The sequence below is a fragment of the Flavobacterium sp. RSSA_27 genome (assembly GCF_051547125.1).
Taxonomy (GTDB): Bacteria; Bacteroidota; Bacteroidia; order Flavobacteriales; family Flavobacteriaceae; genus Flavobacterium.
In genome coordinates this window covers 173,015-288,357 of record NZ_JBPTTN010000003.1, presented here as the reverse complement: position 1 = coordinate 288,357, position 115,343 = coordinate 173,015, and the positions used below count along the sequence as shown (strand labels likewise).

Sequence of the window (115,343 nt, the reverse complement as noted above, 5' to 3'; positions counted from 1 at the left end):
AAATTGGAAGAAAGCAGCGAAGTATTTAGACATGTCTAAAAAAATAGTTTTGGAGAACTTTTTTTGTATATATTTGGATAATAAAACACTATACAATTGAGTCATTCCTTAGAAGAAGTCAACCAATCGGTGGCTACGCAAAATAAAAGAACAACCTTTAGAAAGATTTTGGCTTTTCTAGGCCCCGCTTATCTCGTAAGTGTAGGCTACATGGATCCTGGCAATTGGGCCACTGATATTGCGGGTGGAAGTCAATTTGGTTATGCGCTCTTATGGGTACTTTTGATGAGTAATTTGATGGCCTTGCTGTTGCAAAGTTTGAGTGCGCGTTTAGGAATTGTCACCCAACGCGATTTGGCACAAGCCTCCCGCGAAACCTATTCGCCTTTTGTGAATTACATCTTATATTTTTTGGCCGAAATTGCGATTGCCGCTTGCGATTTGGCCGAAGTGCTCGGAATGGCGATTGGGATCAATTTACTGTTTGACATTCCGTTGATTGAAGGTGTTTTGATTACGGTTTTGGATACTTTTTTATTGTTGTTTTTAATCAATAAAGGCATTCGGAAGATGGAAGCCTTTATTATTGCTTTGGTAGCCATCATAGGATTTTCGTTTGTATTCGAAATGTTGTTTGCGCAACCTGAAATTGGCAGTGTCGTACAAGGGTTGATTCCAAGTCTTCCTAACGAAGCCGCTTTGTATATCGCCATAGGAATAATTGGAGCCACCGTTATGCCCCACAATTTGTACTTGCATTCGTCTTTGGTGCAAACCCGAAAATTCGATCGCAGTCCCAAAGGCATCCGTCAAGCTTTAAAATACAATCTGATTGATTCGACTATTGCCCTAAATTTGGCTTTTTTTGTCAATGCCGCTATTTTGATTTTGGCTGCAGCCACCTTCTACAAAAACGGATTGTATGAAGTGGCCGAAATTCAAGATGCTCATCAATTTCTAGCGCCAATATTGGGTACCAAATGGGCTTCTATCCTATTTGCCGTAGCTTTGATTGCTGCCGGACAAAGCTCAACCATTACGGGAACTTTGGCAGGACAAATCGTGATGGAAGGCTATTTGAATTTACGCATTCAGCCTTGGGTGCGACGCATTATTACAAGACTGATAGCCATCGTGCCAGCAGTTGTAGTGATTTTAATTTATGGCGAAAGTGTCACCGGTAAATTGCTCATTTTTAGCCAAGTCGTTTTGAGTTTGCAATTGGGGTTTGCCATTATTCCATTGATCCATTTTGTAAGCGACCAAAACAAAATGAACGGTTTTCATATCAATACACTAACGAAAATAGCTGCTTGGACCATTGCTTTGATTATAGTTTCACTCAACGCCAAATTGGTTTTTGATGAGATTCAAGGTTGGTTGGCCGCCGCCGAAAATCCTATCATCCTTTGGCTAACGGTAGTACCCTTGGCCTTTGGCTTTTTACTCTTACTCCTTTACATCGTATTTCGACCGTTTTGGGCGCAATCAAAAATGAACATTCAAAACCACTCGCCCCATCATTTGGCGTTGCAATTTCATTCCATCACAGCGCATCCTCCGCAAAAAATTGCCATCGCAGTTGATTTTTCATTTGCTGATGAAACTGCTATTAATTACGCTTTCAATTTAGGAGGTAAAGAAGCTGAATATACCCTAATACATGTGGTAGAAACGGTGGGCGCCTTGATGTACGGTAAACAAACCGACGATCACGAAACCACCATCGACGAAAAGTTATTACAAGAATACAAAGACATGTTTCAAGAAAAGGGCTTTTGTATCAAAACCCTATTAGGTTTTGGAAAACCCAACAAAGTGATTCCGAAATTGGTCAACAAAGGCAAATTCGACTTACTGATTATGGGGACTCACGGACATACTGGCATTAAGGATTTGTTGTTGGGCACCACCATCGACCGTTTGCGTCACAAGATTTCCATTCCGTTGGTCTTGATTAATAATGCTAAAAAATAATACTAACACTTAAAAACCTTTCCAGAGTTTTGAACTCTGAAAGGGTTGATTAAACATTGTATGATGACCCACTCCGAAGAAAATTACCTCAAAGCCATTTATCATTTGACCGTACAGCTTGAAGCTGAAGTGCCTACGAATGCCATTGCCGAAATGATGGAAACCAAAGCTTCTTCGGTAACCGACATGCTGAAGAAATTGGCTGATAAAGCATTAATCCATTATATCAAATACCAAGGCGTTTCCTTGACTGAAAAAGGAACGCACACCGCCAAAATGATTGTTCGCAAACACCGTTTGTGGGAAGTTTTTTTGGTTGAAAAATTGGCTTTTACTTGGGACGAAGTACACGACATTGCCGAGCAATTAGAACACATCAAATCCGAACAACTCATCAACAAACTCGATGATTTTTTGGGCAACCCCACCGAAGATCCTCACGGAGATCCCATTCCAGATGCACAAGGTCGAATTGCTAAAACAGAAAAGCTACTGCTCTCAGAATTGGCAGAAAAGGATACTGCCATTTGTGTGGGAGTAAAAGATTCCTCCGCCGATTTCTTACAATACTTGAACAAACAAAAAATTGCTCTAGGAGCCGTTATCAAAGTATTGGGAAGAGAAAATTTTGATGCGTCTTTACATTTAATCATCAACGATACGCCACTTACCGTATCGTCAAAAATTGCAGGAAACTTGTACGTGAAGCGGATTTAACCACACCCACAATTCCCGTCTCCACAGTTTTTTTTGGACTTCTTTTTCCAGAAAAACTTTCGAATGAGGAAACCAATGGCAATAGCCAATAAGGAAAAAGCGATGATTTCTTGTACCAACATAGTAGGTTCATTTTAAAGAATTAAAGGTAGGCTTTATTTAAAATTTAGCACCAATACTAATGTAAAAAGTACGACCATCATTAGGCAATATCCCTGGCCCAGGATACCCACCGGCACGACGGGTAGCATAACTTGCATCCGTTAGGTTATTAATTCCCGACTTGATATTGTAATGCCCTAAAAAGTCATATTTCATAGAAAAATCATAGACACTAAAACCCGCTAATGCTCCCGTTACACCGTTTGCTGTTGGCGTTTCGGTGTTGTTGGCATCGGTGTAGATTTTGCTGGTGGTGCGGTTTTGAAAAGTGGCAGATACATTTTTGAAATCCCAGCTAATCCCAAAATTGTGGATGTAGCGTGGCGCGTTTTCCACTTGTTTTCCAGCCAAATTGCTTTGTGTAATCACAATATTTGGAGCCGTTCCCGATACTTGCGTCAGTCTAAAATCAGAGTAAGTAGCATCAATAAAAGACATAGTCGCAAAGAAATTAATATCCCCGATGGCTTCATTAACCTGAAACGCTTTGGTCACATTCACATTCACAAATCCTTCAAAACCTTTATGGATGGTTTCTCCTAAATTGGTTCTGAACAAATAAGTGCTTTGTGTTGGGTCGTTATTGGTAAATTGACGAATGCTTCCCACTCGGTTTTGATACAATAAATAAAAATAAGACACATCGAAATTAACAAATCCAAAAAGCGAACCACGATACCCTAAATCCAAATTGTATCCGCTAGCATCTTTCAAGTTCGGGTCAATCACATCTGTAGTGGCCGATGGCGTCAAATCTGAGAATAAAACCGGGCGAAAGGCTTGTGAGAAATTTGCATAAAAGTTTGTTCTTTCCCATTTGTATTCTACTCCCAAACCAAACAATGCTACATTTCGAGTAATGTCTTGCGGAGTCGCTATAACATCATTACCATTAGTAATGTTAATTCTTCCCTCACTAGTAGAACGAATCGACTCGAAACGCACACCAGGAGTCACACTTAATCTTGGGGTAATTTTGAACTGATTTTCTGCAAAAGCGGCAAAATTGTCCGTGGTAAAATCCAAATCGCGGTTGTAACGACCTTCAATACTCAAATCAAAATCGGAACCCGTTGTTCCTCTTCCTTGTTGCAAACGGTTCATATTGGCTTGGTACAAACGAACACCGAAGGCTAATTTTTGTTCTTCCTGATCGAATCTATATTTGAAAATACTTCTGGTTTCTAAACCAAAGTTTTTATAAAAATCACGGTCCACCTGACGATTGGCATAAGCATTCGTAGCAGGATTAATTGCATCCACGACATTGGGAGCTGCCAAAAAACCTACCGAATTACGCTCGCCAATTAATCCAAAAAGTTTCGCATTAAAAGTCAAACGGTCACTGAATTGCGTATCCAAAATCAAAGCGCCTACATTCCAAGGCGTACCAAACCAGTTACGACTGCGAAAAGATTGCTGTGGATTGGCTTCAAATTGCGCATCTGTCAAACCTCCCGCTTGTTGCATATCATAATCCATATTGGTATATTCTGCCGAAAGTTTGGTTTTCTCGTTGAACTTATAGGCGAAGTAAGCGTGGGTATTGCGCACCGCATAGCGTCCGTTTTCTCTCCAACCGTCCCCGTTTCTGGAATGATTGTACACGTAATAGTCTATTTTTTTTGTGGTGCCACCAATAGCGTTATAAGAACTAAATAAGCCATAGCTTCCCACCGTGTTTTGTGTTTCGAAAGAGAAAGCCTTTTCTGTTTCGCGTTTCAAATCGTAGTTGAGCATTCCACCAAACTGAGATCCGAATTGTAGTGAAGCACCACCGCGAACCAATTGAATATTGGCTACCGCTTCCAATGGCGGATTGTAATACGCCTCTGGATAGCCAAACACATCCGAGGATATATCATAGCCATTCTGACGTGTATTCAATTCCCAACTTCTGTTTGGACTCAACCCACGAACCCCTACATTGATTTGTATTCCAGACCCCTCATTTTCCCAAATCGAAACACCAGGTACTTTCGCAAAAATCTCTCTTGCGTTGTTCGTCACTACATTTCCATTGGTGTTTAGCAATGAAATCACTTCGTTTTTCTTTCCAGAAAACAAACTATTGCCTTGCACTTCTTTTAAGCGCTCTACAGGCTGTTTTTTGTAATAAACGGTTACGGGATATAGTTTTTTTACAGTATCGTTTAAAGCAACATCATTAGTGTCTTGTTGTCCGAAAGCCAAACCGCTTGTCACTAGTACAAGCGCAGAAAAGAATAATTTCATTTTTATTTAGATTAATTCTAGACTGCAAAGGTAGGTTTGGATTCTTATTTAGACAAATTAAAAATTACTTTTAACATTTGTTCTGCTACTTTAACTCAATAATTGGTAGGTTAGTAGAGCCACCGTATAAGCAAAAGCACTCATAAAAATGAGTTGCCCCAAAGGCCATCTCCAACTGTTGGTTTCTTTACGAGTGACAGCGAGCGTACTCACGCATTGCATCGCAAATGCATAATAAAGAAGTAATGATATACCAGAGGCAAAATTGAAGACTTTTTCGCCTGTCAAAGGATTGATTTCGGATTGCATTTTATTCTTGATGGTATCTTCATTGTCGGTGTCGCCCACGCTGTAAATCGTGGCCAAGGTACCTACAAAAACTTCTCGGGCTGCAAATGAACTGATAATGGCAATTCCTATTTTCCAATCATAACCCAAAGGCGTCAAAACAGGTTCAATAGATTTACCCATCAGTCCGATATAGGAATTCTCTAATTTTTGCGAAGCGACTTCGTTCTCCAACTCGGTTGCTGAAAGCGGTTTATCAGCGTGTTTATTTACTACAATTTGCTCCGCATTACTAAAGTTTTCACCTGGACCATACGAAGCCAAAAACCATAAAATAATCGAAATCGCCAAAATGATTTTTCCAGCACCAAATACGAAGGCTTTGGTTTTTTCAATCACATTGATACCTACGTTTTTAAACAAAGGCAATTTGTAGTTGGGCATTTCTACAATGAAATAAGACTTCCCTTTGATCTTCAATATTTTATTCAAAACATAAGCCGAAAAGATGGCCATTCCAAATCCCAACATATACAACAACATCAAGGTAAGGCCTTGCAAGTTGAAAATACCCAACACCCTTTCATCCGGAATCACCAACCCAATAATGATAGCGTACACTGGCAAACGCGCCGAACAAGTCGTAAACGGAGTAACCAAAATGGTAATCAAGCGTTCTTTCCAATTTTCGATATTACGAGTCGCCATAATCGCCGGAATAGCACAAGCCGTTCCAGAAACCAATGGTACCACACTTTTGCCCGACAAACCAAACTTACTCATAATTTTATCCATCAAAAATACCACACGACTCATATAGCCGCTTTCCTCGAGTATCGAAATGAACAAAAACAAAAAGGCTATCTGTGGAATAAAAATTAAGATTCCGCCAATTCCGGGAACAATCCCCTGCGAAATCAAATTGGTCAACATACCTGCTGGCAAAACCTCGGCAGACCAAGCGCTCAAACTGGCAAAGGAGCTATCGATAAAATCCATTGGGGCTTCGGACCACACAAAAATGGATTGAAAAATACCAAAAAGGATACAGAAGAAAATCACATAGCCCCAGAATTTATGTGTTAACACCCGATCCAATTGGGCTCTAAAATCTTTAGCAATAGATTGGTCGATGGTCATTCCCACTTTCAACACATCATTGATAAACTGGTAGCGCTTAATGGTTTCTTTTTGCTGCAATCGTTTCAAATCCGAATGCGATTTGGTAAATGTACTCTGGATTTCTTTTCGCTCTAAATTCAAAAAGTTCACATCTTGAGTAATCACCAACCATAACTTATACAACAACTGATTCGGAAATGCTTTGCGAAGATTTTCAAAATATTCGGAATCTATTACCGAGGCATTCAAGCAAGGTTCTTTTGAAATGGATTTATACGAAACGATTAAATTTTTCAATTCCTCAATTCCAAATCCTTTTCGAGAACTTACCAACGCAATTTTAGTTTTTAGCTTTTCTTCTAAAAAAGGAATATCCAAACTGATGCCCTTGTATTCCATTCGATCCGCCATATTGATGACCAAAATCGTTGGAATTTCAAGGTCTTTGATTTGAGTAAAAAGCAATAGATTTCGCTTTAAATTCTCTACATCCGTCACCACAATGGCAACATCGGGATAGAGTTTGTCGTTTTTATTGAGTAATAATTCAATTACTACATTTTCATCAATCGAGCTGGCATTCAAACTATAAGTACCCGGTAAATCCAGAATATTGGCTTTGAAATTATAAGGCAACTTACAAAAACCCACCTTTTTTTCTACCGTAATTCCAGGATAATTCCCTACTTGTTGATTCAGACCTGTTAGTTGATTAAAAACAGAGGTTTTCCCCACATTCGGGTTCCCTATCAAAGCGACATTGATGTTGTGATTGCTGGTCATTAGCTTTATTGGATTCGTTCCACTTCTATTTCCTGAGCCGTTGCTACTCGAATGGCAACGTGTGACCCGTTAATGTTTAGGTACAGCGGATCTCCGAAGGGAGCGATTTGCAGCAACTCTACTTCATTACCAGGCAAACAGCCCATTTCGAGCAATTTTAATGGAATGGCATCAATATCAAAGTCTTTGATAATGGCTTTTTCTCCTTTTTTGAGTGACTGTATCGTTGTTGGCAAACCTTATTTAGATTGAATTTAGATTACAAAAATACATATTATAATAGAAATTCAAATGATAATTATCACAATTGTAAAAAAGAATCTGACTGTCTGTAAAGTGAACTAACAACTTAAATGGCACGCGGATGAAACGGATGAAACGGATTTTCGCTGATTTTAATTAAACACTATGTATTAAAAGTCCAAAGATTTGATTTCGCAAACTCAAAGTCTGCAAGGTTGGATAGTAAATTTTTACCGCAAATTCGCAAATTATTCCAATTATAAATATTTTAAAATTTGCGAATTTGCAGTAATTTTTTTTAGAAATAAAAACGAAATGCCCCGAAAGTACATAGCGTTAAACTTTATCTGAGACCAATAAAAACCCATGTTCATACGTTTAAATCAGCGTCATCCGTGTTCCATTTTCCCGGTTTTAACTTAACCACTATGGATTAAAGTCCAAAGATTTGATTTCGCAAACTCAAAGTCTGCAAGGTTGGATAGTAAATTTTTACCGCAAATTCGCAAATTATTCCAATTATAAATATTTTAAAATTTGCGAATTTGCGGTGATATTTTTTTAGAAACTAAAACGAAAAGCCCCGAAAATGCATAGCTTAAAACTTTATTTGTGACCAATAAAAACCCATGTTCATACGTTTAAATCAGCGTCATCCGTGTTCCATTTTCCCGGTTTTAACTTAACCACTATGGATTAAAGTTCATAGATTTGATTTCGCAAACTCAAAGTCTGCAAGGTTGGATAGTAAATTTTTACCGCAAATTCGCAAATTATTCCAATTATAAATATTTCAAAATTTGCGAATTTGCGGTGATATTTTTTTAGCAACTAAAACGAAATGCCCCGAAAGTACATAGCGTTAAACTTTATTTGAGAGCAATAAAAATCCGTTTTCATCCGTTTAAATCAGCGTCATCTGTGTTCCATTTCAGAACTGGAAATCAAGCTAATAACCATTGCCCAATTCGTGAAAATTAGTCAAATTCGTGTTCCCTTTTCACCCAACTAATTAGCGCACAAAAAATTAATATCTTCTATCAATCGCGCCATATCTTCTTTTTTGGTTCCATCATAAAAGCCACGAACGCGTCTTTTTTGGTCCACCAACACAAAATTCTCGGTGTGTACCATATCGTACAATTCTTCGGGTTTCCCCAATTTAACGGCCAAATACGATTTTCGAGCCATTGTATAAATTTCCTTTTTATCACCTGTAACCAAGTTCCATTTGCTGTCTATCACGCCGTGTTCAAGAGCGTATTTTTTCAAAACAGGCACACTGTCGGTCTCAGGAAAAACGGTGTGCGACAACAGCATTACTTTGGGATTATTTTTGATAACCGCTTGCACTTCGGCCAAGTTCTTGGTCATTTTAGGACAAATCGAACCACAAGTCGTAAAGAAAAAATCGGCCACATACACTTTCCCTTCATAATCCTTTTGGGTAATCGTTTTCCCGTTTTGATTCACAAACGAAAAATCAGCAATCGTGTGTGCCTTACTCACATATTGCACCGTACTGTCCACCAATTCAGGATTCACGTCGGCAGGATTGTAAATAGGCAAGGTCTTTTCTGGCTTCAACGCATTGTAAAACAAGCCAATAGTAATCGCCGAAAATACCAATAAAACACCAAAAAATATACGATACTTATAGAAGAAAGCTTTCATTTGTAGGTTTTTAAAATAAAATAGAAAGGCAAAATTTGAATTTCGCGCAAAATTACAAAACAACGGTCTGCCTTACACTACGCTTTTTAAAATAATTTGGGCGTGCCCCTTCGCCTCGTAGAAAAAACGAGGCAAAGGGTCGGGTCTCCGTTCCCGCTTTTTTTTATCCCGCGAAAAAACGGGATAAAAAAAAAACTCCACTCCACCCCTCACGCAAAAGGTCATTAAGTTAAGAAATAATCAATAATTTGATTGCTGATTTTTGAACAACGATTTTTGATTGCTGATATTTAAGATACTGAAAATCATATAATTTTTACTCACTTGCTCCAAAATCTAAAATCTAGAATCGTTAATCTACAATCAAAAATCTCTTAACCTAATGACATTAAACTCACGCAAAAAAAATTTCACAAGACGTTAAACCTTTAGTAGACTTTGAAGTCCAATAGGGTATTTTTGCCCTTTGCATAAAAATTTCAAGAGTAAAAAACTCGAGAGATTTCATTATTTTAATGCTAATTTTATGCAATCAAAAAAAGGAATTCTATTATGATGAATTCTCTTAATAATGTGTTTTTTATGCTTAAAAAAGCCATTATGATGTAACTATTTTTTGCTTTTTGACACGAATGTATCGTAACTAATTCAAATTGTAATATGAACCCAAAAAAGTCCACCACCTTACTGTTTGCACTACCAGCAGTTTTTAGTTTTGGATGGAGCCAAGCACAAACCGCTTCGGCCACCAAAGAACCAGGAATCAATATCCAATATATGGATAAAACCATCAAACCAAGCGATGATTTTTTCCGATATGTAAACGGAACCTGGTTGAACACTACCGAAATCCCAAGCGACAAAACTCGTTGGGGAAGCTTTGACGAATTGCGTCAACGCACCGATACTGACGCTTTGGCGATTCTAAAAGAAGCCGCCAACAACCCAGCGTACAAATCGAATACCGACCAAGGTAAAGCCATCAATTTGTACAAAACCATGTTGGATACCGTAAGCCGTAACAAATTAGGTATTGCTCCCCTAAAACCTTATTTGAAAAAAATCAACGCGGTAAAAAACGTAAAAGATTTACAAGCTTTATTAATCGAAATGGAACCTACAGGAGGTATTGGTTTCTTTGGCGCTGGTGTAGGTACCGATGCTAAAAATAGTAATGTCAATGTAATTAACTTAGGACCTGGAGGCGTAGGCTTACCAGACCGTGATTACTATGTAGGCGAAGACAAAGATTCTAAAGAAAAAAGAGAAAAATATGTACTGCACGTGGCTAAAATGTTGCAATACTTAGGCGACAAACCTGAAGTAGCGAAAGCCAACGCAGAGAAAATTTTGGCTTTAGAAATCGAAATGTCTAAACCTCGTTTTGACCGTGTAGAAAGAAGAGACCGTCGTAAATCGTACAACCCAATGACTGTTGCCGAAATACAAAAACTAACGCCATCTATCGATTGGACAACGTATTTCACTAAAATTGGTTTGCCTACGAATCAAACGATTATCGTGTCGCAACCAAAATATATGACGGCTTTAGAAACCCTTTTCAAAGAAAACAAAGTAGACGACTGGAAAGCCTATATGCGTTGGTCTTTATTGAACCGAGCTGCAAGCCAATTATCTACAGAAATTGAAAAAGCCAACTGGGAATTTTATGGCAAAACCTTAACGGGTGCTGTAAAACAAAGACCTTTTGAAGAAAGAGCTTTACAAACCGTAACAGGGTCTGTGGGTGAAGCTTTAGGAAAATTATACGTAGAGAAAAAATTCCCTGCCGAAGCTAAAGAAAAGGCAGCCAAAATGATCAAAAACATTTTCCGTGCTTACGAAAACCGCATCAACAACTTACCTTGGATGTCGGCTGAAACAAAAGTAAGTGCCATTGCCAAATTAAACAAACTAAGAGTTAAAATTGGTTATCCAGACAAATGGAAAGACTACTCTGCTTTGACTATCAAAAGTCCAGCAGAAGGAGGAACGTTTTTTGAGAACGTAAGAAACATTGCTATTTGGCGTAATAAAGAAAACTTGGCAGACTTGGCCAAACCTGTAGACAAAGACCGTTGGGGTATGGCACCACAAACAGTGAATGCGTACTACAATCCATCGAACAACGAAATTGTATTCCCTGCGGCTATTTTGCAACCGCCTTTTTACAATTACCAAGCTGACGAAGCGGTAAATTATGGTGGAATTGGAGGGGTTATTGGTCACGAAATCTCTCACGGATTTGATGATTCAGGAGCACGTTACAATGCCGACGGTAATTTAGTAGACTGGTGGACACCAGAAGATTTGAAAAAATTCGGTGCTTTAACCGGTGCTTTAGCTGCTCAATACAGCGCTTTGCAACCGCTTCCAGGTACTTTTGTAGATGGTAAATTTACTTTAGGTGAAAACATTGGAGATTTAGGTGGTGTAAATGCTGCTTACGATGGCTTGCAATTGTACTTAAAAGAAAACGGCAACCCAGGATTGATTGATGGCTACACTCCAGAACAACGTTTCTTCATTTCTTGGTCGACCATCTGGCGTTCTAAAATGAGAGACGAAGCCTTGAAATCTCAAGTAAAAACCGACCCGCATTCGCCAGGTATGTACAGAGCCTATGTGCCTTTACAAAACATAGATGCATTCTATGATGCCTTCAACATTCAACCGAATGACGGAATGTATATCGCTCCAGAGAAAAGAGTAAAAATCTGGTAAGACTTACTTTGCTATAAATACCAAAACCCATCAGCTTAAGTTGATGGGTTTTTTGTTGGGGTAAAAAATCACCAGTTATCTTAAATTACAAATACTCCCAAAAATTATCTTTATTGACCACATAGGTGTTTTTTGGGTGATATTTTTCGGTGAATGATTTAGTGAAAAGTACTTTTTTGTTGGGATTGTATTTGATTTCATATGCAGCAATTTCATTTTCTAAAATCTCTAAAAAATCAATCTCGGCTTGCTGTGTGTTTCTCCAATAATGTGTTTTTTATATAAAAACCATTATAGGATGATAAATATGAATACAATCACATAAAAATATAATATTTTGTGGTTACAACCCTAAAAAAGTTTATTTTTTTAACGACAAATACACTATGACATTAGTTGACTATTTGTATCTAACTCTCAAACAAATAATTATTTAGTTTGTTTAGCAATGATTTGCAAAGTCTTTTTTTGACCTTATAGGTACTTGGATTCAAATAATACCTACAAGGTTTTGAAAACCTTGCAGGAAAAACAACTGGGAAATCATTTAAAAATCAAGTCTACCATTAGTACTCCTCAGCTGATAAAAAGCAAACGTTCTTTTCTAGCCCAATTGGCTTTGTAATTCCTCTTGTGCAGTCCCGAAGCTATGGAAGGTACAAGTGAAATCGAGCAGAGGGCAGGACGGTGTTTGCAAAAAAAAATCCCAAAAACCAGTATTGGAATTTGGGATTTTGTGTATTTAAAATGGATTGAATTACAACTCAAATGCTTTTTTAGGATTGTTATCGCAAAGCAACTCCACTGGATTTTCTAGTGCTTCTTTCACTGCTACCAAGAAACCAACTGACTCACGTCCGTCAATGATTCGGTGGTCATAAGAAAGCGCTACGTACATCATTGGGTGAATTTCTACTTTTCCGTTTACAGCAATAGGACGCTCGATGATGTTGTGCATTCCTAAGATTCCTGACTGTGGAGGGTTGATAATTGGAGTTGACAACATCGAACCAAACACACCACCGTTAGTGATTGTAAAAGTTCCTCCTGTCATATCGTCTACAGTGATTTGCCCGTCGCGTGCTCTCAAGGCCAAACGTTTGATTTCGGCTTCAATGCCTCTGAACGTTAAGTTTTCAGCATTACGAACTACGGGTACCATTAAGCCTTTTGGTCCAGAAACTGCGATGGAGATATCACAGAAATCGTAGGCCACTTTGTAATCGCCATCCATCATAGAATTTACGTCTGGATACAATTGCAATGCTCTAGTTACCGCTTTGGTAAAGAAAGACATATAGCCTAAACTTACCCCACCGTGTTTTGCTTTGAAAGCATCTTTGTACTCGTTACGCAAATTGTTGATAGGCGTCATGTTTACTTCGTTGAATGTAGTCAACATTGCCGTATCGTTTTTGGCAGCAACCAATCGCTCAGATACTTTACGACGCAACATAGATAATTTGGTACGCTCTACACCACGAGAACCTCCTGTTGGAGTTCCCATAGATGGCACTGCATTAATGGCATCTTCTTTAGTGATTCTACCTGCTTTTCCAGTTCCAACAATGGTTTCTGGAGCTATATTTTTTTCGTCTAATATTTTTCTAGCGGCTGGCGATGGAGTGCCTGCTGCATAACTTGGAGCTGCTGGAGCTGCTTTTGGAGCTTCAACTTTTACCTCTGCTTTTGGAGCTTCGGCTACTGGTGCTGCTGCTGCCACAGGTGCTGCACCTGATGGTTTTGCTGCTCCAGTATCAATTAAACAAACAATAGCGCCTACTGCTACTGCATCGCCTTCTTCGGCTTTTAGGGTAATTACTCCACTTGCTTCTGCTGGCAACTCTAAGGTAGCTTTATCTGAATCTACTTCAGCAATCGCTTGATCTTTCTCTACATAATCACCATCTTTTACCAACCAAGTGGCTATTTCTACTTCTTTGATGGATTCCCCTGGTGATGGGACTTTCATTTCTAAAATCATCTTCTGTTAGTTTATTGTTTGTAGTTTAAGGCTTATGGTTTCTGGTTCGTTTTTTATTAAAAACTAAAAACCACAACCATTTTTATCTAAATAAATTTTTATCAAATACCATTCTAATGGCATCAGCATGTCTGCGTTTTGCTCTAGTATAACTTCCAGCTGCTGGTGCCGCATAGGCTTTAAGCGATGCTAATCTCCATTTTACCAAATCAAAATTAGCTAACATGTACGTGTAAGCTCCCATGTTTTTTGGCTCTTCTTGTGCCCAAACATAATCATCAGCATTTGGATATTGAGCAATAATCGCTTTTAACTGCTCAACTGGTAATGGGAATAATTGTTCGATACGTACTACCGCAACATCGTTTCTACCATTATTAGCTCTTTCTGCTGTAATATCATAATAGAATTTACCCGTACAGAAAACTAATGTTTTCACGTCTGCTTTGTTTACTGTTGTGTCATCAATAGTTTCTTGGAATTCTCCGGTAGTGAATTCTTCTACTGTAGACACACATCTTGGGTCGCGAAGCAAACTTTTTGGTGTAAATACAATTAAGGGTTTACGGAATTTGGTTTTCATCTGTCTTCTCAACAAATGAAAAAAGTTGGCAGGAGTAGTACAGTCTGTTACATACATATTATGACGAGCACACAACTGTAAGTAGCGTTCCATTCTTCCAGAAGAATGTTCGGCTCCTTGTCCTTCATATCCGTGTGGCAATAACATTACAATACCGTTTTGATTGTTCCATTTATCCTCTCCACAAGAAATGTATTGGTCAATCATGATTTGGGCACCGTTGGAGAAATCCCCAAATTGTGCTTCCCAAATCGTTAAGGCATTTGGATTTGCTAAGGCATATCCATAATCAAATCCTAAAACGCCATATTCTGAAAGGAAAGAATTAAATACATAGAAATTCCCTTTTTTGTTTTCAATGTGGTTCAAAAGGATTACTTCTTCTTCTGAATCTTCTACTTTCACTACTGCGTGACGGTGTGAAAAAGTCCCACGTTCTACGTCTTGACCTGAGATTCTCACATCAAAACCTTCCGTTAATAATGTACCATATGCTAGTGTTTCGGCAGTACCCCAATCGATGGTATTGTTGTCATAGCCTGTTTTTCTATCGGTAACAATTTTGGTGATTTTGTTGATGAATTTTTTATCAGAAGGCAAGCTAGAAACGGTGTTGATAATTGAATCTAGTGTTGCTTTGGCTACAGTTGTTTTTACTTTTTGCAACATCACATCATCAGAAACTTGCTCAAAACCTTTCCATTCATTTTGCATGAAAGGGGTAATGATGGTCAGCTCTTTTTTACGTGAGGCCTCTAAATTATCATTAAGATACTCTTTGTATTTTTTTTCAATTTGATTCACATAAGATGCGTCAATTATACCTTCAGACAATAATTTCATAGCATAAATATCTCTTGGATTTTGATGCTTAGCAATGATTTTATATAAAACGGGCTGCGTAAATCTTGGCTCGTCACCTTCGTTGTGACCATATTTTCTATACCCTAATAAGTCGATGAATACGTCGCGACCGAATTGCATTCTAAAATCTAAAGCAAACGTCATGGCATGCACCACTGCTTCTGCGTCGTCTGCATTGACATGTAATACTGGCGAAAGGGTTACTTTGGCTACATCAGTACAGTAAGTAGAAGAACGTGCATCTAAATAATTGGTAGTAAATCCAACTTGGTTGTTGATTACAATATGTATAGTACCACCTGTTTTATAACCATCGAGTTGGGCCATTTGAATGATTTCATACAAAATTCCTTGTCCTGCTATAGCGGCGTCCCCATGAACAGCGATTGGCAATACTTTCGAGAAATCATCAGCGTAATATTTATCTTGTTTCGCTCTAGTAATCCCTTCAATTACAGCACCTACAGTTTCTAAATGCGATGGATTTGGTGCTAAATTGATGTTGATTTTCTTTCCAGATCGTGTAACTTTGTCGGCTGTTAAACCCAAATGGTATTTCACATCACCATCAAAATATTCTTGATCATAATCTTTACCATCAAATTCACCAAAGATATCTTGGGTTGATTTTCCGAAGATATTAGCTAAAACGTTCAAACGACCACGGTGAGCCATACCCATCACAAATTGCTCCACACCTTGTTCCGCAGCTTTTTCGATTAAAGCATCCAAAGCAGGTATAATGGATTCCCCTCCTTCAAGAGAAAAACGTTTTTGACCAACATATTTGGTGTGTAAAAAGTTTTCAAAAGAAACCGCTTCATTTAATTTCTCAAGAATGTGTTGCTTCTCGTCTTTGGTAAAATTAGGTTGATTGTCGTTGATTCTAATTTTTTGACGTATCCATTCCAATACTTCAGGTTTACGAATATACACATACTCAATACCAATATGCTGACAATAGATTCTGTCTAAATGACCGATAATTTCACGTAAAGTACATGGAGCAACACCAATCACTTTGGCCGCATCAAAAACACTATTTAAATCTGAAGCAGACAAGCCAAAATTTTCGATTGCCAAAGTAGGGTCATAATGACGTCTGTCGCGTACAGGGTTCGTTTTGGTAAACAGATGGCCTCTAGTACGGTAGCCTTCTATTAATTGTATAACTTTAAATTCTTTTTGTAATTTTTCAGAAACTTCGGCATTAGAAGCGGAATAAGAATCACCTGAAGCTTGAACAACAACAGGGTTGCCTTGAGCTGAGGCTTGTTCTTCATTATAGGTTGTCATCCCAAAGTCGAAACCTTGAAAGAAACTTCTCCAACTTGGCTCTACGCTATCTGGATTCTCTAAATACTGATCGTATAATTGTGCAAAAAATTCGGTATGTGCTGCGTTTAAAAATGAAAACCTATCCATAATATTGTTTGAATGTATTTTTAAAATAGTCCGACAAAAGTACAATAAACCGACCTAATTAGATTATTTTTTTGCTTACTTTTACTTATATTTTTGTTAAATAAAACGTAATATCATGAAAAAAATCGCCTTTTTTACCCCACTTAAAGTAATTTGTGTAGTTTGCTTGTTTTTGTTTACGAAATCGATGTATTCGCAATTGTCCAATTCGAACAATTTTGGGAAAAAAATGCAATATGGAGGTGGTGTTGGACTTAACTTTGGCTCAGGATTTACTGACATTTCCCTTTCTCCAAGTGCAATTTATAATATTAATCCCTATTTCGCTATGGGAGCAAGTGCACAATTTGGCTATATAAAAGCCAGAAATAACTATGAAACGTATACTTATGGAGGTAGTTTGATTGCACTAGCCAACCCCATTCCTCAAATTCAACTTTCTGCTGAACTAGAACAATTGCGATTCAACACGGAATATAGAACCTTTACAGGCAATTTGGCATCGGATAATTTTTGGAATACCGCCTTGTATCTTGGAGCGGGTTATAGAGCCAATCATGTTACTATTGGTGTTCGTTATGATGTGTTGCACGACGATAACAAAAGTATTTACAGCGAAGCCTTTATGCCTTTTGTGAGGGTTTATTTCTAAGATACTGAGAAACTATGTTTCTGAGAAGAAAAGTTACATAGAAAATCAACGATAATAATTTCTAAACCACACCTTTTGCCATTCTCTCTTCAGAATCAAAAAAGAGACTTGACCTGCTAAGGCTACAATATCAGTGCCGTCAAGTTGCTTGATTTCGTGTTCTGGTACATCAATAATGTAGAGTAGATTTAGATATTCGGCAAATTTATATTGAATGAGCCGGTATATTTTTTCTTGCAATTGAATTTTGAGTTCTTCAGGCAATATACTCATAGGAAAATCAATACCTTCATTGGCCAAATTAAAATCTTTATTTATTTGAGTTACCAATTTTATGTACAGGTTTTCCTTTTCTGCTTCAGAAAGTAAATGATCAGTATTTAAAGGTGCTACATACATAAATCAAAGGTAAAGATTATGATTTCAATCTTGCTTTGTTTCCCATTAGAAGTAAGGAATTAAAGCTTACTACATTATACTTTTCTTCCCATAAGGTTTTCACCAAAGGCTCTCAATACTGCTTTTTTTTCAGCATCAATTTTCATCTTTTCTAAGGTTTCAAAAGCTTGATGCGTATACTCTTTTATGGCTTTTTGGGTTGCTTGTGAAGCGCCAGTCTCATCAAAAATTTGTTTTACTTCCTCGATTTTTGCCTCAGAGTTCTCAAGGTGCTCTGAAAATAAGTGCAGTAATCGTGATTGTTGAGTGGGAGTGGAAAATTCCATTGCTTTGAGAAACAAAAAGGTTTTTTTATTCTCTATAATATCGCCACCAACTTGTTTGCCAAATGTAGCAGGGTCTCCAAAAGCATCCAGAAAATCGTCTTGTAGCTGAAATGCAATTCCTAAATTCAATCCAAAATCATAAATCAACTTGGCGTTCGATTTAGACGTTTTAGCTATAATCGCCCCCATTTTCATGGCAGCTGCCACTAAAACAGCGGTTTTGAATTCAATCATTTTCAAATATTCAGGAATCGTGACATCCATTCTGGTTTCGAAATCTACGTCCCATTGCTGACCTTCACACACTTCTAAAGCCGTTTTGCTAAATAATTTGGCCAATTTTCGAAAGGTTTTGGGTTCGTATTTTTCAAAATATTGGTAGGCTAAAATAAGCATCGCATCACCAGACAAAATTCCAGTATTGGTATCCCACTTTTCATGCACGGTTTGGTGGCCTCGTCGCAAGGGAGCCGCATCCATAATGTCATCATGCACCAATGAAAAGTTATGAAATACCTCGACAGCCAAGGCAGCAGGGAGTGCTTTTTTATAATTAGCATCAAATATTTCTGTACTCATTAACGTCAAAACTGGACGGATGCGTTTTCCTCCTAAGGACAAAATGTAAATAATAGGATTGTATAGATGCTGTGGCTCTTTTGGAGTGATTTGACTTTCTAAATAAGCAATAAAAGAGGTTTGATACGCTGAAACTGACTGCATGGTTTTAAAAATTCGGTTAGCAAAGGCTCAAAGATACAATTCAAGAATCGAAATTCGACAGAAAAATAGTTGACTTTCGTTAAAAAAATAGTGCACAATTGTTAAATTATGATTACCTACTACCTCATTTACTTAAAGAACAACGGAAATTAAAAATACAATGGAAACTTGTTTGGTATTTAAAGTTTCCTTTCTATATTTGCACTGTCTAAAAAAGACACTAACTCCAATAATTAACGCTTTACCAATTAAAAATACAGTAATGAATGCAAAGTGGACCATAGATGCGAAACATTCCGATGTTCTAATCGAAGCAAGACATTCCGTGCTTGCCTATTTAGAAGGCGGAACCAATGAATTTAACGGTTATGTGGTTATGGATGACAACATTGTCGAAGATGCCGCAGTAGAGTTTTCATTGAATGTGAATCATAACTACAAGAAAATAGAACCGATGAGCTCTTATTCTCGGTTAAGTGATTTATTTGATCAAACAGAAGATCCAACCATTCGTTTTAAGTCAACCTCTTTTCAAAAAGTCAACAAAAACATCAATTTCATTAAAGGGGAATTAACCATAAAAAATGTAACCAAAACGTTAGAACTGGATACAGAATTTATGGGAATGACAAATTATGATGGTCATGAAAAGGCTTTGTTCGAGTTGTCAACCAAAATAAAACGTAGTGATTTTGATCTTGGATACCAAAGCAACCCACACAGCGGTATTGCAATTGGCCAAGACATTAAATTAGTAGCCAATTTAGAATTTGCCATGTAAGTAGTACTCAATCACTACTTACAAACCCATTGAAGCTTGACTGAATACAACCAAAAGGGAGATAAAAAGTTGAAATTATGAAAGAAAAAATAATGGCGAAAGCATCCGAGTTATTCTTGAAACTGGGTTTCAAAAGTATTACTATGGATGATATTGCTGGTGAGATGTGTATTTCTAAAAAAACCATATACAAATACTTTTGTAACAAAGAAGTACTGATAGAGGAAAGTACTGAAATAATGCACAAAGTAGTACATGAAAGAATACAAGCTATCGTTCAAAAAAACCACAACGCCATCCAAGAGAACTTTGAAATTCGACAAATGTTCAAAGAAATGTTTAGCGTAGGCGATACTTCAACTATGTATCAATTGAAAAAGCACTATCCTGAAATATATCATAAATTAGTTAATCGTGAGGTGAACGAATGTATTACTTTTTTCAAACAAAACATTGAAAAAGGGATACAAGAAGGCCTTTATCGTGCTACTATTCCCATCGAAAAATACGGCCAATTTTACTATACCTTAATTTTTGATATTAATGGAAATACGGTTTCTGAAACAGAAGCCCAATCCTTAGAATTAGAAGCCTTAGAATACCACACCCGTGCCATGGCTACACCAGCAGGGATTATTGAACTTGAAAAACAACTTGAAAACCACGCTACATTATGAAAAGATTGCTCCTATTGTTTTTTTCTATGCTTTCGTTAACAAGCATGGCACAAAACGACCTGAAAAAAACCAGTTTTACATTAAACGAAGCCATTTCGTATGCCTTAGAAAACAATTACGCGGTAATTAATTCGGGGAGAGACATTGCAAAAGCAAAACAAAAAAAGTGGGAAACTACCGCTATGGGTTTGCCACAAATCAATGCTGGATTAGACTATCAAAACAATATTGAACTTCAAAAATCACTTTTGCCAGCTGAGTTAGTTGGTGGAAACAAAGGGGATTTTGTTGAAATAGCCTTCGGCACAAAACACGCTATGCTGGCTAGAACTTCATTGAGTCAGTTGATTTTTGATGGTTCCTATATTGTAGCTTTACAAGCCTCAAAAGTGTATTTAAAATACTACGAAAACAACAAAAACAAAACCGATATTGAGATCAAAGAAATGGTTATCAATTCCTATGGTAATGTGCTACTTGCCCAAGAAAGCATTGCAATCATTGAAAAAAACATTGCCTCTTTGGAAAAAACCTTAAATGACACGAAACAAACTTTCAAAAACGGACTCATCGAAGAAGAAAGTGTAGAGCAATTGCAAATCAATCTCACCAATCTGCAAAGTACCTTACAATACAACAAAAGGCTTTTGGACATCACTTCCAAAATGTTGAAAATAAATATGGGTGTCGATATTAATCAAGAAATTACATTAACGGATCAACTGGATCAATTAACGGCACAGAATCTTGATATGACCCTTGCCCAAAACAATTTTGAAGTAAAGGATAATATCAATTTTAAAATCGCAACCAATTTTCAAGAACAAAAAGTATTAGAATACAAATTAGAACGCAGTAAAGCCTTGCCGTCTTTGGGTGCCAACCTTAACTTTGGATACAATGCTTTTGGCAATCAATTTCAATTTTTCACCAGTAACCAAAAATGGTTGAATTTTTCTAATGTAGGGATTAGTTTGAACGTGCCTATATTTAGTAGTTTGGCTCGAACTTCAAGAACGCAACAAGCCAAAATTGCCTTAGATCAAGCCAATACGCAACTACAAGAGGCAGAACAAAAACTAAAACTGCAATACGCAAGTGCCAAGAGTGAATACGAATACAGTGTAGAAGATTACCTCTCTGCAAAATCAAATTTGAAGCTTGCCGAGAGAATAGAAAAAAAACAACAAATAAAATTTAAAGAAGGACTCTCCACGAGTTTTGACTTTAATGATGCCCAACGACAATTGTATGCGTCACAACAGAAATACCTACAATCGATGATTTATGTCATCAATAAAAGAGCCAATTTAGAAACCATAATCAGCAAATAAAAGGAATCATGAAAAAAATACTCACTGCAACTGTTGTATCATTACTACTTATAGCTTGCAACTCAGGAAGCGAATCCACGTCTATAGAAACCATAATTGCCTCCAAAGATATCAAAGCCATCAATGCCAAAAAGACCGAGCTACAAACCCAATTGGCCCAACTCGATGAGGCCATGAAAGCATTGAAAGGCGTAGATGCCATTGAAGCTTTAGTGACTGTTTCAACTTTAAAAGATACGGTTTTCAGTCATTCCTTAGAAATACAAGGTAATGTTAATACCAATCAAAACGTTTTGGTACAACCAGAAATGCCAGGAAACTTAATTGCCTTGAATGTAAAGGCCGGTCAAAATGTAACTAAAGGCCAAATCCTAGGCAGAACCGATGATGGCGGAATGAGCCAGCAATTGGCAAGCGCCGAAAACCAATATGCTCTTGCCAAAACAATGTACGACCGTCAGAAAAACTTGTGGAATCAAAAAATTGGTTCTGAAATGCAATATTTACAAGCGCAGACACAAATGATTTCGGCTCAAAAGGCAGTATCTCAAATTAAAGCTCAAATCGGAAAAACAATCATTCGCGCTCCATTTTCAGGAACTATTGACGAAGTTTTTGCAGAAAAAGGAGAAGTAGTGGCTCCAAGCCCAACGGGTTTAATGCGAATCGTTAATTTAAACAACATGTATATTTCTACTTCGGTTCCAGAAACCTACATTGGTAAACTAAAAATTGGTACCGAAGTCGAAGTTTATTTATCAGCTTTAGGAAAATCATACAAAGGTAAAATACGACAAATAGGGAATTTTATCAATCCAAACAACAGAAGTTTTGGCATTGAAGTAAGTGTGCCGAATCCAGAAAAATTGTTGCGCCCTAATCAAGTAGCCCAATTAAAAGTCGTGGATTATAAGAAAGATAAGGCTATTGTGGTACCCTCAAACATCATTCAAGAAGATGGACAAAAAAACAAATATGTATTTGTTGTGGCTAATGCGAAAGGAAACACTGGAACGGCGAAAAAAGTTATCGTCACTCTTGGTCAATCTTCCAATAATGTTACCGAAATAGTGGCAGGATTAAATGCAAATGAGATAATTGTTACCGAAGGAATGAATGCCATTTCTGAAGGCATGAAACTTAATTTTTAAACCACAACTTTAATACAACAACCAAATGAGCCATCAAAATAAAGAATTTGGCATTTCGAGCTGGGCGATAGACAACCGCGTTACGGTATATATTGTGACACTACTTATTGTTGTAACGGGCTTAATTGCTTACGTTACCATGCCTCGCGAGGATTTTCCAGAAATTATCGAAAATAAAATTTATATCTCTTCTGTGTTTCCAGGAAATTCAGCAGAAGATGTAGAAAAACTAATCATTAAACCTTTAGAAAAAGAATTTAAAAACATTACGGGTGTCGACAAAATTACTTCTAGTTCTTTTCAAGATTACGGTATGATCATCGTAGAATTTGAAGACAAAGTAAGTATCGAAGCTGCCAAAACAAAAATAAAAGACAAGGTTGATGTCGTAAAAGCAGATACAGATTGGCCTAATCTAGACAATGGCAGCAAAGTTGAACCCAACGTATTCGAATTGAATATTTCGGAAGAAGTACCAATTCTAAACATCAATCTTCAAGGGAATTACACCACCCAACAACTAAAGAAATACGGTCAATTACTTCAAGATGATATTGAAGAAATTCCCGAAGTAAAAAAAGTGGATATTCTAGGTGTAGATGATAAAGAAGTTGAAATTGCGGTAGATATTTTCAAAATGACAGGGGCTCAAGTAAGTTTTGACGACATCCAAAATGCCGTTCGATATGAAAACATGACCTTGTCTGGTGGTAATTTAATTTCTCAAGGCTCTCGAAATAACATCCGTATTATTGGAGAAATCAAAGATCCAAAAGAATTAGAAAATGTAATTGTAAAGCACAATGGGGGCGTAGTGTATTTGAAAGATATTGCCAGTATCAATTTCAAAGAAAAAGAAAAAACCACTTATGCCCGTGAAAAAGGAAAAGAAGTAGTTATGCTGAACGTGAAAAAACGTTCGAATCAAAACATGATTTCAGCAATAGAACAAGTAAAAGAAAAATTGGAAAAAGCAAAAAACTCGTATTTGCCCTCCAATTTATCTATCGAATTAACCAATGATCAATCGTCTAGAGTAGAACACCAAGTAGACGAACTTTCCAATCATATTATTTTTGGGATCATCTTAGTAATGATTGTGTTGATGTTTACCATGGGATTACGAAACTCCCTTTTTGTAGGAGCTGCCATCCCGCTCTCAATGCTAATGGCTTTTAGTATCTTATCAGCATTTGGACTAACCTTAAATACGATGGTGCTTTTTGGTTTAGTAATGGGACTTGGAATGCTGGTTGATGATGGTATCGTGGTAGTTGATAACGTTTTTGCCAACATGAAAAAAGGCATGAACCGTTTGGATGCCTCCAAAATTGGAATTGGCGAAATTGCTTGGCCGGTAATCTCTTCAACGGCTACCACTTTGATGGCCTTTTTGCCCTTTGCTTTGTGGCCAGGCACCATGGGTAAGTTCATGAAGTACTTTCCTATCACCTTAACCGTAACCTTGTCGGCTTCCTTATTTGTAGCAATGGTGGTTAATGCTGCCATGACTGGAGGTTCAATGGACATTGAAGACAAAAATGTAACTAAAAAATCGGCTAAATTGTACTCCATCATTTTTACAATTATTGCAGTTGTGTTTGTGATTTTGGGGAATGTATACGACTCAAAATTGGCACGTGCCATTGGGCATTTAGCCATTATTTCATTTCTATTAATGTGGTTATACCGCTTCAAAATCTATCAATGGACCCAAGATTTCCAGCATTCCTTCTTTCCAAAAATGGAAGAAAAATACAAAAGCTTTTTGGCCAAAATTTTAACTGGCAAGCGTTCTTGGATTGCCCTAGGAATAATTATTGGAATGTTGTTTTTCTCTTTTATTCTATTAGGTGTTTTTCCAAGAAAAGTACTGTTTTTCCCAGACAATATCCCAAATCAAGTCATAACCTACATTGAATATCCTGAAGGAACCGATATTTCAAAAACCAACAAAGCCACTTTATTTGTCGAGAAACAAGTAATCGACATTTTAAAAAAATACATAGACCCCAAAACCAATGACAACTTCATCGCAGAATCTATCGTGTCGCAAGTGGGAGTTGGTGCAGGTAATCCAAATGTGGATGCAGGAACCGCCTCAGAAACACCTCATAAAGGAAAAGTAACCGTAAGTTTCTCTGAATTTAAATTTAGAAGAGGAATCAACACTGCCGACATTTTAGAAGAAATTCGTGCCAAAGTAAAAGGGATAGCTGGAGCAACAGTAACTGTTGAAAAAGATGCTAATGGTCCACCAGCAGGATACCCAATTAGTATTCAATTAACAGGAATTGAATATGCAGAAATGCTGCAAGAAGCCGATAAGATCATTGCCTTCATCAATTCTAAAAATATACCGGGTATTGAGCGACTTAGTGTTGATGTAAACAAAGAAAGCCCAGAACTTGAAGTAAAAGTCGCTAGAGTAAATGCGGGTAGTTTAGGGGTTTCAACAGGGCAATTAGGGTTCAATTTACGTCGCTCTGTTTATGGACAAGAAATTTCTACCTATAAAGAAGGAGACGACGACTACAACATTACCATGCGTATGCAAGATGATCAACGCAAAAGTGAAAATGTATTGTTCAATCAAGCCTTGACTTTTAGAAATCCAGCCACTGGACAAATGATGCAAGTGCCAATTTCGGCGGTATCCGAAACTGAAAAAACGCTAACCTATAACCAGATTAAGCGTAAAAATCAGAAAAGAATTATGACGATTTATTCGAATGTGCTTACAGGCTACAATGGCGATGAAATCACGAAACAAATTGCATCTGAATTAAAGAATTATACATTGCCCAAAACAATCACTTACTCTTTTTCTGGTGTACAAGAAGAGCAAGGAAAAAATCAAAGTTTCTTGATGTATGCGCTATTCTTAGCCTTAGCAGGAATTGCCTTAATTATCATTTTGCAATTTAATTCGGTGTCTAAATCCATGGTAATCCTTTTTACGGTTTTATTGAGTTTTAGTGGAGTCTTTTATGGTTATGTCATTGCCAACATGGATTTTGTTATCCTGATGACCATGATGGGAATTATTTCACTATCAGGTATTGTTGTAAAAAATGGTATTGTATTAATGGACTTTTTTGTATTGCTGTTGGATCAAAAAGTAGCCGATAAAAAAGTAAATAGTCATGACGATTTAACTTTGGAAGAAATCAAAGAAGTAATTATTGAAAGTGGAAAATCAAGACTTCGTCCTGTTTTATTGACAGCCTTGACTGCTGTTTTGGGATTGATCCCATTAGCCATCGGACTAAATTTTGATTTCTTTACTTTAATCACTGACTTAAACCCACACTTTTTTATTGGTGGAGACAATGTAATATTCTGGGGCCCTTTGGCATGGACCATTATTTTTGGTTTGACCTATGCAACGGTGTTAACACTGGTAATGGTCCCTGTAATGTTTTATCTTGTCAAAAGAACAAAATATTGGTTGCGTGACAAAAGAGCTTTAGCAGCAGCTAATGACTAATGTGATGTAACTCAAAATGTACATTACTAGAAAAGGATGTGCCAAAAAAACGTACTACTATACCATTGGTATACTAGTACGTTTTTAATTTATAATATTAAGATACAGCTCATTATAAGCGTCACTTATCGACCAAAAAGCAGTGCTATTTGCAACTTACTTATGTGTCAAAACGTGTTTGTTTTCTATAAACACAAAGGCCGTCTAATTTGATTGAGACGGCCTTTTTAATTAACTAAAAAAAGAAACTAATTTTTCACTGCAATAGCTTCTTGTTTCCAAGTTTTAACCATTGCTATAGCATTATTTGAATAATCTACTTCGCTTAAATTTACATCTTTCCAAAAAAACCATTTTCCAACTTTGGCTCCTTCTTTATAAAATCCAGAGGCATTTTTGGTTCCATCTTCGTTATAAGAAACCCAATATCCTTCTAGCTTACCATTTTCAAAATAACCTTCTTGTTGTACTTGTCCGTTATCATAGAAATAGGTAGCTTTTACTTTTTTTCCAAAAGGTTCTAAAACTGGTTTAGCATCTTGTGCATATAGCATTCCTGAGAACACCAATACTACTGCTATTAAATATCTTTTCATATCGCTAGTTTTTAATGATTTAAATCTTACTGTTATCAAAATTAGAGAATACTTTACATTAAAAAAACTTTTTGGTAACAATTTCGTAACATGAAGTGAAAACTTAACATTGGAAAAACTTGAAAATAAAAAAATCAGCCGTAAACAGCTGATTTATATGTAATTATTAAAAATGTTGTTTAATTCAACAAAGAATCCAATAATGTAGGTAATTCTGCAGAAGATGGTCTTGGTGCATCCGCTTTTACAATATTTCCATTAGGATCTATCAATATAAACCTTGGAATTCCAGTAATCTTATACTCCTGTACAAACTTAGAATTCCAATCATTATCAGCAAAAACCTGAACACCACCCAATTCTTTTTCTTTCACCATAGTTCTCCATTTTTCAACATCCTTTGCTTTATCAATAGACATACTCAAGAATACGATGTTTTTACCATGATATTTCTCTTCAGTCTTTTTCAAAAATGGAATTTCCTGACGACAAGGTCCACACCAAGTAGCCCAAACATCAATATAAACGTACTTTCCTCTAAAATCCTCTAGCTTCGTTTTTCCGCCTTTATAATTGTCATATTCAAAAGTTGGGGAAACACCACCATTCATTTTATTACTTTCCACTATTTGTTGATGGTATTGTTTTAAGGAAGCCAAATTCATTTCGATACTTTGTTTTTGTAGCGCAACAAATTCAGGATCTAATTTTTTACCTTCTAAACTTGCCAAATCGGCTGTTTTTTTCTCTTCGATACGTTTGGCAAAACTGGCTTCATCTGCGGCCAATAAAGAATTGTAATCAAATTTGGAGTCTGATACTGCATGTTGAGCCAAGAAATTATTCTCTGCGGCTCCTACTCCAGTATAAACTATAGATTCATCAAATTGTTTGGCATCCATTTTTAACTTCAAGTTGAAATTGTTTTTCAAATACAATTGGGTGTACTCTTTACCGTCAAACAACATATAGAAACCCTTTTCTACAGGAACATTTCCTTTGAAAACTCCTTTTTTATCCACACCAATTTTTAAAATTGCTTTCCCATTGCTTCTATTCAAAATTCGAATGGTGTCTGTGTTTCTATTGGCAATTTCAGCTTGAAGGGTAAACATTTCTTTTTTTTGAGCCTGACTTCCTTGAATTCCCAAAGCCAAAAGAACAATAATGCATAGTTTTTTCATAAAGTTGTTTTTTGTGTTAATGCACTTCAAACATAGCAGTAAAAAACAAGTAAATTGAAAAATTAACATTTTTTTTAAAATGAAAAGGATGTTGCAAACTTTTGACGTTAATTTAATTTTTGTGTTTACTTTTGCAGTCTAAAATTGGGAACATGTATAGAAGTCATAATTGTGGTGAATTGAACGCCTCACATATCAATCAAGAAGTAACGCTAGCGGGATGGGTACAAAAATCGCGTGATAAAGGATTCATGAATTGGGTCGATCTAAGAGACCGTTATGGAATTACACAATTGATTTTTGACGAAAGTCGTACTGAAAAATCTGTTTTTGAATTAGCCAAAACCTTAGGAAGAGAATTTGTAATTCAGGTGAAAGGAACCGTGATCGAACGCGAGGCCAAAAACAGCAATATCCCAACTGGGGATATCGAAATTTTAGTAACTGAGTTAAACATATTAAATGCAGCACTAACGCCTCCATTTACTATTGAAGACGAAACCGATGGTGGCGAAGACATTCGAATGAAATACCGCTACTTAGACATTCGAAGAAATCCAGTAAAAAATAGTTTACTTTTCCGTCACAAAGTAGCGATGGAAGTTAGAAAATACCTTTCTGATTTAGATTTTTGCGAAGTGGAAACTCCTTATTTAATAAAATCTACTCCAGAAGGCGCTAGAGATTTCGTAGTTCCATCTCGAATGAATGAAGGACAGTTTTATGCGTTACCACAATCCCCACAAACCTTCAAACAATTATTGATGGTGGGGGGCATGGATAAATATTTTCAGATTGTAAAATGTTTCCGTGATGAAGACTTACGTGCCGACAGACAACCTGAGTTTACACAAATCGATTGTGAAATGGCATTTGTAGAACAAGAAGACATTTTAAATGTTTTTGAAGGACTTACTCGTCATTTATTAAAAGAAGTAAAAGGCATCGAAGTAGACAAATTCCCAAGAATGACCTACGATCATGCGATGAAAACCTACGGAAACGACAAACCAGACATTCGTTTTGGAATGGAGTTTGGAGAATTGAATGCTTTTGCACAACACAAAGAATTCTCTGTTTTCAATTCGGCCGAATTAGTTGTAGGTATTGCTGTGCCTGGTGCAGGAAACTATACGCGTAAAGAAATTGACGCATTGATTGACTGGGTAAAACGTCCACAAGTGGGTGCAAGCGGAATGGTTTATGTAAAATGCAACGATGACGGCACTTATAAATCATCTGTTGATAAATTTTACGATCAAGACGATCTAACGAATTGGGCAAAAACTACCGGTGCTAAAGCTGGAGACATGCTATTTGTATTGTCGGGTCCTGCTGACAAAACAAGAGCGCAACTTTCTGCTTTGCGTATGGAATTGGCAACACGCTTAGGCTTAAGAAAACCAGACGAATTTGCACCACTATGGGTAGTAGACTTCCCATTATTAGAATTTGATGAAGAAAGCGGACGCTACCATGCCATGCACCATCCATTTACTTCACCAAAACCCGAAGACATGCACTTGCTTGAAACCAATCCTGGAAAAGTAAGAGCCAATGCTTATGATATGGTCTTGAACGGTAACGAAATTGGAGGAGGTTCTATTCGTATTCACGATAAAGCCACTCAACAATTAATGTTCAAATACTTAGGTTTCACAGAAGAAGAAGCCAAAGCACAATTCGGATTCTTAATGGATGCGTTTCAATTTGGAGCACCACCTCATGGCGGTTTAGCTTTTGGATTGGATCGATTGGTAGCCATTTTAGGAGGACAAGAAACCATTCGCGATTTTATTGCTTTTCCAAAAAACAACTCTGGTCGCGATGTAATGATTGATGCCCCATCAGCTATAGATGTTTCACAATTAAACGAATTGCACATTCAATTACATTCAAAATAAAGCCTGAATAGTCTGTATATCAATATTTTTGAAAAAAAAGTAAGACAGGAATCGCTTTTGTATTGTATTAAAGATTACATTTGTCGCATTATAAATTATTATTATTATTACAATGCGTACAGGTACAGTTAAATTTTTCAATGAATCTAAAGGTTACGGATTCATTACAGACGAAGAAACAGGAAAAGACATTTTTGTTCATGCATCAGGCATCAAAGCGGAAGAATTACGCGAAGGTGACAGAGTAAGCTATGAAGAAGAAGAAGGAAGAAAAGGAAAAGTTGCTGCTCAAGTAGTAGTACTTTAAGCATAAAAATACGACACTATTTTTTGCAAAAAAGCAAAACGCTTCGATTAAGTTCGAGGCGTTTTTTTTTATTTTTAATGGATATTTTAAACACATTTCCAATTTTTATTTATAATCAATAAAAATTAGAATAGATTAACAATCGTTTAGAACCGAAAAAAAGCATTTCACTTGTGTTTTAATTCCTTGCAACCTATCTTTGTGGCTTGTTTAAGCAAGAAAAAAAACAACTATGCAAACTGAACAAATAAACTTCGTTCCTGTCCTAATGCAATTACTTCTAGTAGTAGGATTTGTAACTGCTATCATCATTATTTCTGGCAAATTAGGACCAAAAAGAAATTCAGCTAATAAAGATAAAAATTTCGAGTGTGGAATTGAATCGGTTGGAAATGCCAGAATTCCATTTTCAGTAAAATACTTTTTAGTAGCTATTCTTTTTGTACTTTTTGATGTAGAAGTTATCTTTTTATATCCTTGGGCTATCAATTTCAAGGAGTTAGGTATAGAAGGTATGGTAAAAATGCTTATTTTTATGCTTTTGTTATTAGTTGGTTTTTTCTATATTATCAAAAAGAAAGCCCTTGAGTGGGAATAAATAATAGAAATTGAATACTATATCAATTATGACAAATTCTAACACAAATATGGTTGCTCCTCCAGATGGAGTTGTTGGCGAAGGTTTTTTTGCAACTAAATTGAATGACGTTGTAGGATTAGCTAGAGCTAACTCATTATGGCCATTGCCTTTTGCTACTTCTTGTTGTGGTATCGAATTCATGGCAACTATGGCTTCTCATTATGATTTGGCCCGTTTTGGATCTGAAAGAGTAAGTTTTTCTCCAAGACAAGCCGATATGTTGATGGTTATGGGAACTATTTCCAAAAAAATGGGCCCAATTTTACGCCAAGTTTACGAACAAATGTCAGAACCAAGATGGGTAATTGCTGTTGGTGCCTGTGCTTCATCAGGTGGTATATTCGACACTTACTCTGTGCTTCAAGGAATTGATAAGGTAATTCCTGTTGACGTGTATGTTCCTGGATGCCCTCCAAGACCAGAACAAATCGTAGAAGGTGTGATGCAATTGCAAGAACTCGTAAAAAACGAATCGGTAAGAAGAAGAAGTTCCCCAGAATATCAAGAATTATTAGCTTCTTATAATATCAAATAAAAGATGGCATTAGAAACAACCGACATACAAGAAAAATTAGTAGCCGCTTTTGGAACGGCTGTTTATGAATTCAATCAAGATAAAGACATTTTTTCCTTTGAAGTTTCTTCAGATGTTATCAAAGCTGTGGTGCTTTTTTTAAAAAATGACCCACAATTGCGTTTTCATTTTTTAACCGATTTATGTGGTATTCACTACCCTGACAATGAAACTGAAAGACAATTTGCAGTAGTATATCATATGCACAACTGGTATGAGAACAAACGCATCCGAATTAAAACTTTTTTGAATGCCGATCAACCAGAAGTAAAATCAATTACAAATATTTTTCCTTGTGCCAATTGGATGGAGCGTGAAACCTACGATTTCTTTGGAATCAATTTCATAGGCCACCCTCAATTGAAACGAATTTTGAATATGGATGAAATGATTTCTTTTCCTTTGCGTAAAGAATTCCCAATGGAAGACAGCGGAAGAACGGATAAAGACGACAGATTCTTCGGAAGAACACCATCAAATTGCTAAAAAAAATTATAATTTTTCACATTAAATAAATGTCAGAACTATTATTATCTCCAGAGCATCGCTATGCTAAAATGATCAAAGAGCGTCATAATGAAGACGGAAGTGAACTTTCGATTCTGAATTTAGGGCCTACTCACCCGGCTACACACGGTATTTTTCAAAACATCTTATTGATGGATGGAGAAAAAATATTGGATGCTGAACCAACCATAGGATACATTCATAGAGCCTTTGAAAAAATAGCCGAAAATCGTCCGTTCTACCAAATTACAACACTTACCGACCGTATGAACTATTGTTCATCTCCTATAAACAATATGGGATGGTGGATGACTTTAGAAAAACTACTAGGTGTTGAAGTTCCCAAAAGAGCACAATACTTAAGAGTTATTGTAATGGAATTGGCTCGAATTACGGACCACTTGATTTGCAACTCGATTTTAGGAGTAGATACAGGCGCCTATACAGGCTTCTTATATGTGTTCCAATTTAGAGAAAAAGTATATGAAATCTACGAAGAAATTTGTGGTGCTCGTTTAACGACTAATATGGGAAGAATTGGCGGTTTCGAAAGAGATTGGTCGCCAAAAGCCTTTGAATTATTAAACACTTTCCTTGAAGATTTCCCCGTTGCTTGGAAAGAATTTGAAAACTTATTCGAAAGAAACAGAATCTTTATTGATAGAACTGTAAACGTAGGTGCCATAACTGCTGAACAAGCTTTAGCTTATGGATTTACGGGTCCAAATTTACGTGCAGCAGGTGTAGATTATGATGTTCGTGTGGCGCAACCTTATTCTTCTTACGAAGACTTTGATTTTATTGTACCAGTAGGAAAATCAGGAGATACTTACGACCGTTTTTGTGTTCGTAATGCCGAAGTTTGGGAAAGCTTGAGCATCATCAAACAAGCCTTAGCTAAAATGCCAGCTGGTAATGAATACCACGCTGATGTTCCTGAATATTATTTGCCTCCCAAACAAGATGTGTACACAACCATGGAATCTTTAATTTATCATTTCAAAATTGTTATGGGTGAAGTTCCAGTTCCTGTTGGAGAAGTATACCATCCGGTTGAGGGAGCCAATGGAGAAATTGGATTCTATTTAGTATCAGACGGAAGTAGAACACCGTATCGTTTGCATTTCCGTAGGCCTTGTTTTATTTATTATCAAGCCTATCCAGAAATGATTAAAGGTTCTATGCTTTCGGACGCGATAGTAATATTATCAAGTTTAAATGTTATCGCAGGAGAATTAGATGCTTAACGATTTTAAAGCAGTGCTTTTTTAGATTTAAGATTTAAAAAAACTTTGTGACTTTGAGCCTTTGCGGCAAACAATATAAAAATGGAAAGAAAACAGTACAATCAAGAAATAAACATGACTGAAGCATTGATGGAACGCATCAATGAACTCATCAGTCATTATCCTGAAGACAAAAGAAAATCAGCGCTATTGCCTGTTTTACATGAAGTTCAAGATGCTCATGACAACTGGTTAAGCATTGAACTACAGAATAAAGTAGCTGAAATTCTTCACATCAAACCCATCGAAGTCTATGAAGTGGTTACTTTTTACACCATGTTCAATCAAAGACCTGTTGGGAAATACATGTTTGAATTTTGCCAAACTTCGCCTTGTTGCTTGAATGGCGTAGAAAATTTAATGGACTACACTTGTGATAAATTAGGTGTTAAAGTTGGAGAACCTACAGCAGATGGCTTGTTCGAAGTAAGAGGAGTGGAATGCTTAGGAGCTTGTGGCTATGCACCAATGATGCAATTGGGTGATTTCTACAAAGAACATTTGACTGAAGAAAAAATCGATCAAATCATTACTGATTGCCGAGATAATAAAATAATATTACACGATAAATAAGATGTCACAAAAGATATTATTAGACAAAATCAATATTCCAGGAATAAAAACCTACGAAGTCTATCGTGCGAATGGAGGCTACGCTTCTGTTGAGAAAGCCTTAAAAACATTAACACCTGACGAAGTAGTTGAAGAAGTAAAAACTTCTGGACTTAGAGGCCGTGGTGGAGCAGGATTCCCAGCAGGAATGAAATGGAGTTTTATCGATAAAAAATCAGGTAAACCACGTCATTTAGTTTGTAATGCTGACGAATCTGAGCCAGGAACTTTCAAAGATCGTTTCTTAATGGAATATATTCCTCACTTGTTAATTGAAGGGATGATTACTTCTAGTTATGCACTAGGCGCTAATCGTTCTTACATCTACATTCGTGGTGAATACATGTGGGTTTACAAAATTTTAGAAAGAGCCATTGCTGAAGCAAAAGCGGCAGGATGGTTAGGAAAAAACATATTAGGAACAGGCTACGATTTAGAGCTACACGTTCACTGTGGTGGTGGAGCTTATATTTGTGGAGAAGAAACTGCTCTTATTGAATCTTTAGAAGGAAAACGTGGTAATCCACGTATCAAACCACCTTTCCCTGCGGTTTCTGGTCTTTGGGCTAATCCAACCGTAGTTAACAATGTAGAAACTATTGCTGCAGTGCCTTGGATTGTGAACAATTCTGGTGCTGATTATGCTAAAATAGGTGTAGGAAGATCTACAGGAACCAAATTAATCTCCGCTTCTGGACATATCAAAAACCCAGGGGTTTATGAAATAGAACTAGGATTAAGCGTATACGAATTCATGAATTCTGATGAATATTTAGGAGGAATGAGCTCTGACCGTCCTTTGAAAGCATTTGTACCAGGAGGAAGTTCGGTGCCAATTTTGCCAGCTAACTTAATCTACAAAACTGCCGCAGGCGAAGACCGATTGATGACGTATGAGTCATTGAGTGATGGTGGTTTTGCTACGGGTTCTATGTTAGGTTCTGGTGGATTCATCGTGTATAATGATACTAGTTGTATTGTTAGAAATACTTGGAATTTTTCTCGTTTCTACCACCATGAAAGTTGTGGACAATGTACACCTTGCCGTGAAGGTACTGGCTGGTTAGAAAAAGTATTGCACCGTATCGAAAACGGACACGGACGCGAAGAAGACATTGATTTGTTGTTGAGTATTCAGAGCAAAATCGAAGGAAATACTATTTGTCCATTAGGTGATGCGGCCTCATGGCCAGTAGCTGCGGCTATTCGCCATTTTAGAGACGAATTTGAATACCATATTCGTTTCCCAGAAAAAATAAAGAACAGAGATCATTTTGTTGCAGAACCTTTTGAACAGGTGAAGCACTTAGTTGGTAAAGTAACAGTTTAAGTTAGAAGTCAGAAGTTAGAAGGTAAAAGTGCATGACACTTGAACTTTAAACTTTTAAACATAAAAAAAATGAAAGTAACAATAGACGGTCAGTCCATAGAAGTAGAACCAGGAACAACCATCCTACAAGCCGCTCGTATGATTGGTGGAGATGTAGTTCCGCCAGCGATGTGTTATTATTCTAAACTAAAAGGGAGCGGTGGTAAATGCCGTTGTTGTTTAGTTGAAGTATCCAAAGGAAGTGAAGCTGACCCAAGACCCATGCCAAAATTAATGGCATCTTGTGTAACAGGCTGTATGGACGGGATGGAAGTAAACAGCAAATCTTCTGAAAGAGTTACCGAAGCAAGAAAAGCGGTAACGGAGTTTTTACTCATCAACCACCCATTAGATTGCCCAATATGTGACCAAGCTGGAGAGTGTGATTTACAGAACTTAAGCTTTGAACACGGAAAATCTCAAACTCGTTATATTGAAGAAAAAAGAACATTTGAACCAGAAGATATTGGTCCAAATATTCAACTACATATGAATCGTTGCATTTTGTGCCAAAGATGTGTACAAGTTGCCGACCAACTAACAGACAATCGCGTACACGGTGTAGTAGACAGAGGAGACCATGCTAATATCTCTACTTGTATTTCTAAAGCGATTGACAATGAATTCTCAGGAAACATGATTGATGTGTGTCCTGTTGGAGCATTGACTGACAAAACCTTCCGTTTTAAATCGAGAGTTTGGTTTAACAAACCTTATAATGCACACAGAGAATGTACTACACCTGGATGTTGTGGTAAAACTACAGTTTGGATGTTTGGTGGCGAAATTCAACGTGTGACAGGAAGAAAAGACGAGTACCACGAAGTAGAAGACTTCATTTGCAACACTTGTCGTTTTGATAAGAAAAATGTAAATGATTGGGTAATTGAAGGACCAAGAGTGTTTGAAAAAGATTCTGTAATCAACCAAAATAATTACACCAAAACAGAAAAAGTAATCATCAATACAGAAGAAAATATCTTGTTAGGTAGAGCTCAAGACCGTAAAAAAATCAGTATGGCTGAGATTGATTACAATGAAAAAATTGATGGCAATTTAATAGATTCGAACAAAAATGGATAGTACTTTTATAATAGAAAAAAGTGTTGTAATCGTAGTTGTATTTGCAATTACTATGCTTGTGGCTATGTATTCTACATGGGCAGAACGTAAAGTTGCAGCATTTTTACAAGACCGTGTAGGTCCAAACAGAGCCGGATGGGGTGGTTTATTTCAACCTTTGGCTGATGGTTTGAAACTTTTTGCTAAAGAAGAATTTGAGCCTAATACGCCTAACCGCTTTTTGTTTTTTGTTGGTCCTGGTATTGCTATGGGAACTGCTTTAATGACCAGTGCTGTTATTCCTTGGGGCGACCGTTTGCATATTTTTGGAAAAGACATTTTACTTCAAGCTACAGATATCAATATTGGTCTTTTATACTTTTTTGGAGTAGTTTCAATTGGGGTATACGGAATTATGATTGGTGGATGGGCTTCTAATAATAAATTCTCATTGATGGGAGCTGTTCGTGCGGCTTCTCAAATGGTATCATACGAGGTGGCTATGGGATTATCCATGATTGCTTTATTGATGATGACAGGAACTTTGAGTTTAAGAGAAATTTCGGATCAACAAGCTGGAATGAACTGGAATGTATTCTACCAACCGCTTTCGTTTTTAATCTTTTTGATTTGTGCTTTTGCAGAAAGTAATCGTACTCCATTTGACTTACCAGAATGTGAAAGTGAATTAATTGGTGGTTACCATACGGAATATTCTTCTATGAAAATGGGATTCTACTTATTTGCTGAATATGCTAATATGTTTATCTCATCGACTATATTGTCTATTTTGTTCTTTGGTGGGTATAATTATCCAGGAATGGCGTATGCTGTTGAAAACTGGGGAGTGAATATTGGTAATAGTATCGGAATAGTTGTTTTATTTGCAAAAATATTCGGATTCATCTTTTTCTATATGTGGGTACGATGGACCATCCCAAGATTTAGATACGACCAATTGATGCACTTAGGTTGGAGAATTTTGATTCCACTTTCGATTATCAATATTATCATTACTGGAATTGTTATTTTGAGAGCAGATATTGCTGCTTATTTAGGATTCTAATTTAATTACGAAGAGCCCTAGCCCTGATAGCAGCGGCATCCTTTTGTTTTTTTCTTTAAAAAACAAAAGATATAGCGGATAGCAGGATTAGCTTTAAATAAAAAGAAAAAATGTCAATAGAAACTATATCATTATCGGGTAGAAAAAAGATGGTTTCCAATAAGGAGATGACCTTTTTGGAACGCTTGTATCTTGTAGCGATCGTTAAAGGGTTGTTTATTACCATCAAACACTTTTTTAAGAAAAAAGCAACAATACATTATCCAGAGCAAGTGCGTACTATGAGTCCTGTATATAGAGGACAGCACATGCTTAAGCGAGATGAACAAGGTAGAGAAAACTGTACCGCTTGTGGTTTGTGTGCCTTATCTTGCCCTGCAGAAGCGATTACCATGAAAGCAGCTGAACGAAAACCAGATGAACTGCATTTATATCGTGAAGAAAAATATGCCGAAATCTATGAAATTAACATGTTGCGTTGTATTTTTTGCGGCTTATGTGAAGAAGCTTGTCCAAAGGACGCTATTTATTTAACCCTTTCTAAAGAATTAGTGCCAGCTAGCTACAAAAGAGAAGATTTCATTTTTGGTAAAGATAAATTAGTAATGCCTTTAGAAATGGCTATTAAAAACACTCAACTTAAAAACCCTAACTAATGTCTACAGTACTCCTAGTTTTTTGCCTGTTAGGTTTTATCACTTTGTCAAGTGCATTTTTAACCATTTTTACAAGAAAACCGATACACAGTGCCATTTATTTGGTCATTTGTTTCTTTTCTATTGCAGGCCACTATTTATTATTGAATGCACAATTTTTAGCCATAGTTCATATTATTGTTTATTCGGGGGCTATCATGATTTTGTTTTTGTTTACCATCATGTTAATGAACTTGAACAATGAGGATGAAGTACATAAACCAAGAATAACTAGATTAGGTGCCATAGTGTCCTTTTGTTTAGTTTGTTTGATTTTGATTGCTATTTTTACCAATTCAAAACCAATCGTTGGAGAGTATGTGGCGACAGGTGAAGATTTCCAGTCCATCAATGTTTTGGGTAAAATTCTATTAAACGAATATATGGTTCCGTTTGAATTCGCCTCTATTTTGTTATTGACAGCTATGATAGGAACGGTTCTATTGTCTAAAAAAGAAAAATTAGAAAAGTAAGATGAATAATATTTTAAACCAGATTGGTATCGAAAACTACATCTTTTTGAGTGTCATACTTTTTTGTATCGGCATCTTTGGAGTTTTATACAGACGAAATGCCATCATTGTTTTTATGTCGATTGAGATTATGTTGAATGCCGTGAATTTACTTTTTGTAGCTTTCTCTACGTATCACCAAGACGCGCAAGGACAAGTTTTTGTGTTTTTCTCAATGGCGGTAGCGGCAGCAGAAGTAGCTGTTGGACTTGCGATTTTAGTTTCTATTTTTAGAAATCTAGGGTCGATTAGTATCGATAATTTAAAAAACTTAAAAGGATAAATGGAAATGAATACCAACATAGCATTAGTCTTAGTTCTAGCTCCTTTAGTAGGCTTTTTAATCAATGTGTTTTTTGGAAAAAATTTAGGAAAAACAGTTTCGGGAGCTCTTGGAACTTTGACCGTTTTAGTATCGTTTATCGCTACTTGCTTTTTCTTCAGTACAGTTTCTTCATCAAAAGAAGCAATACAAATTTCATTATTTGATTGGATTCAGATAGGAACATTTAAAATTGATTTAGGTTTTTTAATTGACCAACTTTCAGTATTGTGGTTGCTTTTTGTAACGGGTATTGGTTCGTTGATTCACTTATACTCTATTAGTTATATGCATGATGATGAAAATATGCACAAGTTTTTTGCGTATTTGAATCTGTTTGTGTTTTTCATGATTACTCTTGTTATTGGAAGTAACTTATTGGTTTTATTCATCGGATGGGAAGGTGTTGGGCTTTGCTCTTACTTACTTATTGGTTTTTGGTATAAAAATCAAGACTATAATGATGCTGCCAAAAAAGCTTTTATTATGAACAGAATTGGTGATTTAGGTTTATTGATTGGAATCTTTATTTTAGGAAGACAATTCAATACTTTAGATTACACTTCTTTAAAAACTATTATTTCAGGTGCTTCAGAAATCAACTTATATGCTGTTGCAGTAGCTGCTTTTGCTCTATTTATTGGAGCTTGTGGTAAATCTGCACAGATTCCGTTGTACACTTGGTTACCAGACGCGATGGCTGGACCAACACCAGTTTCGGCTTTGATTCACGCTGCAACGATGGTAACTGCGGGTATCTTTATGATTACTCGTTTGAATTTCATCTTTGATTTAGCTCCAGACGTTCAAAACATCATTGCTATAGTGGGTGCTATAACTTCTCTTGTAGCCGCAACTATTGGATTAGCACAAAATGATATCAAAAAAGTATTGGCCTATTCTACCGTTTCTCAATTGGGATTGATGTTCTTGGCTTTGGGATTAGGTGCTTATGAAGTAGCCGTTTTCCATGTTATCACTCATGCTTTTTTCAAAGCTTGTTTGTTCTTAGGTTCTGGTTCTGTAATTCATGCTTTGCATGGCGAACAAGACATGCGCAACATGGGTGGTTTACGTAAAGTTATGCCAGTAACTTTCATAACGATGTTAGTTTCTTCTCTAGCGATTTCAGGTGTTCCTTTGTTTTCAGGGTTTTTCTCTAAAGATGAGATTTTGTTAACTGCTTTTCACCACAACATTCCTTTATGGGTAATTGGTTCTGTGGCATCTATTATGACTGCTTTTTATATGTTCCGTTTGCTTTTCCTAACTTTCTTCAAGGAGTTTAGAGGAACCGAAGAACAAAAACATCACTTACACGAAAGTCCTGCCTTAATTACTGTGCCTTTGATCATTTTAGCCATTTTGGCCACTTTTGGTGGATTGATAAGTTTACCCGGAGATAGCTGGTTGAACCATTATTTGATTCCAATACTACCAAAGTTAGCTACTGCTGAACATCATTTAGGTACAACAGAATATACTTTAATGGCTGTTGCAGTAATTGGAGGATTAGTAGGTATTGCAATTGCTTACTTCAAATACATCAAAAATGACACAGTACCGCCAGTGGATGCTGAAATCACTGGGTTTACAAAAGTCGTGTACAACAAATATTATGTTGATGAATTGTATGATACGCTTTTTGTAAAAACAACTAATGCTTTGTCTCGCTTCTTTAGAGATTATGTTGAAACAGGTATTTCTAGCTTTGTTTTTGGTCTTGGAAAAGTAACTAACGAATTAGGATTTTATGGAAGAAAAGTACAAAATGGAAGTGTAGGTTTATACCTTTTTGCTTTTGTTTTGGGGCTTTGCGCGATTATTTCCTTTTTATTTTTAGCACAATAATACACACATACTATGAACGTATCTCTTATATTACTATTACTTTTAATTGGCGCTTTAGTCACTTATTTGGCTGGTGACAAACTCGCTTCAAAGGTAGCCTTGTTGTTTGGACTAGCTACATTTGGAGCTTCAATTGTGCTTTTGAATCAGTATAATGCAGGTGAAAACATTAGTTTAATAGCAAATTGGATTAATCAACCTAAAGTGATTTTTGCTCTAAAAGCAGATGGATTATCATTAGCTATGCTATTATTAACTACAGCTTTAACTCCTATAATTATTTATTCATCTTTTGGGAATGACCTAAAAAATGCCAAATCATTTTATGCCTTAGTTTTATTTATGGCTTTTGCAATGGTGGGTACGTTTTTAGCCTCAGACGGACTTTTATATTACATTTTCTGGGAACTAGCATTGTTACCTATTTACTTTATTGCTTTAGTTTGGGGTAATGGTGATGCTGAGGAACGCAAAAAAGCAGTAGTTAAATTCTTTATCTATACACTTGCAGGTTCTTTGTTTATGTTGGTTGCCTTTGTTTATATGTACCAACAAGCGGGAAGCTTTTTACTAGAAGATTTATATAAATTAAACTTAACTGCTTCTGAACAAAAATGGATTTTCCTAGCTTTCTTCGGAGCTTATGCTATCAAAATACCATTAATTCCATTCCATACTTGGCAAGCTAATGTGTACCAAAAAGCACCAACTGTTGGTACGATGTTACTTTCAGGTATTATGCTAAAAATGGGATTGTACAGCGTACTGCGTTGGCAATTGCCTTTATCTAGAATTGCAGCTAAAGAATATATGCCAATTTTTATCGCTATAGGTATTGCTGGTGTTGTTTATGGCTCAATTGTAGCGCTAAGACAAAAGGATTTAAAAAAATTATTGGCTTATTCTTCCTTAGCTCACGTTGGGTTAATCGCTGCTGGAGCTTACACTTTAACCATCGATGGATTTAGAGGAGCTGTTTTGCAAATGATTGCTCACGGATTTGTAGTGGTAGGTCTTTTCTTTGCTGCTGAAATTATTTTCAGAAGATATGAAACAAGAGCCATTTCAGAAATGGGAGGTATTCGTGCTTTAGCACCAAAATTTACTTCTTTGTTTTTAATTTTAGTGTTGGCCTCTGTTGCTTTACCTACTACTTTCAACTTTGTTGGGGAATTTACCGTTTTGTATAGCTTATCTCAAATCAACATTTGGTTTGCCATCTTGGGTGGTACAACCATAATTTTTGGAGCTTATTATATGCTTAAAATGTTCCAATATGTTATGCTAGGTGAAACAAATACCAAAACGTTTTATCCTCTTTCATTAAGCGAAACCATAACGTTACTAAGTATAGTTGTTGTACTGTTCTTTTTTGGATTGTATCCAAAACCAATTACAGACTTAATTACACCAAGTCTAGATGAAATTTTAAAACAAATCAATAAGATTTAGGAATTTAATAATTAGGGATTTTGAGATAAAACGAGTTATTGTCAACTACTTTTTAAATCAAAAATCCTGAATCAAAAAATCAAAAATGAATACATTAATAGCTATAATAGGATTAGGTGTTTTATGCCTTTTATTTGAAATTCTTGATTTCAGAAAAGCAATTATTCCTGTAACCATCATTGGATTATTAGGTGTACTTGGCTTAACCGTTGCCGATTACAATGCACCTGCTTCTTATTACAACAACATGATTTCGGTCAATAATTTCTCTGTTACTTTTTCGAGTTTATTTATTGTACTTACCCTATTTTTAGTGGCATTAAGCCATAATTTTTACGAAAATCATCAAACGAAGTTATCTGATTTCATTGCCATTAAAATATTCTTATTGTCAGGAGCGGTTGCTATGGTTTCTTTTGGAAACTTAGCTATGTTCTTTTTAGGCATAGAAGTTTTATCTATTTCATTATACATACTCGCAGCAAGTAACCGTATGAATGTGAAAAGCAATGAAGCCGGTATGAAATACTTTTTGATGGGTTCTTTTGCTTCAGGAATCATTCTTTTTGGTATTTGCCTTGTTTACGGTGCTATGGGTAGCTTTGATATAAACGAGATCAGTGAATTATCACCTTCTGCCGAATTGCCAATTTGGTTCCCTATTGGTATTGTACTATTGACTATAGGGATGTTGTTTAAAGTCGCTGCCGTACCGTTTCATTTCTGGGCACCCGATGTTTACGAAGGTTCTCCTTCAATGATCACGGCGACCATGAGCACTTTAGCAAAGGTTGTAGCTATGGCAACTTTATTTAAACTACTATCAGCATTGAATGCCGATCTAAATTATAATTTCCAATTAGTACTTGTCATATTATCAATTGCTTCGATGACAGTAGGTAATATCATGGCGCTTAAACAGAGTAATGTAAAACGAATGTTGGCTTTTTCAGGTATTTCTCATGCTGGTTTTATGATTATGACTTTGTTAAGTATCGGAACAGCTGCTGGAAGTTTATTGTACTATGCAACTGCTTATTCTTTAGCGGGTATTGGTGCCTTTAGCGTGCTTCTATATGTATGCAAAAACCAAAACAACGAAGATATTACTAATTTCCATGGTTTAGGAAAAACCAATCCTTTGTTAGCAGCTGTTTTAACCGGTTCATTATTGTCTATGGCAGGTATTCCAATCTTTTCAGGTTTCTTCGCAAAATTGGCTCTTTTCAATCAAACTATCGAAGCAGGCTATTTAGTGGTAGTTATTGTTGCCGTAATCAACTCTATCATAAGTGTAGGGTATTACTTCAAATTAATTTTGGCGATGTACAGCAAAGAACCTAACCAAACTAGAACTGGAACACCAATTTTGATTTATACTGTTGCGCTATTCGCATTAGTAGCAAACATTGTCCTTGGTCTTTTCCCATCGATAATAATCGATTTACTATAAAATTTATCCAAATAGTATTTGATGAGGGGCTTTAAGCTCCTCATTTTTTTTATACACAATCATGAAAACTAACAATAAAACAAGCTTTAACACAACACTTTGTAGAATAGAAAATATGAAAACGATATAGTGATTCAATAATCATAATAATCTCATTTACAATTAATTTAGTATAAAAAATCATAGGTTTTCGATCTTACATTTTGTAATTTAGTGACAACAAAAAGTGATGCTTTTATCATTTAGATTCACACAACAAATTACCAATATTACAACTTATGAAGTCAGCAATAGAAGCAATTGGAATCCAGAAAACAAGAGATGATTTGCGTTTTGCAATGTCATGTTACAAAGAAATGCTTACCGATTTATATGAAAATGAAATTGCCAATTTAATTCAAAATTCATCTTCGGAAAGATTAGACAACAAAAATCTAAAAGTTGCCGATGAAAAATTAATCCAAGCCTTAAGCATTTACTTTCAATTGACGAATTTAGTCGAAGAAAATGCAGCTACCCAATTTAGGCGAAATTTAGAAAAAGAAATTGGCATTGCCGCTATTCGTGGATCTTGGGGAGAAACATTAACCCTATGGAAAGAACAAGGTTTGAGTGAAGAAGAAATGATAGACGTTATTTCTTCTTTAAATGTCATGCCTGTTTTAACCGCACATCCTACCGAAGCTAAACGTGTTTCGGTTTTGGAATTACATCGCGAATTATACCTTCTGCTAGTAAAAAACGAGAATACTATTTGGACGGCAACAGAACGAAATACCATTAAAGAGAAAATAAAATTTTTATTAGAGCGTTGGTGGCGTACTGGTGAAGTGTATCTTGAAAAACCAGATTTAATAGCAGAACGAAATAATGTACTGTATTATTTCAGCAAGGTTTTACCACTGGCCTTACAACGAAGTGATGAATTATTGAAAAACTCATGGAAAACCATGGGTCTAAATCCCAATAAACTTAGCAAGCCTGAGCAATTTCCATTATTGCAATTTGGAAATTGGGTGGGCGGAGATCGAGATGGTCATCCCTTTGTTACACCAGAAGTAACCAAAAGCACCTTACAACTCCTAAGAAACACAGCACTGAAATTATTACAAGAAAAAATCATAGCATTCAGTGCAAGTATGACCTTATCGAGCACCAACAATAAAGTGCCAATTGTATTAGAAAAAGCAATTGAAGAAAAAGTAACGCTACTAGGCAAAGACGGAATAAACGCTGTGGCTAGAAATCCTATGGAGCCTTGGAGACAATTTATCAATTTACTTTTACTAAAAGTAGAAAATACCCTATCTGAAAAAAATGATGTACAGAGTAACTACTACAAAAATACAAGTGAATTACAAGCCGATTTAAAAATCATTAGAACTTCCCTAGAAGAAATAAATGCTTATAAAATTGCGGATGAACTTTTGTTTCCTATAGAGCGCCATTTGCAATGTTTTGGATTTCATCTCGCAAAATTAGATATTCGACAAAATAGTACATACTACGAAATTGCAGTCAATCAGATGTTAACTACAGCTGGGTATGAAGATGCTAATTTCAGCAATTGGACAGAAGAAAAACGAATAGCATTTTTAACCAATGAATTACAAACCAATAGACCCTTTGTGGTTGCAGGAACAACATGTGGTACTGAAGCAGATAGCGTTTTGGGGTATTTTAAAGTGCTACGTCAACATACAGATCAGTATGGGACTGATGGTATCGGTACTTTGATTGTCTCCATGACAAGACAGTTGAGTGACCTATTGGTCGTGTATCTTTTTATGCGAGAAGTAGGAATTTTATATAGAGACATAAAAGTAGCTCCATTATTAGAAACCATACAAGATTTAGAAAATGGAAATGATATTTTAGACACTTTCTTAAATCATCCCGTTACCTTGAAACGAATGCAATTCATGAGCAAAGTTCAAGAAGTCATGCTTGGCTATAGTGACAGTAACAAGGATGGAGGAATCGTAGCGAGTAGATGGAACATTCATAAAGCAGAAAAAAAACTAACAGAAATTGGCGACAAAAACAAGGTAAAACTTTGCTTTTTTCACGGAATAGGGGGTACCATAAGTCGTGGTGGTGGACAATATAATCGATTTCTAGAAAGTATGCCTTCCAAAGCTGTTTCTGGCAACATAAAACTAACGATTCAAGGTGAAACCATCGCCCAACAATTTGCCAATCCCTTAAATGCTACCTATAATCTTGAAATGCTTCTTTCAGGAGCCGCAAGACAAACCATGCGCGGAAGAATGACCTCACAAGGAAGTGACTTTCCCTTTGCAACTATTGAAAAATTGGCCACATGGTCTGAAGAATATTTTCAAAAATTAATTGGGCATCCTGATTTTATCACGTTTTATTCTGAAGCCACACCTATTGATGTTTTAGAACATAATAAAATTGGATCCCGACCAGCTCGAAGAACAGGCAAACGCTCGTTAGCAGATTTAAGAGCTATTCCATGGGTCTTTAGTTGGAACCAATCACGCTTCAATATTACCGGTTGGTTTGGGCTTGGGTATGCCATCAAAAAACTAAAAGAAGAAGTTCCAAGTGAATATGAAATTTTAAAAAATACCTTAAATCAGTGGGCGTTTTTAAAATACATGCTCATACATATTGAAACCAATCTAATTATTGCCGATCCTGAGATTATGAAAGAATATGCCGCTTTAGTAAAAGATTCGGGCATTAAAGATCACTTCTTAACTATGATTCTTCAAGAACATAATGATGGTAAAAAACAAATAGAACTCCTGTTCGACGAACCATTAGAGAAAAGAAGAATTAACCAATTAGAGAATTTGAATAAAAGAAAAAATGAATTGAGTATTTTACATCATCTACAAGTAAAGTACATCAAAGAATGGCGTGAACTGAAAGAGGAACAACCAGAAAAAGCAGAAAAAATACTCACTAAATTATTGTCATTAATCAATTCTATCTCAAGTGGACTAAAAAGTACGGGTTGATACCATAACTCGATTCCCTTTGTTCAAACCGATGCTATTTTGTAATAGTATCGGTTTTGGATTTTGATAAGTATAAGGAACAAATTTTGACTGCTTTTCACAGACTGCTGATAACTATAAACCATTCCAAAATGCATAAAAATTAATTAAAAAAATAGTGATATGAGAAATTTTAAAGTTTTTATGTTCGCATTTATAATTGGTTCACTACCACCAAATATCGGTTTTGCTCAGGAAATTAATGATTATTATAATCCAATAGTATGAGTTATATAATGGTTGATATAGAATCTGATGGACCAATACCAGGTGATTATTCCATGATTTCATTTGGTGCTGTTCTTGTTGATGAAAAATTAGACAAAACATTTTATGGCAAATTAAAACCGATATCTGAAAAATGGGATCCCAATGCTTTGGCTGTTTCAGGTCACACAAGAGAAGCTACTTTACAATTTGATGAACCTGAAAATGTTATGAATGAATTTAACAAATGGATAAAAAGTAATTCAAAAGGGAGGCCAATATTTATAAGTGATAATAACGGATTTGACTGGATGTTTATATGTTGGTATTTTCATCATTTTATTAATGAAAATCCATTTGGATTTACGTCAAGACGTCTTGCTGATTTATATTGTGGCATAGAAAAAGACACATTTGCAAAATGGAAACACTTGAGAAAAACCGCTCATACACATAATCCAGTTGATGATGCAATGGGAAATGCCGAAGTTCTTTTGATGATGAAAAATGAAATGGGGTTAAAAATTAGTTTACAATAAAACCACTTTTGCGCTTAAGATTTCGATACATAAACAGCCGAAATAGCGAATAAACTCTAAATCTGCATTAGACTTCGTAGCGAAACAGAAGTATTCAATTAAAGCAAGAGCTAAGGGATTATTTTTGAAAAGACATCAAAGATTGCATTTGACCAAAATAACTATAGCAAAAACAAATGAAATTCATTCACTGAATTACACTGCAAAATATAATCATGGTGAAGTAATTAAGTTGTTGTAGATTTCTAATACTTATTCTGGGTAAAATAGCCGTAGGGGGCTTGCTGTGACTTGCGCTTATTTTCCTTATTTTTGGTGCATGACTTCAGAGACTACTGTGCAATACGATTATATTTTTACTGGTGCAGGCTTGGCGGCTTTGATGACGGCCTACAAAATGGTATCGTCTCCTGCTTTCCAAGACCAAACCCTTTTGTTACTTGACGAAGATGCCAAAAAAGCGAATGATCGTACTTGGTGTTTTTGGAGTACTTCGCCCAGTATTTGGGATGGTGCCGTGGCGAAGCATTGGGACGTGGCTTGGTTTGCTTCGCAAGCTTACAGTCGGAACTTGCCTTTGCAGCCGTATCGCTATCAAATGATTCGGGGAATTGATTTTTACCTCCAAGTGTTGGCTTTGTTGCAGCAACATCCGAAGGTGACTTTTGTGCAGGAAAAAGTAACCGACATAGAAGAAACCGAACAGCAAATTTTTGTAAAAACCACGGAAGCGGTCTATTTCGGAAAGCGCGTGTTGAACAGTATTTACAATCCTGCTTTGGTGGCGCATCAAAAAGAATATCCTGTGCTGCAACAGCATTTTGTGGGGTGGTTTGTGCAAACGAACGAGCCGGTTTTCACCGCAGAGAAACCTACGTTTATGGATTTTTCGGTGGCGCAAAAAGGGAATACGCGTTTTATGTATGTGTTGCCTACTTCGGCTACCGAGGCTTTGGTAGAATACACGCTTTTTTCGGCTACGCTCTTGCCGAAAGACGAATACGAAACCGCCATCAAAGACTACTTACAGCAACTCGGAGTGACGAGTTATGCCATTCAAGAAAAAGAGCAAGGGAGCATTCCAATGACCTGTTATCCGTTTTGGAAAGCAAATACGAAGAATGTCCTGAATATCGGCACCGCTGGAGGCTGGACGAAAGCGAGTACGGGCTATACTTTTAGAAATTCGGATAAAAAATCGGATGCGTTAGTACAGTTTTTGCAACGCGATTTGCCATTTACCGCCTTGGGAAAAAGAACTAAATTTTGGTGGTACGATTTGTTGTTGTTGGATATACTAGACCGCAGGAACGAATTGGGAAGTGTTATTTTTTCCAAGTTGTTCCAAAAAGGAAAACCCGATTTGATTTTTAAATTTTTAGACGAAGAGACTTCTTTTTTCGAGGACTTACAAGTAATCTGGAAATGTCCAAAAATGCCTTTTCTTAAAGCGTTGGTGAGGGTAGTGTTTCGATTAAAATAGTTTTTTTAACCGCGAAGTTCGCAATGGTTTACGCAAGGGTCGCAAAGTTTTAATTCGTGACCATTCGTGAAATTCGTGTTTTTTCTCTCAAGGACGCAAAGTTTTAATTTTATTTTAATTTGTGTCAATTCTTGAAATTCGTGTTTCTTTCTTTACATTTGCAACAGATGACAAACAAAGCTTTCATATCGAGACTCATTTTGCTGGTTTTGTTGGCGACTATGGTTTTTCAAACCAAGCATAGTTATGCCCATTTGATAGAGCAGCTAGAAGCTCCGATTTGTCATCACGAAAACACGACTTCAAAAAAACAAATCACACACGCGCATCATTATGCGCAACCTTGTTCGGTTTGTGCTTATTCTGTTAACAGTTTCTTACCGCCTTCTTCCTTTTTTTGGGAAAATAGCGAGGCTGTAACCTATAGTAAAACGACTAAGTTTTATCTATCTTCAACCTTTACTTGCTACTCAGGAAGTTTATTTGCGTTACGGGCACCGCCTGTAATATAGTTTTTTTAAGGAAGTGAACGGACCTTTGGTAGTCTATAATTTGTGATTAAAGAACATTTTGTAGTCAATTCAATAGCGTTTACTTCACTTTAATACGTCATTTTCGAGACTCGGGAATGACAATAATCCTATTTTAATTTTTTTTGAATATCAAAATGCGAGCAAAAAGCTATAGTGTTTTCGTGTTCTTTTGGTTTACGGCTTTGGTTTTTTCACAAAACAAACTGAGCGGTACCATTACTACTGAAACGAAAAAAAACCTTGAAGGTTGTCACGTACACATTGGAAATAAAACGGTAAACACCAACAAAAAAGGGTTTTACGAAATCAAAGACTTGCCTTCTGGTACGTTGAAGGTGTCGTTGTCCTATGTGGGCTATCAAACTATTGACACGGTGATTACGTTGGCATCGGATAGGGAATTGAATTTTGTTATGAAGCAAAATACAGAGGCTTTGTATGAAGTTTTGGTGAAGCAAAAAAACACGACACCCAATCAGTCGGTGCTGGAACAAAAAGTAAAAGCTGCTACGATTGAGAAGTTTAGTAATCAGTCCTTGGGCGATGTTTTGCAAGAAGTAGCTGGTGTTTCGGGTTTAAAGACAGGAAGCACCGTGGTTAAACCTATCGTAAACGGTATGTTCGGAAGCCGAGTGCCTATCATCAACAACAACGTCCGTATGCAAGATCAAGAGTGGGGAACAGAACACGCTCCCAATTTTGACATCAATGCCGCGGGAAAAATAACGGTCATTAAAGGCGCTTCAGGCTTACAATACGGTGGCGACGCTGTGGGAGGTTTGGTTATTTTAGAACCTATTCAAGTCCGAAAAGACACTTTGTTTGGAAGAACGATGCTCAATTTGGCTTCCAACGGAAGAGGTGGGTCGGTTACATCAAGTTTACACAAAGGCAATGACCTAGGCTGGAGCTGGAACGTACTCGGTACCTTCAAATATATGGGAGATCGTGAAGCACCGGATTATGTTTTGTCGAATACAGGCAACCGTGAATCGAATTTTACGGGCGATGTAAAGTATACTGGAAAAGACTATTTCCTGTCAGGATTTTATAGTTACTACAATGCTACTATCGGAATTTTGAGCGCTTCTCATACGGGAAGTATTAATGATTTGTATAACTCAATCAATAACCAAAAACCTTCGGTAATCAAGGATTTTGCCTATACTATCGACAATCCAAAACAAGAAGTGCAACACCATTTGGCGAAGTTGAATTATCAGTACTATTTTGATGAGACGGCTTCTCTTTCTTCGCAATATTCTTTTCAATTTAACAAACGATTGGAATTTGATGTAAGAAGAGGTTCCTACAATAATCTAGCGGCTTTGGATTTGGAATTGTCTACACACAATCTGAATGTAGATTTCAAGAAAACCTACCACGATTGGCATTTGAAATCTGGAGTAAATGCAGGTTTCCAAAATAACTTTGCTAGTCCTGCTACGGGTATTCGTCCGTTGATTCCCAATTACGAAAAGCTAGATGCTGGAGTTTATGGAATAGCAAGTGTTTCTTTATCAGACGGTTTGGTTCTAGATGGTGGTTTGCGCTATGATTTTTCAAAAGTAGCTGCCAAAAAGTTTTATTATAAAAGCAGATGGACCGAAAGAGGTTATGATGTTCTTTTTCCACAATTTGTGGTAAGAGAAGAGGGAGACCAAATTTTGGCACACCCTAGTTTTATTTTCCATAACCTATCGGCTAGTCTTGGTTTTAGAAAAACGTTTGACAAGCAATGGGACTGGTATACTAATATTAGTTTGGCTACGAGAAATCCCAATCCATCGGAATTTTTCAGTGATGGATTGCATCACTCTACAGGGATCATTGAATTAGGGGATTTGGCACTGAAAAAAGAGCAATCGTTAAAATTGTCCACAACATTACAAAAAGCTTGGACAGCTTTTTCATTCGAATTCAATCCTTACATTCATGCGGTACAAAACTATATGTTTCTTCGTCCGATTGGTGCCGAAACGACCATTCGAGGGGCTTTCCCAGTTTGGGAGTACCAACAAACCAAAGCGCTTTTGGGAGGAGTTGATGTGCAAACCAATTGGACAATCAGTTCGCAATGGCAACATCGTTTTACGATGGCTTACATCAAAGGGGATGATCTAGACAATGTCGAACCGTTGATCGATATGCCTCCTTTTCATTTTACCAATTCCATCGAGTTCAAGAAAAAAGAATGGCATGAGTTATTGTTGGAGTTGAAGAGTGAGGTTGTGATGAGACAACAGTCGTTTCCTAACAACAATTTCGATATTAACATTGTAGATGGAAATGGGAATTTAACGCCAGCTTTATTAGACATCAGTACGCCGCCAGCAGGGTATCATTTGCTTCATTTTTACAGTGAAATGAAATTCAATACGTTTTACAAAACCACGACTACACTTGGGTTTTCTGTTCAAAATATATTCAATACAAGTTACAGGGATTATCTCAATCGCCAACGCTTCTTCGCAGATGAAGTAGGGCGCAATTTTCAAATTCAAATAAAATTTAATTACTAATTATAACTTATTTTAAACCAATGAAAAATTCAAAAATTTTAGCTTTAGCCTTACTTACAGTATTTTCTTTTTCTTCTTGTAACAATGATGATCCAGAAGTAGTAAATGAAGAAGAAGTAATCACAACAGTTACCACTACACTTACAGCAGGTAGCTCGGTAATCACTTTAACCTCAAGAGATTTAGATGGCGATGGTCCAAAAGCACCAGTTGTGACCGTTTCAGGAAATTTAAAAATCAACACAACCTATACTGGAGCGACCACTTTCTTGAATGAAACAGTTACTCCTGCTGATGATATTACTGTTGAGGTGAAAGAAGAGGGTGATGAGCACCAATTGTTTTATCAGGCTCCTGTGGCAGTTGGAACTTTTACTTACACTGATACCGATAAAAATGGAAAACCAATTGGTTTGACTTTTACCTTAAAAACTGGAGCCGCTGCTACTACAGGAAATATTACCGTAGTTTTGAGACACCTACCAGCCAAAAGTGCTTCAGGTGTAGCAGCAGGTGATATCACTAATGCTGGTGGAGCTACAGATGCTTTAGTTACTTTTCCGGTTGCTGTAGTGAATTAGTATTTTGTCACTTCAAAAGCGTATAAAGCGTTGCATTTTGCAGCGCTTTTTTTATTGTAATTTATCAAAAGTATTGGGACTAAAAAATCCATCGTTTGCGTTAGTAAGTTTTCTAATAATTAAGGGGTTACTGTTTTTATTGCTTTTAAAAAGTGGTAAATTTGAGGCACTCAAACTTAAAGGTTATGGAAGAAGTAAATAAACCCAGTAAATATGAATTAGGTGAAATGCTTTTAGAAATCGGCTCCATTTTGATGGTTTCAGGAGCGAATACCGAAAGAGTGAAAGTAACCATAAGTAGAATCGCTGGAGCTTTTGGTTGTGATTCGGAACTTATGATAACGAATCACGCATTAATGATTACCTTGAATTATCACGATAAAAACAAAACATTTACCAACGTAAAATGGGTGCCCAACATGCACCTAAATTTCAATCTGATTTCTGAAATCAGTATTATGAGTTGGAAAATTGTTTTCGAAAAATGGAGTGTAGAGCGAATTAATCAGGAACTTGCCGTTTTGAATAGAAAGCCCTTGTATCCACGTTTCTTAGTATTGACACTTGTAGCATTAGCAGGGGCGTCTTTTTGTAGATTGTTTGGAGGGGATTGGGTAGAAATGGTAGCTTGTTTCGTAGCCTCTTTTGTTGGATTATATGTACGACAAGAAGCTATGAAAATGAAATTCAATTTTTATTTATGCGTCTTTTTTGCCTCTACAACTGCTGCATTACTTTCTGGTTTTTACTTTTATCTCAATCCAGGACTTACCTATATACATGCGCTCTCAACCTCAGTCTTGTTTTTAATTCCGGGTGTTCCCATGATTAATTCTTTCTCTGATTTAATTGATGGTAATATTTTAAATGGGATTACTAGAGGGGTAAATGTGTTGATTATTGCCTTTGCTATAGCTTTAGGTTTGTTGCTCTCAGTGTTAATTTATAATTTTTAAAGGATGGACTTGGTATTATTTTTTGAAAAAGGACTTTGGTTAGGAATAGCAGCCTTGGGATTTGCGCTATTGTTTAATGTTCCCAAAAGAGCTTTGTTTCCTGTTTTTATTATTGGTTCTTCAGGCGGATTAATGAAATTTTTTATGATGGATGAGCTAACCATAGTTGTTTTGCCCACTTTTTGTGGAGCTACTTTAATTGGCTTTTTAAGTGTTGCGGCAGCTCATCGTTGGAAAACCCCTCCCATTTCTTTTGCTATCCCAGCCGTTATCCCTATGATTCCTGGTTTTTTTGCCTATAAAGCTATGATTGGTGTTATTCAATTAACGGCAGAAAAAGACCCTGAAAAATATTCCAAATTATTTTTTGAAACCTTTAATAATGGGCTGACCACACTCTTTGTGTTAATAGTTTTGGCTATTGGTGTAGCGCTCCCGCTTTTACTTGCTAGAAAAACTACCGTGAAGCGTGTTCAGTCCAATGAAGAAGGTACTTTTTTATAAAATAGCACTTTTTTGTACGCTAAAATTATGCTAAATCAGGAGTTTTTTCTTAAGATTTTCTTATATTTGAGAAATAACATTAATTTATTCTAAAGATGAAAGTACAAATCAACACCGACAAAAATATCGAAGGACACGAGCGAGTAGAAGCTTACTTTTCTGGTGAATTAAAAAAATCTTTAGCACGTTTTGAAGATAAAATTACCCGTATCGAAGTGCATTTTGGAGACGAAAATAGTACTAAATTTGGGGTAGATGATAAACGTTGCTTGATTGAGGTTCGTGTGGCCAATAGCCAACCTATTGCTGTAACGGATCATTCCAGTACATTAGAAAAAGCATTTCATGGTGCGTTAGATAAAGTGAAACGTACTTTAACATCTACTTTCGAAAAACAAAAAGCATACTAGCGAAATATCCATCGCATTCTATTTAGTTACTAAAGGCAATATCATGCAAATGAGTTGCCTTTTTTTATATTTATTGCCAATACTCAAGAAAACCATATACTTTTGTGATACAATCAACGAACTAACTTCTTAAAAATATGACAACTAAAATTTCAATCTTTCTACTGATGTTTATCGGAATTTGTTCCACTACGGTGCGAGCTCAAGTCTTAGAAAAGGAAAAAATCGCCGCTACACTCGATGCTTGGCACCAAGCAGCAGCACAAGCGAAATTTGAGGCTTATTTTGGATTAATGAGCCATGATGCCATCTTTATTGGAACCGATGCCAAAGAGAATTGGAGCAAAACCGCTTTTCAAGCTTTTGCAAAACCTTATTTTGATAAAGGAAAAGCTTGGAGTTTTACGGCTATTGAGCGTCATATTTTTTTAGATCCCACAGGTAAATTGGCTTGGTTTGACGAGTTGCTGAGTACGCAAATGAAAATTTGTAGAGGTTCTGGAGTAGTAGAAAAAGTAGGTAAGGAATGGAAAATAAAACATTATGTGCTTTCTATGACCATTCCAAACGAAAATGTAGACGAAGTGGTGAAAATCAAAACGCCTATAGAAGATGGTGTTATGAAAAAATTGACAACCAAAGAATAAAACGTTTTTGTTAGCGAATTAGTATTTAAAAAAATGTTAGCTACTAAAAGCACAAATTACCACTAATTGCCATCGAAATTGATATTGAATAATACGAATACCATCAATTATAATAATTCGTGTCATTAAAGCACATTGTAATTCTTGATTTATTAATGAATTTTATCTAACACTTTTTTTAATCATTGAAAATCAGCGAATCAGTGGTAAACAAAGTTAGCCAAGCTGCCATCAAAGTTTTTCCACTTTCTTGAAATTCATGGCGAAAATTTTATAAGCGAATGTCCTTGTTTTTTGTTAACTAAAGCGAGCCTTCTAATATAATTGCTTATTTTTGCCCGAAATAGCAAAAAATACCGTGGGAAGTAAAAATAAATTAAAAAGGTTCAAAGAAAACGAAACATTTGATAATGTATTTCAACCAACTAGAGAAGAAGTCGTAGGGGAGTTGTTTCCTTTAAAAGGAAAATGGAATACAGAATTTTTCAAAAATGACAATCCATTAGTACTTGAATTAGGTTGCGGAAAAGGAGAGTATTCGGTTGGTTTAGCAGAACGCTATCCCAATAAGAACTTTATTGGTATCGACATTAAAGGGGCTCGTTTTTGGAGAGGTGCTAAAACTGCGTTGGAAACAGGACTACACAATGTGGCTTTCGTAAGAACCCAAATCGAATTGATCAATCACATTTTTGCCGAAAATGAAGTAGACGAAATTTGGATTACCTTTCCCGATCCACAAATCAAATACAAGAGAACCAAGCATCGTATGACGAACTCAGAGTTCTTGCAATTGTATAAAAAAATCCTTAAAAAAGACGGAATAGTCAATCTAAAAACCGATTCAGAATTCATGCATGGCTACACCTTAGGGCTTTTGCATGGTGAAGGACATGAAGTGTTGTATGCCAATCATAATGTGTATAAAAACGAAGGAAGTCCAGAAGAGGTAACAGCCTTTCAAACATTTTATGAAAAACAATATTTAGCTGTAAACAAAGCAATTACATTTGTTCGTTTTAAAATTAAACCCTAAGCAAGGCGATTTAAAGTCAGGCTTCTTTTAGTGATACTATGCATACATTAGGAATTTTTTTTCTTGGGTTTAGTAGTGCCTTCGTTGGAATATCACCACCGGGATTAATTAATATGACCGCGGTAAAAGTTAACCTAAAAGAAGGAAAACGTACAGCTTTGTGGTTTGTTTTTGGCGCTGTTATCATTATTTTTTTTCAAACTTTTTTAGCACTTTTGTTTGCTAGAGTCATTGACAAAAGTCCATCCCTCTTATTGTTGTTAAGAGAAATAGGTTGTGTCATTTTTGCGTTGCTTACGGTTTATTTTCTTTGTATTGCCAAAAGGCCAAAACTCAAAGAGGGAAGCATCAAAAAATACAGTAAAAGCTCTCGATTTTTTCTCGGAATATTGTTGTCTGCCTTGAATTTTTTTCCAATACCTTATTATGTTTTTTTAGGGATTACTTTTGCTTCCTATCAATTGTTTGCCTTTGACAATGTTTCTATAGTTGTATTTAATTTAGGTGTGGTTTCTGGCGCATTTTTGGTCTTTTATGGCTATGTGACTTTTTTTAATAAAATTATTGCCAAAGCCAATTTTTTGATTCAGAATATGAATCGTATTATTGGGACCATTACGGGCATTGTAGCTTTAGTAACTTTTTGGAATATCATGAAGTACTATGGTTTTACCTTTTTTTAGATTGTTATGGAAGAAGCCAATTTTTTTGAGCGTGTTTATGCTGTTGTAAGGCAAATTCCATATGGTAAAGTCACTTCTTATGGTGCTATTGCAAAAGCTCTTGGGACTGCACGATCCGCTCGAATGGTGGGTTGGGCGATGAATGCCTCACACCATCTAGAAGACGTTCCTGCGCACAGAGTTGTAAATAGCAAAGGATTGTTAACCGGAAAGCTCCACTTCGACGGAACCCATTTGATGCAGCAATTATTAGAAAGTGAAGGGATTGAAGTGAAAAACAATCAAATTGTAAACTTTGAATCTCATTTTTGGCAACCAAAGACGGTATAATTAAGTGAACTACTACTTTTGATGTGGTTCTAACACTTTTTTTGGATATTTTTTGTGTCATAACTTTGTCTATTTCCATATCAATTTTTTCAATTCAATCGTAAGAGATTCCATTAATTTCCTAGTATCTTTGCAATTCAGAATCAGTCTTATTAAAGTTAGATATTGGAATAAATTTTTTAAAATGAAATTAGATAGAAAAGAAATAATAAAAGCATTAGAAACCATTACTATAGCTGGAGAAGGAAAAAACATGGTAGAGAGTGGTGCCATTGCAAACGTTGTCACTTTTGGCGATGAAGTAGTAATTGATCTAGTATTGCATACACCAGCCATGCATATTAAAAAAAGAGCAGAGGAAGATATTAAAAAAACAATATTGGAAAAAATTTCTACTGAAGCCAAAATCAAAATTAACAGTAAAGTTGAGGTGTCAGACAAACCAGAAATTAAAGGCAAGGCCATTCCGGGTATCAAAAACATAATCGCTGTTGCCTCTGGAAAAGGAGGGGTTGGAAAATCTACGGTAACGGCTAACTTAGCGGTTTCCTTGGCTAAAATGGGATTTAGTGTGGGAGTTTTAGATGCCGATATTTACGGTCCATCCATGCCTATCATGTTTGATGTTGAAAACGAGAAGCCAATTTCTATTGAAGTTGATGGAAAATCAAAAATGAAACCTATCGAGAGTTATGAAGTAAAAATGCTTTCGATTGGATTCTTTACCTCGCCAAGTCAAGCTGTAATCTGGAGAGGACCGATGGCCTCTAAAGCCTTGAACCAAATGATTTTTGATGCCAACTGGGGAGAATTGGATTTTATGCTAATCGATTTGCCTCCTGGAACCGGTGATATTCATTTGTCAATCATGCAATCGCTGCCTGTCACTGGAGCAGTTGTTGTGAGCACCCCACAAGCAGTAGCTTTGGCTGATGCAAGAAAAGGGGTAGCCATGTTTCTTTCAGAAGCGATTAATGTTCCGGTTTTGGGAATTATTGAAAACATGGCTTATTTTACGCCTGAAGAGCTTCCTGAAAATAAATACTATATTTTTGGTAAAGAAGGAGCTCGTAATTTAGCTACAGATTTAAATGTGCCCTTCTTGGGAGAAGTGCCACTAATACAATCCATTCGTGAAGCGGGCGATTATGGACGACCAGCAGCTTTACAAACCAATTCTATTATTGGATCTGTTTTCGAAACTATTACTCGAAATGTAGTACAAGAAACTGTAAACAGAAATGAGCATTTGCCGGCAACTGAAGCTATTAAAATTACAACCATGGCAGGTTGCTCAGCCGTAAAAAAATAATAAATAAATTTAACCTTCAGGAGTTTTCTCCGAAGGTTGAAAGATTAAAAAATTGAGTATGACAACAGCAGAATTAACCGAGAATGTAAGTAAAGCATTAGATGAAATTAGACCATTTCTTAAATCGGATGGTGGCGACATAACACTTATTTCAATCGAAGATGACAAACACGTTAAAGTGCGACTCGAAGGCGCTTGTACTAGCTGTAGTGTTAATCAAATGACACTTCGTGCGGGTGTAGAAACAACCATCAAAAAATTTGCACCACAAATTGAGACTGTAGTCAATGTGATGAAATAGTTTTTCAGGAAAATACTATTTTAAGTTCTTTGTTTATATAAAATTTTGAAGTGTTATTGTCATAATTTAGACAATAGGTTGTTTTTGGGAATTCAATAAATATAACGATATAGCTATAAATTCTTATTGAATTTGTTTTTCAGGTTGTTTTTTTTCTATTTTTATTAGAAAAATACGCAAATATTTCATTTTTATTTTCTTTCTTTATTTAATAAAAAAATTAAATTTGAGATAGCAACCATAAAAAATAACCAATTATGAAAAAACACTACTTTTTATTTATATTGTTTATGTCATTATGTAATGGCTATGCACAAGAACTTATTCAAGAAGCTGAAGTATCAAAAGCCTATGTAGGAAATGGTGAAGAATGGCAAAATACATCATTTAAAACACCAGTTACAATATTCTCCAATCGATTAGGTTTTTTAAAAATTTCTGGAGCAGAATTTTTAATCGATTTAAGTGGAGACAAGGCAAAATTAGAGGCTAATACAGCCTATGAGACTGCTGAATTAACCAATCAAGAATTGGTGAGCTCCAAAAGTGAAAAAAATGGGTTAGTTAGTACAACCTATAAAGGTAAATTAGTTTTTAAAACCTTTGATGGGGTTTATGCTCCAGATGTTACAGTGGTGTATACTATCAATCAAGCCGATATCCTTCGTTTGAAAATAAATAATTTCAAAAACAGTAAACAATATATTTTGGACCTCGAGGTCAAATAAAACGGAAAAGAATTAATTAATGGATGTTTTAATAAAGATTAAAGATAGAGAAGGGGTTGTACACGAATTACAAGCGCCAACCGATATGGCAATGAACATTATGGAATTGTGCAAAGCCTACGAGTTGCCAGTTGAAGGCACTTGTGGAGGCATGGCCATGTGTGCTTCCTGTCAATGTTATGTACTCAATGATGTGGAGCTACCGCCAATGAGTGATGATGAAGAAGCCATGCTGTCCGAAGCCTTTTATGTAAAATCCAATAGTCGTTTAGGTTGTCAAATTCCAATAACCGAAAGTCTTGATGGATTGGAATTAGAATTGGCTCCAGAAAATTAAATGGTAAAGCCTTGTCATATGATAGGGCTTTTATTTTTGAACAATTACACTAGCCTTTGGTGCAATCCTATCCACAAATAAGGAATACGCCTTTTCCGAAGGATGAAGTCCATCGATAGCTACTAAATAGGTTTCTTTTAGTCCTTGTCTGCTGATGTCGGTGATATCGATAAAAGTAACGCCATTGGCATCGCAATACCTTTTAGCAAATGCGTTATAGCGATCAATTTCGGTTGAGATTTTTGTAGGACTTCCAAATTGTTGGCCAAATGGCGTGAAGGCATAATCAGGAATGGAAACTACAATAACATTTTCCTTAAAACCCTTGGCTATAGAGATGGCTGTTTGTACCAATTGGGGGAACTCACGTTCATAAATTCCAAATTCCCTATTTTGAAATTGATTGTTGACGCCTATAAGTAGGGTTACCAAGTTGTAATCTGTAGTGGGTTGCTGTTCTTTAATAGCATTGATTAAATTAGAAGTAGTCCAACCTGTTTGTGCTATGATTTTTAAGTCAACCGATAATCCAGGAATTGTGGTTTCTAATTTTTTCTTTAGTTGCTCTGGGAAACGACAAGTTACACATACACTTTGGCCAATGGTATAACTGTCTCCAAGTGCGAGATAAGAAACTTTCTTGCTCGCGGGTTGTGGCTGAGGAGAAGGTGCAGGGGTAGTTTCGGGTTGAGGAGCAAGTGTTGTGTTTTCATTAGAACATTGGCTGAAAACAACAATAGTAAACGATAAAACGAATAGCTGAAAAGTTTTTGTTATTTTGCTAATAAAAGTCTTCATCGTTTGTTTATTAAGTAATTTCCATTTTGAATTTCAATTATTCTTTGGGTTTTTCCTAAAGTCAATTTTTTGCCCAACTATTTTGAATTGGTGTAACCAATTAATGTAATTTTTTATAAAATTAAAAAAGCTTCCTGTTACCAAGAAGCTTCTATAATTGATTTTATCAATACTTTAATACTTGTTTATCTTATTTAAAAGCAGCAATTCCAGTGATGTCCATTCCAGTAATTAATAAATGAATATCGTGGGTACCCTCGTAGGTAATTACGGATTCTAAATTCATCATGTGTCTCATAATAGAGTATTCTCCTGTAATTCCCATTCCACCTAGCATTTGTCTGGCTTCTCTTGCAATATGGATGGCCATATCCACATTATTTCTTTTGGCCATAGAGATTTGAGCCGAAGTCGCTCTGCCTTCATTCCTCAAGACGCCTAATCTCCATGTTAACAATTGCGCTTTGGTGATTTCAGTAATCATTTCAGCCAATTTTTTTTGTTGCAATTGGGTTCCTGCAATAGGTTTGTCAAATTGAATGCGCTCTTTGGCATAACGCAAAGCCGTATCATAACAATCCATAGCTGCGCCAATGGCACCCCAAGCAATTCCGTAACGAGCAGAATCAAGACAACCCAGAGGTGCGCCTAATCCTGATTTGTTTGGCAACAAGTTTTCTTTTGGAACTTTTACATTATCAAAAATCAATTCTCCCGTAGCTGAAGCTCTCAAAGACCATTTGTTATGCGTTTCTGGAGTGGTAAATCCTTCCATGCCACGCTCTACGATTAAACCGTGAATTCGTCCTTCTTCATTTTTTGCCCAAACTACAGCAATGTCTGCAAAAGGTGCGTTAGAAATCCACATTTTGGCACCATTTAATAAATAATGATCACCTTTATCTTTAAAGTTGGTGGTCATTCCGCCAGGGTTTGAACCGTGGTCAGGTTCCGTCAATCCAAAACAGCCCATGAATTCTCCAGTAGCTAGTTTGGGTAGGTATTTCATGCGTTGTTCCTCGTTACCGTATTTCCAAATGGGATACATTACCAAAGAAGATTGTACAGATGAAGTAGAACGCACGCCAGAATCACCACGTTCAATTTCTTGCATGATGAGTCCGTAGGATATTTGATCCAATCCCGCACCACCATATTCAACAGGAATGTAGGGGCCAAAACCGCCAATTTCTCCCAAGCCTTTGATGATTTGTTTTGGAAATTCTGCTTTTTGAGCATAGTCTTCTATGATAGGGGATACTTCTCTTTTTACCCAAGCTCTTGCTGCGTCACGCACTAACTTGTGTTCTTCGGTTAATAAATCGTCAAGATTATAGTAATCAGGAGATTGAAATAAGTCTGGTTTCATGGTTCGAAAATTTTATGGCAACAAATCTACATAAAGAAATATAACAAAACTACTTAAAAATGTTATAATTTTAAAAAAGCGAAGTATTTTTAATATTTTTTGAAGATGAACATAAACTTACATCTTAATTTCGAATTGAAAGAGTCACTAGGAGAAAAATCATTGCTCATTAACTAAGTAACAAAGTCAAGCAACTACATCTTCAAATAAAAATCCTTAGTCAAGGCAGTATATTCCTGGGTGTAAATGTGTCTTGCGGTTTCGATAACCAATTCGTCAATTGGTAAATCAGTAGTTTCAGTTCGGCTAAAAGCCAGTAAGCTACGTTTGATTTCTGTAGTAGGTGTTCCTTTGACACGTGTTATTTTCAAAGGATACAATTCGAATTCGTTGGCCAAAGCCATAAAGTTTTCTTCTTCTTTAAAGGGAATAATGACGGCAAAAATTCCGTTTTCAGTAAGCAATAAATCTGCCGCTTCGAGTAATTGCTCAAAGGGCATCGCGTCTTGAAATCGGGCTAAGTCGCGTGATTCATTTTCAGTTTTGTAATCTTCGGAATAGAAAGGAGGGTTGGAAACAATCAAATCATATTGCTGCGCCAGTTCGCTATCGCTCGGGTCATCTTCGGGTTCTTCTATAAATTCGTCCAAACCGGCATGAAAACAGAACAAACGATCGTTCCAAGGTGAATTTTCGAAATTATCTGTCGCTTGTTCGTAAGCGGCTTCGTCTATTTCTAGAGCGTCAATTTGCTGTGCTGCGCTTCTTTGTGCCAACATCAAAGCGATGATGCCAGTTCCAGTGCCGATGTCTAAAATGCTGAAAGGATGATTGTCAATAGGAGTCCAAGCGCCCAATAAAACACCATCGGTACCAATTTTCATAGCGCAACGGTCTTGTTCAATAGCAAATTGTTTGAATTGGAATTTAGACATAACGATTTCAGATTTTTGAACTACTGAATACTAAAAACTGTAGACTGAGTACTTCGATTAAAGGTACATCTCAATCAATCCCTCAGGCAAATCCATAATGATTTTTTTGTTTTCTCGGTCTACTTTTACCAAGAAATGGTCAATCATTGGAATTAAGATTTCGGCGTCGCCCTTAAGTACTTCAAATAAAGGTTGTGCTGTAGTGTCGTTGATAGATTGAATTTCTCCAACGTATCCTAGACGTTTGTCTTCTACTTCAAAACCAATTACTTCGTGAAAATAGAATTTGTTTCCGCTCAACTTGGGTAACATTTTTAGAGGAAGGTATAGGTCGCATCCAAGCAGTGCATCGGCTTGTTCCTCGGTAGTAATATCCTCAAAGCGGATGCGCAGAAAGTCGTTTTTGTGAAGCGAACTACTTTCAATAAAAAAAGGAACCAAGTGTTTGTTGTGATCAACAAACACTGATTCCAAGTTTTCGTATAACTCAGGTTCATCCGTGTCTAAATAAGCTAGGACTTCCCCTTTGAAACTAAATTTTTTAGCGATTTTACCTAAATAGAAACAGTCCTCTTTACGCATTGTCGCTTGTTAAAATTAAGCCTCAGTTGTTTCGTTATTCTCTTCTGCAGCTGGAGCTTCTTCAGCTTCAACTTCAGCAACTTCTTCAGCAGGAGTTGCAGCAGCAATAGCGTCAGCTTCAGCTTTAGCAGCAGCAGCTAAACGTTTTGCATTTACTTCTTGTTCTGCTTTCAAAGCTTTTGCTTTTTCAGCAGCTTGAGCTTTAGTCAAACCTTCTTTTTTAGCATCAACTTTTCCAGCTTTAGCTTCTAACCAAGCAGCTAATTTTGCATCTGCTTGTTCTTGAGTTAAAGCTCCTTTACGGATTCCTCCATCAAGGTGGTGTTTCAATAAAGCACCTTTGTAAGAAAGAATTGCTCTCGCAGTATCAGTTGGTTGAGCACCATTGTGCAACCATTTCACTGCACTATCCAAATTTAATTCGATAGTAGCTGGGTTAGTGTTTGGATTGTAAGTACCGATTTTCTCTAAGTATTTACCATCTCTTTTTGAGCGAGCATCTGCTGCTACAACCCAGTAAAAAGGTTTTTGTTTTTTACCGTGTCTTTGTAATCTAATTTTTACTGACATAATCTTGTGATTAAATTTTGAGGTACACGACCTCGATTAATTAAGGGTGCAAAGATACATTTTTTATTTAAAAAAACTAAAACGAACTTATATTATTAAGAGATAGAATTTTAGAGGGGGATGGCGCAATATTTTTTGGAGCTAGCAAGTAAAAAAAACAATAGATTTGTATTCTAAATTCAATGAATCGTAGTAGATGAGAAAAGTACTGATTGTTTTCGTTTTGGGTCTATTGGCAAGCTCCTGTGTTGATGATGTTGTTTTCAATAACCCGTCAATTCAAGGACTAAAAAATGGTGTTTTTTGGCGGTCATTACAAAATGGTGCGACACTATTGCAAGATGGTTCAATTGTAATTGAAGCTTCAACATTAAAAGAAAAATTAAGCTTGCATTTGTCATCAACTGAAGTTAAAACATTTGTGCTAGACAATAATAGAGCTGATTATGCCTCCTTTTATTCTCGTGAAAACACTCCAGAAATCACCTATTATACTGCAAACGGAAAAGGTACTGGGAAAATTAGTGTCACCGAATACGATACTACCAATAGGACTATTAGCGGTACCTTTAAATTTATTATTCCTATAAGCACTGGTGATGCTACTACCCAAAAAGAATTTTATTTTTCGCAAGGTGTTTTTTACAAAGTCCCAGTGGTTTTAGAAGCACCAATAAGCACGAAATAGACTGGCTTTTAATAGGGTAAGGGCTTTTTGAGATGCTTCCCTTTTCATAATTATAACTTAAATGTTTTGTTATATAGTAGTTTAGAATAAAATAAGACTACATTTGTCACATTATTTAAATAAGTACATATGAACATTTTTGTTGGAAGTCTTCCATTCAGTATTGAGGAAGCAGATTTAAGAGAGTCTTTCGAAGCTTACGGAGCAGTAGATTCAGTTAAAATTATAACGGATAAATTTACTGGTAGAAGTAAAGGTTTTGGTTTCGTAGAGATGCCAAACGACGCGGAAGCTCAAAAAGCAATTGACGAATTAAACGGAGCTACCGTTCAAGGACGTGCAATTGTGGTAAACAAATCTGAGCCAAAACCAGAAGGCGAAAGAAGAAGTTTCAACAACAACCGTGGTGGTGATTCACGCGGAGGTTACGGAAACAACCGCGGTGGTGGTGACAGAGGAGGAAGATATTAATATTTTTTTCTAGTATAAAAAAAGGGAACAATTGAAAAATTGTTCCCTTTTTTGTTGTTCAAAATTTTGAACTATAAGTAATGAAGTGTTATAAATTGGCCACTAACCAATCACCTACTTCGCTAGTTTTATAGGCTTTACTTCCTTTTGCAGCTAAGTCTTCGGTAACAATACCTTCTTCTAAAGATTTGTTGACTACGGCTCTTATAGCTTGCGCTTCTTCTTTTAATCCAAAGGCATCTTCAAACATCATTGCGGCAGATAAAACGGTGGCTAATGGATTGGCAATATTCAAACCTGTAGCTTGTGGGTACGACCCGTGAATAGGTTCGTATAATGAAGTGTGTTCTCCAACAGAAGCTGATGGCATTAATCCCATAGAGCCTGAAATTACTGAAGCTTCATCGGTTAATATGTCTCCAAATAAATTTTCAGTAATTAATACGTCATAAGAGTTGGGCCATTGCACCAAACGCATAGCGACTGCATCAACAAATTCATAACTCACTTCTACTTCTGGATAGTCTTTGGCCATAGCTTGAACCGTTTCTCTCCAAAGGCGAGAGGTTTCTAAAACATTGGCTTTGTCTACACAACATAATTTCTTAGAACGCGTCATCGCTAACTCGAAACCTTTTTTAGCCAAACGTTGTACTTCAGCTCTGGTGTATACACAATTGTCAAAAGCAGTTTCTCCATCATCTCTTCTTCCTTTTTCGCCAAAATAAATTCCACCAGTAAGTTCTCTCAAGAAAACCAAATCTGTTCCTTCGATACGCTCTCTTTTTAAAGGAGAATTGTCAATCAATGAAGGAAAAGTAAACGTTGGACGTACATTGGCAAATAATCCTAATTTTTTACGCATTAAAAGCAAACCTTGCTCAGGACGAACGGGAGCGCTTGGGTCATTATCGTATTTTGGGTGTCCGATGGCGCCAAACAAAACCGCATCGGCTTTCATACATATTTCGTGTGTTTCGTCTGGGTAAGGAACGCCAACAGCATCTATGGCACAAGCACCTGTTAAGGCTGGTGTCCAAGTGATGTCGTGATTGAATTTTTTGGCAATGGCATCAGCTACTTTTACGGCTTCGTTGATGACTTCTGGTCCGATGCCGTCTCCGGCTAAAAGGGCTATGTTTAATTTCATTGTTTTTTATTTTTAAGTTTCTAAGAATCTGAGAAGCTAAGTTTCTAAGGTTTTTTCAAAAAATTAGTAACTTAGTATGGTATTAATTTTTTTTAGTTTCAAAGATTCTAAGTCTGTTTTTGAAAACTTAGAAGCTTAGATTCTAAGTGGCTTTTTAATGGATTACATTCAACATTTTTTGCGTAGCTACAATGGCTGCCACAGTTTGGTCGGAGTCTAATCCTCGTGTTTTGAATTCTTTTCCGTTGGCTGTCCAGGTGATAACCGTTTCACACAAAGCATCGGAGCTACTTCCTGGAGGTATTCTTACGGCATAGTCGATGAGCTTAGGTAAAGTCATTTTTTTGCTTTTGTAAATTTTATTAAGGGCATTCATAAAAGCATCAAATTGTCCGTCTCCTTGTGCGTTTTCTTCGATTACTTCTCCATCAATTTTAAGACAAAGTGTGGTTGAAGGGCGCATACCTTTGGCATGAACCAAAACATAGGATTGCACCACAACCCTTTCTTGATACGACTGACTGTCCAAAACATCAGAAATGATATAAGGCAAATCTTCTTTGGTTACTGTTTCTTTTTTGTCACCCAATTCGATGATGCGTTGCGTAACGAGTTTTAAATCCTCTGCATTAAGTTGTAGCCCTAGCTCTTGAAGGTTTTTTTCGATATTGGCTTTGCCTGATGTTTTTCCAAGCGCATATTTTCGTTTTCTTCCAAAACGCTCTGGCAATAAGTCGTTGAAATAGAGATTGTTTTTGTTGTCTCCATCAGCATGAATACCAGCGGTTTGAGTAAAAACATTATCTCCAACTATGGGTTTGTTCGCCGGAATTCTATATCCAGTAAAAGTTTCTACAAGTTTGCTAACTGAGTATAGAGAAGTTTCTTTGATATTGATTTTTACTTGAGGTAAAAAATCATTGATAACGGCAACGGTACTCTCCAAAGGAGCATTTCCGGCGCGTTCTCCCATTCCATTTACAGTTACGTGTAAACCGCTGATTCCTGCTTTTATGGCTTCCATAACATTGGCTACACTAAGGTCATAATCGTTGTGAGCGTGAAAATCAAAGTGAATGTCAGGGTATTTTTGTGTAATCTTAGAAATAAATTCAAAAGTATCCGAAGGAATTAGAACGCCCAAGGTGTCGGGTAGTAAAATTCTTTTTACGGGTTGTTGTGTAATGAAATCCAGATATTGAAACACATAATCAGGAGAATTGCGCATACCGTTGCTCCAATCTTCTAGATAAACATTTGTGGCAATTCCGTTTTGATTTGCGAGTTCGATTGCTTGTGCAATTTCTGCAAAATGCTGTTCAGGTGTTTTTTTTAATTGGTGGGTTAAGTGGTTTAAAGAACCTTTGGTTAACAAATTTTGAACTTTGGCTCCAGCTTTTTTCATCCATTCAATAGAAATTCCTCCATCAACAAATGATAAAACTTCTATTCTATCGGTATAGCCTTTGATAGCCGCCCAATCCATAATACCTTTCACGCCTTGAAATTCTCCTTCACTCACGCGTGCCGATGCAATTTCGATGCGATCAATGTGTAATTCTTCTAATAATAATTGAGCAATGGTTAGTTTTTCTGCAGCCGAAAACGACACGCCCGAAGTTTGTTCTCCGTCGCGCAAGGTTGTATCCATTATTTCAATCTTTTTCTGTTCCATTGGGGAATTATTTTCGGATTAAAGTATCCTTTTTTTATTTAAAGCGAATCCTATATCATTTTAGAAACGATATAGGACAGTACTATTGGGTTGTAAGTAACTTAAGGTTCTATATCAATTGTTTACTCGCAAAATCAACAATTTCTTCTTTGATATTGATTAGATAGTCGATGTCATCAAAACCATTAATCATGTTGTTCTTTTTATATCCGTTGATGTCAAAAGATTCTTTTTGACCAGTAGATATTAAAGTAATGGTTTGTTCAGGTAAATTGATTTCTAGTTCTGTTTTTGGATTTGCTTCTATTGCTTTAAAAATAGTATCAGCAAATTCTGGACTTACTTGCACTGGTAAAACCCCAATATTTAAACAGTTTCCTTTGAAAATATCTGCAAAGAAACTTGAAACTACGGCTCTAAATCCGTAATCATAAACTGCCCAAGCAGCGTGCTCTCTTGAAGACCCAGAACCGAAGTTTTTCCCTCCAATTAAGATTTTTCCAGAATAAGTAGCATCGTTTAAAACGAAATCGGCTTTTGGGGTATCGTCTCCATTATATCTCCAGTCACGGAAAAGATTGTCGCCAAAACCTTCACGTTTTGTAGCTTTCAAGAAACGAGCTGGTATGATTTGATCTGTGTCTACGTTTTCTATCGGTAGTGGCACTGCACTGCTGGTTAGTATAGTAAATTTATCGTATGCCATGGTAATTTTAGATTTTAGATTAACGATTTTAGATTGTTGATTTATGTGTAGAAATCAAATCTTGTCCGCTAATTTTGTAGTAAATATATTGTAAAAAGTCATTGTGATGAAGAATTTAGTTTTCCAACGAAATCTGACTCGAGCGCTAGCGAACAGGCGAAGCAAATCAAAAATCGTTAATCTACATTCTTAAATCATTAAATCTCTAGGATCTGTCAGTTTTCCAGTAACAGCAGCAGCAGCTGCCATAATTGGGCTAGCCAATAGCGTTCTTGAACCAGGACCTTGACGGCCTTCAAAGTTTCTGTTAGAAGTACTTACGGCATATTTTCCAGCTGGAACTTTATCGTCGTTCATGGCTAAACAAGCCGAACAGCCTGGCTGACGCAATACAAAACCTGCTTCGGTTAAAATATCTAAAAGTCCTTCTTCTTTGATTTGTGCTTCAACAACATGTGAACCAGGTACTAACCAAGCCGTAACATTATCTGCTTTTTTGCGGCCTTTAACGATTTCTGTAAAAGCTCTAAAATCTTCTATACGGCCATTAGTACAGCTTCCTAAGAAAACATAATCGATTGTTTTACCAATCATCGTATCAGCTTCATTGAAGCCCATATATGCCAAAGATTTTTTGTAGGTTTCTTCGCCACCTTCTACTTGGTCTGCACTTGGAATAGATGCAGAAATTCCAATTCCCATTCCAGGATTGGTTCCATAAGTAATCATTGGTTCGATATCAGCGGCATCAATAGTTAATTCTGCATCGAAAACTGCATCAACATCCGTTTTCAATGTTTTCCAGTATTCAACTGCTTTCGTCCAAGCTTCTCCTTTTGGAGCATATAGTCTGCCTTCAAGAAAATCAAAAGTAGTTTGGTCTGGAGCTATCATACCTCCACGAGCACCCATTTCGATACTTAAATTACAAACGGTCATTCGGCCTTCCATTGACATTTCTTCAAAAACATTTCCAGCATATTCAACAAAGTAGCCTGTTCCTCCAGAAGTTGTTAGTTTTGAAATAATATACAAAGCCACGTCTTTTGGTCCTACACCTTTACTCAATTTTCCGTTTACGTTGATACGCATTTTTTTAGGTTTCGGTTGCATAATGCATTGTGTAGAAAGCACCATTTCTACCTCTGAAGTTCCGATACCAAAAGCAATGGCTCCAAATGCACCGTGAGTTGAAGTATGTGAGTCACCACAAACAATAGTAGCACCTGGTAAAGTAATTCCGTTTTCAGGTCCTACCACGTGAACAATTCCATTTTTTTGGTGTCCTAAGCCCCAATGGGAAATACCATATTCTGTAGCGTTATCTTCTAATGCTTTCAATTGATTGGCAGATAGAGGGTCTTCTACTGGTAAATGTTGGTTTATTGTTGGGGTGTTGTGATCGGCAGTGGCAAAAGTACGTTCTGGATATAATACCTTAACGCCTCTGGCTTTTAAACCTAAAAAAGCTACGGGACTAGTCACTTCGTGAATGAAATGACGGTCAATAAAGAACACGTCTGGTCCATCCTCAATTTTGCGCACCACGTGCGAATCCCATACTTTGTCGAATAATGTAGTACTCATTGTTAACTATTTTTTTAAGTGTATTGGTCTTTTTTGTTGGGTTGCTACCCAAAAAGTATAACTTGGAAGGCAAATGTAGCAAACGAATAAAAAGTGTCAATTTTGAAATTTCATTATATACGATACCCAAATTCTTTTTCTACGGCAGATTAGAATTAAAAAAAATCTTTTTTAAGGAAAAAGTTGGATTGGTTTTACTATTCATTTGAAAAGAGCGAACATCTTTTTTTAAAATTAAAATCCTTTTTAGAAATGGTAATTTTGTTGTGTTATTTTTAAAACAAACCATTTTTTCAATGATTTCACTACGTTTTTTCTATCTAATTCTTGTTTTTTGATTAAAAATAGTCAACAAGTTGTTGTTTTTGCATCTAATGAAAATGCTGCTATTTAGAAGTAAAATTGATAAAATGAGTTCTTTAAAACACTTTTTTTTTACTTAAAAACTACGACATCCAAAAATGAGATTTAGCGTTTTTTTGATGAAAATGCTCTAGATTTTTTTGGCTTTGGTGCTACAATTGTAACCTGGATTTAGATTGGAATAAAAAGACAAATTGCCTCTAGTTTCTTTAAAAAAAACCTAAATTTGAACTTCCGCCAATTTGTATTGTACTGTTTTTTATATTCCATAAAACCAATGTTTTAAGGAGTTTCAAAATTGGATTTTGGAATTTTAATCTTTGTTATTTTAACTTATGTACTTAATATTTGATACCGAAACTACCGGATTACCCAAGCGTTGGGGCGCACCCTTATCTGACACCGATAACTGGCCAAGATGTATACAAATCGCTTGGCAGTTGCACGATGCTATGGGAAATTTGGTGGAGCATCAAGATTATTTGGTGCAGCCAGAAGGATTTAATATTCCTTATGATGCCGAGCGAATCCACGGTATTTCTACCGAATTGGCTCAAGCAGAGGGAATTCCATTGGCGGAAGTATTGGAGAAGTTCAATGTAGCTTTAGGCAAAGCCAAATTTATTGTTGGTCAAAATGTAGGTTTTGATGTCAATATTATGGGCTGTGAGTTCTATCGTTTGGGTGTTGCTTCGCCTATGGGTGAAATGCCAATTCTAGACACGTGTACTGAGGTTACGGCTTCCTTACTGAAATTACCTGGAGGTCGAGGAGGTAAATTCAAATTACCAACGCTTACCGAGTTGCATCAGTATTTATTTGACCAACCTTTTGCAGAAGCGCACAACGCTACGGCCGACGTTGAGGCGACTACAAGATGTTTTTTGGAGTTAATTAGAAAAGAAGTTTTTACCAAAGAAGAGTTGGAAGTAGAATCCAATTATTTTAAAGAATTTCAAAGTAAAAATCCAGACCCTTTTCAGCTAATTGGATTAAAACACATTAATCTTAAGAAGGCTTCTGATGCGATTCGAGAACAACTTAAAGCTTCTGGCGTTGTTTCTGATGCACCAATTTTGACCGAAACAGAAAAGAAAGATTTTTCGGCAGCAGCTTTTGCACATTTGCATAATCATACACAGTTTTCTGTCTTGCAATCCACCATTTCAATTGGTGGTTTGGTGGCAGCTACGGCCAAAAATAAGTTTCCTGCAGTAGCGATGACGGATACAGGAAACATGATGGGTGCTTTTCATTTTGTGAGCGCTGTTATGAATCACAACAAATCGGCATCGGCTAAAAATAAAGCATTGGTAGAAAGTGGAGAAGAACCAACTGAAACCGAAATAAAACCCATTGTAGGTTGTGAATTTAATATCTGTGATAATCATTTGGATAAAACCAAGAAAGACAATGGTTATCAAGTGGTTTTATTGGCGAAGAATAAAAAAGGTTATCACAATCTGGCCAAAATGGCTTCTATTGCTTACACGGCTGGTTTTTATTATGTGCCTAGAATTGATAGAACTATAGTCGAACAGTACAAAGAAGACATAATGGTTTTGTCTGGAAATTTATACGGAGAAATTCCGAGTAAAATTCTGAATGTAGGGGAAAATCAAGCTGAGGATGCTTTGCTTTGGTGGAAAGCACAATTTGGAGACGATTTGTATCTCGAAATCATGCGTCACAATCAAGAAGATGAAAATAGGGTAAATAAAACACTCATTGAATTTTCTCAGAAACATCAAGTCAAACTTATTGCGACGAATAACACCTATTACTTAAATAAAGAAGATGCTAATGCACACGATATTTTGTTGTGTGTAAAAGACGGTGAAAAACAAGCCACACCTATTGGTAGAGGTCGAGGCTATCGTTATGGATTGCCCAATCAGGAATATTATTATAAATCGGGTGAGGAGATGAAAAAACTCTTTGCCGATTTGCCTGATGCGATTATTAACATTCAAGAAATTGTAGATAAAGTTGAAATTTATTCCTTGTACCGTGACGTACTGTTACCTAAATACGATATTCCACAAGAATTTGTGGTGCCAGAAGATGAAGTTGATGGCGGAGTAAGAGGAGAAAATGCCTATTTGCGACACCTTACAATTGAAGGAGCAAAGAGACGTTATGGTGAAATCACGGAGTCAATTCAAGAACGATTGGACTTTGAATTATTGACCATTTCCAATTCGGGTTATCCTGGTTATTTCTTGATTGTACAAGATTTTATCGCCGAAGCCAGAAAAATGGATGTTTCTGTGGGACCTGGGCGTGGTTCGGCAGCGGGTTCGGCAGTAGCGTATTGTTTAGGAATCACCAATATTGACCCTATTAAATACGATTTGCTTTTTGAGCGTTTCCTAAATCCGGATCGTGTGTCCATGCCCGATATTGATATCGATTTTGATGACGAGGGTCGTGGTCGTGTAATGGATTATGTAATCAATAAGTACGGCGCCAATCAAGTAGCGCAAATTATTACCTATGGTAAAATGGCGACGAAGTCGGCTATTCGAGATACGGCTCGTGTGTTGGATTTGCCTTTGTTTGAAGCCGATAGAATTGCGAAGTTAATTCCAGGGATGATGCCATCAAAATGGAATTTGGCTCGTTTTATTTCTGAAAAAGAAGAGGATGTAAAAAAAGCATTGCGTTCGGATGAGTTTGATAGTGTAAAAGAACTGATTGCCATTGCCAATGGAGGAGATTTGGCTGGAGAGACGATTCAACAAGCCAAGATATTGGAAGGCTCGATGCGAAATACTGGGATTCACGCTTGTGGGGTGATTATTACGCCATCAGATATTACCAATTACGTTCCAGTAACTACAGCCAAAGATTCGGATTTGTATGTTACCCAGTTCGATAACTCGGTGGCTGAAAGTGCAGGATTGTTGAAAATGGACTTCTTGGGGTTGAAGACCCTTACGTTGATTAAAGACACCGTTAAGTTGGTCAAATACCGAACAGGAATTCAGCTCGACCCCGATACGTTTCCTATTGATGATGTTAAAACCTATGAGTTGTTCCAAAGAGGAGAAACAGTTGGGATTTTCCAATACGAGTCACCTGGTATGCAAAAATACATGAAGGACTTAAAGCCTACTGTTTTTGGGGATTTGATTGCGATGAATGCCTTGTATCGTCCGGGACCGTTAGAATATATTCCGTCTTTCGTTCGAAGAAAAAATGGCGAAGAAGAAATCAAATACGATTTAGAGGCTTGTGCTGAATATTTGTCTGAGACCTACGGAATTACAGTTTACCAAGAGCAGGTGATGCTTTTATCTCAATCTTTGGCTGGTTTTACCAAAGGTGAGGCCGACGTTTTGCGTAAAGCAATGGGTAAAAAGCAAAAAGATGTTTTGGACAAAATGAAGCCGAAGTTTGTGGAGCAAGCAGCTGCAAAAGGTCATGATGCAACGGTTTTAGAGAAGATTTGGAAAGACTGGGAAGCTTTTGCGAGTTACGCGTTTAATAAATCCCATTCTACTTGTTATGCTTGGATTGCCTATCAAACGGCTTATTTGAAAGCGCATTACCCTGCGGAATATATGGCTGCGGTACTTTCGAATAACATGAATGATATCAAGCAAGTGTCGTTTTTTATGGAAGAGTGTAAGCGTATGGGACTACAAGTGCTTGGCCCTTGTGTGAATGAGTCATTCTATAAATTTACTGTAAATGAAGATTATGCCGTTCGTTTTGGAATGGGAGCCATCAAAGGTGTAGGCTCTGGAGCGGTAGCAACAATTGTAGAAAACAGGAAAGACGGTAAATACAAATCTATTTTTGATTTGGCCAAACGCATTGATTTGCGAGCGGCCAATAAAAAAGCCATCGAAAACTTAGCTTTGGCAGGTGGTTTTGACTCTTTTGAAGGTGCTACAAGAGCACAATATTTTCATGATGATGGCGATGGTATTACGTTTTATGAAAAAGCAATGCGTTATGGAGCGAAATACCAAGAGAATGAGAATTCCTCCCAAGTGAGTTTGTTTGGAGAAACCAGCGAAGTACAAATTGCAGAACCTGTTGTGCCGCCGTGCGAAGATTGGAGCACAATGGAGAAATTGGCAAAAGAGAAAGAAGTAGTTGGTATCTACATTTCTGGACATCCATTGGATGATTATAAATTTGAGATGAAATACTTCTGTAATGTGAGGTTAGAAGCGCTTAAAAATTTGGAACAGTATGTTGGAAAAACATTGACTTTTGGTGGGATTATTAATAATGTGCAACATAGAGTCGCCAAAAACGGAAAAGGTTGGGGGATGTTTACGCTCGAAGGCTATGATGAAAATTTTGAGTTTCGAATTTTTGGAGAAGAATACTTGAAGTTTCGCCATTTCTTTATTCAAAATAACTTTACCTTTATAAAGGTTTTGGTAAAAGAAGGTTGGGCCAATAAAGAAACGGGTAAATTAACAGAGCCTAGAATTCAGTTTGTTGAGGTGAAGCAATTACAAGATGTGTTGGAGGCGTATGCTAAAAAATTGGTCTTGTTGTTGAATATTAGAGACATAGAAGCGGAATTTATTTACAAGCTCAATCAGTTGTTTTTGGAAAATAAAGGGGATCATACGGTATCTTTTGAAGTAATGGAGTTGGAACGAGTACGCAGAATAATAGAAAGAACTTCAGTCATTGAGGAAATTGACGATGCAGATTTCGCAGATAGTGTAGATAATGAAGAAGGCGAAAATCTTGAAAATCCAGTAACAACAGCAGCAAAAGTTGAAGAAATAGAAGAAATCAAAGTCGTAACTAAATTGTCAATGCCTAGTAGAAAATTGAAAGTAAAGATTTCGAATGAGCTTTTATTTGAATTAGAGAAAATGCAAATCAACTTCAAATTGAATTGATAATTTTGAGTTAAAAATATGCGATAATAGTATATATGTTACACAATAATTAGGAGAATAAAAATTGTATCATAAATTGATTGAATCATTAATAAATTTTCATGGTATGCATGCATATAAAAAAATTATAAAAACATATAAGCTATACTTTTGCACCACAATTTAAAGAAATTATGAAAAAACATTTATTTTTATTAGGAATAGTATTGATGGCCTCTACAATGATGGCTCAAACTGAAAAACAAGAAAGTTGGTATTTTAAATTAGGAGGTTCCTATTTTAATCAAACGGCATCTACTGAGTTTCCAACTGTTGGAGGGAATGCAGCCTTGAGTAAAGTATATCAAGGAGGAAAATTAGTATCTGAAGAAAGTGTGACAGGATCTTTCGGTCAAGGATTTAGAACTGGTTTTACAGCGGGTTACCGTTTTTCTACACGTGTTGGAGTTGAAATGGGGGTAAATTACTATAGTAGTAATGACAAAACGATGGCACAAACTAAAACAGATCAAATATTTATTTCAGGTGGAAGACCTATTTTTAACTTTTCATCTGTGGGTCAAATTACCGCTTTTGATTTAGCTCCTGCACTAGTGTTGTTTTTAGGTGAAAAAAATGGTTTTGAACCTTATACTAAAGTTGGGGTGTTATTGCCAGTTCATGGGGATCTTGAAATTACAACTAATGCTGTGATTCCAACAGGAGTTGCTTCTCCAGCAACTGCTACACTTTATCAAGTAGACAAAGTATTGCCAAACCCAACTGTTGGATTTACTGCTACTATGGGTACAACCTACAAATTAGGAAAAAAACTTTCGGCTTTTGCAGAATTAGAATACCGTAATTTTACGGTTCATGGAAAAACCAAAGAAACCACCGTTTATACTATCAATGGACAAGATGCATTAGCTACTAAATCTAAAGCAGATATTCATACTAATTATAGAGATAAATTAACTACAAGCTCTAATAATGCCTTAACTAATCCAAATGGGCTGGATAAGACAAAAGCTATGGATGAGTTAAGTTCTTATGTTGGGATTAGCGGTTTAGGAATGACTATAGGTTTAAAATATAGTTTATAATCCTGCTTTGGGATAGATATACCAAAAAGAAGAGTTGTTCGCATAGAGCAACTCTTTTTTTGGAAATAAGCACAAACAATAGAGTGATAGCCAAAACTAATTTGTAGTTGCTTTGGGATTGATTATAAATTCCTAAATTTGTGCTTTATTAAAAAATATATAAACCAATGCCCAAGTCAGTAGAGGAGGGATAAATTAAACAAATAAAAGATGGCTTTAGCAATAACAGATGCTACTTTTGAAGAAGTAGTTTTGAAATCAGACAAACCGGTAATGGTTGATTTTTGGGCAGCATGGTGTGGGCCTTGTAGAATGGTTGGACCAATCATTGATGAATTGAGTAATGAATACGAAGGAAAAGTGGTAGTTGGAAAAGTAGATGTTGATGCTAATCAAGAATTCGCTGCCAAATACGGAGTTCGTAACATTCCAACAGTATTGGTTTTTCATAATGGAGAAGTGGTTGGAAAACAAGTAGGTGTGGCTCCAAAACAAACGTATGCAGATAGTTTAGATGCTTTGTTGTAATCTAACGATTGGAATACTTAGAAAAGGTTTGATGTGAGTCAAGCCTTTTTTTGTGTCCAATAATTAGCGCGGGTTGCTTCCAAAAGGGTAGGATGTTTCTCTCTAGCCCTGATGGGAGTGGCATCCTGTGGCGCTGGGGTTCAGCGCGACAGATATAACGGACAGCAGGACTACTAATGGCAAAAAAGCCTTTGTTTCTGCTTCAAAAAAAGAATCTAACGTTGATTTTTGATATATTTGAAAGATGAAGATGGAATCACAAATAGATAAGATAAGTAAGTTTCAGCATTTGGAGTTGCTGGCGAATCAAGTTGTAGAAGGCTTTATATCGGGTATGCATAAAAGTCCGTTTCATGGTTTTTCGGCTGAGTTTTCGGAGCATAAGGTGTATAATACGGGAGAGAGTACTAAGCATATGGATTGGAAATTGTATGCTAAGACGGATCGTTTGTATACTAAGCGGTATGAGGAAGAAACGAATTTGCGCTGTCATATTATTATTGATAATTCGTCGTCTATGCATTACCCGAAACTTTCTAATGAGCAGTTGTTTTATGAGAATAAAATTGGCTTCTCGGTTTTGGCATCCGCGGTTTTGATGAATATTTTGAAAAAGCAACGCGATGCGGTGGGCTTGAGTGTTTTTTCAGATCGGTATGAATACTATGCGCCTGAAAAAGGAAGTGAGCGTCATCATAGAATGTTGTTGAATGTACTCGAAAATTTGCTTGAAAATCAAAAGCCAAAGAAAACGACCGATACGGTTACGTATTTGCATCAAATTGCAGAGAAAATGCACCGTAGGTCGATGATTTTGCTTTTTACGGACATGTTTCAGTCGGATGAGATGAGTACTTCCGATGAGAAGTTATTTGCTGCCTTACAACATTTGAAGCATAACAAGCATAAAGTAGTGTTGTTTCATGTGATGGATTATAAAACGGAGTTGAATTTTGACTTCGATTCGGCACCAAGGCGATTTGTGGATTTGGAATCTGGCGAAGAAATTGCTGTTTTTGCAGACAATGTTAAGGAGTCTTATGAGAAAAAGATGCAAGAATACTTTACTAAAGTAGCAATGACGTGTGCACAGAACAAGATTAAGTACGTTCCAGTGAGTGTGGGGGATAATTTTGAAAAAATTTTGACGACTTACTTGATTGAAAAACAAAACTTTGGGTAGAGGTGTCGATTTTAATTGAAAATTTTTTTCAAAAACGCTTGGAAAACTAGAAATCTATTGTATCTTTGCCACCGCAATAACGCAGAGGTTTGGTAGTTCAGTTGGTTAGAATACATGCCTGTCACGCATGGGGTCGCGGGTTCGAGTCCCGTCCAGACCGCAATATTGGGGAAAGCACTTCAGTAATGAAGTGCTTTTTTGCCCAAATACGGTATCTAAAATTAGTTGTGTTGTTTGCTACGAATTTGTAACTCGTAGCGTGGTTTAGTAGTTAGACCAATGGAAAGCTTTTCGCCTCGGCGAATGGCTTTTTTTATTTTTAGGCATTTCTGTTTTTTTTATTTACAATTGACCTATCTCAAATAGTGAAACATTTATAAGTATTTAATTTTTACTGTAAATTACTTTTGTTTCAACGATTTTCAATTAAGATTTTTCTTTATTTTAATGCACTACTACACCGTTTTTTTGTTAATTTTACTTGAAAGTGTATTTCCAATACAACTAAGGTTAGTTTGTAGATTTCTGCATTTCTATTAGTCAAAGTGAGATAAGAATCTTTTATACTTAAGAAATAGTTCTTGTAATGTTCTTAGGTTTTTTTTCATTTATAAGGAATGAATTAAGGAAGAAATAAGAACTATAACACTGAAAGTTTCATTTTTAAAATATACCAATTTAATTCTATGATGCGTAAAGGTCTAATTGCAGTAATGGTAGTGTTAGTGGTTTTTTTGGCACTTCGCTTTTTTAAAAGCGATGAGTATAGTTCGGATTATAAGAGTTATGCTGAATTAGAAAAAACACAAAATATATTTGTGGGTGATCAAGCTTGTCAAAAATGTCATACGGTAGAATATAAGAAATGGCAAAAATCACATCATTATATGTCGATGTTACCGGCTAATGATAGTACTGTGAAAGGAAATTTCAATAATGTTACAATTACCCTAGATGGGATAACGAGTCGGTTTTATAAAAAAGGCAAAGAGTTTTATATCAATACAGAAGGAGCAGATGGTAAAAATCATGATTTTTTGGTGAAGTATATTTTTGGATTTTATCCTTTACAACAATATTTAATTGTTTTTCCTGGTGGAAGAATGCAAGTGCCAAGATTGAGTTGGGATTCAAGAGATAAAAAATGGTTTAATCAATATCCAGGTCAAAACATTCCCTCACATGATTGGTTGCATTGGACAGGTAATGCTCAAAATTGGAACACGATGTGTGCTGTTTGTCATTCAACTAATTTGCAAAAAAATTATGACACCAAGACGGATACCTATAAAACTACCTATAGTGTCATAAATGTTAGTTGTGAAAGTTGTCACGGTCCAGGTAAAAACCATATAAGTCTAGTAAGCTCACCTAATTATAATGCTGAAGATTATAAGAATAAGTTGCATTTTGTTACCAAAAATACCAATCAAATTGAACAAATCAACACTTGTGCTCCATGTCATGCATTGATTACAGAAATTAGCAACACTCACATTCAAAGTAAAGAGCTATACGATAATTATATTCCTCAAATTCCTAGTACCGAAAATTTTCATCCCGATGGGCAATTTGAAAATGAAGACTATAATTATACCTCTTTTCTTCAAAGTAAAATGTATGCAAAGGGTGTAAAATGTAGTGATTGTCACGACCCTCATAGTATTACTTTGAAACGACCGGGTAATTTAACGTGCACACAATGCCATGTGGCGAGCAAATATAGTGTGCCATCGCATACTTTTCATAAAAATTTATCCTCACAGCCTACTTGTGTAAATTGTCATATGCCAAGTAAAAAATTCATGGGTAATGATATACGTCATGATCATGTGTTTAGGGTACCGCGTCCTGATTTATCTGAAAAGTATGGGGTTCCTAATGCTTGCACATCTTGTCATAAAGATAAATCAAATTCAGAATTAGCTAAAGCCATCCAAAAATGGTACGGCCCAAAACGCGTACCACATTTTGCAGAAGATTTGATAATTGGAAGCAAAAAAGAGTTAGCTAGTGAATCCCATTTAATCAATTTAGTAAACAATCCACTTGTTCCTCCTATTGTAAAAGCAACCAGTTTGTTTTATTTGGGCGATATAGTAACAGAAAAAAGTTTAGCCACTCTTTTAAACGCTTTAAGCCATAAGGAAGCCGTTGTTCGCTATCATGCTTTAAGAAGTTTGTCCAATTTTCAACAAGAACTTTGGAGGGATAAGGTAGGTCCATTGTTGAATGACAAAGTAAGGGCTGTTAGAATTGCTGCGGCAGATTTATTTATTACAATCCCATACGATCAAATTCCTCAAGAAGATAAGAAATCATTTGATAATGCACATAAAGAACTGCGTAAACATTTGCGCTACCAGACAGATTTTTCAGTGGGTAATGTGATGTTTGCCGATTATTTTCTGAAATTAAAAGACTACGATAATGCCGTTGCTTTTTATGAAAAAGGATTGAAGAAAGATGGAGTTATGAATTATGCATTGTTGAATTTGTCTACTGTTTATTCTATTCAAGGGAAAAATGAACTCGCTATAGAATCCTTACATAAAGCCATAAAAAATGACCCTAAAAACGATCGAATATACTACAACCTCGGGTTGGTTTATGTAGAAATAAATAAATTCGATGAAGCAATGCAATCCTTTGCTAAGGCAGTAAGTTTACAGTCCAAAAATCCAAGAGTGTATTACAATTATGGATTGTTATTGAATCAAAAGAACAAGGCCAAAGAAGCAGAGGCAGTACTGTTGAAAGGCATAGCTATAAGTCCAGCGTCCTCTGAGTTGTATTACGCTCTTACCTATGTGTATTTACAATCTAAAAATGGAATTAAGGCGCAACAAACCGTAATTAAGTTAAAACAATTAGACCCTAATAATCCTTCTTATCAAGAACTGTTTAAGACACTAGGTGTGTAATAAAAAGAGGACGAAATTACTTAAGGCAGTTCATCTCATAAGTGATGATAATGTTGTTGTTTATTAATTTTATTGTGTTATTTTTGAATAGTATATTAATTTAACGCTTATTAATCTGTTTATTTTGAAAAATTGTAAATTTTTTGTGATTTTAGTATTGGTGTTTTTTAGCAATATGTTGCAGGCTCAATCTGATGTTGTGTTTGAAAAATTGAACAATAGCATTGGTCTTTCACAAAATATTATTTACAAAATAGATCAGGATAAATACCATAATTTATGGCTAGCGACCGAAGAAGGTGTTGTTCGATGTAATTCAAAAGATTTTACAGTTTATAACAAATATAATGGGTTTGCTGAAGGACTAGACGAGCGTGTTTTATATGTCTTTGTTGATTCAAAATCTGTAGTTTGGATAGGAACAGAAACAGGTTTGGGCGTTTATGATGTTCATAAAGATCGGTTTCACTACATTGCAAATCAAAACAATAAACCCTTTGCCGTTCTCAAAATAGTTGAAGATTATAGAGGAGTGAAATGGGTTGCTACTTACAATGGAGTATGGAAATGTGTGTGGAATGGAACCAAGTATGTACTTAGTAAAGCTATCCGTAAAATAAATCCAAAGAGCTTAAGTAGCATCAATTCCGAATTGATTTTTGCGGATAAAAAGGGAGTTTACGCTTTACAATTGCCCAAAAATACAATTCATAAGAAACAAGTAGGATTATTTGATTATGCTTCGATATCCTTTATCAAACAAATTGAGGCCTCAATATTTATTGGGACAATGGATGGGAAATTATACAAAACGGATGCTTCCTTTTCCAAATTCAAGTTGCTTTATGCTGCTCCTTCTCAAAATCCTTTTCCTTTAAAAGATATTGTATCCTATAAAGAACATTATTACTTGGGTATTGATGGAGGAGGAATTGTGATAGTTGATAAAAATTTCCAATTTTTAGAACAATACACCCATAATGATGACCAAGTAGAATCATTATCCAATAATAGTGTGTATGATCTTTTTGTTGACCAGCAAAATTTACTTTGGGTGGCCACTTATGGTGGGGGAATAAATTTTTTTAATTTCCAAAAAAGTAATTTTTCAATATTGAAACATCAAATTAATGACAAAAATAGTTTGTCAAATAATTATTGCCTTTCCTTTCTGGAGGTTGCTCCAAATTCTATATGGGTTGGTACCAATGAAGGAATTAGTATATGGAATAAAAGCAATAATACATGGAAATCTATAAATTCATTATCAACAAAATTTAGTGAATTTATCATTCTAAGCATGGCTTTGGATGGCGATACTGTATGGGTAAGTGCGTACAATCAAGGCTTATACAAAATAAATAAAAACACTTTAAAAATAACCCCTTATGTAGGTTCTGAAAATAGTAATACACTACATTTTAAAAAAATATTCAAAATATTCAAAGATTCCAATAATGCTATTTGGCTAGGGGGAGCGGATGAAAAGTTGGTACAAATTACAAATCAAGGCCAAATAAAAACATATACTATTAAAAATGTCAAAGACATACTCCAATCAAGATCAGGAACAATCTATGTTGGAAGTAAAGATGGCCTTTTTGCAATACTACCCAATTCAACAATTCCAAGTGCTGTAGACTTAAGTACTGAGTCGCCAAAAGCTGCTCATTATAGTATTACATCTTTGACAGAAAATGCAGCTGGAGAATTAGTTATTGGAACTAATGGTTCGGGAATTATCTTTTTTAATCCTACTACTTCTCAAAAAAGAGTGCTTACAACAAAAGAGCAATTGTCATCCAACTTGATTAAAAGTATCATAGAATTTCAGCCTAAACAGTATTGGGTAAGTACATCAAAAGGACTTACTTTGATTAAAGATCAAGGGCGTAAATTTCAAATTAGAAATTATTCTCTTGATGATGGTATTTCGAGTGCCGTTTTTAATACTAATGCTAAGCTGGCCTTGTCAAATGGAGAATTGCTTTTTGGAGGAGTGGATGGGATCACCTATTTTAATCCTAAAAATATTATTTCTCAAAAATATTTACCCAACATCGTTTTTGAAGAATTGGCCATCGATAATGAAGTTGTTAAAATTGGGTCGTCCCTTATGCCTCAACATATTAATGAAACACAACATTTGACGCTTCCATATCAACATAATTCTTTTGATATCAAATTTGTTGCTGTTTTATTTGGACTTTCTTCTAATGTAAAATATTCATGGATGTTAGAAGGGCTTAATTCTAAATGGTCAAATCCTTCCTCTCAAAGAATAGTTGAATATGAAAATTTAAGTTATGGGGATTATGTTTTTAAAGTAAAAGCTACGAATAAAGATGGCATTTGGTCTAAACCAAGAGAATTAAAAATTACGATACAAAGACCTTGGTGGGCTTCTTATATTGCTTTGTTTATTTATGGTGTTGTGATAATTATGTTGATTTATTTTGTAATATATTTTACAAAACTGATCGAAATTAAAAAAAATAAGGAGGAACAAGTAGCCATGCTAAATAATATTTCTCACGAGATTAAAACACCATTAAGCATTTTAATTTCTCAAATTGACAATGACCCAGACAAGAACAAAAGGAGTAATTTAGAGCCTATAATTGCGCGATTGAACAATCTGATTGAACAAATGCTCAACTTACATTTAGTTGTTTCCAGTTCTGAAATTTTAGAAAAAGTTGAAAAAATTAATATTATAACTTATTTTCAAAATTGCATTCATGAATTTCAACCCTTAATTGAAGATAAAAATTTGTCAGTTGAAATTAATGCGCAAAATAATGCTATTCAGTTTTGTTTTTGGAAAGAATCGTTAGATAAAATAGTTCAAAACTTGCTGTCTAATGCAATAAAGTATTCCAAACTCAATGGGAAAATAATAATTCATTTAGAAGTTACTTCAAAAGGTGATTTAGAATTTACTATCAAAGATCATGGAGTAGGAATTCCAACGAATCAACAGAAATATATCTTAAACCGTTATTTTAGAGCTAGTAACATCTTGAATAAACGAATTAATGGCTCTGGATTAGGATTAATGATCGTTAAAAATGTAATCGACAAAGTAAAAGGAGAGATATCCTTTGAAAGTATTGAAAACATAGGAACAACTTTTAAGGTAGTCTTGCCGAATCAGGAAGAGCTTTATGAAATGAATAGTTTAGAAGAGGAGGTTACTGCAGCACCTGAAATTGATCCAATTGAGTTGAGGGTGTTTAAGGATTATTGTATTTTAGTTGTAGAAGATAATGATTTGTTGCGGTCCAGTTTGGTGTCGTTATTAGAGCGTTTTTTTGTTGTTGAGCAAGCAGTAAATGGAAAAGAAGGGCTCGAAAAGGCATTATCAGTATATCCAAATCTGATCATAACCGATTATATGATGCCAGTTATGGATGGAATCACCATGTGCTCTATTATTAAGGAGGATATCAACTTAAATCATATTCCTATTTTCATGATGACCGCATTGCATGATACAGCTCATATGCAAGATACCATAGAGAGCGGTATAACAGAATATTTTGAGAAACCATTAAACAGTAATCTTTTGCTTGCCAAAATCAATAATGTGTTTCAATGGCAAAGTAAATTGAAAAAAAAATATTTACACGAAGGCGAAATATTACAATCGGATAGGTTTAAATCTAAAAAAGACTCCGATTTTATAGAAAAATTAGAGAAGATTGTATTGGATAAAATTATAGATGAAAACTTTTCACTTAATGATATTTGTATGATCATTGGCATGAGTAGAACTTCTCTTTACATGAAGTTAAAACGTCTTATTGATGTATCACCTCAAGATTTTATCATTATTACAAAATTACAATATGCCAAAAAACTATTGATTGAAGGTAACCATAACATAAAAGAAGCTGCTTTCTCCTGTGGTTTTTCAAATCCAAAATATTTTAGTACTTCCTTCAAAAAACAATTCGGAATCACTCCAACCGAGTTTGTGAAAAGTCTAGAAAAACTCAACTAAATCTATTTAATTTAAAAGGGTTTGTTTGCCTAAAAGTATAAAGCGTAGGGTGTATAATAGGTCGTTTAACCAAGATTTGCCTTAGGCTTTAGACTACACTTAAATGATTGAATAAAAACGGCCCCTATGTTCTTGCTTTACTAAAAGCAAAAAAGAATGTTTTTGATCAATAAAACACTCTTCAAAACAATTGAAATGAATTTGCAATATGTCGTAAAAAAATAGGAAAGTAGTTTAGGTATGATGTGTATTTTCAGATGCGATGTGAATCATGTAAATAGGTATTTTCTGTAATTTTAAAGAGTGTTATTTTAATTATAAGTAAACATTTGTAAGGAATAAGGTGAGTAAAAACGAATAGGATGGCTTTTTTTATGTTGTATTTTAGTTAATTATTACGATTTCGTGGCTGTAATGATTGTATGGTAAATTTGTGAAAATGCAATAAATATGCAGTCTATTCTATTAAAAAAGTAATAATAAATTGGAAAGATGGTACAGTTGTTAAATATTACATAATAAACAAGTGTTTGTTTTCAACTTTTTTTTGGTCTTTTCTTACAGTCTGACAATTATTGAACTTTTTATGATACTTAACAAACTCTAATGTTGAGTAGTGATGTTAATTTTGTGTAGAAACAAATAAAAATTAACATTTATGAAATCAGTTTATAAGTTATTATTTTTCATTTTACTTCCCTTATGTTCCTATTCTCAGTATACAATACAAGGGACTGTTCTAGATGAAACTGGAGCATCTTTGCCGGGGGCAAGTATTGTAGTAAAAGGAACCACAGTTGGAACTATTTCTGATATAGACGGTAAATTCTCTTTAAGGCTAAACCAAGACCAATCTCAGATTATTGTTTCTTTTGTAGGTTATAAAACTAAAACAGTTGATATAACCAATAAAAACCAAGACAAATTAAAAATTGTGTTAGTTTCTGAGACTGAGCAACTTCAAGAAGTTGTATTAATTGGTTATGGTTCTGTAAGTAAAAAAGACGTTACTGGGTCAGTGACTTCAGTAAATTTATTAGAATCCAATGTAAATCAAGCGCAAGGAATTGAGAATTTATTACAAGGAAGAGCAGCTGGGGTTGCTGTTTCTGCTCAAGGTTCTGAACCAACCTCGCCTATTAGTGTTCAAATTCGAGGGGTTAGTAGTTTAACCGGAAATACAGAACCATTGTATGTTGTTGATGGTATTATTATGGGATCGGTAGCTGATGGTGCAGGTAATCCACTTCAAGGCGGCAATAGCTATTTATCAGCTCAAAATGGATTAACAGGTATTAATCCAAGAGATATTGAGAGCATGCAGATTTTAAAAGACGCTTCTTCAACAGCAATTTATGGATCTAGAGGTGCCAATGGGGTTGTTTTAATTACTACCAAAAAAGGTAAAGCTGGAGCTACTAAATTTAATTATAACAGTAATGTTAAGATTGGAAATGTAGTCCGAAATATCGATGTGCTGAATGCACCCGAATATGCTTCTTATATAAATGCAGCCAGAGCTGAATTAGGTTTTAACCCTAATTTTATTGTAAATGGAAATAGTGTGACATCTGCAGCAGATGGAACTCCCTTACAAGGGATCAATTGGAGTGACGATATTTATCAATCCTCATTGAGTGTAAACCATCGTTTGTCGGTTTCAGGAGGAGGATCCGAAAACAATAATTATTATATAGCCGGGGGATACACTTCATCAGAAGGGGTTGTACCAAATGCTTTTTCAAATCAGGCCGATTTTTCATTGAATATGAATAATAAATTAAGCAACAAGCTTAAATTAACTACCAAATTGGCTTTTTCTTCTATTAAAAATTCTTCTTCAAAAGGTACCGAAAACTTAGGAGGAACCAATTCAAGTATGGTACGTCAAATTATTTCAGCAGCCCCTTTTGCAAGCTATAATGCAAATTATTTTGGAGATCCTACCAATCAAGATAATACAGTTGATGGGCCTAATGCTTGGATCAAAGATTATGATGATATAGGAAAAGAATTGCGTGGATTGGCTTCTTTTAATTTGGAATATTCATTTAATAGTGTTTTTAAATACAGATTATTGGTGGGTATGGATTATAGAAGGATTAAACGTCAAATTTGGTATGGTACAAGTATTTTACGTGGGGCACAGGTTAATGGTGAAGCAGGATTAAGTGAATATGAGCGTTTCAAAAGCAATATTGATAATACCTTAATGTTCAATAAAAAATTCAATGCTAATCACAGAATTGACGGAACAGTTGGGGTTGTAATGGATCAATCTAAGAAAAATCAAGTTACCTACCAAGCCTCAAATTTTGCTTTAAAGGATTTAAGAGCGGATGGAATTTCAACGGGACAAGTTTACTCACAATTAGGGTATCAAGATACACCCGAAGAGCTGTTGTCATTTTTAGGACGTTTCAATTATACTTTTAAAAACAAATACAATTTAACAGCAACGGTAAGATCGGATGGTTCTAGTAAATTTAGAGAAGGTAATAAATTTTCTACTTTCCCTGCATTTGCTGCGGCTTGGCAAATGCATAAAGAAAACTTTATGAAAGATTTTTCCAAATTAGATGAAGCCAAACTAAGAGTAAGTTGGGGTAAAACAGGTAATCAAGCCATCAATCCGTATCAGACTATTTCTCCCTATAGTTCAACAGCAAATCCCTATCCTGATAGCAATGGAGGCGGATTAACTTCATTAGTTCCTATTACTTTAGCAAACCCTGATTTGATTTGGGAAACAACCGATCAGTATGATGCAGGTTTGGATTTGTCCTTCTATAAAAAACGTTTGACCTTGAATTTTGATGTGTATTACAAAAATACTTCCGATTTGTTGCAAACAGTTTCAATTGGGCCATCAGCTGGTTTTGCCACAATTACTGCTAATCAAGGAGATATTATCAACAAAGGATTCGAGTTCTCTTTCTCAGGAGATATCATTCGTAACAAAGATTTTACTTGGAACGTATATGGTACGTTCTCACGAAATAAAAATCAATTGGCAAATTTAGGATTGCCACCTTCTCAATTTGGTACAAACACTTATGTAGCTTTTCTAGGAAGACAAATTTCAGGTGGTAATATTTTTAAAACACCGGCCAATATTTTTATTGAAGGAAAAGAGGCTGGATTGTTTTGGGGGTACCAAACCAAAGGAATTATTAAAACCAATGAAGATTTAGCCTCAGCAGCTAGTTTTGGGGGTATTGCTCCGAGATTAGGTGATGTTAATTTGGTAGATCAAAACGGGGATGGTGTAATTGATGAAACTGATAAAACCATTATTGGAAACCCTAATCCTGACTTCACATATGGCTTTGGGACCAACCTAACCTATAAAGATTTTACACTGAACATTTTCTTCAATGGTAAAGCAGGATTTGATGTAGCCAACGGGAATTTATTACGCGAAGCCTATGCTACCGGAAACCCAGATAATATTAGAAAAGAAGCCTATTATGGTGCTTGGTCTCCCACAAATCCAAATGGTAATTATCCAAGAATTGGTTATGATAATCAATTAGTGCAAGGTACAGGATTCACAGATCGAATCGTAGAGGATGCTTCATTTTTAAGATTAAGTAACATTACTATAGGGTATAGATTACCTATTAAAAGTAAAACCATAAGCGCTTTTGATGTTTCTATCGCAGCCAACAACTTATTTGTGTTAACAAAATATGATGGATATGATCCAGAAGTTAATAGTTTCAATTTTGATGCCTTGAGAACCGGATTGGATTGGCAATCTTTCCCAAATCAACGTTCTTTCTCTTTTGGACTAAATGTAACATTCTAATAAAAAAAATTATGAAAAATATATATGCAATAAAGGTCTTTATTTTACTTTGTCTTCCTTTCTTAATCACAAGTTGTGATGATAGTTTAGATGAAAAAGTTACTACATTTTATAATGCTGAACAGGTTTTTTCAACAGAAGCAGGAATTGAAACTGCTGTAAATGGAATGTATGCTTCTATGGCTTCGCCAGGGTATTATGGGTCTGGAATACACGGATTAATTAACCCTGTATCGGGCAGATTTTATTCTAATCAAACTGCGAGTAATGATGCAACTTCATTAAACTGTACTCCTGAAAATACTTATTTACCAAGATTGTGGAGTGATAGTTATACAGCAATTAATGTAATCAATAATTTGATTTATAATATCGAAAATAACAATGTTGACTTAAAAAATGAAGATGTAGCTTTGGGGCAAGCACATTTTTTAAGAGGGGTGGCTTATTTCGACTTAGTGCGTTATTTTGGTGGAATTCCATTACGTATAACACCTACAAATAATTCAAATTATAATTTGGCTAAAAGTTCTAGACAAGAGGTTTATGCACAAATCATCAAAGATTTTGAAATAGCAAAAGCCAAACTTCCTGAAAATGAATATTTTAAAGGAAGACCTCGCAAATGGGCGGCTTATGGATATTTAGCAAAAGTGTACATGACTTTAGCTGGTGCTGATGGTGGTGATGCCACTAATTGGCAAAAAGCTTACGATGAGTTACTTCCGGTAATTGGTAAATATAATTTAACACCAACCTATGCTGAATTATTTAAGCCTGGTAACGAAAATACGGTAGAATCTATTTTTGAAATTCAATACACTAATTTAGGCTCTGAAAGAAATTCAGATGTGATTCGATTATACACACCAAGTAATAGTACTTATGTGGCGCCAACGGTAACTACATTTGGAAGAATCAGGCCCAACAAAGAAGTTTTTGATAGTCATGTCACTAAATATCCTGGTGACCCAAGAATTGAGGCGACATTCATTTATGATAGTTATCCAAGATATCCTTCGGGAACACAAAAAATTTACCCTGCACAAAAAACAGGTAATTTTTCGTATGCCTATATCAAAAAATGGCTTGAACCAACTTATAATGGAACCACTACCATTAGAAACTCCATTGTTTTTAGATATGCTGACGTGTTATTGATGATGGCAGAAATCGAAAACGAATTAAGAGGCCCAAGTGCTGCTTATGCATTTGTAAATAAGGTATTAGAAAGAGCGCGAGATACAAATGGAGATGGTATAAGTGATGCTGTTCAACCCGCCAATTGGTCTGGATTAGATCAAGCTACTTTTAGAACTCGCATTTTGAAAGAAAGACAATACGAATTGTTGAGCGAAGGGCAAGACTGGTTTGATACTAGAAGAAGAGGATATCAATACTTTTTGAGCGAAATTGTGTATAACCACAATAATTATGCGCCAAATATATTGAACAAAGAATTTATTTATCCAGTAAGTGTAAAAAACATGCTATTACCTATTCCATCGGTAGAGTTATCAGGAAATCATGCCATGTCTTTTGCCGATCAAAACCCAGGCTACTAAAATTTCAATAAGAAAATAAACAAAATTATGAATCATTTCAATAAGCTAAATAAATTTTTACTTTCATTTTTAATGATAGGGAGTTTATCGCTTTCCTTTGCTCAATCGATTAAAAATGCTCCCTATTTAAATCCAAAACTTTCTGCTCAAGAAAGAGTGAATGATTTGATGAGTCGTATGACACTAGAGGAGAAAATTGCGCAAATGTGTCAGTATGTTGGTTTAGAACATATCAAAGAAAATGAAGGCAAACTAACGGCTGAACAAATAAAAAAAATGGATGACCGTGGTTTTTATCCAGGTTTTAAAGTAAGCGATATTGAAAATCTTATTAAAGATGGACAAATTGGATCCATGTTGCATGTAGTGACAGCAGAGGAAGCCAATTATATTCAAAGTTTAGCCATGAAATCCAAACTTAAGATTCCTGTTTTAATCGGAATTGATGCCATTCATGGAAACGGATTGTATAACGGAGCTACTATATATCCTAGCCCTATTTCTATGGCTGCTACTTTTGAGGACGCCTTAAATTATGATTGTGGAAAACAATCGGCAATTGAAATGCGCGCGACAGGATCACATTGGGCATTTACACCAAACATTGATGTGTTAAGAGAACCAAGATGGGGAAGAACAGGAGAAACTTACGGAGAAGATCCCTTCTTAGTTGGTAATATGGGAACAGAAATGATTAAAGGGTTTCAACAAGGCGATTTTACAGGAAACGAAAAAGTTATTGCTTGTGCCAAACACCTAATTGGTGGTGGTGAGTCAATCAATGGATTGAATTTAGCACCCACTGATGTTTCTGAACGCACCTTACTTGAAATGCATTTGCCTCCCTACAAAAAAGCGGTACAAGAAGGCAAAGTGTTTTCAGTAATGGCGGCTCATAATGAAATAAATGGCATACCGTCTCACATGGATAAGCATTTGATGACAGAAATCATGAGAGATCAATGGGGTTTTAAAGGCTTTTATGTAAGCGATTGGAATGATGTAGAACGAATCTTTTCAGTACATCATGTTGCCAAAGATTTCAAAGAAGCAGTATTGTTTTCTGTAGATGCCGGTTTGGACATGAACATGCACGGCCCTCTATTTGGCAAATATGTTTTGGAACTAGTAAATGAAGGAAAATTATCTGTAGACCGAGTTAATTTTGCTTGTGCCAAAATTTTGGAAGCCAAGTTTAAATTGGGTTTGTTTGAAAACCCATACGTCAACTTAAAAAACATTGACAAGAAAGTTTTCACAAAAGAACATCAAGCAACTGCATTAGAAGGAGCAAGAAAAGCCATCACATTATTAAAAAATGATGGTATTTTACCATTGCAGTCCCAATATAAAAAAATATTTGTGGTAGGACCTAATGCGAATAACCAAACCACTTTAGGAGATTGGGTTAAACCACAACCTGAAGATAGGGTAACTACCGTTTATGAAGGTTTGGCCGCATTGGCCAAGGCAAAAGGTCATGAAGTCTCTTATGTAGCAGTTAGCGAAAACTCTAAAAAAATAAGCGATAGTGAAATTTCGCAATCTGTAGAGGCTGCCAAACAATCCGATGTTGCGGTATTAGTTTTAGGAGAAAATTCTTTTCGCCATGATTGGGCCAATAAAACAACAGGAGAAAATATTGATCGTTCAACTTTGCAACTTTCTGGGAGACAGTTAGAATTGTTTAATGCCATCAAAAAAACAGGAAAACCAGTAGTTGTAGTATATGTAAGTGGAAGTTTAATTTCTGAACCCAACATTGAGAAAAATGCCAATGCGACAATTTTTGGTTGGGAAGCAGGAAGTTTTGCGGGCCAGGCCGTTGCAGAGGCTATATTTGGAGATCTTAACCCAGGTGGAAAATTACCGCTAACTTTTCCAAGAAGTGTCGGACAATTACAGATGGTTTACAATTACAAACCTTCACAATATTTTCATAAATACCACGATTTAGCAAAAACACCTTTATATCCATTTGGATATGGTTTGAGCTACACTTCTTTTGAAATATCAGCTCCTAAAGTAACGGGTACACTTTCCAATGATACAGATAGTGTTACGGTCAGTGTAGAAGTTAAAAACACCGGAAATGTTGCTGGAGACGAAGTAGTCCAACTGTATATTCACGACGAAATTAGTTCTGTAACACGCCCAGTTAAAGAACTCAAAGGATACCAAAGAGTACATTTAAAGGCAGGAGAATCTAAAACAGTTACTTTACAATTAAACGCTGAAAGTTTTGGCTTCTATGATTTGAACTTCAATTATGTAGTTGAACCTGGTGATTTTACCATTTTTGTTGGAAATTCATCGGATGATAAGAATTTGAAAAAAACAAATTTTACAGTTTCTCAAAAAATTAACTTAAAAAAATAAAGTATGGCCAATTTAATTCAAAGAGGCAAAGGATATGTTTGGGCATTACTAACAGTTGTTGGAATGTCATTGTCACCCTTTAATGGGTTTGCTCAAAAACCAAACATCATTTATATCATGTGCGATGATTTAACCATTCAATCGATAAGTGCATATGGCGGTATTTATAAAGACATTGCTCCTACACCAAATATCGATCGCTTGGCCAATGAAGGTATGAAATTTCAAGATGCCTTATGTACTAATGCTATCTGTGGCCCTAGTAGAGCTGCAATTTTAACAGGGAAGTATAGCCACGTTAATGGATTTTATAAAAATGAAAATGGAGGGCAGTTTAATGCAAATCAATGGACTTTCCCAATTGAATTCCAAAAACAAGGGTATCAAACAAGCTTATTTGGTAAATGGCATTTAGGCTCTAATCCCATAGGATTTGACGAGTATAAAATACATGCTGCTGCTGCTCAACAAGGATTGTATTGGAATCCATTATATAACCACAATGGAAAAGAAGTAAAAGAAAAAGGCTATTCTACCAATTTAGAAACGGGTTTTGCTTTGAAATGGCTAGAAAATGATCGCGATAAATCAAAACCCTTTATGATGGTTTTGCAATACAAAGCCCCTCATCGACCTTGGGAACCTGATACTAAATATGTCAACCTATGGGAAGATATCGAAATGCCATATCCTGCTACATTCAATGACGATTACAAAGGAAGAGAAAAAACAGCTGGAGATACTGAAATGACTATGGATCATTTCAGTAGAAGAGACATGAAAATGAAAACTCCAGAAGGATTAGTTGGGAAAGAAAAATTGAAATGGGAATTTTATGGCGCAAAAAACAATGAAATTGTGCAACCTGAAGGAATGTCAAAAGAAGAAGGTCGTAAATGGAGGTATCAAACCTATATCAAAGATTACCTAGCTTGCGTAAAATCGGTTGATGATAATATTGGAAAAGTATTAGACTATTTGGATAAAAATAATTTGACCGAAAATACTATGGTTGTTTTGACTTCGGATCAAGGTTTTTATTTAGGAGATCATGGTTTTTTTGATAAACGATTTATCTATGAAGAATCCTTAAGAATGCCCTTTTTAGTACGATACCCAAAAGTTGTAAAAGCAGGTACAGAATGCAATGATATTGTTTCTAATATTGATTTCGCACCTACCTTTTTAGATATAGCTGGACTTAAAACAACTGAAAAATTACAAGGCAAAAGTTTTAAAAAGGTTCTTGAAGGGCAAACGCCAAAAAATTGGAGACAATCCATGTACTATCATTATTATGAATTTCCATATTGGCATCATGTCCAACCTCATTATGGCATAAGAACTGACAAATATACTCTGGCACATTTTTACTACTCAATGGACGTTTGGGAATTATACGATTTAGAAAAAGACCCAAAACAATTGCATAACGTAATCAATGATCCAAAATATCAAAAAGTTGTTGTGGATTTAAAAGCAAAATTGAAAGGATTAATGAAACAATACAATAATGATAAATCATTGGCCGAATTCAGATCAATTACCGATAAAAATTTTGGTGCAATTATAGAACGATCTGATGACGAAGATGTCAATTCTATCTTAAACGAAAAAAAATAACACTTGCAGCTATTAAAAATAGGATAGCGGTAAATAAATATTAGATTCGAAAATGAAAAAGCTACTCTTTATAGTATTTCTAACATTTTTTGGTTGGAATACAATGTTCTCTCAGGATACTAAGAAAAAAAATATTCTTTTTATCGCAGTAGATGATTTGAAACCCTTACTAAACGCTTATGGGTACAAGGAAATGAAAACACCCAATTTTGATCGATTGGCCAAGAGTGGTGTGATTTTTCAAAATGCAGAAGTGCAGCAAGCGGTATGTGGTCCCTCAAGGGCAAGTGTAATGACAGGAACCTATCCGGATCGTTCTAAAGTTTGGGATTTGCATACGGATTTTAGAGAAGCTGCGCCTGAATTGATTTCTATGCCTGAGTATTTAATTTCACAAGGATATGAAACTTCAGCCATTGGAAAAATATACCATAAAGGATCAACCGCCCCAGGACATGACGGAAAAAGCTGGAGCATTCCTCATATTCAACCTGAAAATTTTGATCCTAAATACGGCGAGCCAGCTTTTGGCTATTATCAAAGTCAAGAAACCAAAAACCAAATGGTGACTTTGATGAAAGAGGCCGCTGATAAAGGAATGAATAAACCAATGGCACAACGTAATTATGCCTTCAAAAGGCTAAAACCAAGTACTGAAAGCGCTGACGTTTCAGATGAAGCTTACCAAGATGGAATTTATACAGTTGCTGCTCTAAAACAATTACAAACGCTTTCTAAAGGTTCCAAACCATTTTTTTTAGCAGTTGGCTTTCAACGTCCCCACTTACCTTTTGTAGCGCCAAAAAAATATTGGGATTTGTATAATAGAAACGCAATAAAACTAGCCGAAAATCAAAACCTTATTGATGGAGCGCCCAATTTTGCCTACCATTCTTTTGGTGAATTAAGAGCTTTTTCAGATATAGATGATGATTTGAAAATAGGAGACCGTATACCCGAAGATAAACAACGCGAATTGATTCATGGCTATATGGCAAGTATATCCTATATTGATGCACAATTAGGAAAATTGTTAGATGAATTGGACAGATTGAATTTGACGAACAATACCGTTATTGTGCTTTGGGGTGATCACGGATATCATCTAGGTGACCATACTTTATGGAACAAACATTCCAATTTCGAACAAGCTACTCGAATTCCATTTATGTTTTCAGGTCCTGGAATTGCAAAAGATGTCAAAGTGAGCAATCCCGTTGAATTAGTTGATGTTTTTCCAACATTGTTTGAATTATGTAATGTCTCTCCTTCTGCTCAAATGGACGGGAAATCTTTGGTTACCTTACTGGATAGTAATCCTAAAAATAATATTGATGCCACTTTTGCTTTGAGCCAATTTCCAAGACAGGGTGATAAAATGGGATATACCATTCGTACGGACAAATATCGATACACAGAATGGCATGCAAACAAATACAACACAGAAAAACCCTACGATAAAGCTAATGTAGTAGCAGTAGAATTATACGATTTTGAAAAAGACCCCACAGAACAAAAAAACCATGCTCAAGAGGCAAGTTATGCATCTTTAGTTAAAGAGTTGCAATCCAAATTGGAAGGTAAATTAAATGCTATCAATAAAAGAAATATTTATAAAACGCATCCATCTACCAAAAAAGGAGGGAATAATGAAGAAGAAGGTGAAGGAGAGAAAAAAGAACCTGCTGTGAAAAAAAATGGAGGTAAAAAAGGTAAAAACAAAAATGCAGAAGGATTTACGAAATCTGATTTTAACAACTAAATACCTCTAAACATAGTAAAGCAATAAGTCGCTTTTAAACCCTACAACTAAAACTGTTTAGGTGTTTCTCTATCTAAAAACCTTAATTAATTTTAAAGTATAAACCAATGAAGAATTCAATAGTAAAGTTGTTGATTTTCGCAGTAACCAATTTAATAATCAGTACCACATTTGCTCAAAAGAAACCTAATGTTCTTTTTATAATAGTGGATGATTTTGGATATCATGATATAAGCAAAAATGGTTCAAAAGTGTATCAAACCCCTAATATTGACAATTTAGCTGATAATGCCTTTACTTTTCAAAATGCCTATGCTAGTTATCCTCGATGTGTACCTTCTCGTTATGGAATAATGACAGGGACCTATCCTGTAAACGAAGATCATGGCGATTTGAGTACAATTCCAGATACTAAAAATTTTATAAAACAATTTAAAGCCCAAGGCTATCATTCTTTTTATGTTGGAAAATGGCATTTAGGTTCAGAAGGGAGTAGTCCAACAGGTATTGGTTTTGATGAATCTTTTGCGGCTGGGGATGCTGGAGGAACAGATACTCACTTTTATCCGTTCAATCTTAAAAGAGTACCTGGCTCAAAAGGAGAAAAAGCACCTATTGAAGATGTTCAAAACTACGCAAAAGAGGGTGATTATTTATCGGATGTTTTGACCAAACGAACTATTGAATACATAAAAGCCACCAAAAAAGGAACGCCCTTTATTGGAGTGCTAGCTTATTATGCCGTTCACACTCCAATTGAAGCCAAAAAGGCAGACCAAGAGCGTAACAAAGCTGAAATTAGCAAAATTGATTTTGGGACTACTCCTGAATATGTAAAAGAAGGAAATGCCGAAACTAAAATGCGTCAAGATGATGCTGATTATGCTGGAATGGTTGAAAATACCGATGAAAATATTGGTAAATTAATCCAAGAATTAAAAAAGAATGGATTATATGATAATACCATCATCGTTTTAACTTCCGATCATGGCGGCTTGTCTACTCGTGGAGGAAAAAGAAAATTAGCGACAACCAATGCTCCATTGCGTGCAGGGAAAGGTTGGATCTATGAAGGAGGAATCAAAGTCCCTTTTATGATTCATATGCCTAATCAAGCAAAGGCCATTTTAGACACAGAATCCATCGTTTTAGGAATGGATATTTTCCCTACGCTAGTAGATTTGGCTTTGGATAAACAAATCGAAGGGATTGATGGCAAAAGTTTGAAAAACGTAATCAATAAAAAAGAAGTCTGGAATAATCGCACAGTATATTGGAATTCCTACAAAGCAAGACCAACTCAAACAGGCGATCATAAAACGTCTGCCATTCGAGTAGGTGATTATAAATTGCTACATTTTGTAGAGACAGATAAAGTGGAATTGTACAATGTTAAAGAAGATGTTTCAGAAAAAAATGATTTAGCCGCTTCCATGCCAGAGAAAAAAACGGAAATGCTTGCACAATTAAATCAATGGAAGAAAAAGTATAACGTTACCATGAAGCCCAATAAAAAAGACACTTCTGAATTGACCCCTAAACAATTAGAAAAAAAGGCAAATCGTAAAGCGAGTAAAAATTAATACTATAACATTGTAAATCACAGTAAAGGGTACTTTTAAACAGTACAGAAAACAAAATAGGGGAAAAATCAGCAAATGACATAAGTTGTTTTGCAAAGCATTGTAAGAGAAATTACTTTTTTATGCGACTTATTTTGTTAATTACACAAGAGCTATCTTCTCAGGGTTTTACATGCAGTTTAAATGCTAAAATGCTCTAGATCTTGGTTTTAAGCAGTGATTGGATAACGGTTCTTGGAGAAGTGATGCTTCGTAAAAGGAGCTAGTAGCCCAAATGAATCCCGATGTTTTGTAATACCCTAGTGGTACTCAAGCCAATTATTGAGTTGGGTGTAGGGAATGTCAATAAAAATGTTGCTGTTTTGTATTTCTATATTTTCAAAGAAAACATTGCAATAGAAGCAGATTTTTTTTCTTACACCTTCAGTTTTGACAGTTCATGTACAATCTTGGTTCAAACCAAGGAGATAATTCATCAACAGTTGCATGTTGTCTTTTTACTTTCAGGTTGGTATTTTTTAAAATTGAAAAGGATCTAGTAAGTCAATTTTTCAAAGCAATAATAAATGATGTATTAAAAAGGAATTGATGTTCGAAAATGCATAGTATAACTATAAAATTTATACCAAGATGTTTTTAAGGAAACTAACTATTTCGTATGTTTTAGTGTTATTGCTATCCACTGCAATCCATCCACTTGTTGCAAAAAATAAACTGACCGTATTGTCATTGCAAGATAGCAGCAAAGTATATAAAAAGTTATTAATCGGCGCAACTTTATCTTGTGCAGATTTATATACTTCAAAAGGAAAACTTTTCCTCAAAGATTTTAAGTATGTAACAACCGCTAATGATGCCAAACAAACCATCGTACACCCAAAACCAGGAGTTTGGAAATGGGAGCAGGTAGACGAAGTAGTTGCATTTGCTAAGAAAAACAATTTAAAAGTCAGACTTCATGGACCCATTAGCCCTCAAGCTTCCAAATGGATTAAGGAAGATAACCGAACCCCCAAAGAGTTAGAACAAAATTTAGAAGAATATGCTACTGCGTTTGCACAACGATTCAATAAAGAGCCCAATGTAAAATACATGGACGTAGTCAATGAAACCATATTGGCAGATGGGAGTTGGTTTGGACCCAAACCAGGAACTGATAGCTGGGAAAATCCATGGTTAGCCATGGGTTTAGATCCAAAAGGCTTTCCAAAATATATCGTCAAAGCATTTGAAATCGCTACAAAATACGCTACCAATATTCACTTAGTTTACAATCAAAATGTGGGCTTAGAAGAACCTATGTGGAATAAAGTCAAAGAAACGGTTTTGTATTTGCGATCCAAAGGATTGAGAGTTGATGGAATTGGTTGGCAAGCGCATTTGTTATTAGGCGCTAAACGGGTAGATTTTGTTGATAATATTGATGCTTCCATGGTAAAACTAGCCAACTTAATAGATTGGGCCCATCAAAATAAGCTTGCTTTTCATGTCACCGAATTGGATTATGTGGTAAAAAATAAAAAAGATATCCCCTCCGAACGAGAAATTCAAAAAATGGTGTACCAAAAGCTTATTGCAGTACTTCAGGAAAAAAGCAAAACAGGAACAGTTACTTTAAATCTTTGGGATTTGGACGAACGTAAAAATAGTAGTGGCTATTTTCAATCCATTTATGATTCGAAATTGCAACCCATTCCTGCATTTAGTGTTGTAAAAGCCGCAATAGAATACAATAAATAAGCACAAAGAAATGAGTAAAATAAGCACAAGATTTGTATCGAAAATTACCATGCTTCAAAAAGTTTACCACGCTCTTCCAAAAGTAGGTAGTAATCATTTTTGGGTGTTCTTTTGTATAATGGGTATGCACTGTAGCTCGTTAGCACAAGAAATTCCGGCGGGTGGCGTGGATCAAATCGATACTTCAAAACTCAAATTTCTAAAACTTAACAAAGAAGAAGGCACGCTTACGGTAGACTCCAAAAGTCCTACGGTTTTGATTACAGCCATAACTATAAAGCAGCCCAAATTTGTCTACAATTTAGGAATTACTATTCCCTTGAGGGCTAAAAAAATTGAAACGAACCAACCCTTGCTTCTTGTTTTCGAAGCCAGAACAGTAGAGTCGAGTTTAGAAACTGCCGAAGCGAAAGTCAATTGGGTTTTCAAGCAAACAAAGTCAAACAGTCCGAAGGATATTGTTGAAAATTCTGTGAGTTTGTCTTCAAAATGGCAAACGTATTATGTTCCTTTTCAAGCGTTACATACCTCTATTGGCGAAGCTATTTTGCAAATGCGTTTTGGATACACTCCTCAAAAATTTGAATTGCGAAACCTACATTTCATAGCCTATCCTAAAACATTTAATTTTAATAATTTACCCAAAACCAAAATAACTTATCCAGGAATGGAAGCAATTGCTCCCTGGCGAAGCGAAGCCCAACAGAGAATTGAAAAAATTAGAAAAGGGGATTTTAGTATTACATTCACTAAAAACGGAAAAGCAGTAACTAATGCAAAAGGCGAATTGCATCTGGTACAACATTATTTTCCTTTTGGTGCGGCACTTCATGCTGATGATATCGTTAACAATCCAAAGCATTTGGACTATTTTAAAAAGTTGTTTTCGATAGCTGTTTTTGAAAACGATTTGAAAGCCAAGCGATGGATACGTGAAAAAAACAGACCTATTACCTTGCAAGCGATTTCTATTTTGAACCAAAACGGAATCAAAGTAAAAGGACATGTGTTGTTATGGCCAGGTTTTAATTATTTGCCTACTGTGTATGCCGATAATCAAAATGATCCAAAGAAGATTCGCAACATGGTTGACCAACATGTAACGAGTATTTTAAATGCAACCAAAGGAAGTATTTCGCATTGGGATGTACTAAATGAAGTATATACCAACAAGGATCTTCAAAAAATTACCGGATCAGATGAAATTCTTTTTGATGCCTTCAAAAAAGCCAAACAATTGGATCCAAATGCAAAACGATTTATTAATGAATATGGAATTATTAGTGGTGGAGGAATCAATAGTGCCAAACAACAATGGTATCATGACTTTATTAAAACTATTGACAAAAATACCCATAATTTGGTGGATGGAATTGGAATGCAAAGTCATATTGGAAGCGACTTAACCCCTCCAGAAAAAGTTATTGAAATCTTAGATTATTTTAGTGATTTGAAAAAAAATATCAGTATTTCTGAGTTTACTTTAGACCTACTCGATGATGATTTAAAAGCACAATATACTACCGACTTTGTGACTGCCGCATTTAGCCATCCTTCAGTTACCGAGTTTTTGTTTTGGGGTTATTATGAACCCAATAACCCCAAAGCCGGTTTGTATGACAAAAATTTTAAATTGACCAAAATGGGACAGGCATTCGATGATTTAATTCATAAAAAATGGACTACCACAATCTCTTTCAATAGCCTCAATAACGGAATCCTTACTGGTACTGCTTTTTTTGGTACCTATGAATATACTATAGCCATTGATGGAAAAACCTATAAGGGCATTTTGGAATGGCATCCCAACTCTAGTAAAACTTTTAATATAGAACTCCAATGAGAAAAGCGCTAACAGTATTGTTTTTTTTGGCACTCTTAGGAATAAGTAACGCTCAAGTAAAAACACCTCCTAATATAGTTTGGATTGTATGTGAGGATATTAGCCCAACCTTATCCATGTATGGAGATAGCACCGCCAAAACGCCTAATTTAGATGCTTTGGCTTCGCAGGCTATTGTCTATAGTAATGCCTTTGCAACGACTGGAGTATGTGGACCAAGTCGATCGGCAATTATTACTGGAATGTTGCCAACCTCAATTGGAACCCAACATTTCAGAACAGGAAATGATGTCATGTCTTGGGGTAAAAGAACCTATCAAGAAAAGGCCAGTAAAGGGGAAGGCGATACTAAAAATGATGTGCTGGATGTACAGCATAAAAATGTTAGAGAATACTCGGCAGTAATACCCGAAAACATCAAATGTTTTACAGAATATTTACGCGCTGCGGGTTATTATTGTACCAATAATCAAAAAACAGACTATCAATTTGCCGCCCCACTTTCAGCTTGGGATGAAAATGACCCCAAAGCCCATTGGCGTAATGCCCCAAAAGGGAAACCATTTTTTTCAGTATTTAATATTGGGGACACACACGAAAGTCGTTTGTGGTTAAATAATAATTTGCCACTGACCGTAGATCCCGCTAAAGTTCCCGTGCCACCCTACTTAGTAGACAACCCAATTGCTCGAAAAGACATTGCCCGTCATTATAGCAATATCGAAGTAATGGATCAAAAAGTTGGTGAAATTATAGAACAACTCAAAAAAGATGGATTGTATGAATCGACAATACTCTTCTTTTATAGCGATCATGGTGGTCCTTTACCTCATCAAAAAAGAGAAGTGTATGAATATGGTTTACGCGCTCCGCTAATGATAAAATTGGCAGGCAATGCCACAAAGCAAGTGACCAATCGTTTGGTTTCCTATACTGATTTGGGCCCCACCGTATTGAGCTTAGCCAATATTCAGCCACCCAAAGACATTGATGGAATGGCGTTTCTAGGAAAGTATGAAGCGGCTCCCAGAAAATATGTATTTGGAACTTCAGATCGATTTGATGAATTTACGGATAGAATCCGCACGGTTCGCAATGAGAATTTTTTATATGTCAAAAATTACCACCCGGAGTGGACCAAATACAAAGATGTAAATTATCGCAAAAAAGTGCCAATGATGAATGACATGCTGGCCCTTAGGGATCAAAATAAATTAAATGCTATTCAAATGTCATGGTTTCAAACCAAAGAAAAAGAAGAACTATATGCTATTAAAAAAGACCCCAATAGTTTGGTCAATCTAGCCAATGATCCTGCTTATAGTAAGGAACTTCAGGAATTAAGAACACAATGCCAAATGCAATTTGAACACAAAAAAGATTATGGCACTATCCCTGAAAGCGACTTGATTCTGCAAATGTGGCCCAATAATGTACAGCCCAAAACCGCATCGCCCAATTTTGAAAGAAAACAAAACCACATGGCACTCGCTTGCACCACCAAAGGGGCTTCATTGTCTTATATTATTTCGGATACCAAAGACAAAAAATGGAATTTGAATAGCCCATGGCTTTTATATACAAAACCTATTGCATTACAACCGGGTAAGTTTATCTATGTTATTGCTAACAGAATTGGCTATCAGGACAGTGAAATGGTTGTATTTGAATTGTAAAAAAAATACAGTTAGATTGTAAATAGTGCTTTTTGAATAAAAACCACCTTTTTTTAAAGAACCTCTTCATATTTAGAAGATTTAGTGGTATAATAAGACGAATGAAGACAATAATATAGAAAAAATGGAAATCGATTTTTTAGGTTTTTTGGGATTGTTTTCAAACCATTCTTGATAATTTTTATACCCTTACAGAAGAATTTATATATAAATTTACTTAATAAAAAATGATGTAAAATAGTGATTTTAAATGAATTGCTTTAAAATTTATAAGTTATGTTGAAAAAAATAAGAAAACCTCTATTGCTTGTAGCACTTTTGTTATTTAGCTTTTCTGCTTGCGATATCCAAGATGATGCTACTTCTGCCAATCAAATTGGTGAAGTCAATTTTTCAGTAGAAGATTTAATTGAAGTTGAAGGCGCTACGATTCCTGTTAAAATAAATATGGGAATTAGTAATTATTACCATGCCAAAGGTGAGGTTAAAATAGAAATTACAGGTGGCGTTTATGGACAAGATTATATTTCAAGTACGGGTAGTAATACCTTTACTACTGCAATTAATGCAGGACAATTAGTGTCCAATTTTTCCATTTCTCCGGTTAATGATACTGAAGTAGAACAAAGTGTGGTTTTGACCATAAAAATAACCGAAGTTACTGGAGGACTAACACTGGGGGAAAAGAATTCGGTTACCCTGAAACTTATAGATGATGATAACCCCTTAGTAGGAATTGTTTCTTTCGAAAAAGAAACGGCTTCCATTAAAGAAAATGATGCTGTGGCAACCCCAATGAATTTTGTCTTTACACAAGCTTCAACTTTTGGAGGGACAATCGCTGTACAAGCTACTGGTACTGCGGTCTATGGTACAGATTACACTATTGAAGGTGCTTCTTCAGCAACTTTTAATGTAACGGTTCCTGCTAAAGCAAACGCTGCTAGTTTCAAAATTGTACCTATAAACAATACGGCATTTGCACCTGATAAAACCATTATTTTTACGATTACTGGAGTAACCGGTGGATTAGAATTCAAATCGCCATTTGTATCAACGGTCACTATTGTGAATGACGACGCTTCGCCAAATGCGCTGATTTCTTTTGATCCAACCAATCCAGCAACTGTAAACGAAAATGCAGGTACGGTCACACTTAAATTCCTAGTTTCAGGAACGGTGACTTCAGCTGGAACTGTAGAACTTAATTTAGCAAGCGGCTCTACAGCCAGTGGAGATGATTTTAAATTGAACAGCCCTTCTTCAACTTTGCCTTATGTATTAAATGTTCCAGTAGGGGCTACATCGGCAACTGTAACATTACCTATGATTGTTGTGGACGATCCTACGTATGAAGGCAATGAAAAAGCAATTCTTTCCCTTGCCAATACTTCAGGAGGTATTAGTTTAAACAGTGGTAATTTGCAATACACTTTCGATATTTTAGATAATGATGCAGATCCTAATGCCTTTAGTTATGTAGAAACTTTCGAGTATGGAGCTTCAAATGCTAATAATACTTACTTAACGGCACCAAAACCTGCTGGGCTTGGTTTTAAAATATTAGCAACTGGGCAGGATGCAGCTGTAACGGCCAAAGATGCTGAAATTTTAAAAATGAATAATGGAGTTGATTTTTATACTAATATTAATGATGTAAAAGGTAAATCTGATAATGGAATTAATGTTTTTTATAACGCAACAGCAACTGGACCAGGATTTGGAGTCGCTAATCAAGTATTGGTTTCACCATTAATGAACGGGTCTGGTAATATGAGTGTTAGTATTGATTTGAGCAGTGTAAGTGCATTTCCTCAAAATAAATCAATAGTGACATTCTACTGGTCTCAAACGTATACAGGTGGCGAATTTAACGAAGCCGATTGGAATGTGATGGGTACAGAAAATTATAGTACTGTTGGGCCTCCAGCTGAGTTTAAAAGAAAACTTATGAGTATAAGTCCAACAGCACCTTTTTATGTAGCTATTAGAGTTAACCAAACCGTAACAGCAGCTGACTATCGTTTCCGTTGGCGTTTTGACAACATTCAGGTGAAAAAAGCAAATTAATTTTAATGTTTGGTTTTTCTTCAAACCATTACTAAGTGAACCTCACTTAGTAATGGTTTTTTTTATTCCTTTTTCTAAAATAGTTCGAGTCTATACTGCCAAACAATCCAAACAAAAACCCCAAAGTGCATCACGCACACAATAAACTTAAGAAAACTAGAAGCTAAAAACCCAATAAAGGAGCCTGTAGCGGCTTTTAATGCGCGATTGTGATCTTTGGCGTCGTAGATCATTTCACCAATAAAAGCACCAACAAAAGGACCAATAAGGAATCCAAAAGGAATGGGCGCCAATAATCCAACTACCAAACCAATATTCGTTCCCCAAATGCCATACGAACTGCCTCCAAATTTTTTGGTTCCCTTGGCGGGGATGACATAATCTAAAACGGTTAAAAGAAGCGTAATCACTAAGCTTATTCCCAAAATCCAATAATTCATCGGAATAGCATCGGTGCAGTACACTAAAAGTAAACCTATACAACTCAAACTAGGTCCAGGTAAGACGGGCAAAAAGCTGCCCAAAACTCCTAGAATAACAAATAGCAGTCCGACTCCCAAAAGCAGTATGTCCATATATTTATTTTTAGTAATTTTGAAAGTAAATTGTAGTGTTTTAGTCCGATCTAACTATGAACAAAGACCTTTTTTCAACTTGTATAGGGTTTGGTTTATGCCTCTTTTTCTCTTTGCTTTGTCATGGACAATCGCAAAACGAGAAAACTCAAGATGACCTTTTAAAAGAAAAATTGTCAATTCAATATAAGACTAAAGTACTAAATTTTAACTTAAAAGAATTTGATGCTTTGTTTTTTGAATTTTTTACCAAGAAAGAAGACCCAAATATACTGTTGTCCAAAGAAGCGTTTTATAGCTATACGGTTCAAATTGCTTTATTTTCAGACCGATTGAAAGCGCTGTATCCGGATCAAAAAGCCATTGCTGAAGAGAATAAAAAGAAATGGATGTCGGAACGATACGAAGATTATCTCCAATCCAAACCAAATAAAAAATAATAAGTGTATTTTTATCCCAAAATAAGTCCAATCCAAAAAACTCTGCTTTGAGTAAAAGTTATTGCTATTTATTGCTGCTGATGTTCGCCTCTTGTCAATACTTTGAGAAGCAAGTTCCCTCTGAAAAGGAATTGCTGCAAAAAGAATTGAAGTCCATCAATTGGAAAGAAGTTGACGAATATCCCTCTTTGGTAGATTGTGAAAGCTTGACCGACAAGAAGCAACAACAACAATGCTTTTTTGAGCGATTGACACAATTGATTCAAGAAAAATTAAGCGTAGATACCTTGGCGGTGCTGTATCCAGAGCTGGATACCATCGAAGTTAAAGTCACTGTTTATCCCAATTCGACATTGAAATTTGAACCCCAATTTCCCAAAGATTCTGTGGCTTATGATACCATCAAAATCGATAGTATTCTTCGCGCCCGTTTGGTTGATTTTCCTAAAGTAAATCCCGCCATTAAACGCGGAATTCCTGTAAAAACACAATTTATCTTACCAGTAATTCTAAAAGTAGAATAATTTTTGATTTTTACTAATGATTTTTTTGCCACGAATTTCAAGAAAGTGGAAAAACTTTCACGGCAGCTTGGCTAACTTTGTTTACCGCTGATTCGCTGATTTTCAAAGATTAAAAAAAGTGTTAGATAGAATTGCACGGATTTAACAGGTTTTAAAAAGAGTTAGATAGAATTCACAAATGAACACTGAATTAATATACTTTTGAAAAAATAATTCAATAAAATAATAAAATTTAAAGACTAATTCGTGAATTCGTGGCTAAACACGTCTTTTATATGGTAATCTAAAATCGTCTCCCTTTCCATTCGTAAGAACCAAAAACAGCATACAAAGCTACACTAGTACTAAAAAAAGGATAGAGCAAGCTACTGGCTAACACATAGCGCATTTTGGAAGGTCTCAAAAAACGATGGGTGGTGTAGAGCAAAACCGAATCGACTATAAATTTCGCTAGCCAAAGCATTGCGAAATAGAGAAACGGAATCCAACCCCAAAAGCCTGCTACTAATCCCAAAATCAAGCTAAGATTGCCTGCAAAAACTACTAGGCCTAATCCTATCCCAAACCGACTTTGGTAGGAGCTGGTTTTCGAAGCCCAACGCACGCGCTGGTGAAACAAGGCTTTCCAGCTATCCGTGGGTTGTGTTCGGACAATCGTGTCTTTCGATTTTAAATAATGTACTTTTTCTGGACATTGCGCTATGGCTTTTTGCAGCAAAAACACATCATCGCCACTGGCTATTTTGTCATTGCCAGCAAAACCATTCAACTTTTGAAAAAGAGATTTTGTATAAGCAAAATTGGCACCATTGCACATAAAGCCTTTGTTAATGCCAAAACTTCCAATGGTAGCGCCTTGTAAACTCGTCAAATCCAATTGCTGAAAATGATGTAAAAACGAAGGCTTGCACTCATAAGTAACCGCCCCAGCAATCATTTCGACCGTATGATTTTGAATAAAAGCATCCATCTTGAGCAACCAATTTTCGGGAACAATACAATCGGCATCGGTGGTGACTATCCACTCGTTGTTGGCCAAAGGAACTCCCGTGGTAATGGCGTCTTTTTTAGGCGAATTCGATTGTCGAATAATGTTGGTTAGGGTAATTTGAAATTTGAAATTTGGAATTTGGAATTTTTCTTCCGATGCATCATCAATCAATAGCACTTCAAATAAATCCGTTGGATACTTGAGTTTGGCAATACTTTCTAGTAAAATCGGCAAATTTTCGGCTTCATTCCGAAAAGGCACTAAAATAGAAAAGGTAGTTTTTGGAGCTACCTCTTTTTTGTTATACAAGGACACTTTGGTATAACCATAAATGAGCCAACTTATAGTCAGCACATAAACGATTGCTATGCCGAGTAAAACAAAAATCATTGTTTTTCTTTGATATTAATGTTTCCATCTTCGAAGGCTAAGGGGCTTTTAAATTTCAAAACGAAATAACTTCCAATGGCTACTGGTAATACTACATTCAAAAACCACATCAAAGTCGAAATGAAAACCACAATCCACTCGTTAACGCCCAAAATTCCAAAGAAAAAAACCGCCACACTTCCTTTTACCGCAAAATCCAAAAACTGAAAAGTAGGCAAAGACGAAGCCAGAAAATAGACCGAAGCAATCGCAGCCATCATTGTTAAATAGGGTAAATCTACATCAAAAGCCAAAAACAAAAAATAGTATTGATGCGAGAATACCAAGTAGCGACACGTACCTAACAGTATGTTTTTTTGATGAATCGCTTTGGGAATCTCATTGATTTTGTGAAGTAGTTTTTCGATAGAATAGCCTTTGATGTTGATTTTCTTTGAAAAAAATACAATCAGTACGACTAACAAAAGCCCTCCAAAGAGCAACAGCACGGTTTTGGGTTTGATAATGGCGAAAATGGCATTGAAATACAACAAACCAAAAATCCCAAAAAAGATGCTCAATAGCATTTGGATTCCGTTGCAAATCAGATTCAAAAAGATGATTTTTTTGGTTGATTTCTTATCAAAATACAAGGCTTTTCCAGCATATTCACCTACGCCATTTGGAGTAAACAAACCCGCAGTCAAAGCAGCCAACACTTGTTTGGTGGATTCGCCTACCGAAATAGGATACAAAAAACAGACTAAGTTTTGCCATTTCAAAATTTCGAAATAGCGATTCAAGACACTAAACGAGAGAATGAAAAGAATGCCTCCCACGGATTGATTCTTGCGAAACAACTTGATAAACTTCTCCCAATCGAGTTGGTCATTATTGGCGAGTTGGTTGTAGATAAAATAAAACGCTCCCCCTACAATCAAAAGTTTGACTAGAAGTACAAGGAATTGTTTAGTTTTGTGTGGAATTGAAATCATCTGCCCTTAATCCGCCGTGGCGTGGAATTATTGTGAGTAAATTATTTTGCAAAGAAACAACAAACTTTGTATTGCAAACCGTAAACTTGAAACTAAAAAAATTGTCAAACGAACGCATCATATTAGGCATCGACCCAGGAACTACCATTATGGGGTTTGGATTGATTCGGGTTATCAATAAAAAAATGGAATTTATTCAGCTCAATGAATTGATTTTATCCAAATACGACAACCATTACCAAAAATTGAAAGTCATTTTCGAGCGCACCATTGAGCTAATCGAAACGCACCATCCCGACGAAATCGCGATTGAAGCGCCTTTCTTTGGTAAAAACGTACAATCGATGTTGAAGTTAGGGCGTGCGCAAGGTGTGGCGATGGCTGCTGGACTTTCCAGAGATATTCCCATTACCGAATACGAACCCAAAAAGATAAAAATGGCCATCACCGGCAACGGAAATGCCAGCAAAGAACAAGTAGCCAAAATGCTGCAACAACTTTTGGGACTAAAAGAATTACCTAAAAACCTCGACTCAACCGATGGTTTGGCTGCGGCAGTTTGTCATTTCTTCAATTCTGGAAAAACAATCGGAGAAAAAAGCTATTCAGGTTGGGATGCTTTCGTGAAGAATAATGAAGATAGGATAAAGAAGTAGTGGTCAGTGTTCAGTTTTTAGTGATCAGGCATTAATAACCTAAAAAAGGTGTTCAGTGTTCAGGTTTTAGTGTTCAGGTGGTGTAATGTAAAATAATAGTGATTCGTTTTTAAGTGTTCATTTAAGGTAATTAGTTAGAAAAAACAGATGAAATTTCAAGATTTATTAAGTTATAAAAAAGGGTTTGATGTTGCTATGGCCGTTTTTGAATTATCGAAAAGTTTTCCAAAAGAAGAAACCTATTCTTTAACTGATCAAATCAGAAGAAGTTCGAGAAGTGTAACAATTACAATTGCTGAAGCCTATAGAAAAAGAGAATATCCTAAGTATTTTCATAGCAAATTGACCGATGCTGATGCCGAAAATTCTGAGACACAAGGCTGGTTGGAATATGCATTAGCTTGCAAGTATATAACAATAGAGTCGTTTACTAGTTTAACTGAAAGTTCCAAAGAAGTTGGAAGATTGATAAATTATATGATACTAAATCCAGAAAAATTTGGAGTGAAAAAGGAGTAATCAGTGTTCAGTTTTTAGTATTCAGTTTATTCACTTAATATTATTTACCGGATACTAACCACTTTTTCTGACCACTGATTACTAAATACTGACCACTGAACACTAAATCTATGAGCGGCATCTACATTCACATTCCTTTTTGCAAACAAGCGTGTCACTATTGTGATTTTCATTTTTCGACTTCGATGAAGAAAAAAGAGGAGATGGTTTTGGCTATTGCGAAAGAATTGCAAATGCGTAAAAGTGAGCTTCTCGACTGCGCTCGAAGTGACAAAAATGATGCTGAATTCTCGGAAGTGGAAACCATTTATTTTGGAGGAGGAACGCCGAGCAGATTGCAGATTGCAGATTTGAAATTGCAGATAGATACAATTTATGAGAATTATAAAGTTGCTCAAAATCCAGAAATCACACTTGAAGCGAATCCTGATGATTTGTCGGAAGAGTATTTAATCGAACTTTCAAAAATAGGAATCAACCGATTAAGCATCGGAATTCAGTCGTTTTTTGAAGCCGATTTAGCGATGATGAATCGCGCACACAATTCGGAAGAAGCTCAAAAATGTTTGGAACTCGCGACTCAGTATTTCGATAACATTTCAATCGATTTGATTTATGGTATTCCTGGGATGAGTAATGCGCAATGGCAACAAAATATCGAAACTGCATTGCGTTTTGGTGTGCCTCATATTTCGAGTTACGCCTTGACGGTAGAGCCTAAAACGGCTTTGAATACACTCATTCAAAAGGGTAAAATAGACGCTCCTAAAGACGAAGTAGCCGAAGCGCATTTCCAAATACTAGTCGATACCCTCGAGAAAAATGGTTTTATTCATTATGAGTTGTCCAATTTTGGGAAAGAAAATTATTTCTCGAAGAACAATTCGGCCTATTGGTTAGGGAAAAAATACATCGGAATTGGTCCATCGGCGCACAGTTATGATGGGATTTCGAGAAGTTGGAATGTGGCGAATAATGCTTTGTATCTGAAAGCCATACAACAAGACCAATTGCCCAATGAAGTTGAAATTTTATCGACGGCTGACCGTTATAACGAATACATTATGACAGGATTGCGAACCATTTGGGGCGTTTCATTGGACAGCATTGAAAGAGAATTTGGTCTGGACTATTTGGATTATTTAATCAAGCAATCTGATAAATTCATAAAGGATGAGTTACTTTCTATTGAAAACAATATTCTGAAACCTACCTCAAAAGGAAAATTCTTGACGGATGGAATCGCGTCAGACTTATTTATCCTGAACTAGTTTCAGGATCTTTTGAACTAGTTTCAGGATCTTTTGAACTAGTTTCAGGATCTTTTGAACTAGTTTCAGGATCTTTTGAACTAGTTTCAGGATCTTTTGATTTTAATAAAATTACTATATGGAAAAAGGGTTTACCTATATTTTGACCAATAAAAATTATACTGTTCTATATGTTGGAGCCACGAAGAATCTAAAGAATAGAATAGATTGTCATAGAAATGGTACAGGTGCAGTTTTTACAAAAAAGTACAATGCTTCTATTTTGATATATTTTGAAGTGTTTGATGATTTAGCAGATGCTTTTAAAAGAGAAAAACAAATTAAAAATTGGCATAAAGAGTGGAAATGGAATCTTGCAAAACTTTCAAATCCAGAATTAAAAGATTTATATTTGAACTTATAAAAGCGTCTCCAGATGAGATGCTGAAATAAATTCAGCATAAATGAAAGCCACAATAGAACTGAATGACCAAACTGTTACAATCGACCTATCAAAACCTATTGATATATCGATTCCTTTGACCAATACCGACGAAAATCCTATTGCTTGGTATATTGAAAAACCTGTCATTGAACCAGTAGTTTTTGGCGATTGGATTGGGAAAGTATCTGAAGGAAGTTCTTCGACCAATTTTAATAACATCTTTTTCAATCCGCACGGGCACGGGACGCATACCGAATGTTTGGGGCATATCACCCGTGAATTTTACAGTGTGAATCAATGTTTGCAACAGTTTTTCTTTCGAGCCGAATTGATTTCTGTGGTACCAGAAATGCAGGGGGAAGATTTAGTGATTACATTAAAAAGCCTCTCGACTGCGCTCGAGGTGACATTACAATCGGGTATTTCTTTTGAAGCTTTAGTAATTAGAACTTTGCCCAATTTTAAACTTAAAAAACACCAAAACTATTCAAATACCAATCCGCCGTATCTAACGGAAGAAGCGGCGCATTTTATTCGTGAAAACGGTATCCAACATTTATTAATCGATTTGCCTAGTGTAGACAAAGAGAAAGATGAAGGGAAATTATTGGCGCACAAAGCGTTTTGGAATGTGAAAGATGTGAATAATCTGAATGCAGATGCGAGACTGAATTGCACTATCACCGAAATGATTTATGTACCCGATGAAGTGCTTGATGGTCCTTATGTATTGAATTTGCAAATCGCATCTTTTGAAAATGATGCCAGTCCGAGTAAACCTATTTTATACCAAATATGATTCACGTTTCTACCGATAAAACAAAGTTGGATGTCCTTTTTATTCAAAATTTTTTGAAGGATATTTATTGGGCGGCGGGTCGAACGATCGAAGAGGTTCAAATATGTATTGATAGTTCGGTGTGTTTTGGGATTTATCAGGATGATACCCAAATTGGTTTTGCTAGAGTGATTACAGACTATGTAGTTTTTGCTTACGTTATGGATGTCTTTATCGCTGAAGAATATCGAGGTAACGGTTATGCTTCTGTTTTGATACAAGCGATGCTGGAAGAACCGCAATTGCAACAAGTGAAAATCTGGCGATTGGCCACGACAGATGCACATTTTTTATATCAAAAATTTGGATTTTCATCCTTAGCTCATCCCGAAAAGATGATGGAAAAAATACTATAATGGAAAAGGTTATAAAACTAGAAGAGTTGGGGTTAATGCTACTTGGAATTTATTTATTCAATCATTTGGAGTATGCGTGGTGGTGGTTTTTGGTGTTGATTTTAGCGCCTGATTTTTCGATGATTGGCTATTTGTTTGGAAATAGGATAGGGGCGATTTGTTATAACATTGCACATCACAGAGGTATTGCAATTGTATTGTATTTTGTAGGGATATATACTTCTACTACTATTTTGCAGCTTTTGGCAGTGATTCAATTTGCTCATTCTGCTATGGATAGGATGTTAGGATATGGGTTGAAGTATAAAAAGGGATTCAAGTATACGCACTTAGGAGAAATTGGAAAATAAATAGCGATGAATTTAGAAACATTTTATGAGTACTGCTTGTCAAAAAAAGCAGTAACAGAGCATTTCCCGTTTGATGAAGATACTTTGGTGTTTAAAGTAGGAGGTAAAATGTTTGCATTGTCTTCGTTACAACAATGGGAAAAACAGGAACCCTCGGTGAATCTCAAGTGTGATCCCGAGCGCGCTTTAGAATTGCGTGCCAATTACGACGCCATCAACGAAGGGTATCATATGAGCAAAATACACTGGAACACCGTTGCGATTAATCAAGATGTTCCAGATGCTATGCTCAAAGCATTAATCGACCATTCGTATGACTTGGTTTTTAAAAGTCTTACGAAAAAGATTCAGGCCGAAATTACTGCTTTACCTATTGATTAGACGACAATATGTCCCCAGTTTTCCCCAGATTTAATGCGGAAAATTTGCATTTCGCTGACACCAAATTGCTTGGCAATCATCTTAATCCTAGTTTTTCTGTTGGGATTTTGTAGCATTTTTTTGATGCGCATCACTTTGGTCACCGTTAATTTTCTACCATCAGATTTGATGTTATGTTCTAGCAAATTTTTTCTTGCTTGAATCACGTGTGGACTTTTTCGGTTGTGTTCCAAAAATTCTTCGCGTGTCGCCCATTTCAAGTTTCGAAGGGAGTCGTTATCACGTACATAATCTAAATGCAGTACATGAACTTGGTCTTCGGATTGTTTTGGGATAAAATGCTCCGCAATGAGTTTGTAAAAAAAGAGATGTCGGTTGACGGGTTTTTCTCCAGTATTGATTTTGTAGCGAAAGATACGGTAGCCGTCTATAGTGCTACCTTTTAATTCGCGGCCATCTTCAAAATTGTCTTTAAAACTGATGAGTCTACCTCGAGATGTGATTGCATAGCGCAATTGCAAAGATTCGTGTACGTCGAATTCTTTAATTTGTTCGTTTGGATATAATCGAATCATATGTGGCTTAGATTGATTTAGAGCAAATATAGCTAAATTATTGTAATCTTTTTGCTGATAAATATTTATATTCGCTTCTAGTTAAAGCAGCTAGAAAAAGGGTATTGGGTATGGCATTACCTAAAGCGTTTTTTAGGCATTACTTTTGTTACGCTATTTTAATAAGCACCTAAATAAGGTTTTGATTATCAAAAAAATAATTATTCTAGAAACATAATATTATAATGAAAGAACACATTAAAAAGTTTTTGAACGAAGAACAAGACCCAAAAGCAATCGAAAAAGTTACGGCTAAGTTGAATGATCTGCTGATGAAAAACGAAGAGATAGGTTATATTGCCGTACAAAAAAAACCAGCTTTGACTGTTTTACCTGATAGTATCGTTTTGACCAATAAAAGAATCATCATTTGCCAACCCAAAAACCTAGGGCTTTCAATGCATTTTATTGATTATACTTGGGATGAGGTAGATGGTGCTTTTGTAAAAGAAAATATTTTAGGTTCAGAGTTTACTTTCTCTACCAAAACCGAATTGCAAATAACCATGGATTATATTCCAAAAATTCAAGCTCGCAAAATGTATACTTATGCCAAAGAACAATTGGATATGCTGAAAAATGGCAATGCAACTTCTACTATTGCAATGGAATCGGTTCCAGAAGCAGCAATTGTTGAAGAGGTA

At 35.9% G+C, this 115,343-nt stretch carries 96 protein-coding genes and 1 tRNA gene (1 of these 97 cut by a window edge); 73 read left to right on the top strand and 24 right to left on the bottom strand.

The features are described from left to right. The first annotated feature begins 96 nt into the window (after positions 1–96). Together ACSVH5_RS06190 and ACSVH5_RS06185 are read left to right on the top strand one after the other, a co-directional pair. Complete coding sequence (locus tag ACSVH5_RS06190) at positions 97–1,977, top strand: Nramp family divalent metal transporter (RefSeq protein WP_438060578.1); 1,881 nt, start codon at positions 97–99, stop codon at positions 1,975–1,977. 63 nt (positions 1,978–2,040) lie between these two features. Further along, positions 2,041–2,694, top strand: coding sequence for a metal-dependent transcriptional regulator (locus ACSVH5_RS06185; RefSeq protein ID WP_438060622.1), 654 nt, complete (start codon positions 2,041–2,043; stop codon positions 2,692–2,694). Here the strand turns inward: ACSVH5_RS06185 and ACSVH5_RS06180 are convergent. The 5 genes from ACSVH5_RS06180 to ACSVH5_RS06160 form a co-directional block, all read right to left on the bottom strand. Further along, entirely contained in the window at positions 2,691–2,816 is a 126-nt protein-coding gene (locus ACSVH5_RS06180; protein ID WP_082923242.1) for a FeoB-associated Cys-rich membrane protein, read from the bottom strand. The genes ACSVH5_RS06185 and ACSVH5_RS06180 overlap by 4 nt on opposite strands. 37 nt (positions 2,817–2,853) lie before the next feature. After that, on the bottom strand, positions 2,854–5,091 hold the full coding sequence (locus ACSVH5_RS06175; RefSeq protein ID WP_438060577.1) for a TonB-dependent receptor family protein: 2,238 nt from the start codon (positions 5,089–5,091) through the stop codon (positions 2,854–2,856). A 90-nt stretch (positions 5,092–5,181) separates the two neighbouring features. Further along, positions 5,182–7,284: a ferrous iron transport protein B gene (feoB, locus tag ACSVH5_RS06170; RefSeq protein ID WP_438060576.1), complete on the bottom strand. Its 2,103-nt coding sequence runs from the start codon at positions 7,282–7,284 to the stop codon at positions 5,182–5,184. 5 nt (positions 7,285–7,289) lie between these two features. Beyond that, entirely contained in the window at positions 7,290–7,520 is a 231-nt protein-coding gene (locus tag ACSVH5_RS06165) for a FeoA family protein (protein ID WP_438060575.1), read from the bottom strand. 1,015 nt (positions 7,521–8,535) lie between these two features. Continuing rightward, a complete protein-coding gene (locus ACSVH5_RS06160) occupies positions 8,536–9,201 on the bottom strand; it encodes an SCO family protein (protein WP_438060574.1) in 666 nt (221 codons plus the stop codon). Between the two features lie 660 nt (positions 9,202–9,861). Between ACSVH5_RS06160 and ACSVH5_RS06155 the strand changes: the two genes are divergently transcribed. Next, a complete protein-coding gene (locus ACSVH5_RS06155) occupies positions 9,862–11,925 on the top strand; it encodes a M13 family metallopeptidase (protein WP_438060573.1) in 2,064 nt (687 codons plus the stop codon). Positions 11,926–12,682: 757 nt separating this feature from the next. Here the strand turns inward: ACSVH5_RS06155 and odhB are convergent. Together odhB and ACSVH5_RS06145 are read right to left on the bottom strand one after the other, a co-directional pair. After that, complete coding sequence (gene odhB, locus ACSVH5_RS06150; RefSeq protein ID WP_438060572.1) at positions 12,683–13,909, bottom strand: 2-oxoglutarate dehydrogenase complex dihydrolipoyllysine-residue succinyltransferase; 1,227 nt, start codon at positions 13,907–13,909, stop codon at positions 12,683–12,685. Positions 13,910–13,991: 82 nt separating this feature from the next. Then, positions 13,992–16,781 (bottom strand): 2-oxoglutarate dehydrogenase E1 component, encoded by a 2,790-nt coding sequence (locus ACSVH5_RS06145; protein WP_438060571.1) that lies wholly within the window; start codon positions 16,779–16,781, stop codon positions 13,992–13,994. A gap of 115 nt (positions 16,782–16,896) precedes the next feature. Here ACSVH5_RS06145 and ACSVH5_RS06140 point away from each other — a divergent pair, with 115 nt between their 5' ends. Further along, entirely contained in the window at positions 16,897–17,433 is a 537-nt protein-coding gene (locus ACSVH5_RS06140) for a hypothetical protein (protein WP_438060570.1), read from the top strand. A gap of 45 nt (positions 17,434–17,478) precedes the next feature. Here ACSVH5_RS06140 and ACSVH5_RS06135 read toward each other — a convergent pair whose 3' ends face one another. Both ACSVH5_RS06135 and ACSVH5_RS06130 read right to left on the bottom strand, forming a co-directional pair. Beyond that, positions 17,479–17,832: a hypothetical protein gene (locus ACSVH5_RS06135; protein ID WP_438060569.1), complete on the bottom strand. Its 354-nt coding sequence runs from the start codon at positions 17,830–17,832 to the stop codon at positions 17,479–17,481. 74 nt (positions 17,833–17,906) lie between these two features. Next, a complete protein-coding gene (locus tag ACSVH5_RS06130) occupies positions 17,907–18,881 on the bottom strand; it encodes a polyprenyl synthetase family protein (RefSeq protein ID WP_438060568.1) in 975 nt (324 codons plus the stop codon). A gap of 262 nt (positions 18,882–19,143) precedes the next feature. Between ACSVH5_RS06130 and ACSVH5_RS06125 the strand changes: the two genes are divergently transcribed. The 5 genes from ACSVH5_RS06125 to ACSVH5_RS06105 all read left to right on the top strand — a co-directional run bounded on the left by ACSVH5_RS06125 (position 19,144) and on the right by ACSVH5_RS06105 (position 26,314). Then, positions 19,144–19,662, top strand: coding sequence for a YceI family protein (locus ACSVH5_RS06125; RefSeq protein WP_438060567.1), 519 nt, complete (start codon positions 19,144–19,146; stop codon positions 19,660–19,662). 77 nt (positions 19,663–19,739) lie between these two features. Next, a complete protein-coding gene (locus ACSVH5_RS06120; protein ID WP_438060566.1) occupies positions 19,740–20,339 on the top strand; it encodes a TetR/AcrR family transcriptional regulator in 600 nt (199 codons plus the stop codon). Continuing rightward, positions 20,336–21,673, top strand: coding sequence for a TolC family protein (locus tag ACSVH5_RS06115; protein ID WP_438060565.1), 1,338 nt, complete (start codon positions 20,336–20,338; stop codon positions 21,671–21,673). Before ACSVH5_RS06120 ends, ACSVH5_RS06115 begins: the two co-directional genes overlap by 4 nt. Before the next feature lie 8 nt (positions 21,674–21,681). After that, the gene (locus ACSVH5_RS06110) at positions 21,682–22,824 is read left to right on the top strand and encodes an efflux RND transporter periplasmic adaptor subunit (protein ID WP_438060564.1); all 1,143 of its coding nucleotides are present in this window, start codon (positions 21,682–21,684) and stop codon (positions 22,822–22,824) included. A 25-nt stretch (positions 22,825–22,849) separates the two neighbouring features. Further along, on the top strand, positions 22,850–26,314 hold the full coding sequence (locus ACSVH5_RS06105) for an efflux RND transporter permease subunit (protein WP_438060563.1): 3,465 nt from the start codon (positions 22,850–22,852) through the stop codon (positions 26,312–26,314). 248 nt (positions 26,315–26,562) lie between these two features. Here the strand turns inward: ACSVH5_RS06105 and ACSVH5_RS06100 are convergent, their stop codons facing one another. Both ACSVH5_RS06100 and ACSVH5_RS06095 read right to left on the bottom strand, forming a co-directional pair. Further along, positions 26,563–26,910 carry a toxin-antitoxin system YwqK family antitoxin gene (locus ACSVH5_RS06100; protein ID WP_438060562.1) on the bottom strand — a complete coding sequence of 116 codons (348 nt, stop codon included), beginning with the start codon at positions 26,908–26,910 and terminating at the stop codon, positions 26,563–26,565. A 179-nt stretch (positions 26,911–27,089) separates the two neighbouring features. Next, positions 27,090–28,094 (bottom strand): TlpA family protein disulfide reductase, encoded by a 1,005-nt coding sequence (locus ACSVH5_RS06095; RefSeq protein WP_438060561.1) that lies wholly within the window; start codon positions 28,092–28,094, stop codon positions 27,090–27,092. Between the two features lie 152 nt (positions 28,095–28,246). On the opposite strand from ACSVH5_RS06095, the gene aspS reads away from it, so the two are divergent. The 33 genes from aspS to ACSVH5_RS05930 all read left to right on the top strand — a co-directional run bounded on the left by aspS (position 28,247) and on the right by ACSVH5_RS05930 (position 59,847). After that, positions 28,247–29,998: an aspartate--tRNA ligase gene (aspS, locus tag ACSVH5_RS06090; protein WP_438060560.1), complete on the top strand. Its 1,752-nt coding sequence runs from the start codon at positions 28,247–28,249 to the stop codon at positions 29,996–29,998. A gap of 112 nt (positions 29,999–30,110) precedes the next feature. After that, positions 30,111–30,305, top strand: a complete 195-nt coding sequence (locus tag ACSVH5_RS06085) for a cold-shock protein (RefSeq protein ID WP_024979890.1) — start codon at positions 30,111–30,113, stop codon at positions 30,303–30,305. 232 nt (positions 30,306–30,537) lie between these two features. Further along, positions 30,538–30,903, top strand: coding sequence for an NADH-quinone oxidoreductase subunit A (locus ACSVH5_RS06080; protein WP_438060559.1), 366 nt, complete (start codon positions 30,538–30,540; stop codon positions 30,901–30,903). A 28-nt stretch (positions 30,904–30,931) separates the two neighbouring features. Next, positions 30,932–31,480 carry an NADH-quinone oxidoreductase subunit B gene (locus ACSVH5_RS06075; RefSeq protein WP_438060558.1) on the top strand — a complete coding sequence of 183 codons (549 nt, stop codon included), beginning with the start codon at positions 30,932–30,934 and terminating at the stop codon, positions 31,478–31,480. Positions 31,481–31,483: 3 nt separating this feature from the next. Beyond that, positions 31,484–32,005, top strand: a complete 522-nt coding sequence (locus ACSVH5_RS06070) for an NADH-quinone oxidoreductase subunit C (protein ID WP_438060557.1) — start codon at positions 31,484–31,486, stop codon at positions 32,003–32,005. 29 nt (positions 32,006–32,034) lie between these two features. Then, positions 32,035–33,273 (top strand): NADH-quinone oxidoreductase subunit D, encoded by a 1,239-nt coding sequence (locus ACSVH5_RS06065; protein ID WP_438060556.1) that lies wholly within the window; start codon positions 32,035–32,037, stop codon positions 33,271–33,273. An 81-nt stretch (positions 33,274–33,354) separates the two neighbouring features. Continuing rightward, on the top strand, positions 33,355–33,885 hold the full coding sequence (locus ACSVH5_RS06060; protein ID WP_438060555.1) for a complex I 24 kDa subunit family protein: 531 nt from the start codon (positions 33,355–33,357) through the stop codon (positions 33,883–33,885). Between the two features lies 1 nt (position 33,886). Continuing rightward, complete coding sequence (gene nuoF, locus ACSVH5_RS06055) at positions 33,887–35,254, top strand: NADH-quinone oxidoreductase subunit NuoF (RefSeq protein ID WP_438060554.1); 1,368 nt, start codon at positions 33,887–33,889, stop codon at positions 35,252–35,254. A 69-nt stretch (positions 35,255–35,323) separates the two neighbouring features. Further along, on the top strand, positions 35,324–36,376 hold the full coding sequence (locus ACSVH5_RS06050) for a 2Fe-2S iron-sulfur cluster-binding protein (protein WP_438060553.1): 1,053 nt from the start codon (positions 35,324–35,326) through the stop codon (positions 36,374–36,376). After that, positions 36,369–37,421, top strand: a complete 1,053-nt coding sequence (nuoH, locus tag ACSVH5_RS06045) for an NADH-quinone oxidoreductase subunit NuoH (protein WP_438060552.1) — start codon at positions 36,369–36,371, stop codon at positions 37,419–37,421. Before ACSVH5_RS06050 ends, nuoH begins: the two co-directional genes overlap by 8 nt. Positions 37,422–37,531: 110 nt before the next feature. Further along, positions 37,532–38,077 carry a NuoI/complex I 23 kDa subunit family protein gene (locus tag ACSVH5_RS06040; protein WP_438060551.1) on the top strand — a complete coding sequence of 182 codons (546 nt, stop codon included), beginning with the start codon at positions 37,532–37,534 and terminating at the stop codon, positions 38,075–38,077. Beyond that, entirely contained in the window at positions 38,077–38,589 is a 513-nt protein-coding gene (locus tag ACSVH5_RS06035) for an NADH-quinone oxidoreductase subunit J family protein (protein ID WP_438060550.1), read from the top strand. Before ACSVH5_RS06040 ends, ACSVH5_RS06035 begins: the two co-directional genes overlap by 1 nt. Before the next feature lies 1 nt (position 38,590). Beyond that, the gene (nuoK, locus tag ACSVH5_RS06030; protein ID WP_064715342.1) at positions 38,591–38,911 is read left to right on the top strand and encodes an NADH-quinone oxidoreductase subunit NuoK; all 321 of its coding nucleotides are present in this window, start codon (positions 38,591–38,593) and stop codon (positions 38,909–38,911) included. 6 nt (positions 38,912–38,917) lie between these two features. Beyond that, on the top strand, positions 38,918–40,801 hold the full coding sequence (gene nuoL / locus ACSVH5_RS06025; protein WP_438060549.1) for an NADH-quinone oxidoreductase subunit L: 1,884 nt from the start codon (positions 38,918–38,920) through the stop codon (positions 40,799–40,801). 12 nt (positions 40,802–40,813) lie between these two features. After that, a complete protein-coding gene (locus ACSVH5_RS06020; RefSeq protein WP_438060548.1) occupies positions 40,814–42,253 on the top strand; it encodes a complex I subunit 4 family protein in 1,440 nt (479 codons plus the stop codon). Positions 42,254–42,338: 85 nt separating this feature from the next. Further along, complete coding sequence (locus ACSVH5_RS06015; protein WP_438060547.1) at positions 42,339–43,706, top strand: NADH-quinone oxidoreductase subunit N; 1,368 nt, start codon at positions 42,339–42,341, stop codon at positions 43,704–43,706. A 278-nt stretch (positions 43,707–43,984) separates the two neighbouring features. Then, positions 43,985–46,699: a phosphoenolpyruvate carboxylase gene (locus ACSVH5_RS06010; protein WP_438060546.1), complete on the top strand. Its 2,715-nt coding sequence runs from the start codon at positions 43,985–43,987 to the stop codon at positions 46,697–46,699. A 263-nt stretch (positions 46,700–46,962) separates the two neighbouring features. Further along, complete coding sequence (locus tag ACSVH5_RS06005) at positions 46,963–47,484, top strand: 3'-5' exonuclease (RefSeq protein WP_438060545.1); 522 nt, start codon at positions 46,963–46,965, stop codon at positions 47,482–47,484. A 319-nt stretch (positions 47,485–47,803) separates the two neighbouring features. Next, the gene (locus tag ACSVH5_RS06000) at positions 47,804–48,967 is read left to right on the top strand and encodes a lycopene cyclase family protein (RefSeq protein WP_438060544.1); all 1,164 of its coding nucleotides are present in this window, start codon (positions 47,804–47,806) and stop codon (positions 48,965–48,967) included. Positions 48,968–49,134: 167 nt separating this feature from the next. Beyond that, positions 49,135–49,479: a hypothetical protein gene (locus ACSVH5_RS05995; protein WP_438060543.1), complete on the top strand. Its 345-nt coding sequence runs from the start codon at positions 49,135–49,137 to the stop codon at positions 49,477–49,479. 155 nt (positions 49,480–49,634) lie between these two features. Beyond that, the gene (locus ACSVH5_RS05990; protein WP_438060542.1) at positions 49,635–52,022 is read left to right on the top strand and encodes a TonB-dependent receptor; all 2,388 of its coding nucleotides are present in this window, start codon (positions 49,635–49,637) and stop codon (positions 52,020–52,022) included. A 20-nt stretch (positions 52,023–52,042) separates the two neighbouring features. Beyond that, positions 52,043–52,603 carry a type 1 periplasmic binding fold superfamily protein gene (locus ACSVH5_RS05985; RefSeq protein ID WP_438060541.1) on the top strand — a complete coding sequence of 187 codons (561 nt, stop codon included), beginning with the start codon at positions 52,043–52,045 and terminating at the stop codon, positions 52,601–52,603. A 185-nt stretch (positions 52,604–52,788) separates the two neighbouring features. Next, positions 52,789–53,559, top strand: a complete 771-nt coding sequence (locus tag ACSVH5_RS05980; RefSeq protein WP_438060540.1) for a threonine/serine ThrE exporter family protein — start codon at positions 52,789–52,791, stop codon at positions 53,557–53,559. Between the two features lie 3 nt (positions 53,560–53,562). After that, positions 53,563–54,063: a threonine/serine exporter family protein gene (locus tag ACSVH5_RS05975; protein WP_438060539.1), complete on the top strand. Its 501-nt coding sequence runs from the start codon at positions 53,563–53,565 to the stop codon at positions 54,061–54,063. A 95-nt stretch (positions 54,064–54,158) separates the two neighbouring features. Continuing rightward, entirely contained in the window at positions 54,159–54,473 is a 315-nt protein-coding gene (locus ACSVH5_RS05970; protein ID WP_438060538.1) for an HPF/RaiA family ribosome-associated protein, read from the top strand. 137 nt (positions 54,474–54,610) lie between these two features. After that, positions 54,611–55,120: a nuclear transport factor 2 family protein gene (locus ACSVH5_RS05965; RefSeq protein WP_438060537.1), complete on the top strand. Its 510-nt coding sequence runs from the start codon at positions 54,611–54,613 to the stop codon at positions 55,118–55,120. A 358-nt stretch (positions 55,121–55,478) separates the two neighbouring features. Next, positions 55,479–56,156: a tRNA (guanosine(46)-N7)-methyltransferase TrmB gene (trmB, locus tag ACSVH5_RS05960; protein WP_438060621.1), complete on the top strand. Its 678-nt coding sequence runs from the start codon at positions 55,479–55,481 to the stop codon at positions 56,154–56,156. Between the two features lie 38 nt (positions 56,157–56,194). Then, entirely contained in the window at positions 56,195–56,839 is a 645-nt protein-coding gene (locus tag ACSVH5_RS05955) for a LysE family translocator (protein WP_438060536.1), read from the top strand. 6 nt (positions 56,840–56,845) lie between these two features. Then, on the top strand, positions 56,846–57,169 hold the full coding sequence (locus ACSVH5_RS05950) for an MGMT family protein (RefSeq protein WP_438060535.1): 324 nt from the start codon (positions 56,846–56,848) through the stop codon (positions 57,167–57,169). Positions 57,170–57,353: 184 nt separating this feature from the next. Beyond that, entirely contained in the window at positions 57,354–58,481 is a 1,128-nt protein-coding gene (locus ACSVH5_RS05945) for a P-loop NTPase (RefSeq protein ID WP_438060534.1), read from the top strand. 58 nt (positions 58,482–58,539) lie between these two features. Further along, the gene (locus tag ACSVH5_RS05940; protein ID WP_438060533.1) at positions 58,540–58,782 is read left to right on the top strand and encodes a NifU family protein; all 243 of its coding nucleotides are present in this window, start codon (positions 58,540–58,542) and stop codon (positions 58,780–58,782) included. A gap of 257 nt (positions 58,783–59,039) precedes the next feature. Continuing rightward, a complete protein-coding gene (locus ACSVH5_RS05935; RefSeq protein ID WP_438060532.1) occupies positions 59,040–59,510 on the top strand; it encodes a hypothetical protein in 471 nt (156 codons plus the stop codon). Positions 59,511–59,529: 19 nt separating this feature from the next. After that, on the top strand, positions 59,530–59,847 hold the full coding sequence (locus ACSVH5_RS05930; RefSeq protein WP_438060531.1) for a 2Fe-2S iron-sulfur cluster-binding protein: 318 nt from the start codon (positions 59,530–59,532) through the stop codon (positions 59,845–59,847). 30 nt (positions 59,848–59,877) lie between these two features. Here the strand turns inward: ACSVH5_RS05930 and ACSVH5_RS05925 are convergent, their stop codons facing one another. The 5 genes from ACSVH5_RS05925 to ACSVH5_RS05905 all read right to left on the bottom strand — a co-directional run bounded on the left by ACSVH5_RS05925 (position 59,878) and on the right by ACSVH5_RS05905 (position 64,101). Beyond that, on the bottom strand, positions 59,878–60,645 hold the full coding sequence (locus tag ACSVH5_RS05925; protein ID WP_438060530.1) for an SGNH/GDSL hydrolase family protein: 768 nt from the start codon (positions 60,643–60,645) through the stop codon (positions 59,878–59,880). Positions 60,646–60,835: 190 nt separating this feature from the next. Then, positions 60,836–62,014 (bottom strand): acyl-CoA dehydrogenase family protein, encoded by a 1,179-nt coding sequence (locus ACSVH5_RS05920; RefSeq protein WP_064715446.1) that lies wholly within the window; start codon positions 62,012–62,014, stop codon positions 60,836–60,838. Positions 62,015–62,208: 194 nt separating this feature from the next. After that, the gene (locus ACSVH5_RS05915) at positions 62,209–62,949 is read right to left on the bottom strand and encodes a tRNA1(Val) (adenine(37)-N6)-methyltransferase (RefSeq protein WP_438060529.1); all 741 of its coding nucleotides are present in this window, start codon (positions 62,947–62,949) and stop codon (positions 62,209–62,211) included. Between the two features lie 57 nt (positions 62,950–63,006). Further along, positions 63,007–63,531 (bottom strand): ribosome maturation factor RimM, encoded by a 525-nt coding sequence (gene rimM, locus ACSVH5_RS05910; RefSeq protein WP_438060528.1) that lies wholly within the window; start codon positions 63,529–63,531, stop codon positions 63,007–63,009. 15 nt (positions 63,532–63,546) lie between these two features. Then, positions 63,547–64,101 (bottom strand): 30S ribosomal protein S16, encoded by a 555-nt coding sequence (locus ACSVH5_RS05905; RefSeq protein ID WP_438060527.1) that lies wholly within the window; start codon positions 64,099–64,101, stop codon positions 63,547–63,549. Positions 64,102–64,297: 196 nt separating this feature from the next. Here ACSVH5_RS05905 and ACSVH5_RS05900 point away from each other — a divergent pair, with 196 nt between their 5' ends. Together ACSVH5_RS05900 and ACSVH5_RS05895 are read left to right on the top strand one after the other, a co-directional pair. Further along, positions 64,298–64,789 (top strand): DUF6252 family protein, encoded by a 492-nt coding sequence (locus ACSVH5_RS05900; protein WP_438060526.1) that lies wholly within the window; start codon positions 64,298–64,300, stop codon positions 64,787–64,789. Positions 64,790–64,918: 129 nt separating this feature from the next. Then, positions 64,919–65,260, top strand: coding sequence for an RNA recognition motif domain-containing protein (locus ACSVH5_RS05895; RefSeq protein ID WP_064715451.1), 342 nt, complete (start codon positions 64,919–64,921; stop codon positions 65,258–65,260). An 88-nt stretch (positions 65,261–65,348) separates the two neighbouring features. On the opposite strand, the gene leuB is transcribed toward ACSVH5_RS05895, so the two are convergent. From leuB to leuC, 4 genes are all read right to left on the bottom strand, one after another. Next, a complete protein-coding gene (gene leuB / locus ACSVH5_RS05890; protein WP_438060525.1) occupies positions 65,349–66,410 on the bottom strand; it encodes a 3-isopropylmalate dehydrogenase in 1,062 nt (353 codons plus the stop codon). Between the two features lie 154 nt (positions 66,411–66,564). Then, the gene (locus ACSVH5_RS05885) at positions 66,565–68,085 is read right to left on the bottom strand and encodes an alpha-isopropylmalate synthase regulatory domain-containing protein (protein ID WP_438060524.1); all 1,521 of its coding nucleotides are present in this window, start codon (positions 68,083–68,085) and stop codon (positions 66,565–66,567) included. Between the two features lie 109 nt (positions 68,086–68,194). Then, entirely contained in the window at positions 68,195–68,791 is a 597-nt protein-coding gene (gene leuD, locus ACSVH5_RS05880) for a 3-isopropylmalate dehydratase small subunit (RefSeq protein WP_438060523.1), read from the bottom strand. Positions 68,792–68,980: 189 nt separating this feature from the next. Then, positions 68,981–70,378, bottom strand: a complete 1,398-nt coding sequence (gene leuC, locus ACSVH5_RS05875) for a 3-isopropylmalate dehydratase large subunit (RefSeq protein WP_438060522.1) — start codon at positions 70,376–70,378, stop codon at positions 68,981–68,983. Positions 70,379–71,076: 698 nt separating this feature from the next. Here leuC and dnaE point away from each other — a divergent pair. The 18 genes from dnaE to ACSVH5_RS05785 all read left to right on the top strand — a co-directional run bounded on the left by dnaE (position 71,077) and on the right by ACSVH5_RS05785 (position 105,396). After that, on the top strand, positions 71,077–75,618 hold the full coding sequence (gene dnaE, locus ACSVH5_RS05870) for a DNA polymerase III subunit alpha (RefSeq protein ID WP_438060521.1): 4,542 nt from the start codon (positions 71,077–71,079) through the stop codon (positions 75,616–75,618). Positions 75,619–75,791: 173 nt separating this feature from the next. After that, positions 75,792–76,703 (top strand): outer membrane beta-barrel protein, encoded by a 912-nt coding sequence (locus ACSVH5_RS05865; protein WP_438060520.1) that lies wholly within the window; start codon positions 75,792–75,794, stop codon positions 76,701–76,703. Positions 76,704–76,913: 210 nt separating this feature from the next. Continuing rightward, positions 76,914–77,231 (top strand): thioredoxin, encoded by a 318-nt coding sequence (gene trxA, locus ACSVH5_RS05860; RefSeq protein ID WP_024980008.1) that lies wholly within the window; start codon positions 76,914–76,916, stop codon positions 77,229–77,231. A 244-nt stretch (positions 77,232–77,475) separates the two neighbouring features. Beyond that, positions 77,476–78,414 carry a DUF58 domain-containing protein gene (locus tag ACSVH5_RS05855; RefSeq protein WP_438060519.1) on the top strand — a complete coding sequence of 313 codons (939 nt, stop codon included), beginning with the start codon at positions 77,476–77,478 and terminating at the stop codon, positions 78,412–78,414. Between the two features lie 86 nt (positions 78,415–78,500). Beyond that, positions 78,501–78,574 (top strand) — tRNA-Asp (locus tag ACSVH5_RS05850). A 526-nt stretch (positions 78,575–79,100) separates the two neighbouring features. Beyond that, a complete protein-coding gene (locus tag ACSVH5_RS05845; RefSeq protein ID WP_438060518.1) occupies positions 79,101–81,338 on the top strand; it encodes a tetratricopeptide repeat protein in 2,238 nt (745 codons plus the stop codon). A 124-nt stretch (positions 81,339–81,462) separates the two neighbouring features. Beyond that, complete coding sequence (locus ACSVH5_RS05840) at positions 81,463–85,344, top strand: hybrid sensor histidine kinase/response regulator transcription factor (protein WP_438060517.1); 3,882 nt, start codon at positions 81,463–81,465, stop codon at positions 85,342–85,344. 658 nt (positions 85,345–86,002) lie between these two features. Further along, entirely contained in the window at positions 86,003–89,155 is a 3,153-nt protein-coding gene (locus ACSVH5_RS05835; protein ID WP_438060516.1) for a SusC/RagA family TonB-linked outer membrane protein, read from the top strand. 11 nt (positions 89,156–89,166) lie between these two features. Beyond that, positions 89,167–90,720 carry a RagB/SusD family nutrient uptake outer membrane protein gene (locus tag ACSVH5_RS05830; protein ID WP_438060515.1) on the top strand — a complete coding sequence of 518 codons (1,554 nt, stop codon included), beginning with the start codon at positions 89,167–89,169 and terminating at the stop codon, positions 90,718–90,720. A gap of 72 nt (positions 90,721–90,792) precedes the next feature. Beyond that, positions 90,793–93,099, top strand: coding sequence for a glycoside hydrolase family 3 N-terminal domain-containing protein (locus tag ACSVH5_RS05825; protein ID WP_438060514.1), 2,307 nt, complete (start codon positions 90,793–90,795; stop codon positions 93,097–93,099). A 3-nt stretch (positions 93,100–93,102) separates the two neighbouring features. Continuing rightward, positions 93,103–94,722, top strand: a complete 1,620-nt coding sequence (locus tag ACSVH5_RS05820; RefSeq protein ID WP_438060513.1) for a sulfatase family protein — start codon at positions 93,103–93,105, stop codon at positions 94,720–94,722. Positions 94,723–94,774: 52 nt separating this feature from the next. Then, entirely contained in the window at positions 94,775–96,484 is a 1,710-nt protein-coding gene (locus ACSVH5_RS05815) for a sulfatase (RefSeq protein ID WP_438060512.1), read from the top strand. A 107-nt stretch (positions 96,485–96,591) separates the two neighbouring features. Continuing rightward, the gene (locus tag ACSVH5_RS05810) at positions 96,592–98,067 is read left to right on the top strand and encodes a sulfatase (protein ID WP_438060511.1); all 1,476 of its coding nucleotides are present in this window, start codon (positions 96,592–96,594) and stop codon (positions 98,065–98,067) included. Between the two features lie 284 nt (positions 98,068–98,351). Continuing rightward, the gene (locus ACSVH5_RS05805; protein WP_438060510.1) at positions 98,352–98,606 is read left to right on the top strand and encodes a hypothetical protein; all 255 of its coding nucleotides are present in this window, start codon (positions 98,352–98,354) and stop codon (positions 98,604–98,606) included. A 91-nt stretch (positions 98,607–98,697) separates the two neighbouring features. Continuing rightward, the gene (locus ACSVH5_RS05800) at positions 98,698–99,807 is read left to right on the top strand and encodes an endo-1,4-beta-xylanase (protein WP_438060509.1); all 1,110 of its coding nucleotides are present in this window, start codon (positions 98,698–98,700) and stop codon (positions 99,805–99,807) included. 10 nt (positions 99,808–99,817) lie between these two features. Continuing rightward, complete coding sequence (locus tag ACSVH5_RS05795; RefSeq protein ID WP_438060508.1) at positions 99,818–101,650, top strand: endo-1,4-beta-xylanase; 1,833 nt, start codon at positions 99,818–99,820, stop codon at positions 101,648–101,650. Next, positions 101,647–103,326, top strand: a complete 1,680-nt coding sequence (locus tag ACSVH5_RS05790; protein WP_438060507.1) for a sulfatase family protein — start codon at positions 101,647–101,649, stop codon at positions 103,324–103,326. Before ACSVH5_RS05795 ends, ACSVH5_RS05790 begins: the two co-directional genes overlap by 4 nt. Before the next feature lie 276 nt (positions 103,327–103,602). Further along, entirely contained in the window at positions 103,603–105,396 is a 1,794-nt protein-coding gene (locus ACSVH5_RS05785; protein WP_438060506.1) for a Calx-beta domain-containing protein, read from the top strand. Positions 105,397–105,470: 74 nt separating this feature from the next. On the opposite strand, the gene ACSVH5_RS05780 is transcribed toward ACSVH5_RS05785, so the two are convergent. Further along, entirely contained in the window at positions 105,471–105,971 is a 501-nt protein-coding gene (locus tag ACSVH5_RS05780) for a DUF456 domain-containing protein (RefSeq protein WP_438060505.1), read from the bottom strand. Positions 105,972–106,027: 56 nt separating this feature from the next. On the opposite strand from ACSVH5_RS05780, the gene ACSVH5_RS05775 reads away from it, so the two are divergent. Both ACSVH5_RS05775 and ACSVH5_RS05770 read left to right on the top strand, forming a co-directional pair. Continuing rightward, the gene (locus ACSVH5_RS05775) at positions 106,028–106,411 is read left to right on the top strand and encodes a hypothetical protein (RefSeq protein WP_438060504.1); all 384 of its coding nucleotides are present in this window, start codon (positions 106,028–106,030) and stop codon (positions 106,409–106,411) included. A gap of 80 nt (positions 106,412–106,491) precedes the next feature. Then, positions 106,492–106,935, top strand: a complete 444-nt coding sequence (locus tag ACSVH5_RS05770) for a hypothetical protein (RefSeq protein WP_438060620.1) — start codon at positions 106,492–106,494, stop codon at positions 106,933–106,935. Positions 106,936–107,218: 283 nt separating this feature from the next. Here the strand turns inward: ACSVH5_RS05770 and ACSVH5_RS05765 are convergent, their stop codons facing one another. Then, complete coding sequence (locus tag ACSVH5_RS05765) at positions 107,219–108,316, bottom strand: glycosyltransferase family 2 protein (RefSeq protein ID WP_438060503.1); 1,098 nt, start codon at positions 108,314–108,316, stop codon at positions 107,219–107,221. Further along, positions 108,313–109,290, bottom strand: a complete 978-nt coding sequence (locus ACSVH5_RS05760) for a hypothetical protein (protein WP_438060502.1) — start codon at positions 109,288–109,290, stop codon at positions 108,313–108,315. The genes ACSVH5_RS05765 and ACSVH5_RS05760 overlap by 4 nt, the downstream gene beginning before the upstream one ends. 101 nt (positions 109,291–109,391) lie before the next feature. Here ACSVH5_RS05760 and ruvC point away from each other — a divergent pair, with 101 nt between their 5' ends. From ruvC to ACSVH5_RS05720, 8 genes are all read left to right on the top strand, one after another. After that, complete coding sequence (gene ruvC / locus ACSVH5_RS05755) at positions 109,392–109,946, top strand: crossover junction endodeoxyribonuclease RuvC (RefSeq protein ID WP_159691043.1); 555 nt, start codon at positions 109,392–109,394, stop codon at positions 109,944–109,946. A 147-nt stretch (positions 109,947–110,093) separates the two neighbouring features. Next, on the top strand, positions 110,094–110,465 hold the full coding sequence (locus ACSVH5_RS05750) for a four helix bundle protein (RefSeq protein WP_159688061.1): 372 nt from the start codon (positions 110,094–110,096) through the stop codon (positions 110,463–110,465). A gap of 110 nt (positions 110,466–110,575) precedes the next feature. Beyond that, entirely contained in the window at positions 110,576–111,736 is a 1,161-nt protein-coding gene (gene hemW / locus ACSVH5_RS05745; RefSeq protein ID WP_438060501.1) for a radical SAM family heme chaperone HemW, read from the top strand. A 118-nt stretch (positions 111,737–111,854) separates the two neighbouring features. Further along, positions 111,855–112,139, top strand: a complete 285-nt coding sequence (locus ACSVH5_RS05740) for a GIY-YIG nuclease family protein (RefSeq protein ID WP_438060500.1) — start codon at positions 111,855–111,857, stop codon at positions 112,137–112,139. Between the two features lie 40 nt (positions 112,140–112,179). After that, the gene (locus ACSVH5_RS05735; RefSeq protein ID WP_438060499.1) at positions 112,180–112,959 is read left to right on the top strand and encodes a cyclase family protein; all 780 of its coding nucleotides are present in this window, start codon (positions 112,180–112,182) and stop codon (positions 112,957–112,959) included. Continuing rightward, a complete protein-coding gene (locus tag ACSVH5_RS05730; protein ID WP_438060498.1) occupies positions 112,956–113,354 on the top strand; it encodes a GNAT family N-acetyltransferase in 399 nt (132 codons plus the stop codon). The genes ACSVH5_RS05735 and ACSVH5_RS05730 overlap by 4 nt, the downstream gene beginning before the upstream one ends. Next, on the top strand, positions 113,354–113,704 hold the full coding sequence (locus ACSVH5_RS05725) for a DUF4260 domain-containing protein (RefSeq protein WP_438060497.1): 351 nt from the start codon (positions 113,354–113,356) through the stop codon (positions 113,702–113,704). The genes ACSVH5_RS05730 and ACSVH5_RS05725 overlap by 1 nt, the downstream gene beginning before the upstream one ends. 6 nt (positions 113,705–113,710) lie before the next feature. Beyond that, positions 113,711–114,085 (top strand): MmcQ/YjbR family DNA-binding protein, encoded by a 375-nt coding sequence (locus tag ACSVH5_RS05720; RefSeq protein ID WP_438060496.1) that lies wholly within the window; start codon positions 113,711–113,713, stop codon positions 114,083–114,085. Here the strand turns inward: ACSVH5_RS05720 and ACSVH5_RS05715 are convergent. Then, entirely contained in the window at positions 114,082–114,660 is a 579-nt protein-coding gene (locus tag ACSVH5_RS05715; RefSeq protein ID WP_438060495.1) for an NUMOD4 domain-containing protein, read from the bottom strand. The two genes, ACSVH5_RS05720 and ACSVH5_RS05715, sit on opposite strands and share 4 nt — an antisense overlap. 224 nt (positions 114,661–114,884) lie before the next feature. On the opposite strand from ACSVH5_RS05715, the gene ACSVH5_RS05710 reads away from it, so the two are divergent. After that, on the top strand, positions 114,885–115,343 hold the 5' portion of the coding sequence (locus tag ACSVH5_RS05710) for a PH domain-containing protein (protein ID WP_438060494.1). The gene runs 219 nt beyond the window's last position; the window shows 459 of its 678 coding nt (coding positions 1–459); it begins with the start codon at positions 114,885–114,887; the stop codon falls past the right edge of the window.

Coding starts and splice junctions, on each gene's coding strand:
- ACSVH5_RS06185 (WP_438060622.1), top strand. CDS start 2,041: ATGACCCACTCCGAAGAAAATTACCTCAAAGCCATTTATCATTTGACC.
- ACSVH5_RS06180 (WP_082923242.1), bottom strand. CDS start 2,816: ATGTTGGTACAAGAAATCATCGCTTTTTCCTTATTGGCTATTGCCATT.
- ACSVH5_RS06175 (WP_438060577.1), bottom strand. CDS start 5,091: ATGAAATTATTCTTTTCTGCGCTTGTACTAGTGACAAGCGGTTTGGCT.
- feoB (WP_438060576.1), bottom strand. CDS start 7,284: ATGACCAGCAATCACAACATCAATGTCGCTTTGATAGGGAACCCGAAT.
- ACSVH5_RS06160 (WP_438060574.1), bottom strand. CDS start 9,201: ATGAAAGCTTTCTTCTATAAGTATCGTATATTTTTTGGTGTTTTATTG.
- ACSVH5_RS06155 (WP_438060573.1), top strand. CDS start 9,862: ATGAACCCAAAAAAGTCCACCACCTTACTGTTTGCACTACCAGCAGTT.
- odhB (WP_438060572.1), bottom strand. CDS start 13,909: ATGATTTTAGAAATGAAAGTCCCATCACCAGGGGAATCCATCAAAGAA.
- ACSVH5_RS06145 (WP_438060571.1), bottom strand. CDS start 16,781: ATGGATAGGTTTTCATTTTTAAACGCAGCACATACCGAATTTTTTGCA.
- ACSVH5_RS06140 (WP_438060570.1), top strand. CDS start 16,897: ATGAAAAAAATCGCCTTTTTTACCCCACTTAAAGTAATTTGTGTAGTT.
- ACSVH5_RS06135 (WP_438060569.1), bottom strand. CDS start 17,832: ATGTATGTAGCACCTTTAAATACTGATCATTTACTTTCTGAAGCAGAA.
- ACSVH5_RS06130 (WP_438060568.1), bottom strand. CDS start 18,881: ATGCAGTCAGTTTCAGCGTATCAAACCTCTTTTATTGCTTATTTAGAA.
- ACSVH5_RS06125 (WP_438060567.1), top strand. CDS start 19,144: ATGAATGCAAAGTGGACCATAGATGCGAAACATTCCGATGTTCTAATC.
- ACSVH5_RS06120 (WP_438060566.1), top strand. CDS start 19,740: ATGAAAGAAAAAATAATGGCGAAAGCATCCGAGTTATTCTTGAAACTG.
- ACSVH5_RS06115 (WP_438060565.1), top strand. CDS start 20,336: ATGAAAAGATTGCTCCTATTGTTTTTTTCTATGCTTTCGTTAACAAGC.
- ACSVH5_RS06110 (WP_438060564.1), top strand. CDS start 21,682: ATGAAAAAAATACTCACTGCAACTGTTGTATCATTACTACTTATAGCT.
- ACSVH5_RS06105 (WP_438060563.1), top strand. CDS start 22,850: ATGAGCCATCAAAATAAAGAATTTGGCATTTCGAGCTGGGCGATAGAC.
- ACSVH5_RS06100 (WP_438060562.1), bottom strand. CDS start 26,910: ATGAAAAGATATTTAATAGCAGTAGTATTGGTGTTCTCAGGAATGCTA.
- ACSVH5_RS06095 (WP_438060561.1), bottom strand. CDS start 28,094: ATGAAAAAACTATGCATTATTGTTCTTTTGGCTTTGGGAATTCAAGGA.
- aspS (WP_438060560.1), top strand. CDS start 28,247: ATGTATAGAAGTCATAATTGTGGTGAATTGAACGCCTCACATATCAAT.
- ACSVH5_RS06085 (WP_024979890.1), top strand. CDS start 30,111: ATGCGTACAGGTACAGTTAAATTTTTCAATGAATCTAAAGGTTACGGA.
- ACSVH5_RS06080 (WP_438060559.1), top strand. CDS start 30,538: ATGCAAACTGAACAAATAAACTTCGTTCCTGTCCTAATGCAATTACTT.
- ACSVH5_RS06075 (WP_438060558.1), top strand. CDS start 30,932: ATGACAAATTCTAACACAAATATGGTTGCTCCTCCAGATGGAGTTGTT.
- ACSVH5_RS06070 (WP_438060557.1), top strand. CDS start 31,484: ATGGCATTAGAAACAACCGACATACAAGAAAAATTAGTAGCCGCTTTT.
- ACSVH5_RS06065 (WP_438060556.1), top strand. CDS start 32,035: ATGTCAGAACTATTATTATCTCCAGAGCATCGCTATGCTAAAATGATC.
- ACSVH5_RS06060 (WP_438060555.1), top strand. CDS start 33,355: ATGGAAAGAAAACAGTACAATCAAGAAATAAACATGACTGAAGCATTG.
- nuoF (WP_438060554.1), top strand. CDS start 33,887: ATGTCACAAAAGATATTATTAGACAAAATCAATATTCCAGGAATAAAA.
- ACSVH5_RS06050 (WP_438060553.1), top strand. CDS start 35,324: ATGAAAGTAACAATAGACGGTCAGTCCATAGAAGTAGAACCAGGAACA.
- nuoH (WP_438060552.1), top strand. CDS start 36,369: ATGGATAGTACTTTTATAATAGAAAAAAGTGTTGTAATCGTAGTTGTA.
- ACSVH5_RS06040 (WP_438060551.1), top strand. CDS start 37,532: ATGTCAATAGAAACTATATCATTATCGGGTAGAAAAAAGATGGTTTCC.
- ACSVH5_RS06035 (WP_438060550.1), top strand. CDS start 38,077: ATGTCTACAGTACTCCTAGTTTTTTGCCTGTTAGGTTTTATCACTTTG.
- nuoK (WP_064715342.1), top strand. CDS start 38,591: ATGAATAATATTTTAAACCAGATTGGTATCGAAAACTACATCTTTTTG.
- nuoL (WP_438060549.1), top strand. CDS start 38,918: ATGAATACCAACATAGCATTAGTCTTAGTTCTAGCTCCTTTAGTAGGC.
- ACSVH5_RS06020 (WP_438060548.1), top strand. CDS start 40,814: ATGAACGTATCTCTTATATTACTATTACTTTTAATTGGCGCTTTAGTC.
- ACSVH5_RS06015 (WP_438060547.1), top strand. CDS start 42,339: ATGAATACATTAATAGCTATAATAGGATTAGGTGTTTTATGCCTTTTA.
- ACSVH5_RS06010 (WP_438060546.1), top strand. CDS start 43,985: ATGAAGTCAGCAATAGAAGCAATTGGAATCCAGAAAACAAGAGATGAT.
- ACSVH5_RS06005 (WP_438060545.1), top strand. CDS start 46,963: ATGAGTTATATAATGGTTGATATAGAATCTGATGGACCAATACCAGGT.
- ACSVH5_RS06000 (WP_438060544.1), top strand. CDS start 47,804: ATGACTTCAGAGACTACTGTGCAATACGATTATATTTTTACTGGTGCA.
- ACSVH5_RS05995 (WP_438060543.1), top strand. CDS start 49,135: ATGACAAACAAAGCTTTCATATCGAGACTCATTTTGCTGGTTTTGTTG.
- ACSVH5_RS05990 (WP_438060542.1), top strand. CDS start 49,635: ATGCGAGCAAAAAGCTATAGTGTTTTCGTGTTCTTTTGGTTTACGGCT.
- ACSVH5_RS05985 (WP_438060541.1), top strand. CDS start 52,043: ATGAAAAATTCAAAAATTTTAGCTTTAGCCTTACTTACAGTATTTTCT.
- ACSVH5_RS05980 (WP_438060540.1), top strand. CDS start 52,789: ATGGAAGAAGTAAATAAACCCAGTAAATATGAATTAGGTGAAATGCTT.
- ACSVH5_RS05975 (WP_438060539.1), top strand. CDS start 53,563: ATGGACTTGGTATTATTTTTTGAAAAAGGACTTTGGTTAGGAATAGCA.
- ACSVH5_RS05970 (WP_438060538.1), top strand. CDS start 54,159: ATGAAAGTACAAATCAACACCGACAAAAATATCGAAGGACACGAGCGA.
- ACSVH5_RS05965 (WP_438060537.1), top strand. CDS start 54,611: ATGACAACTAAAATTTCAATCTTTCTACTGATGTTTATCGGAATTTGT.
- ACSVH5_RS05955 (WP_438060536.1), top strand. CDS start 56,195: ATGCATACATTAGGAATTTTTTTTCTTGGGTTTAGTAGTGCCTTCGTT.
- ACSVH5_RS05950 (WP_438060535.1), top strand. CDS start 56,846: ATGGAAGAAGCCAATTTTTTTGAGCGTGTTTATGCTGTTGTAAGGCAA.
- ACSVH5_RS05945 (WP_438060534.1), top strand. CDS start 57,354: ATGAAATTAGATAGAAAAGAAATAATAAAAGCATTAGAAACCATTACT.
- ACSVH5_RS05940 (WP_438060533.1), top strand. CDS start 58,540: ATGACAACAGCAGAATTAACCGAGAATGTAAGTAAAGCATTAGATGAA.
- ACSVH5_RS05935 (WP_438060532.1), top strand. CDS start 59,040: ATGAAAAAACACTACTTTTTATTTATATTGTTTATGTCATTATGTAAT.
- ACSVH5_RS05930 (WP_438060531.1), top strand. CDS start 59,530: ATGGATGTTTTAATAAAGATTAAAGATAGAGAAGGGGTTGTACACGAA.
- ACSVH5_RS05925 (WP_438060530.1), bottom strand. CDS start 60,645: ATGAAGACTTTTATTAGCAAAATAACAAAAACTTTTCAGCTATTCGTT.
- ACSVH5_RS05920 (WP_064715446.1), bottom strand. CDS start 62,014: ATGAAACCAGACTTATTTCAATCTCCTGATTACTATAATCTTGACGAT.
- ACSVH5_RS05915 (WP_438060529.1), bottom strand. CDS start 62,949: ATGTCTAAATTCCAATTCAAACAATTTGCTATTGAACAAGACCGTTGC.
- rimM (WP_438060528.1), bottom strand. CDS start 63,531: ATGCGTAAAGAGGACTGTTTCTATTTAGGTAAAATCGCTAAAAAATTT.
- ACSVH5_RS05905 (WP_438060527.1), bottom strand. CDS start 64,101: ATGTCAGTAAAAATTAGATTACAAAGACACGGTAAAAAACAAAAACCT.
- ACSVH5_RS05900 (WP_438060526.1), top strand. CDS start 64,298: ATGAGAAAAGTACTGATTGTTTTCGTTTTGGGTCTATTGGCAAGCTCC.
- ACSVH5_RS05895 (WP_064715451.1), top strand. CDS start 64,919: ATGAACATTTTTGTTGGAAGTCTTCCATTCAGTATTGAGGAAGCAGAT.
- leuB (WP_438060525.1), bottom strand. CDS start 66,410: ATGAAATTAAACATAGCCCTTTTAGCCGGAGACGGCATCGGACCAGAA.
- ACSVH5_RS05885 (WP_438060524.1), bottom strand. CDS start 68,085: ATGGAACAGAAAAAGATTGAAATAATGGATACAACCTTGCGCGACGGA.
- leuD (WP_438060523.1), bottom strand. CDS start 68,791: ATGGCATACGATAAATTTACTATACTAACCAGCAGTGCAGTGCCACTA.
- leuC (WP_438060522.1), bottom strand. CDS start 70,378: ATGAGTACTACATTATTCGACAAAGTATGGGATTCGCACGTGGTGCGC.
- dnaE (WP_438060521.1), top strand. CDS start 71,077: ATGTACTTAATATTTGATACCGAAACTACCGGATTACCCAAGCGTTGG.
- ACSVH5_RS05865 (WP_438060520.1), top strand. CDS start 75,792: ATGAAAAAACATTTATTTTTATTAGGAATAGTATTGATGGCCTCTACA.
- trxA (WP_024980008.1), top strand. CDS start 76,914: ATGGCTTTAGCAATAACAGATGCTACTTTTGAAGAAGTAGTTTTGAAA.
- ACSVH5_RS05855 (WP_438060519.1), top strand. CDS start 77,476: ATGAAGATGGAATCACAAATAGATAAGATAAGTAAGTTTCAGCATTTG.
- ACSVH5_RS05845 (WP_438060518.1), top strand. CDS start 79,101: ATGATGCGTAAAGGTCTAATTGCAGTAATGGTAGTGTTAGTGGTTTTT.
- ACSVH5_RS05835 (WP_438060516.1), top strand. CDS start 86,003: ATGAAATCAGTTTATAAGTTATTATTTTTCATTTTACTTCCCTTATGT.
- ACSVH5_RS05830 (WP_438060515.1), top strand. CDS start 89,167: ATGAAAAATATATATGCAATAAAGGTCTTTATTTTACTTTGTCTTCCT.
- ACSVH5_RS05825 (WP_438060514.1), top strand. CDS start 90,793: ATGATAGGGAGTTTATCGCTTTCCTTTGCTCAATCGATTAAAAATGCT.
- ACSVH5_RS05820 (WP_438060513.1), top strand. CDS start 93,103: ATGGCCAATTTAATTCAAAGAGGCAAAGGATATGTTTGGGCATTACTA.
- ACSVH5_RS05815 (WP_438060512.1), top strand. CDS start 94,775: ATGAAAAAGCTACTCTTTATAGTATTTCTAACATTTTTTGGTTGGAAT.
- ACSVH5_RS05810 (WP_438060511.1), top strand. CDS start 96,592: ATGAAGAATTCAATAGTAAAGTTGTTGATTTTCGCAGTAACCAATTTA.
- ACSVH5_RS05805 (WP_438060510.1), top strand. CDS start 98,352: ATGTTTTGTAATACCCTAGTGGTACTCAAGCCAATTATTGAGTTGGGT.
- ACSVH5_RS05800 (WP_438060509.1), top strand. CDS start 98,698: ATGTTTTTAAGGAAACTAACTATTTCGTATGTTTTAGTGTTATTGCTA.
- ACSVH5_RS05795 (WP_438060508.1), top strand. CDS start 99,818: ATGAGTAAAATAAGCACAAGATTTGTATCGAAAATTACCATGCTTCAA.
- ACSVH5_RS05790 (WP_438060507.1), top strand. CDS start 101,647: ATGAGAAAAGCGCTAACAGTATTGTTTTTTTTGGCACTCTTAGGAATA.
- ACSVH5_RS05785 (WP_438060506.1), top strand. CDS start 103,603: ATGTTGAAAAAAATAAGAAAACCTCTATTGCTTGTAGCACTTTTGTTA.
- ACSVH5_RS05780 (WP_438060505.1), bottom strand. CDS start 105,971: ATGGACATACTGCTTTTGGGAGTCGGACTGCTATTTGTTATTCTAGGA.
- ACSVH5_RS05775 (WP_438060504.1), top strand. CDS start 106,028: ATGAACAAAGACCTTTTTTCAACTTGTATAGGGTTTGGTTTATGCCTC.
- ACSVH5_RS05770 (WP_438060620.1), top strand. CDS start 106,492: ATGTTCGCCTCTTGTCAATACTTTGAGAAGCAAGTTCCCTCTGAAAAG.
- ACSVH5_RS05765 (WP_438060503.1), bottom strand. CDS start 108,316: ATGATTTTTGTTTTACTCGGCATAGCAATCGTTTATGTGCTGACTATA.
- ACSVH5_RS05760 (WP_438060502.1), bottom strand. CDS start 109,290: ATGATTTCAATTCCACACAAAACTAAACAATTCCTTGTACTTCTAGTC.
- ACSVH5_RS05750 (WP_159688061.1), top strand. CDS start 110,094: ATGAAATTTCAAGATTTATTAAGTTATAAAAAAGGGTTTGATGTTGCT.
- hemW (WP_438060501.1), top strand. CDS start 110,576: ATGAGCGGCATCTACATTCACATTCCTTTTTGCAAACAAGCGTGTCAC.
- ACSVH5_RS05740 (WP_438060500.1), top strand. CDS start 111,855: ATGGAAAAAGGGTTTACCTATATTTTGACCAATAAAAATTATACTGTT.
- ACSVH5_RS05735 (WP_438060499.1), top strand. CDS start 112,180: ATGAAAGCCACAATAGAACTGAATGACCAAACTGTTACAATCGACCTA.
- ACSVH5_RS05730 (WP_438060498.1), top strand. CDS start 112,956: ATGATTCACGTTTCTACCGATAAAACAAAGTTGGATGTCCTTTTTATT.
- ACSVH5_RS05725 (WP_438060497.1), top strand. CDS start 113,354: ATGGAAAAGGTTATAAAACTAGAAGAGTTGGGGTTAATGCTACTTGGA.
- ACSVH5_RS05720 (WP_438060496.1), top strand. CDS start 113,711: ATGAATTTAGAAACATTTTATGAGTACTGCTTGTCAAAAAAAGCAGTA.
- ACSVH5_RS05715 (WP_438060495.1), bottom strand. CDS start 114,660: ATGATTCGATTATATCCAAACGAACAAATTAAAGAATTCGACGTACAC.